Genomic DNA, 95,451 nt, shown 5'->3' with positions numbered 1-95,451 from the left:
CTCGGAGATTTCCAGCTCGGAGATGCCAGACTCTTCAACCAGTTCGATCAGTTTCTTAATTTTACGAATATCCATGAGTGTGGTTCCGTACTCTGTTTAATTGGAATGTGACAGGCGTTTTACTGCCGTTTGTAAAGCCCACGAGTATCCATCAGCGCCAAGTCCACAAATGACGCCGGCAGATACATCGGAAAGATAGGAGTGATGCCGGAACGGTTCGCGTGCATGCACGTTCGAGAGATGCACCTCAATAAAAGGAATGCTTACCGCCAACAGCGCATCACGCAGTGCAACGCTGGTGTGCGTGAACGCCGCCGGGTTGATGATGATGTAATCCACATTGCCACGGGCCTCGTGAATACGATCGATCAACTGAAACTCAGCGTTCGATTGCAAATGACTCAATTTCACATGGTGCTGGTCAGCCTGTTGTGTCAGATCGCCGACGATTTGTGCCAGCGTGGTGTGACCATACTTGTCAGGCTCGCGCGTTCCCAGCAAATTCAAATTGGGACCGTTCAAAAGCAGTATGTGAAATTTGTGCGCCATCTTGCTGCTATCTCCTGCAATCAGTGAGGCATCGCGTAAAATACCGCGACATCTGCCGTTTGTCACTCCTGAGAGTGAAAAAGACGACTTCGCTTGCAATAAAGCCGGGCATTATATCCGTTTCGTCGCAATTCGCAGCAAAATACTGGTCTTATCTGCGAAGTTGATCGGATGCGGCCCTGAGGCCACACCTTTTAACAGATCTCGTGACAGGAAAACAACCTTGCGGGGATTATCGGCGAAGAAGATTACGCAACTTATTGTAACGCCAGCCTAACAATACCAAAGCCAGCAGTGCGTAAATCCAAGGCTGAGGTGAGAAGACCTTTACTGACCAAAGATAGTGGATAGGTGCGAGGATCGCGACAAGATAGATGCCATTGTGCAAGGTTTGCCAGCGGCGACCGAGTTTGCGCTGCGCACGTTGAAACGAAGTAATCGCCAGGGCAAACAGCACCAACCAACAGATCATACCCAGTAACAGATAGGGGCGAGAAACGATCTCTTTGCCCAGCAATTGCAGATGGTTGTACCCCAGTTCCAGTAGGTAATAGCTGGTTAAATGCAAACAGGCCCAAACAAAGCACCATACGCCCAACAGGCGTCGGGTGCGAATAAGCAGCGGTTGTTTCAGGTAGCGCGTCAAAGGGCTGACAAGTAGCGTGGCGAGCAGTAACTTCAGCGCCATTCTGCCGGTAAAATGCTGAATATCTTTTGCCGGATCGGCACTCAGCCAACCCTGGCTGGCGGCCATAAACAGATAAACAAACGGCAGAAAGGCCGCCAGGTGCAGCACCACTTTCAGTAGGGTGATTTGCCGTAACGTCAGTCGCACTCAGTAGTTCTCCCGTAAATCGAGCCCACGATAGAGCGATGCCACTTCTTTAGCGTAGCCGTTAAACAAAAGTGTAGGCTGGCGTTCCACGTTAAGAATACCGCCGGAACCAATAAAGCGTTCAGTGGCCTGCGACCAGCGTGGATGATCGACGTGCGGGTTCACATTGGCATAAAAGCCGTATTCATTGGCGGCGATTTGACTCCAGGTCGTGGGTGGCTGATCGCGCGTAAGGGTAATCTTGACGATAGATTTAATGCCTTTGAAACCGTATTTCCATGGCACCGTCAGACGAATCGGCGCGCCATTCTGCGGTGGCAGCGCTTTGCCATAAACTCCAGTGCTGAGCAGCGTGAGGGGATGCATCGCTTCATCCAGGCGCAACCCCTCTACATAAGGGTAATCCAGCCCGCCACCGATAAAGCGGTCTTTTTGGCCAGGCATTTGATCCGGTGCATAGAGCGTCTGGAAAGCGACAAAACGCGCATTGCTGGTAGGTTCCGCCAGTTTGAGCAGTTTATTCAGCTCAAAACCGACCCACGGGATGACCATCGACCAGGCTTCCACGCATCGCATACGATAAATGCGCTGCTCCATAGCAAACCGTTTAAAGATGTCGTCCATATCCAGCGTCACCGGCTTTGCGACTTCACCTTCAATGCGCAACTGCCACGGCTCGGTTTTCAACGTTCCTGCGTTGGCTGCGGGATCGGCTTTATCCAGGCCAAATTCATAAAAATTATTGTAACCAGAGACCTTATCAAACGGCGTCAGCGGCAAATCCGCCTGCCATTCAGCTGGCTTGGTGAATTGCAGATCGCGGCCCGCAGGCGCAGGCGGGCGATCGTTCCCCTTGAACCAACTCAGCACATCAGCCTGTGCCACGCCGGGTAAACTGGCTGCTGCAGCGCCCAGTCCCAGTGCTTTCAAAACCTGACGGCGACGCATATTAAAGATGCTTTCTGGTGTGATGTCGGCTTCGGTCAGTAATTGCTTCAGCTTCATGGCTTTCTCCAGCGAAAAAGTAACTTGCACTTAGCATGCGTAAAGGCCAGCTATCACGCCAATTTACCCAGAAAAATATGAAATTTCCTGGCGGGGGATTCTGTTGAGAATAGGACGAAAAAGGCCGCAGAAAACGCAGGCCATCACACTTTGGCGCTATACTCGCGCCGCAGGGTAAATTAGCATAGCGCACCGCATGATTTTGATTCGCAGATGCCGCTGATTCAGACAATGATTTGTGATATTTTGCTCAGGTTTGCGCCAATGAGCAGGCTGGCGCTAACGGATAGCGACCGTTCATAACCGCAGTGATACAGGCACAGGGATGCGATTAACAACAAAGTTTTCTGCGTTTATTACATTATTAAGCTTACTGGCGATGTTACTGATGCTGGTGGGCTGCGCTTTTAGTTTTATCTGGCTATCACAGCAACGCGTGGAAACGCGGGTGAATACGTTGGCAACCGAAGTCGACAAAGCACTCGCGGCGCAATCACCGCAAGAACTCACACAGTGGCTAACGCGCTTGATGCCGGTTATTAATGCCGAACAAATCGAGATGCATAACGGTAACACCGTGGTCTTTCAGCTCAATCGACATGAAAATCCGATGCTGGAAGATGAGCCCAATCGCTTCATCCAGTTTGATATTCCTTTATTGCACTCTCCTGGCCTTGAGCTACGCGTGGTAGTACTCGATCCTGCAAAAACCTGGTTCCGATCCTTTACGGGAGCCTACACGCTGATTGCATTGTTTTCTGTGGTCGCCATTATGTCAGCGCTGCTGATCATGACGCATCGCTGGATCAACCGTCGCTGGCAGAACATGGAACGCCTGGAAGATCGTTCTGATCGTATTTTGGCCGGTGAGCGGGCTCCTCATGTTGAGCATTACAGCGAGTGGCCGCCCAAAGCCAGCCGTGCCATCGACACCTTGCTTAACGATCTGCAGGAAGCCGGCGAGCAGCGTCTGCGTATTGATACTTTGATTCGCACCTTTGCCGCGCAGGATTCACGTACTGGCCTCAACAACCGACTGTTCTTTGATAACCAACTGGCTACCCTTTTGGAAGATCAGGAAGACGTTGGCACCCACGGTGTGGTGATGATGGTACGCCTGCCGGATCTCGACGTATTGCACGAAACACTGGGCCCCACGCTGGTGGATGAGTATCTGTTTGATCTAATCAACATGCTGTCGACATTTGTCTTGCGCTATCCAGGCGCATTGCTGGCGCGCTATTTCCGCAGTGATTTCGCCGTATTGTTGCCGCATCGCACTCTGAAAGAGGCCAACAGCATCGCCGATCAGTTAATCAACGCGGTCGATTCGCTGCCGCCGATGCGCATGGTGGACCGTGATGATCTCATTCACATCGGTATCAGCGCCTGGCGTAGCGGCCAGAGCGTGCCTCAGGTGATGGAAAATGTGGAGATGGCCACGCGCCGTGCAGCACTGCAGGGAGGAAACAGCTGGTCAGTGGGTGAGGGCAATACCTTAGACATGGGGCGTGGCAGCGTGCGCTGGCGGACCCTACTGGAAAATACACTCAACCGTGGCGGGCCACGCCTTTACCAGAAACCGGCGGTGTTATTAGACGGCAAAGTTCATCACCGTGAGATGCTGGCCCGCGTATTTGATGGCGATAAAGAGGTGGTTTCCGCCGAATTTATGCCGTTGGTGTTACAACTCGGTCTCACCGATAGCTGGGATCGCCAACTCGTGACGCGTATTGCCGCACTTTCTGAAGTCTGGCCGGATGAAACGCTGGCGTTACCCGTGAATATTGATTCATTATTGCAGCGCCCGTTCCAGCGTTGGCTGCAAAATTTACTGTTGCAGTGTACGAAATCGCAAAGAAATCGTTTTTTATTTGAACTTGCTGAGGCGGATGTTTGTCAACACATCAATCGTTTAGTGCCAGTTTTCCGTATGTTGACGGCATTTGGCTGTCGCGTTGCGGTGGATCAGGCGGGCTTAACGGTGGTGAGCAGTGCTTACATCAAGCAATTCCCCATTGAAGTGATCAAGCTTGATCCTGGTTTAGTACGTAATATCGAACGCCGTACTGAGAATCAGCTGTTTGTGCAAAGCTTACTCGAAGTCTGTAAGTCGACGCAGACGCAAGTGTTCGCTGCCGGGGTACGTACCCGTGCCGAGTGGCAAACGCTGGCAGGATTAGGGGTTTCAGGTGGGCAGGGTGACTTCTTTGCACCTTCCTTACCGGTAAACAGTAATGTGAAAAAACACTCACAACGTTATCGAATTTAGTGCTTCGGCGCGTGATGACGCACTAACAGCGTTTTTTCTGCCTTATTCATTTCAGTCCACTGAATTCTGCTGGCTGGAAATGTTAGATTTTATGTCGAAATTTGCCCGCAACAGGTGGGTAAATTGGCGTTTGATAGGGCGACTTAGCGCTATTTAACGGTGGCCAGGGATAAGCGAATCGGCCCAAAAAATTATTCAGCGTGTTTTTTCACCGGAGCAGAACGTTTTTGCGCCTTGTGGCGGCTTCGCGTGGTTGGTAAAGTAGGCGGATTTTATTTTCCGCCCCCAGCTTGCAGGATTATCCCTTAGTATGTTTAAAAAATTTCGTGGCATGTTTTCCAATGACTTGTCCATTGACCTGGGTACCGCGAATACCCTGATTTACGTAAAAGGACAGGGCATCGTGCTGAACGAGCCTTCCGTAGTTGCTATCCGTCAGGACCGTGCTGGCTCTCCAAAGAGCGTAGCGGCAGTAGGCCATGACGCGAAGCAGATGCTTGGCCGTACGCCTGGCAACATCGCGGCTATCCGTCCAATGAAAGACGGTGTGATTGCCGACTTCTTCGTGACCGAGAAAATGCTGCAGCACTTTATCAAACAAGTGCACAGCAACAGCTTCATGCGTCCAAGCCCACGCGTGCTGGTCTGTGTGCCAGTAGGCGCCACTCAAGTTGAGCGCCGTGCGATTCGTGAATCTGCACAGGGTGCAGGCGCACGTGAAGTCTTCCTGATTGAAGAGCCAATGGCTGCTGCAATTGGTGCTGGTTTGCCGGTATCAGAAGCAACGGGTTCAATGGTGGTGGATATCGGTGGTGGTACCACTGAAGTCGCCGTGATCTCATTGAACGGCGTGGTCTACTCTTCATCTGTACGTATTGGTGGTGACCGCTTCGATGAAGCTATCATTAATTACGTACGCCGCAATTACGGTTCACTGATTGGTGAAGCCACTGCGGAACGCATTAAACACGGGATTGGTTCTGCTTATCCGGGTGATGAAGTACACGAAATTGAAGTGCGTGGCCGTAACCTGGCAGAAGGTGTACCACGTGGCTTTACACTGAACTCCAATGAGATCCTTGAAGCGCTGCAAGAACCGTTGACCGGTATTGTCAGTGCAGTGATGGTGGCGCTGGAGCAGTGCCCACCGGAACTGGCTTCCGACATCTCCGAGCGCGGTATGGTGCTGACCGGTGGTGGCGCGTTGCTGCGTAATCTCGATCGCCTGCTGATGGAAGAGACCGGTATTCCGGTTGTCGTAGCAGAAGATCCGCTGACCTGTGTCGCGCGTGGCGGTGGTAAAGCGTTGGAAATGATCGACATGCATGGCGGCGATTTGTTCAGCGAGGAGTAATTCCTCATCGGCTGAGACCGTGGTCAAATTGCGCAGGGAGTCGCGCCAATCGACGCTGCGCACGACGGCGTGATGCGTCCAGCCCTGGAGGCGTTGGTCATGCGACTAACGCTTCTTCCCTGATGTCGAGGAACACGCAGATTTTATGAAGCCGATTTTTAGCAGGGGGCCATCCCTGCAGTTGCGCCTCTTTCTGGCAGTCATTGTGGCTATCGCGATTATTATCGCCGACAGCCGCGTGAGCTCCTTTTCCCAGATCCGCAACTACCTGGACACGTCGGTGAGTCCATTTTATTTTCTGGCCAATGGCCCGCGACAGCTTCTGGACGGCGTATCGGAAACGCTGGCCTCACGCCAGCAGCTCGAACTGGAAAATAAAGCGTTGCGCCGCGAGCTCTTCCTGAAAAACAGTGACCTGCTGATGCTGGGGCAATACAAGCAGGAAAACGCACGTCTGCGTGAACTGCTCGGCTCGCCGCTGCGTCAGGATGAGCATAAAATGGTGACCCAGGTCATCTCCACGGGCACCGATCCTTATACCGATCAGGTGGTTATCGATAAAGGCAGCGTAAACGGTGTTTACGAAGGTCAGCCGGTGATCAGCGATAAAGGTGTGGTCGGTCAGGTGGTGGCTGTTGGCCAGGTAACCAGCCGCGTTCTGCTGATTTGCGATGCCTCGCACGCATTGCCGATTCAGGTATTGCGTAACGATATTCGCGTCATTGCGGCCGGTAACGGTTGTAGCGAAGATCTGCAGCTGGAGCATCTGCCGGGTAATACCGATATTCGTGTGGGCGATGTGCTGGTGACATCCGGTCTCGGTGGTCGTTTCCCTGAAGGTTATCCGGTTGGCGTGGTCTCGTCCGTGAAAGTGGATACCCAACGCGCTTACACCGTGATTCAGGCACACCCAACAGCTGGTCTGCAACGTCTGCGTTACCTGCTGCTGTTATGGGGCTCGGATAAGAACGGTGACATGCCAATGGCACCGGATGAAGTGCATCGTGTGGCTAATGAACGTCTGATGCAGATGATGCCACAGGTTCTGCCGCCAGCCGGTGAAATGGGCCCTCCGGCACCGGACATGATGCAACCGACGCAACAAATGGGGCCGCCGGCACCCGCTAATGGCAGTCGTTCGCAAGGGATTCCTGCGAACACACGCGGAGGCCAGCCTTGAGTCGATATCGCAGCCAGGGCCGATGGGTTATCTGGCTGTCCTTCCTGATTGCCCTCATTCTGCAAATCATGCCTTGGCCGGAACAAATTTACATGTTCCGGCCTTCATGGCTTTTGTTGATCCTGATTTACTGGGTTCTGGCCTTACCGCACCGGGTGAATGTTGGAACCGGCTTCTTTTTAGGTGCCGTGATGGATCTGGTGGCCGGTTCTACGCTGGGCGTGCGTGCGCTGGCTTTTAGCATCATCGCGTATTTGGTGGCCTTCAAATTTCAGCTATTCCGAAATCTTGCGTTGTGGCAGCAAGCATTAATGGTTATGGTGCTGTCGCTTGCGGTGGATGTGATTGTTTTTTGGGCTGAATTTTTGGTGATCAACGTCTCATTCCGCCCGGAAATCTTCTGGAGCAGTGTGGTCGACGGCATTCTATGGCCTTGGCTATTCTTATTAATGAGAAAGATTCGCCGTCAGTTCGCTGTTCAGTAAGGAAGACTATGATAACCCTGTACCTCGCCTCCGGTTCACCGCGTCGCCGTGAACTGCTCACGCAACTTGGCCTGCAGTTTGAGCGCCTTATCACGCAGGTTGAGGAGCAGCGCCAGCCCGATGAAGCCGCGGAAGCCTACGTGCGACGCCTGGCTTCGGACAAAGCGCGAGCAGGAGTGGCGGTGGCACCGCAGGATTTACCGGTGTTAGGCGCAGATACTATCGTGGTGCTCAACAGCGAAGTGCTGGAAAAACCGCGCGATGCTGAGCACGCGGCTGAAATGCTGAGTAAACTCTCTGGGCAAACGCATCAGGTGATGACCGCCGTGGTATTAGCGGATGCGCAGCGTGAACTGGATTGCCTTGTGACCACTGACGTGACATTTCGCAATATCACCGCAGCGGAAATTTCGCACTATATCGCCAGCGGCGAGCCGATGGATAAAGCCGGCGCGTACGGAATACAGGGTCTGGGCGGCAATTTTGTCCGCAGGATTAATGGAAGCTATCACGCCGTAGTGGGATTACCGCTGGTTGAGACCAATGAGCTGCTGAGCCACTTTCAGTCGCTGCGTGCGTTAAGGGGACAAGATGACGGCTGAACTGCTGGTAAACGTTACACCTTCTGAAACCCGTGTCGCTTATATTGATGGCGGCATTTTGCAAGAGATCCACATCGAGCGCGAAGCGCGGCGCGGTATTGTGGGTAACATCTATAAAGGACGCATCAGCCGCGTCTTACCGGGCATGCAGGCTGCCTTTGTCGATATCGGCATGGATAAAGCCGCCTTCCTGCATGCTTCCGATATCATGCCGCATACCGAGTGCGTAGCGGGTGATGAAAAGAAAAACTTCGTGGTGCGTGACATCAGCGAACTGGTGCGCCCCGGCCAGGATTTAGTGGTGCAAGTGGTGAAAGATCCGCTGGGTACCAAAGGTGCACGCCTCACTACCGATATTACGCTGCCTTCACGCTATCTGGTGTTTATGCCGGGAGCCTCACACGTCGGCGTTTCGCAACGTATTGAAAGTGAAGCCGAGCGCGATCGCCTGAAAGCGGTGGTGTCGGCTTACTGCGATGATTTGGGCGGTTTTATTATTCGCACTGCAGCGGAAGGCATTTGCGAGGAAGATCTGGCACAGGATGCCGCATTCCTCAAACGTCTGTGGACCAAAGTCAGCGAGCGCAAGAAGCGCAACCAGACGCGCTGCTTGCTGTACGGTGAGTTAGCCTTAGCGCAGCGAGTGCTGCGTGACTTTGCTGGCGCGGCTCTTGATCGCATTCGTGTTGATTCCCGTCTGACCTGCGATCTGTTGGTGGAGTTTACCGGCGAATATATCCCGGAAATGGCCAGCAAGCTGGAGCTGTACAGCGGCAAACAACCGATCTTTGATCTGTATGATGTCGAGAATGAAATTCAGCGCTCGTTAGAGCGTAAGGTGGAGTTGAAGTCTGGTGGCTATTTGATCATCGATCAAACCGAAGCCATGACCACGGTGGATATCAACACCGGTGCTTTTGTGGGGCACCGTAATCTTGACGAAACCATCTTCAACACCAACATTGAAGCCACACAGGCGATTGCCCGCCAGCTGCGACTGCGCAATCTGGGCGGCATCATCATCATTGATTTCATTGATATGAGTAATGATGATCATCGCCGCCGCGTGCTGCATTCGCTGGAAAGTGCATTGAGCAAAGATCGGGTGAAAACCGGTATTAACGGCTTTTCAGCGCTGGGTTTGGTGGAAATGACGCGTAAGCGCACGCGTGAAAGTATTGAGCATGTACTCTGTGCGGACTGCCCGGTGTGCAAAGGGCGTGGCACGCTGAAAACGGTTGAGACCGTGTGTTATGAGATCATGCGTGAAATTGTCCGCGTGCATCACGCCTACGACTCTGACCGCTTCCTGGTGTACGTTTCCCCTGCGGTGGGCGAAGCGCTGAAAAGTGAAGAGTCCCATGCGCTGGCTGAAGTAGAAATCTTTGTCGGCAAGCAGGTTAAAGTCCATGTTGAGCCGCTCTATACACAGGAGCAGTTTGACGTCGTCATGATGTAAGTCGTGAGGTTGAACGCCGTTATTCAACGGAAAGCAAGGAGAGGTGTGTGAGGCGGTTGCCGAGGATATTGTTACTGCTGCTCGCCGCAATCATCGTTATTGTGGCGCTGCTGGTCAGCGGGTTGCGCCTCGTGATGCCGCATCTCAATAGCTATCGCAGCGACATACTGCAGACGATTTCACGCGTCAGCGGCGTGACGGTGGACGCCAGCGAGCTGCAGGGTAAATGGGAGAACTTTGGGCCCACTTTGCAGGTGCGCGATCTCAACGTAATGATGCCGGATGATGGCAAACTCACCATTGGCCGCGTGAACCTGGCGTTAAACATCTGGCAATCTCTGCTGCACTGGCGCTGGCAGTTCCGTGACCTTACCTTCTGGCAGTTACGGGCGGATCTCAACCGTCCATTGTTCACCAATGATCAACAACGCAACAGTTTCAAACCGACGCAAATCAATGAACTCTTTCTGCGCCAGTTTGACCACTTTGATCTGCGCGACAGCAGCATCCGTTTTCTCACGCCCTCAGGTCAACATGCTGAACTGGCTATCCCGCGCCTGACCTGGCTCAACGAAAGTACGCGCCACCGTGCGGAAGGTGAAGTGAGTCTCTCCAGCTTTACCGGCCAACATGGCGTAGTGCAGGTGCGGCTCGATCTGAATGACACCGATGGCTTGCTTAACGATGGCCGTATCTGGATGCAAGCGGATGACGTGGATGTCCGTCCGTGGATTGGCCCCTGGCTACGTGACAACACCAGCCTGGAGAGTGCGCGTTTCAGCCTGGCAGCCTGGGTGAATCTGCGTGACGGCGACGTGTATGCCGGCGATTTGCTGCTGAGCAAAGGTGGCGCACGCTGGCGCGGTGAGCAGGGCGATCATCAACTGCAGGTGGATGGTCTAACTGCCCATCTGTCGCGTTTCCAAAATGGCTGGAGCCTGTCGGTCCCGCAAACCCGTCTCAGCACCGACGGCATTGCCTGGGCGCCGGGCCACTTCGCGATTCTGTGGAAGCCAGAAGATCAACAGATGCTTGGGGCCAACAGTTCCCCTGAGGTGCGCGTGCGTGCCACCCAGCTTGATCTGGAACGTTTAGCCCCGCTGGTGCCACTGTTCAAACCCTTATCACCGGCGTTGCTCGACAACTGGCGGGCGTTGCAGCCGCGCGGCTACCTTGATGCGCTGGCGCTGGATATTCCGCTCAATCAACCCGAAAACACTCGCCTACAGGCCAAATGGCGCGATTTGGCGTGGCAGCATTGGGAACTCTTGCCTGGCATCAGTAACCTAAGCGGCACGGCCAGCGGCAGCCTGAACAACGGGCAACTGGATGTGGCGATGGGGCAGGCAGAAGTGCCGTACGGCGATATGTTCCAGGCACCGCTGCAGATAAAGCAAATCACCGGCAAGCTGAACTGGTTGCGTGATGCCAATGGCCTAACGCTGGATGGGCAGAACCTCGACGTGCAAGCGCGTTCGCTGTGGGCGCGCGGTGATTTCCGCTATCAGCAGAACCTCGGTAAATCTCCACGCCTCGATATTCTGGCTGGGATTCGCGTCACCGATGCAGGCGATGCCTGGCGCTACTTCCCGGAACCGCTGATGGGGCATGATTTAACCCATTACCTCAGCGAGTCGATCAAAGGCGGGCAGGTGGATAATGCCACCTTGCTGTTTGCGGGCGATCCGCACTTGTTCCCGTTCAAACACAACGACGGCATGTTTGAGGTCTGGGTTCCATTAAAGAATTCCACCTTCCAGTTCCAGCCCGGCTGGCCAGCGCTGCAGAACCTCGATATCAATCTCGACTTCCTCAACAATGGGCTGTGGATGAAGGCGGAGAAAACCAGGTTGGGCGAGGTTGATGCGCGCAACGTCAGCGCGGTGATCCCTGATTACCTCAAAGAGAAGCTGATCATTGATGGTGACCTGAGCGGTGGTGGCCAGCAGATCGCCGATTACTTTGAACAGACACCGCTGAAACCGACGTTAGGTGCAGCACTGCAGCAGCTACAAATTGGCGGCAACGTACGCGGTTCGCTCAACCTCGACATTCCACTGGATGGCGAGCTGGTGCATGCCAGTGGCAACGTGGTGCTGAATAACAATAGCCTGCATATCAAACCGTTAAATACCACGCTAAACAATCTCAGCGGACGGTTCCGTTACAACAACGGCAACCTGGAAAGTGAAGAGATGCAGGCCAACTGGTTCGGCCAACCCACCGGAGTCAGCTTTACCACCACGGAAAACCCGAATGACTTCGGCGTGAACGTCAAACTGCTGGGAGACTGGCAGCCCGCCAAACTAAAAGTGCTGCCGCAAAATGTCAGCAGTCAGCTGAGTGGCAGTTTGCCCTGGCAGGGGAATGTGGATATCACCTTGCCACACAAAGGTGGCGCCACTTACAAGGTCGATTTGAAAGGTGATGGCAAAACAGTAAGTAGTCACTTACCTGCACCACTGGACAAGCAGGCTGGTGAAGCGATGCCGATTGCAATTAACGCGACAGGCGATCTCCACGGTTTCACCTTAAGCGGCAGTGTGCGTGAGCATCATCGCTTTAACAGCCGCTGGATTCTGGAACCGCAGTTGCGCGTCGATCGCGGCATCTGGCTCAACGATGCGAAAAGCACGCCTAAACTGCCTGAAAACCGCGGTATGGAGCTGAATCTGCCGGCAATGGATGGTGAAGCCTGGATGGGCTTACTGGCAGGTTCGGGTAACTCCCGCAATGCGCAGGGTGAAACCGAAGTTGGCGGCGCACTGCTGCCGGGAGACGTCATTCTGCGTACACCGGCGTTAACACTGGGTGGGCAGCAGTGGCACGACGTTAACGCCACCGTGACGCAAGGCCCTGGCGGCAACACGCAGTTGCAGCTGGAAAGCCGTGAGGCGCGCGGCAGCGTGACGACGGCACAGCACGCGCCGTGGCAAATTGACCTCAGCTATCTTTACTACAATCCTGAATGGGCGAGCGAAAAAAGCAGCACCGCTTCCCCGTTTGGCAACAGCAACAGTGTTAACTTCAGCAATTGGCCCGCCATGCAACTGAACTGCGACGAATGCTGGCTGCGAGGCCAGAAGTTTGGCCATATGCAGGCCAGATTACAGCCGCAGGGAGATACGTTAGCACTTACTAACGGCAGCGTGGATACCGGCAGTTCGAAGTTGTTGATCAACGGTGAATGGGTTAACAAACCGGGCGACCAGCGTACCTCACTGAAAGGCACACTGAGTGGCAAGAGCATCAATGACGCGACCAACTGGTTTGGTATGAACACCCCGCTACGGGATGCCCCTTTCAAACTGGATTATGACCTGCACTGGCGCTCAGCACCGTGGCAGCCGTCGGAAGAGACGTTAAGTGGCACGCTGAAAACGCACTTTGGTAAAGGTCAGATTGCCGACGTGAACACCGGGCGTGCCGGTCAGCTGCTGCGCCTGTTCAGTTTTGATGCCTTGCTGCGCAAGCTGCGTTTTGATTTCAGTGACACCTTCAGCGAAGGTTTCTATTTCGACTCGATTAACGGCACGGCGTGGATTGAAAACGGCGTCATGCGTACAGATAACCTGCTGGTGGATGGCCTGGAAGCGGATATCGCGATGCAGGGCAAAATCGATTTGGTGAAACGTCAGATTGATATGGAAGCGGTGGTCGCACCGGAAATCTCAGCTTCTGTCGGCGTGGCGACCGCGTTTGTGGTCAACCCGGTGATAGGTGCGGCGGTGTTTGCTGCCAGCAAGGTATTGGGGCCGTTGTGGAATAAGATTTCGCTGCTGCGATATCACATCAGCGGGCCGCTGGATAAACCGGAAATCAATGAAGTGCTGCGTAAACCGCGCGAAGATGACAAGAAGTGAATTTGACGCCATCGGGGAATTGCCGCAGGCTATGACTATCTGAGCACATAATGAGTGAGAAACGATGACTCTGAATCTGGTAAGTGAGCAGTTACTAGCTGCTAACGGCATTAATCAGCAGGACCTTTATTCCCTGTTAGGGCAGCTTTCAGAACGTCGTCTGGATTATGCCGATCTCTATTTCCAGTCCAGCTTCCATGAGTCCTGGGTGCTGGAAGATAAAATCATCAAAGATGGCTCTTATCATATCGATCAGGGTGTAGGCGTACGTGCGGTGAGCGGTGAAAAAACCGGTTTCGCCTACGCTGACCAAATCACACTGAACGCGTTACGTCAGTCGTCAGAAGCCGCGCGCAGCATCGTGCGGGAACAGGGCAACGGCAAAGCGCACACGCTCTCTGTTGTGGTTAATCGTTCTTTGTATGCACCGATCAATCCGCTGGACAGCTTAACGCGCGAAGACAAGATTGCCTTGCTGCACCGTGTCGATAAAGTGGCCCGTGCCACCGATCCGCGTGTGCAGGAAGTGAATGCCAGCCTGAGCGGTGTCTATGAGCAAGTGCTGGTGGCCGCGACAGATGGCACGCTGGCGGCGGATATTCGTCCGCTGGTGCGTTTGTCGATCAGCGTGCAAGTGGAAGACCAGGGCAAACGCGAACGCGGTTCAAGTGGCGGCGGTGCGCGTATCGGTTATGAATTCTTCCTCGCCGATGAAAGTGGCGATGTGCGCGCTGATGCCTGGGCACGTGAAGCGGTGCGCTTAGCGTTGGTTAACCTGTCTGCAGTTGCCGCGCCGGCGGGCACCCTGCCAGTGGTGTTGGGTGCAGGCTGGCCAGGTGTTCTGTTGCACGAAGCGGTGGGACATGGGCTGGAAGGCGATTTCAACCGCCGTGAAACCTCTGTGTTCAGCGGCAAGATGGGGCAACTGGTCGCGTCTGAGCTGTGCACCGTGGTGGATGATGGCACCATCGAAGGGCTGCGCGGCTCCCTGGCTGTGGATGATGAAGGTGTGCCGGGTCAGTACAACGTGCTGATCGAGAATGGCATTCTGAAAGGCTACATGCAGGATAAACTGAATGCGCGCCTGATGGGTGTGCCGCCAACCGGAAACGGTCGCCGCGAATCCTATGCTCATCTGCCGATGCCGCGTATGACCAACACCTACATGCTGGCAGGCAAATCCACGCCGCAGGATATTATCGAGAGCGTGGAGTACGGCTTATACGCCCCGAACTTTGGCGGTGGTCAGGTGGATATTACCTCGGGCAAATTTGTGTTCTCCACGTCAGAAGCCTATCTGATTGAGAACGGCAAAGTGACCAAACCGGTGAAAGGTGCCACGCTGATCGGTTCCGGTATTGAAGCGATGCAGCAGATTTCAATGGTGGGTAACGATCTGGCGCTGGATAAAGGCGTGGGCGTGTGCGGTAAAGAAGGGCAAAGCGTGCCCGTGGGCGTGGGCCAGCCAACGCTGAAGCTGGATAAAATCACCGTGGGTGGTACGGCGTAATAAGCCGGGTGCGCATTAATCCTGTTCCAGGTGCGCATTAATGCGCACCCTACGAAATATGGCACGGTACTTTGTAAGGTCGCCATTCATGGCGACCAGAACCGTCAGCGCTTACGATGCTGCTGATACTGCCTTGCCACCTGCTTAAAATACTCGGTCAGATAATCAATACACACCTGCACTTTTAGCGGCATTTTATCCTTTTCGGTATACAGCGCATACACCGGACGGGGTTCGGAATGGTATTGCGGGAACAGAATATCGATCTCGCCTGCGTTAATTTCATCAATCACCCACATCAGTGGCACGTAAGCGATGCCGCAGCCGGCTTTCAGCCAGCGAATCAGCGTTTGCGAATCATTGGTCACAAAGCGACCTTGCGGGGTGAGTTTGGTTACCAGCCCTTCCGGTGCCACCAACTCAAAGGTGTTATCCGGACGCACGCTGTACTCCAGCCATGAAAAGTTATCGATCTCACCCGGTTTGTCCGGCGTGCCGTTTTGTGCCAGATAACTTTTCGCCGCGCATACCACCATCGGCATGGCACCCAGGCGGCGTGAAAACAAGTTCGAGTCTTGCAGCGCGCCCACGCGCACCACAATATCCAGCCCGTTGGCGATTAAGTCAGGTGCTGGAATACCCGTCACTAAATTCACACTCAGACCCGGATATTCGTGTAACATCTCGCTGGTCATAGCGGACAGGACATTTTGCGCCATGGTGGATGAACAACCGATGCGCAGGATACCAATCGGCGTATTATTGAAGGCATACAGCTGTTCATGTACCTGAGACGCCTCAGCCAGCATGCGGCGGCAGCCCTGATAGTAGATCTTGCCCGCTTCGGTCAGGCCAATGCTGCGGGTGCTGCGATTGAGTAATTTGACCTGCAGTTCATCTTCCAGTTTGGCGACAATCTGGCTGATTGACGAAACGCTGAGATGGAGCTGACGTGCCGCGGCGGTAAATGAACCTAATTCAACCACTTTGGCGAAGATGGACATGCCTTTAAGTCGTTCCATTGTTTACTCTGGCTAAAAAGTGATTTAGCTCACAATATGTAGAAAACGTATAGTCAAGCGCGTTACTATACGCACGCTGGGTCTGTTCACCGCACCTTAACACGGCTGTGTTTACTCGATGATACGCTATCATTAGCTCAACGCGGCCTGAATGTTGCCATCAGTCTCCCAATCATCCCCTGATAATCAACCCAACGTGCTCCGTGGCATGAGGGCAGGTATCGGTGCGATCCGGCAAGGTCGAACTAAGGATCCGAAATGAGTGTGCTTCCGGTATTTGTCGTATTCGGGCTGTCTTTTCCGCCCATCTTCATCGAACTACTGGTTTCGCTGGCGCTGTTCTGGCTGGTGAAACGCGTGCTGACGCCCAGCGGAATTTACGATCTGGTGTGGCATCCGGCACTTTTTAACACAGCGCTGTATTGCTGTGTGTTTTACCTTGTATCCCGTTTATTCGTCTGAGGTTTTTTAAGTGAAAGCGCTAATAAGAAAAATCGCGCGTTACGCGATTACGATCCTGCTGGTCATCATCGCTATCGTGATCATCTTCCGCGCCTGGGTGTTCTACACCGAGTCGCCCTGGACGCGCGACGCCAAATTCTCCGCCGATGTAGTGGCGATCTCCCCGGATGTAACGGGTCTGATCACTGATGTGCCGGTCCATGACAACCAACTGGTGAAAAAAGGCGATACCCTGTTTGTGGTCGATCGTCCACGCTACCAAAAAGCGCTGGATGAGGCCCAGGCCGATGTCGAATATTACCAGGCACTGGTCAACGAAAAACGTCGTGAAGCGGCGCGTCGAAACCAGCTTGGCACCAGCGCGATGTCGCGTGAAGCTATCGATCAGGCGAACAACGATCTACAAACCAGCGAACATCAGTTGGCTAAGTCTATTGCCACGCGCGATTTAGCGGTGATTGACCTCGATCGCACCACGATCAAAGCACCGTCCGACGGCTGGGTCACTAACCTTAACGTCTATCAGGGTGAGTTCATCACACGTGGTTCTGTGGCCGTGGCGTTGGTACAACAGCATTCATTCTACGTGCTGGCCTATATGGAAGAGACCAAGCTGGATGGTGTACGTCCGGGCTTCCGTGCAGAAATTACCCCGCTGGGCAGCAATACCGTACTACGTGGCACTGTCGACAGTATCGCCGCCGGTGTGACCAACAGTAGCAGCAGCGTTGACAGCAAAGGCATGGCCACCATCGACTCCAACCTTGAGTGGGTACGTCTGGCGCAGCGTGTGCCAGTGCGTATTCGTCTGGATGATCAACCAGGTAACCGCTTCCCAGCAGGGACTACGGCGACCGTAGTGATCACCGGGGATAAAGATCGTCAAACCAAAGTCTCACCGATGGCGCAGTTCTTTAACCGCCTGCGCGAGTTTGGTTAAACGAGGCTGTTATGATTGAGTTTTTGCGTTTCCCGGTGAAGCTGACGTTCGCGCTGGTTGCCGCGCTGATGATTGGCTTTCACTTTAATCTGGAAACGCCGCGTTGGGCGGTCATGACCGCCGGCATTGTGGCCGGTGGTACCGCCTTTGCTGCAGGGGGCGATCCCTATTCTGGCGCACTGCGCTATCGCGGCATCTTGCGCATCATTGGTACGTTTATCGGCAGCATCGCCGCACTCACCATCATGATTGCCACCATCCGGGCACCGGTGGTGATGCTGCTGCTGTGCTGTTTATGGGCGGGCATGTGTGTCTGGCTTTCATCTTTAATCAAAGTCGAAAACTCCTACGCGCTGGGCCTGGCCGGATACACCGCGCTGATCATCGTCATCACCGCCGATGCCAGTGGCGCTTTAACGCTGGCACCGCAGTTTGCCGTCGAGCGCTGTAGCGAAATCGTCCTCGGCATTTTGTGTGCGATTCTTGCCGATATGCTGTTCTCGCCGCGTTCAATCAAGAAAGTGATTGATGCGGAAGTGGATGCGCTGCTGGTGGCCCACTACAAACTGTTGCAACTGTGCGTCGCGCACGGTGATAAAGAGGAAGTCGATAAAGCCTGGAGCGCGCTGGTGCGTCGCACCACGGCACTTAACGGCATGCGCAGCCAGCTGCTGATGGAATCCTCGCGCTGGAAGAACACCAGCCGCCGTTTGCAGATGCTGAATACGCTGTCATTGACGTTGATTACCCAGGCAGCAGAAACCTTCCTGATTCAGAATTCACGCCCGGAATACGTACCGCCTCAGTATCGTCTGCTGATTGAGAAAGAGGTCAACAACGTTAACGATGTGCACAAACGTATGAAGGTCATGCGCCGCTTGATTGGCCTCACCAGCAAAACGGTGCCGATGACGGTCGCAAGCTGGGTCGGTGCTGCCACCGAATATCTGCTGCTGATCAACGGTATTCGCAGCAATGGTCGTATCACCACGCTGGAAGAGAGTATCTTGCAGCGTGAGGTGGTGATTCAGGCACGCTCTGCTGAAACGCACCACGCAATGATTAATGGCGTGCGTACTTTTGTCGCCACTGCGCTCGGCTCACTGTTCTGGCTGTATACCGGCTGGACGTCCGGCAGCGGTTGCATGGTGATGCTGGCGGTGATCACGGCGCTAGCGATGCGTATGCCGAACCCATTGATGCTGGCGAAAGATTTTCTCTACGGCATGACCTTCGCGATCCCACTTGGTCTGCTGTACTTCGTCTACATTTTGCCGGCGACGCAGCAAAGTGCCTTACTGCTGTGTATTGCCATAGGTACTTTGGGGTTTGTCGGCGGCATTTTTGTCCAGCGTCGTCAGATTGGTACGCTAGGGGCGCTGATCGGCACCATCAACGTGCTGGTGTTGGATAACCCGATGAAATTCGAGTTCAACGTCTTCCTCGACAATGCGCTGGGGCAGTGGATTGGCTGCTTTGTCGCGATGATGGTGATTCTGTTGATCCGCGATAAGTCTAAAGCGCGTACCGGCCGTAAGCTGCTCAACCGCTTTATGTACGCAGCCGTAGCGGCGTTGACCACCAATCAGGCGCGTCGCCGGGAAAACCATCTCCCTGCGTTGTATCAACAGCTGTTTCTGCTGCTGAACCTGTTTCCGGGTGATATCGATAAATACCGCATTGCCTTAACGCTGATTATTGGCCATCAACGTCTGCGTAATGCCGAAGTGCCGATCAATCCGGAGCTATCGGCCTACCATCGTCAACTACGTTACACCGCCGATCGGGTGATCTCGGCGACCAGCGATGATAAACGCCGTCACTACTTTGAGCGGTTATTGAAGGAGCTGGAGATCTATCAGGAAAAACTTCAGCACTATGCGGCACCAGAGAGTGTGACCGAACCGGTGAAGCGCTTGTCGCTGATGCTGGAGAAGTATCAGAACACCCTCATCCAAATCTGAAACTGGCCGCTGCCACCCGCAGCGGCCTTTTTGATCCCACGTCGACACAAAACCCGATGATTTTGGCATCTATACTTTTCTGACAGGATACATACTGACAGGAGCATAACGATGTCCACTTCTCTGCAATCACATCCGCTCTTCAAAACCGGCTACTTTGTGGCAGGTCAATGGCACAGCGGCAGTACCACCTTTGACGTCACCAACCCGGCCACGGGTGAGGTGCTGGCAAAAGTGGTTAAGGCCGGTAAGCGTGAAACCGAACAGGCGATTGCCGCCGCCGAACAGGCTTTCCCGGCCTGGCGTGACAAAACCGCGAAACAACGCGCAGAAATTCTGAATCGCTGGTATCAGCTGATGATTGAGAACAAAAGCTGGCTCGGGCAGTTGATGACCGCCGAACAAGGCAAACCCTTAAAAGAAGCAGAAGGCGAAGTCGAGTACGCCACCAGTTTCATTCAATGGTTTGCTGAGCAGGCCAAGCGCGCCAACGGTGAAATCATCCCTCCGGCAAAACCAGGCTCACGTATCCTGGCCACCCGTGAGCCAATCGGCGTGGTTGCGGCTATCACGCCGTGGAACTTCCCCATGGCGATGCTGACACGCAAACTCGGCCCGGCGCTGGCCGCCGGATGCACCGGCATTATTAAACCCGCCAATAACACACCGCTGTGTGCGTTTGCCTTACTGGCGCTGGCACAACAAGCGGGAGTGCCCGATGGGGTGTTGAACGCGGTAGCGGGTGATACCCACGCCATCAGCGACGCGATAATGGCGAGCAAAACGGTGCGCAAAATCTCCTTCACCGGGTCAACGGCGGTCGGCAAAACCTTGATGCGCAATGCAGCTGAAACCATGAAAAAAGTCTCCATGGAACTGGGCGGCAATGCGCCTTATATCGTGTTTGAAGATGCGGATATTGATGCCGCAGTGCAGGGCGCGATAGCCAATAAATTCCGCAACGCGGGCCAAGTGTGCGTGAGCGTGAATCGCTTCTATGTGCACAATGCCATCTACGATCGTTTCGTCAATCAACTGGCTGCTGCGGTAGGCCAACTTAAAGTTGGCAACGGCACAGAAGAGGGCGTCATTGTCGGGCCGCTGATTGAACCGTCGGCGCTGGAAAAAGTGGAAGAGCATGTCAAAGATGCACTGAGCAAAGGGGGCACCTTGCTTACCGGAGGCGAGCGCCATCCTCTGGGCGGTAATTTCTGGCAGCCAACAGTGATAGGCGATGCTCACGAAGGCATGAAACTGGCACAGGAAGAGACGTTTGGCCCGGTGGCGGCCTGTTTCCGTTTCGACGATGAAGCCGATGTGATTCAACGCGCCAATCATACCGATTATGGTCTGGCAGCCTATTTCTATACGCAAAGCCTGCAGCGGGTATTCCGCGTGTCGGCGGCGTTGGAAGCCGGGATGATTGGGATTAACGAGTGTGCCGTTTCCACCGAACTGGCCCCCTTTGGCGGCGTGAAAGAATCTGGATTAGGCCGTGAAGGGTCCGTACTGGGGATGGAGGAGTATCTTGAGGTGAAAGCGCTGCACCTTGGCGGGCTTGCCTAGAAGAGGGCAACACAATGAGAACCGAGCGTTTCGATTTCGACGAAATCGTCGATCAAGCCCATTTCTATCGCCAGTTCAGCGATCGCTTCGCGCTGGCCGATCGTGCCGTCAGCGATCTTGACGATCTTTGGGATGCGATCATGGGTGAGTACATGCCATTGCCACTGGAGATTGAGTTTGTGAATCTGGGAAAAGGGCAGAAACGCCGATATGGCGCATTGATTCTGTTGTTTGATGAAGCAGAAGAGGAGCTGGAGGGCCAGCTCCGCTTTAATGTGACGTGATCAACTAAAAAGGGCCCCGGCGAGCGGGGCCAAAGGGTTCGTCAGAATTGACGAGGAATTATTTGTACAGCTCAGCGGTCAGGTGATAGCTGTCACCGGTTTTCGCTTCAATCACTTTGTAAGCGCTGGCACCCTGCTCATCGGCTTTCTGTGAAAGCTGGGCACGGTAATCCATGGGTGATCCACCTGTACCACTGATGGTCACGGTGCTGCCGGTAGGTTGCAGATTTTGCGCCTGCTCATCGGTCACCAGCTGTGCTGCAGAAGCACCAAAGGCAAACAGGGAAAGAAGGCTAGCGGCTGCGATGGTTGTTTTGATTTTCATAATTTTTCTCCTCGTGGCAATCAACAACCTGCGGCAAAAGTGGGTGTGGCGGGTCGTCGATCAATTGTCTGGCGCCGCACAGGCGCCTGACGTTCGATTAATACTTATTTATACAGTTCAGCAGTGACGTGGTAGGTGTCACCACGGTTACTCTCAATGATGCGATAGTGGCTGGCACCCTGAGCATCAGCTTTCTGTGACAGTTCCTGGCGGACATTCGCTTGGTCACCGTCAACACCGCTAACACTGATGGTTTGGTTTAACGATTGAAGCTGTTCAGCTTGTTCGTTAGAGACCAGACTGGCGGCACTGGCACCGAAAGACAGAACAGAAGCCAGACCCAGAACTGCGATAGCTAATTTGGTTTTCATGATTCACTCTCCTGAAATTTGGTTTGGCAACCTGAGAGGCAAATGCGTCTCAAACGGGTCGCCGTTCACACTGCGTCTTGATTCAGCAAACTTATTTGTAAAGCTCAGCGGTGGCGTGATAGCTGTCGCCAGTATTCGCTTCGATCACGCGGTAGGCTTTTGCGCCTTCTTGATCGGCTTTAGCGTTCAGTTGCTCATGGATGTCCATTGGAGAACCACCCACGCCGCTTACGCTAATGGTGCCAGCGGGTTGCAGGTTGGCTGCTTGTTGAGCATTGATAGAATCCGCTGCAAAAGCACCAAATGACAGGGCAGATAGAATGCTCAGGGTTGCGATAGTAGTTTTAACGTTCATGATATTTTTCCTCGTCGTCTATTTTTATCTTTTTCTTTCGTGTGATTTGCATCACGAAAAGAAGTATAGATCTAATCACTCATGAAATTAATATCTGGCTAATAATGTTTGGTTGTTATTCTTTATCCTTATGACGCTTTTTTAGAACTCATGGTTATAAAAAACGCCTGGATCTTAACCATTGACGGTTATTTATCCGTAAAAACAATGATCTGCATCAAATTATCTTTTTGTGCGAAAGATCGTGGTTGATCCAGCTGGCTGGTACGCATTAAGAAGCTATAACGGCTGAGCACGATATGTAAAGCAGTGTAAAATAGCGCATATGGTTAAGCAGGGGAAAAGGTCGTACCAATATTGCTCTGGCTACAGAACACGAGGATCTAAGGTTAACTTATTATTTACAAAAGGATTTGTAACAAACGGGGCGGGAAAGGGATAAAACAAAAGGGGATGACCAGCAGTGGAACTGCCGGTCTACAGTAGGGTTTTATAACTCTTGTTCGAATAAAACCAGCACAGCGTCGTGCAACTGTTTTACGGAGAAAGCGCGTGCGGGGGTAATAAAGATGGTGTCATCACCGGCGATAGTCCCGAGGATCCCCTCCGCTTTGCCGAGTGAATCCAGCAGACGCGCTATCAGCTGCGCAGCACCCGGGCTGGTGTGAATCACCACCAGCGCATCGTTGTAATCGATATCCAGCACCAAATTCTTCAGTGGGCTGGTGGTGGTCGGCACGCCCAGTTCAGCGGGCAGGCAGTACACCATTTCCATTTTGGCATTGCGGGTGCGCACCGCGCCAAACTTAGTCAGCATACGAGAAACTTTTGACTGATTGATATTTTCGAAGCCGTCTTCCTGCAGCGCCTGTACGATCTCGCCTTGAGAACTAAATTTCTCTTCCTTCAATAAGGCCTTGAAGGCTTTGATCAGGTCGTCTTGTTTTGATGGATTTCGCATAAGCTACCAATAAAAGAGGGGTGCGGCAGGCAACAGGCCTACAGCAGATAAATTATTATGCATTTAGATGAATTTTTATGCAATAAGCGTGATGAGAGAATCGCCGCATAATCCTGCGGGGGGCGGCATCATACCAGAGATTTGTGTTGCGCCAAAATCGCGGGGTGACGCGCAAAGCGAAGGTTGCAATGTTGTTATAGTATTGAAGTGGTAACAACAATATCGATGATCATTGCCGTCCATAGTTTTCTGGCTGCGAATGTATCATTCAGGCGACTTCTGAAGTGGAGATGTCTCGGGAGCCGATTGCGGCGTAGGTTAATGCGCGACAGGTGTGTCGCTATCGCCTGAGAAGTTGATTAAACTCGTAACCTGATGGATTTTCGGCATATCTCTGCCCCACCTTAATAAGGAGTTCAGGATGAAAGTTGCCGTTCTCGGTGCAGCTGGTGGTATCGGCCAGGCGCTAGCACTGCTGCTCAAAACTCAATTACCCGCAGGTTCCTCTCTCTCACTTTACGACATCGCTCCGGTGACGCCGGGTGTCGCGGTGGATCTCAGCCATATTCCGACTGCGGTAAAAGTAGAAGGGTTCAGTGGCGAAGATGCGACCCCCGCGCTGCACGGTGCCGATGTGGTGTTGATTTCTGCTGGCGTGGCACGTAAACCCGGTATGGATCGCGCTGATTTGTTTAACGTCAACGCCGGGATCGTCCGCAATCTGATCGAGCAGGTGGCCAGTACCGCACCGAAAGCGCTGATTGGCGTGATCACCAACCCGGTGAACACCACCGTGGCGATTGCCGCTGAAGTGCTGAAAAAAGCCGGCGTCTATGACAAAAACCGTTTGTTTGGCGTGTCGACGCTCGACATCATCCGCGCCAATACTTTTGTTGCTGCATTGAAAGGCAAACAGCCAACCGAGATCGAAGTGCCGGTAGTGGGGGGGCATTCTGGCGTCACTATTCTGCCACTGCTGTCGCAAGTTAAAGGCATCAGCTTCAGCGATCAGGAAGTGGCTGACCTGACCAAACGCATTCAGAATGCCGGCACTGAAGTTGTCGAAGCCAAGGCGGGTGGCGGATCGGCAACCTTGTCGATGGGGCAAGCGGCAGCGCGCTTTGGTCTTTCGCTGATTCGTGCCCTGCAGGGCGAAGCTAACGTGGTGGAGTGTGCCTATGTTGAAGGCGATGGTGAGTACGCGCGCTTCTTCTCACAGCCGCTGCTGTTGGGCAAAAACGGTATTGTAGAGCGCCGTCCGCTGGGGCCATTAAGTGCGTTTGAGCAACAGGCGCTCAATGGCATGCTGGAGACGTTGAAGAAAGATATCGCGCAAGGCGTAGAATTTGTGAAGTGATGTTCAGTCGATAAAACAACGCCCGGCACTTGCCGGGCGTTTTCATTTATAAGCCACCTGATTTGAACGTCTGGCTCGAGGGCGAGCCATTACTGGCCGGCGTTTTGCGCCCCAGCGTCTCCATGCGTACCTGGAACGGCGGGAACGGCATCTCGATACCATGCTCCTCAAAACCGCGCAGAATCAGCTGGTGCAACTCATGGCGCAGCGGCATACGGTGCCCCATTTCGGCCGCGTGCACACGCAGTTCGAACAGCTGAATACCCTGCTGCAGGTCAACCAGGAACACATCTGGCGCGGGCATATCCAGTACGTAGGTACAGCGTTCGGCGGCCTGCTTGAGGATATTGGTGACTTCATCACTGTTGACGTGAGCCGGTGCAGGGATGGTCAGCACCACACGCGTCACGGAGTCTGACAGCGACCAGTTGACGAACTGCTCCGTGATGAAGGCCTTATTCGGCACGATAATCTCTTTACGATCCCAGTCGGTAATGGTGGTGGCGCGCGTATTGATGCGGGTAATGCTGCCGGTCAAATCGCGAATCGTCACGGTATCACCAATACGGATCGGTTTTTCAAACAGGATGATCAAGCCGGAGATAAAGTTGGCGAAGATTTCCTGCATACCAAAACCTAGCCCCAGACCTAAGGCCGCCACCAACCACTGCAGCTTCGCCCATTCCACGCCAATGATGGAGAAACCAATTAAGCCGCCAATCAGCATCAGCGCATATTTGGTGAGGGTGGTAATCGCATACCCTGTGCCAGGCGTCAGGCTGAGATGCTGTAACAGCGCCAGCTCCAGCAGCGCCGGCATATTGCGTACCAGCTGCGTCGTAATGATGAACACCAAAATGGCAATCAACACGGAGCCCAGCGTGATCGGCTGAACGCTCTCCACGCCTTGGATGGTGGTGCTCACATCCCACAGCGGAATGTTGTCGAGGAAGCTAAAGGCGGAGTGGATTTCCGACCACAGCACAATCACGGACACCAGCGCAATCAAGGTGAGAATGGAGCGTACCAGGCGCAGTGACTGGGCGCTGATCTCATCCAAATCCAGACTGGGTTCATCTATCTCTATGGTGTCAGCGTTAGCCGGTGTCTGCTGCTCTTTCTCTTCTTCGCTGCGTGCGCGATTGGCCAGCATGTCAGCACGGCGTTGACGCGCACGATCAAAGGCGATGCGGCGACGCTGAATCAGCATCCAGCGGCGAATGATGTGATAAATCACCAGCAGGAAGAACCAGATACCCACCGAGGTTTCAAGACGCGCCAGCAGCGCCTGCGCGGTCGCCAGATAGCCTATGCAGGAAGCCAGTGCCGCCACCAGAGGAATGGCGATCATCAGGTTCCATAAAATACGGTTGATGAAGTTGTCGCCGTTGCCCTCTTTATCCAGATAAAGCGGAATGCCTGAGCGTTTCAGGCTGACCGTGACAATACTCAAGGCACCGCAAATCAGGATAAAGCACAGGCGGCCGAGCGTCGCGGAGAACTGCGGATCATCGAGATTGGCGAAGGCAATCAGCAGCATGATAAGCGGCACGATCAAACCAACGGTGAGTGAGTAGTAGCGCATTGCTCGTGCGACACGCGCTTGTGGCCAGCGAAAATGCACCACAAACAGCCCATCGTGGCGGGCGAAAGCCTTACTGATCATAAAGGCCCACAGCAGGGGCAGGGTGGCGGTAATGCCATCACCAATCGCCACCGCAAATGGATAAGGCCATGCATGCTGTAAACCAAAGCCCAGCGCGGCCCACAGCACCGGTACCGGCACGGCAACCAGGATTGACCAGAACACGGTGCGTAACGTCAGGCTAAAGCGGTCCTGCGTCACCTTGCCCACGCGGATGGCAGAACGCGCCATAAAGTCATTGTAATGACGGCGAGAGCTGATACTAAAGCCGACCAGTAACACGGCGCAGATGATAGGCATCACCGTTTCTTTACTGGTAAACATCATGGCCGTCGCTTTGCCAAGTTGTCCTAAGGTATCCAGCGACAGCAGACGTGTTAAATCGCGCGCCACCTCAATCGGGTATTTTAAGTCAATGGCGCTGACATCGGCGGTCCAGAAAAGATAGCGATGCGTGGCTTCTCTCACTTCCCCCAGCGCATCCTGAAGCTGCGTATTGGAGACTTTGAGTTTGGTGATTTCCAGAATCAGCGTATCGCAGCCGGAGATCAGCGAGTTGAGCAGTTCACGTTGCGTTTTCAGCTGCGCATCAAGGATGCGGCGTTGCTCGCTGGTAAAGGGTGTGCCGTCATCCTGTTTCTCTTTACGCAGATCTTTCTGCCGCTCAAGCAAATCTTCATAGTGCAGGCGCTGAACGCGCAACTGGCCCATTTCGCTGTCAATTTGCTGCGATTTTGGCATATCCGGCAGCCGTGCAACCTGGGCGCGCAAGGCTTCACCGAGCAGATTTGAGGCGCCCAGCCACTGTGATTGCTCACGCAGCGTGCTGAGTGCCTGGCGTACTTGCAAGGTTTGATTGGTGGCCAGGCGCTGCTGCGAGGCGACCAGATCCATGCGTTGGGCTTGTGCATTCAGGTCAGCAGATAATTCGCGGTTAACGCGGAACTGGTCGCTGATGGATGCGGGTAAATCCCCGCTGTTTTCTGCCAGCTGCTCGGTGCGCTCCAGCGCCAGTTCCGCTTCGCGTTGGCGTTGGTTGTTAAGCTGATTACGCAGATCCTGCAGATAGTTATCAAGCTGCGTGGCTTTGCGCTGATGCACTTCAGCCCGCATGCGCGCCAGTTCCTGGCGGTTATTGGCTGACAGCTGCGCCAGCTCTAACTCGTCAACCCGCGCTTTGTTGGCGGCATTCTCCGCCTGACGTGCATAGATCTGCGCCTGTGCCAGCGGTGTGGCGGCGGCTGAAAAACCTTGCACACGGCGATCGCTTTCGGTCATCGCGCGTCGTGCATCGGTTTGCTGTTGCGGCAGCTGCGAAAGCGAATCACTGATCTCGCGAGCGCGATCCTGCTCCTGCTGTGCCTGACGACCTTCCTCCAGTAACTGGCTGCTGATTTGCAAGATCTCTTGATCCAGCTCGGCGCTGCTCATGTTGCTACGCACCGTTTTACTGCCGTCCGTTAGCGTGGCGATCTGCTGGCGTAATTCACGCGCCAGGCGCGGAAAATCATCAATCACCTGTTGATATTGTTTGGCACGCTCCTGTGATTCATCGCGCTCAGACAGGAAATTAATCGCCGCTTCCAGCGCCTGCACCTGCTCGGCTTGAGTCGGTGTGGCTTTAGCGGATTTGGCCGCATCCAGCTCTTGTTTCAGCTGATTGGCGGGCGGAACGGTAGCGGCAAATACAGAACTGCTGAGCACCAGGCTCAGCAGTAGGGAGAGGAAAACGCGCACGGGAGAGGTTCCGGTTAGTCGGCGAGCGGGGCGCTATCGCCGGGCTGCGGCAAGGCGATGGCCAGCGGCTGACCAAGGCGGGTTTTGCTTTCAGCTTCCAGGCTCTCTGCCAGTTTCACGCGACCTGGCGCGAACAGGTTAATGACCGTTGAGCCCAGTTTGAAGCGGCCCATTTCCTGGCCTTTCAATAACACGACTGCGCCGTCATGATCGGCAGCCGGATAGCGCCAGCGCTTAATGACTCCTTCACGTGGTGGCGTAATGGTGCCGGCCCAAACGGTTTCGATGCTACCAACGATGGTGGCACCGACCAGAATCTGCACCATGGGGCCGTGATCGGTATCAAATACACAGATCACGCGCTCATTACGGGCGAACAGATTGGGGATGTTACGTGCCGTCAGCGGATTCACAGAGTAGAGATCGCCAGGCACGTAGATCATCTCACGCAGAATGCCATTACACGGCATATGCACACGGTGATAATCGCGCGGTGCAAGGTAAGTCGTGACGAACTCACCATCGATAAACTTTTCTGCCAGGTCATCATTACCCGCCAGCAGGGCTTGCAGCGTGTAGTAGTGACCTTTTGCCTGGAAAATTTGATCGCCTTCAATGCGGCCTAACTGACTGACGGCGCCATCGGCGGGCAATGCCAGTAATGACGCATCGGGATCGGTCGGACGTGCGCCTTCTTTTAACGGGCGTACAAAGAAGTCGTTAAAGGTACGATAGCTACCGGTGTGCGGTTTGCTGGCTTCCGCCATATCCACTTTGTAGTACCAGACGAAAATGTCGATGACCGCTTTGGTCAGCCAGCCACCACGACGACTGGCGCCCCAGCCAGCAAGTTCGGTAAGCCCTTTTTTGGGCAGAATATGATTCAGGCCGAGTTTAAAACGATCAAACACCGTTGCCTCCTGGCTTAATTACGCTTGGTTTTACAAAAGGGGGCGGATTGTAGCAGCGCCCCGGTCTGTTGGCGAATGTGCCCTTCATACTTCGAGCTGTAGGTGCGTTGGCTACGTGCATTCACCTCAGTCACTGACTTTAGTAAGCTCCTGAGGATTCATGCACTTGCCGCCTTCCTGAAGCTCGAATTATATTGGGTATAAACGTTAAATATCGTTATCGGGAAAGTTTTTACGCGTTTTTACCTGCGCCATACTCTCCAGAATTCGGTGGTAGTTAACGAAGCGCGACCTGGCAATGACGCCATTGTTCACCGCTTCGCGCAGGGCGCAGCCGGGATCGGTGTCGTGCTTACAGTCGCGGAAACGGCAAGTACCGAGAAACTCACGAAATTCGACAAATCCACGCGTGATTTGTTCCGGTTCCAGATGCCACAAACCAAATTCGCGTACCCCTGGTGAATCAATCACGTCGCCGCCGTGCGGGAAATGGTATAAACGGGAGGCGGTGGTGGTGTGCTGGCCCAGCCCCGAGACATCGGAAACATCGTTAGTCAGAATTTCATCGCCCGCCACATCCAGCCCTAAGAGGTTGTTCAGCAGACTGGACTTACCGACACCCGACTGGCCAGCAAAAATGCTCACGCGTCCGGTCAATGCCGTTTCCAATTCTGCCAGACCATTTTTAGCGTGGCTGGAGACCATCAACACGCGATATCCAATATGGCGATAGATATCCATCTGCTTATCGACCTGTTCACGGGCCTTTTCATCCAGCAGGTCGATTTTATTCAGCACCAGTAAAGGCTCTACGCCGAGTGTTTCACTGGCCACCAGATAGCGATCGATAATATTGAGAGACAGCTCGGGGAGGATCGCCGATACGATGTTGATCTGATCGATGTTCGCGGCGATCGGTTTGACGCCATCGTAGAAATCCGGACGAGTGAGCACGGTTTTACGTTCGTGCACCGCTTCTACGATCCCTTTACCGCCGCCAATCGCTGCGCGCCACACGACACGATCGCCGGTGACCAGCGACCGAATGGTGCGACGGATATTGCAGCGATGGACTTCGCCCGCGCTATCTTCCACGTCTGCGTGCATGCCGAATCGGCTGATCACGACGCCTTCGGACGCTTCTCCAAACAGGCTATCATCCGGTTCGGGCTTCTCGCTCCGTTGCTGCAGACGACGCTGATGGTTGGCGCTTACGCGACGTTGTTGGCCTTTCGACAGTTTGTTTTTACTCACGCATCCTCTCACGGCTTTCGCCAGGCTTCGCCCCGCTGGGCAAAACGTCTATGATACACCTGAATTGAGTGTAATGACGACATTGGCAACGGGCGGGATACGCATGACAGCTGGAAATGAACACAACCTGATTTGGATCGACCTCGAAATGACCGGGCTCGATCCTGAGCAAGATCGCATTATTGAGATCGCCACGATCGTCACAGATGCCAACCTGAACATCCTGGCGGAAGGGCCGGTGTTAGCCGTGCATCAATCAGACGCACAGCTGGCGCTGATGGATGACTGGAATGTGCGGACGCACACCAATAGCGGGCTGGTGGAACGTGTTAAGGCTAGCCAGTATGGCGATCGTGAAGCTGAGCTGGCGACCATTGAGTTCTTGAAGCAGTGGGTGCCAGCGAATACCTCACCGATTTGCGGTAATAGCATTGGCCAGGATCGTCGCTTCTTGTTCAAGTACATGCCTGAGCTGGAAGCCTACTTCCACTATCGTTATCTGGACGTCAGCACCTTGAAAGAGTTAGCGCGTCGCTGGAAGCCGGAGATTCTGCCGGGCTTTAAAAAATCCGGTAGTCACCAGGCATTGGACGATATCCGCGAGTCCGTTGCCGAGCTGGCTTACTACCGCGAACACTTCTTGCAGCTTTAATCTACAAAGGGTGCGCAGGAAACAATCAGGTTGTCGATTAAAGCAGCAAACGCGCAGAAAGCGCAAAATATTGCTTTTAGACTCTTGCGACTGAAAGGATTTCTCGTATAATGCGCACCCCGTACCGGTGAAGAATTTGAATCGGTGCGAGGCAGTAATACGAAGCACAGAATCACGATTTCAGTTTGCAGCCAAAGCAGCAAATCGAATGACAAGATTCAGAATCAAGTAGTTGAGTTGATAACAAGACGGCAATTGAACGAATGCCTGGAAGCTTACTTCAGTAAGTGACCTGGTTGAGCGAAAGCAGCCAAAGCAGTTAGCGACTCAAATACGAAGATTATGCGGGAATAGCTCAGTTGGTAGAGCACGACCTTGCCAAGGTCGGGGTCGCGAGTTCGAGTCTCGTTTCCCGCTCCAGAGTTTGCAGTAAACCATCCAAATCACGGATTTAGTCGCTATCGCGATTGTTGTGACAAGAATACCAGGATTCAGAATCAAGTATTTGAGTTTGCAGCAAGGCGGCAACTGAACGAATCCCTGGGAGCTTACATCAGTAAGTGACCTGGGTGAGTAAAGGCAGCCAACGCAGGTGCGAACTAAAATACGAAGATTATGCGGGAATAGCTCAGTTGGTAGAGCACGACCTTGCCAAGGTCGGGGTCGCGAGTTCGAGTCTCGTTTCCCGCTCCAAATTTTCATATTCATTAATGTTATTTGCTCTCGGGCGTCATCAGACATAAAACTGCTGCAGTCTTCATCGATCTTATGCGGCGTGGTTTTGTTTCTGGAAATTTTGCGCACCGCTTTAGCACCAACGATGCCTGTAGTCTGTTGCAGTTATCTTACAGGTTATCCACAAAGCGCCTGCAACGTACTGACGGCGTTTTACCCTATCTGCAAAACTGTTTTGAACAGAGTTATCCACAAGCTCTGGACAAGCCCCTGCGCGCTACTCTCTACGTAAATGTTTACAGTAATTAGTTAACCTGTTGTTTTTAAATGGATTATAGGTATTTCAGTCTGTGAATAGTCTTACCAGATGATATAACCATCCCCCTCACTAATCGGCTTTATAATTTTATTCACAGCATGTGGAAAAGGATTTTATCCTGCGTGATTGGTTAATCACGCATCACGGGGTAAGCCTTTCTCGACCGCGCGCACCAACCGCTGTTTCTTCGCAGGCTGCACATCCACGGCCTCTGCGGCCCGTTTGTGCAGCTGCTGCGCGATAGCCCAGTCAATATGCTCATCAAGCAGCGGGTGTTCGCCTTTGCGCATTTGCAACACGGCCAGATTTTCTTCTGCCCATGGCGCATTGCCCAGCGCTACCGCGATATTACGCAGCCAGCGTAAATGGCCGATACGACGAATGGCGGAGCCTTCAGTGATGCGCAGGAATTTCGCCTCATCCCAGGCAAAGAGTTCCACCAACGGCGGCGCGTGTAATACTGCACGCGGTGAAAAATCATCCTCATCTGTCAACTGACCATAACGATTCCACGGGCAGATCAACTGGCAATCGTCACAACCGTAGATACGGTTGCCAATCAGCGGGCGGAACTCTTCAGGGATCGCGCCTTCCAATTCAATGGTGAGATAAGAGATACAGCGCCGGGCATCCACCACATAGGGTTCAACGATAGCGGCTGTCGGGCAGATGGTGATGCAGGCCACGCAGCGGCCGCACTGCTCTTCCTGGGGCTGATCGACCGGCAACGGTAGGTCAATCAACAGTTCGCCAAGAAAGAACCAGGAGCCCGCCTCACGGTTGAGAATCAATGAGTGTTTGCCGGTCCAACCTAAACCTGCTTTTGCGGCGATCGGGCGTTCGAGGATGGGTGCTGAATCAACAAACGGCCGAAAATTAAGTTCACCACAGTGCGCCTGGATCATTTCTCCAAGCTTTTTCAGGCGATTGCGCAATACTTTGTGATAATCGCGGCCCAGCGCATAGCGGCTGACGTAGCCCAAATGTGGATTTTTCAGTGTTGTTGCGAAAGCGGCTTTGGCTGGCAGGTAATTCATGCGGACGCTGATCACTCGTAGTGTGCCGGGCAGCAGTTCATGCGGACGCGCGCGCATCATGCCATGACGCGCCATCCAGTCCATCTCTCCGTGATACTGCTTCTCCAGCCATTCCTGTAGTTTGGGCTCTTCCGCGCTGAGATCGGTATCGCAAATACCAACCTGCTGAAAGCCGAGTTCGCGCCCCCACAGTTTTATCTGTTGGGCAAGCTGATGAAGATCGAGAGGGTATGACATGAGAAACCAGGCAATTGAAGCAAACCCGCGCAGTTTAACACACTCTGTCTGGCCTGCGCAGGCGATGAGGCAATTGGAACGTGATGCCGCGGATAGCCTGGGCTTAACGCTATATGAATTGATGCACCGTGCCGGACAAGCGAGTTATGAACTGGCCCGTGCGCAGTGGCCGCAAACGCAGCACTGGTTGATCCTTTGCGGCCACGGCAATAACGGCGGCGATGGATATGTAGTGGCTCGACTGGCGCAGGCAGCGGGGATCAACATTACGCTGCTGGCCTGCGAGGGTAACCATCCCTTACCGGAAGAAGCGCAGTCCGCTCAGCAAGCCTGGCTAGAGGCGGGTGGTGTCATTCATGCCGCAACCGCTGCGTGGCCGGAAACGGTTGATTTGATCGTGGATGCGTTACTGGGTACCGGAATCAATCGCCCGCCGGCCGCGCCCTATGCTGGCCTGATCGATTTGACCAATGCTCATGGCGCACCGGTGCTGGCGCTGGATGTTCCATCGGGTCTGGATGCTGCTACCGGCGCAACGCCCGGAAGTGCCATCGTTGCCGACCATACTCTCAGCATGATTGCCCTTAAACCCGGTCAGTTGACTGGTAAAGCGCGCGATGTGGTGGGGCGACTGCACTGTGACAATCTGGGCTTAGGCGCCTTTCTGGCTGGCGAGGAGGCACCTGTTCTTCGCTACGATGCTCAGGATTTGGTGCGTTGGCTCAAACCGCGCCGCGCCACTTCGCACAAAGGCGACCATGGTCGGCTGTTGGTGATTGGCGGTGACAAAGGCACGGCCGGCGCTATCCGCATGACGGGCGAAGCCGCGCTGCGCAGTGGGGCAGGGCTTGTGCGCGTACTGACCCATGAAGATAATATCGGCCCGATTCTTACCGCTCGACCCGAGTTGATGGTCGATTCCCTTTGTGATGAAGCGCTGGAGCAGGCCCTGGAGTGGGCGGACGCCATCGCGATCGGCCCAGGCCTTGGACAGCGTGACTGGGCCCAGAATGCGCTGATGAAGGTTGCGGCCAGTGAAAAGCCGATGCTTTGGGATGCAGATGCGCTTAACCTGCTGGCAATCAATCAGGATTACCGTCAGAATCGCATCATCACTCCGCATCCCGGCGAAGCGGCGCGTTTACTGGGGGTGAAAACCAGCGAAATTGAGCGCGACCGCCTGCACGCCGCGCAGACCCTGGCGAAACGCTATGGTGGCGTGGTGGTGCTAAAAGGCGCGGGAACGGTTATTGCCAGCACGGATGGTGACATGGCTATCGCGGATGTGGGCAATGCGGGAATGGCGTCAGGCGGTATGGGCGATGTGCTGAGCGGCATCATTGCGGCCCTGCTGGGCCAGAAACTGACTTTACTAGAGGCAGCCTGCGCGGGCTGTGTCGTGCACGGTGCAACGGCAGATGCGGTTGCCCTGCAGCGCGGAACGCGAGGCATGTTAGCCACTGATTTGTTCGAACTGCTGTGGCAGTTTGTTAATCCAGAGATGATTCAATAATAAAGCATGAAGACCTGTGTTATTCCTTTGCCCGATGAGGCGGCAACCCTAAATCTGGGTGCGCAACTGGCTCGCGTTTGCAGCAGCGCGGTGGTCATCTATCTCTATGGCGATCTGGGTGCGGGAAAGACCACCTTTAGCCGTGGCTTTTTGCAGGCGCTGGGCCATCAGGGCAACGTTAAAAGTCCGACTTACACACTAGTCGAACCTTATGAACTGGGTGACCGTACGCTCTATCATTTCGACCTTTATCGTCTTGCCGATCCTGAAGAACTGGAATTTATGGGCATCCGCGACTATTTCGGCGGCGATGCGCTATGTCTGGTGGAGTGGCCACAACAGGGAACCGGTGTGTTGCCGGAACCTGATTTGGCGCTGACGCTACGCTATGTGGATACAGCGCGTGAAGCGGAACTGAGTGCCGTTTCTGCGCTGGGTGAGACGCTGTTACAGCAGTTTCAGCACGGCAGGGAGCAGGCATGATTTCACGGATGAAAGGCATCTTACTGGCCGCGATCTGTCTTTTTTCTGCTTCAGCGCTGTCGGCCACGCTGTCTGATATCAAAGTTGAGAACGGTGACAGCCAGGCGACGGTGACACTGAGCTTTAACGGCCAGCCGGTGTATGGTTTTTTCCCTCTGCACAATCCAAATCGCGTGGTGTTGGATATTCGCCAGAGCGGTTCGATTAAAGGATTGCCGCTCAATTTCAGCGGTGAAAACATCGTCCAGCGCATTCGCAACAGCCAGCCAAAAGACAAACAGAGTATTCGTCTGGTGTTTGAACTAACCCAGGCGGCAAAAACACGTGCGACAACTCAGCGCGACGGCAATCAATATCGCGTGGTTTTCACCATCAATGGCACACAGCCTGCACGTCGCAGCGCGGCGGCTGCGCCAGTGACAACCGCCCGTCAGAGTGAAAACAGTAGCAGACAGGGCAATCCGTTTAATGCCAATCCGGTGACGACGGTCTCGAACAGCAATACCACGGTACGCCCTGGTGGTGCGGTGACGCGCAACGATCAGGTCATCGTAGCGATTGATGCCGGTCACGGCGGACAGGATCCGGGTGCGTCGGGCCAACACGGCTTGCATGAGAAAAACGTCACCATTGCCATTGCGCGCAAACTGAAAGCGCTGATGGATCAGGACCCGATGTTTAAGCCGGTTCTGACGCGTAACGGCGACTATTTTATTTCCGTGATGGGTCGTTCCGAGGTGGCGCGTAAAGAGAATGCCAACCTGTTGGTTTCTATTCACGCTGATGCTGCGCCAAACCATTCCGCCACGGGCGCATCCGTTTGGGTGCTGTCCAACCGTCGTGCCAACAACGAAATGGCCAACTGGCTGGAACAGAAAGAGAAGCAGTCTGAATTGCTGGGTGGTGCCGGTGATTTACTGGCGAATAGCCAGGCCGATCCTTACCTGAGCCAGGCGGTGCTGGATCTGCAATTTGGTCATTCTCAGCGCGTAGGATATGACGTCGCAGTGAAAGTGTTACAGCAGCTGCGCGGTGTGACACCATTGCATAAACGTTTACCGGAACATGCCAGCCTTGGTGTGTTGCGTTCCCCTGACATCCCTTCTTTACTGGTTGAGACTGGCTTTATCAGTAACGCAGCGGAGGAGCGGCTGCTCGGCAGTAGCGCGTATCAGGAAAAGATTGCTCAGTCGATTTATAAAGGACTGCGCAACTATTTCCTCGCGCATCCGCTGCAATCGGTCCCAAAGGAGGAAAACCGGCCGCTGGACAGCGCACCAGCGGTTAGCGTCGCCAGCAACCCGGCGACCGGCACGGTGCAATATACGGGCGCAACACAGCGTCATACGGTGACGCGTGGCGAAACGCTTTCTGGCATTGCTGCCAGGTATGGTGTCAGCATGGCGACACTGCGCGATCTCAACAATCTTAAACGCGATGTGGTCTGGGTGGGTCAGCGTCTTAAGGTTCCGGCCAAATCGGGCGTCAGCGTTACCGCCGCCAGCCGCCCAACGCGACACAAAGTGGTTCGCGGTGATTCGCTCACGGGGATCGCCGCCCATTATGGCGTTAGCCCGAAAGCTATCATGCAGGCCAATAATATGAAGTCGAGCAATGTGATGTTGGGGCAAAACTTAAAGATTCCGCAATCCTGATTGCTGGCTCTGAGGAGCCAGCCCGCTACAAGGATCACCACCATGCCAATACAGATTTTACCACCGCAACTCGCGAACCAGATTGCCGCAGGCGAAGTGGTTGAGCGTCCTGCATCGGTTGTAAAAGAGCTGGTGGAAAACAGCCTTGATGCCGGTGCGACGCGCATCGACGTGGATATCGAAAAAGGCGGTGCGAAGCTGATTCGTATCCGTGACAACGGCTGCGGTATTGCGAAAGCCGAGTTGGCGATGGCGCTGGCGCGTCACGCCACCAGTAAAATATCCTCACTCGATGACCTTGAGGCCATTGTCAGCCTCGGTTTTCGCGGAGAAGCCCTCGCCAGTATCAGCTCAGTTTCACGACTCACGCTCACCTCGCGTACCGCCGAGCAAAACGAAGCCTGGCAAGCCTATGCTGAAGGGCGCGATATGGATGTCACGGTCAAACCGGCGGCGCATCCGGTGGGCACCTCGCTTGAAGTCCTCGATTTGTTCTACAACACGCCGGCCCGGCGCAAGTTTATGCGTACGGAAAAAACCGAGTTTACGCATATTGATGAAGTGATACGTCGCATTGCGCTGGCTCGCTTTGACGTGGCGATTTCCCTGACGCACAACGGCAAGCTGGTGCGCCAGTATCGCGCGGTGGATCAGGATGCGCAGCGAGAGCGCCGGTTGGGTGCTATCTGTGGCACCACCTTTATTCAGCATGCACTGCGTATTGAGTGGCAGCATGACGATTTAGCATTACGAGGATGGGTTGCCGATCCGGCGGGGTCGCGCCAGGTCACCGATTTACAGTATTGCTACGTCAATGGCCGCATGATGCGGGACAAACTGATTAATCACGCGATTCGCCAGGCCTATCAAACGCAACTCGGTGACGATCAGCAGCCCGCTTACGTACTGTACCTGGAGATCGATCCCCACCAGGTGGATGTGAATGTCCATCCTGCCAAACATGAAGTGCGCTTTCACCAGTCGCGCCTGGTCCATGATTTTATCTGGCAAGGAGTGATGAGCGCACTGCAGGCGAGCCGCACGGCGGAGCTACCCATTGCTCAGGCTGAAGAACCCGCACCACAGTGGCAGCCAGAGAATCGGCAGTCGGCTGGTGCGAATCATTTTGCACAGCCTGCCCGCGCGCCACGTCAGAGTGGTAGCGCAGCAGGCGCTAACTGGCAGAATAAAGAGCCGGTTTATCGTGCGCGTGAAGGTGCCGCCTATCAGCAGTTGATGAAAACCCCGGTGGTGGAAATGCCTGGTGCTGCTGCACCGCAACCGGCACCGGTACGCCAGCCTGAAGTGCAGGAAGCGCCACTGGCTGCTCATGCGCAAAGTTTTGGCCGCGTATTAAGCGTGATGCAGGAGCGCTATGCGCTGCTGGAGCGGGGTAACCAGTTACAGTTACTGTCATTGAGCGTTGCCTCACGCTGGCTAAAACAGGCCCAGTTACAACCTGGAGAGCAAGGGCTGAAACCTCAGCCTCTATTGATCCCAGTGAGGCTGAAAATTGCCAAAGAAGAGTTACCCGTCATTGATGCCCAAGCGGCGTTATTAACCCTGATGGGCATTGATTTACAACGGGAAGGTCAGCATGTGACCCTGCGCGCCGTCCCTTTACCGTTACGCACACAAAATTTACAAATCTTGATTCCAGACCTGTTAGGCTATCTCGCCCGGCAGCAAGAGGTTTCTGCATCCTCGCTGGCCCAATGGCTGGCAAGACGTGACGATGCCGAAACGGCTCACTGGAATCACTCGCAGGCGATTGCACTGCTGGCTGAGCTTGAACGGCTTTGCCCGCAACTGCTTAAGTCGCCGCCTTCAGGTCTGTTACAGGCCATTGAGATTGAGAGCGCGATTAACGCGTTGAAGCATGAGTGAACTAAACCAGGCTGGCCGGCCAAAGGCTATTTTTTTGATGGGGCCCACCGCTTCCGGAAAGACGGCGTTAGCGATTTCGCTGCGTCAGCAACTTCCAGTGGAACTTATCAGCGTTGACTCTGCCTTAATCTATCGTGGGATGGATATTGGCACGGCGAAACCGTCGGCAGAGGAGTTAGCACTGGCGCCCCATCGTTTGCTGGACATTCGCGACCCGGCAGAAGCTTATTCTGCTGCTGAGTTTCGTCGTGATGCGCTGGCAGAAATGGCGGAGATTACCCAAAAAGGTAAGATTCCGCTGCTTGTTGGTGGAACCATGCTCTACTTCAAGGCGTTGCTTGAAGGATTGTCGCCGTTGCCCTCGGCCGATCCGGACGTGCGTCAGCGGATAGAGCAAATGGCGGCGGAGAAAGGGTGGGATGCCCTGCACCGCCAGCTGTGTGAAATCGATCCGGTCGCCGGTAGTCGTATTCATCCGAATGATCCGCAGAGACTTTCGCGAGCACTGGAAGTTTTTTTTATTTCGGGTAAAACTTTAACGGAACTGACAAAAACGTCCGGCGAAGCGTTACCCTACGACGTGTACCAGTTTGCTATCGCTCCAGCGAGTCGCGAACTGCTACATCAACGCATTGCGTTGCGTTACGACCAGATGCTAGCGTCAGGATTTGAAGCGGAGGCTCGTGAACTGTTTGCACGAGGTGATTTGCATACGGACATGCCTTCCATTCGTTGTGTGGGTTATCGCCAGATGTGGTCTTATCTTTCTGGTGAAATCGATTACGACGAAATGGTTTATCGGGGAATTTGCGCGACCCGGCAGCTCGCCAAACGCCAGATGACTTGGTTACGTGGCTGGCCTGAAGTCCACTGGTTAGACAGTGACGAGCCAGAATTAGCGCGTAATGCGGTGCTTCAGGTTGTTAGTGCGAAGCAGGGATGATTGTGTACAATTGGTCCGTTATCGTGCGCAAATTTTTACGCAGTTTTTCTGAACCACGGTTCTTAAAGTAACAAACAACAAGCATATAAGGAAAAGATAGAATGGCTAAGGGGCAATCATTACAAGACCCGTTTTTGAACGCTTTGCGTCGTGAACGTGTACCGGTTTCGATCTATTTGGTGAATGGTATTAAGCTGCAAGGGCAAATTGAATCCTTTGATCAGTTCGTCATTCTGTTGAAAAACACGGTTAGCCAGATGGTGTATAAGCATGCCATCTCTACAGTGGTTCCTTCTCGTCCGGTGTCGCACCATAGCAACACCCCGGGCGGTGGCGGTGGTAGCAGCAATTACCACCATAGCGGAAGCAACCAGGGCGCTCAGTCGCAGCCACAACAAGACGGCGATAACGCAGAATAATTTTGCGCTGCCGTAAAGCCAGGGCTGGGGAGCGATAACGTTTTCCCGTCCTGGTTATTTTATTTTAGCGAGGTTATAGCTTGTTTGACCGTTATGATGCCGGTGAGCAGGCCGTACTGGTACACATCTGGTTCTCCCAAGACAAAGAGCTGGAAGATTTGCAGGAGTTTGAAACTCTTGTCTCTTCTGCGGGCGTCGAAGCGCTGCAAGTGATTACTGGCAGCCGCAAAGCGCCACATCCCAAATATTTTGTCGGTGAAGGAAAGGCAGTTGAAATTGCCGATGCGGTGAAAGCGAGTGGAGCATCGGTCGTTTTATTCGATCATGCCTTATCGCCTGCCCAAGAACGTAATCTCGAGCGTGTGTGCGAATGTCGTGTTGTTGATCGCACCGGCTTAATTCTTGATATTTTTGCTCAGCGCGCCCGTACCCACGAGGGTAAGTTACAGGTCGAGCTGGCACAGCTACGCCATATGGCAACCCGCTTGGTGCGTGGATGGACGCACCTTGAGCGCCAGAAAGGCGGTATTGGTCTGCGTGGTCCAGGTGAAACTCAGCTGGAAACGGACCGCCGTTTGTTACGTAACCGCATCAGCCTCATCCTTTCCCGCCTTGAGCGTGTAGAGAAGCAGCGCGAGCAGGGCCGACAAGCGCGTGCCAAAGCGGATGTGCCGACTGTCTCGCTGGTGGGGTATACCAACGCCGGCAAATCTACTCTGTTTAACGCAGTCACCTCTGCCAATGTCTACGCGGCGGACCAGCTGTTTGCCACACTCGATCCGACATTACGTCGTCTGAACGTGGCGGACGTGGGTGAAGTGGTATTAGCGGATACTGTCGGATTTATTCGTCACCTGCCGCATGATTTAGTGGCGGCCTTTAAAGCCACGCTGCAAGAGACGCGTCAGGCGACGCTATTACTGCATGTGATCGACGCGGCTGATTTACGCGTTAACGATAATATTGAAGCCGTAAATGAAGTGCTGGCAGAAATTGAATCCGATGAAATCCCCACACTGCTGGTGATGAATAAGATCGATATGCTAGAGGGATTTGTCCCGCGTATTGATCGCGACGAAGAGAATAAACCAACGCGTGTTTGGCTCTCTGCGCAGAGCGGAGAAGGGCTACCCTTACTCTGGCAGGCGCTTTCTGAGCGTTTAGCCGGTGAAATCGCGCAGTATGATTTACGTCTGCCGCCGGAAGCAGGCCGTTTGCGCAGCCGCTTCTATCAGTTGCAGGCGATTGAGAAAGAATGGAATGAAGATGATGGTTGTGTAGGGTTGCATGTGCGAATGCCAATTGTTGACTGGCGTCGTTTATGCAAACAAGAGCCATCGCTCGCCAGCTATATTGTTTGATATTGCCCAATCGAATTTACCTGAATCACGTGTGTTTTCTTTGGGTACACGCAGTAGGGTAAAACGTTATTATCATAAATGGAGTAGAGACATGGCGTGGAATCAGCCCGGAAATAACGGACAGGACCGCGACCCGTGGGGAAGCAGCAATAATCAAGGCGGCAACTCTGGGGGAAATAAGGGAGGGCGCGATCAGGGGCCCCCTGATCTGGATGATATCTTCCGTAAGCTGAGTAAAAAACTCGGCGGACTGGGCGGTGGCAAACAGAGTGACAACAATGGCCAACGTGGCGGCGGTAGCGGTGGCAAACTGGTTGGCATTGTAGCCGTCGCAGCTGTGGTCATCTGGGCTGCCAGCGGTTTCTACACCATTAAAGAAGCGGAACGTGGCGTCGTCACGCGCTTCGGCAAATTCAGCCATCTGGTTGAGCCGGGCCTCAACTGGAAGCCCACCTTTATCGATCAGGTCCGTGCCGTGAACGTTGAAGCGGTGCGTGAACTGGCAGCCTCTGGCGTGATGTTGACCTCAGACGAAAACGTGGTGCGCGTTGAAATGAACGTACAGTACCGCGTCACCGATCCTGAACGTTATCTGTATGCCGTGACCAGCGCCGACGACAGTCTGCGTCAGGCCACCGACAGCGCATTGCGCGGCGTCATTGGCCGTTCAACCATGGACCGCATCTTAACCGAAGGCCGTACCGTGGTGCGTAGCGAGACCCAGCGTGAACTGGACGAAACCATTCGTCCTTACAACATGGGTATTACGTTACTCGACGTCAACTTCCAGGCGGCTCGTCCACCGGAAGAAGTCAAAGCGTCGTTTGACGATGCCATCGCCGCACGTGAAAACCGTGAGCAGTACGTGCGTGAAGCCGAAGCCTATTCGAATGAAGTGCAGCCACGTGCGAACGGTCAGGCACAGCGTATTCTTGAAGAAGCCCGCGCTTACAAAGAGCGTACTGTGTTAGAAGCACAGGGTGAAGTGGCGCGCTTTGCGTTGTTGCTGCCTGAATACAAGGCTGCTCCGCAAATCACTAAAGAGCGCCTGTACATCGAAAGCATGGAGCGCGTGCTGAGCCATACTCGCAAAGTGTTGGTTAACGATCGTGGTAACAGCCTGATGGTTCTGCCGCTGGATCAACTGATGCGTGGTGGCCAGACGTCTGGCAACCAGGGCGCTCAGAAGACCACCAATTTGATGAAGTTCCCGTCGTCTGACAGTTCAGCCAGCAACGAAGAGACTTCTTCATACAGTCCGAGCAGCATCATGGACCAGCGTCGCGCCAATGCGTTACGCAACGATACCCAGCGCGCAGGGAGGGAGTAATCGATGCGTAAGCCAATTATTGCTGTAATTATTGTCGTACTGGTGGCGCTGTATGCCTCACTGTTTGTGGTGCAGGAAGGCGAGCGCGGTATCGTGCTGCGCTTCGGTAAAGTTCTGCGTGATAGCGAGAACAAACCGCAGGTGTATGCACCGGGTCTGCACTTCAAGATTCCTTTCATCGAAACCGTGAAATCTCTTGATGCGCGTATCCAGACCATGGATAACCAAGCCGATCGCTTTGTCACCAAAGAGAAGAAAGACCTGATCGTTGATTCGTATATCAAATGGCGCATCAGTGACTTCAGTCGTTACTACCTGGCAACCGGTGGTGGTGATGTTTCTCAGGCGGAAGTCCTGCTGAAACGTAAGTTCAGTGACCGTCTGCGTTCTGAAATGGGTCGTCTGGATGTGAAGGATATCGTTACCGATTCACGTGGCCGACTGACCACCGATGTGCGTGATGCGCTGAATACCGGTACTGCAGGCAATGACGATGAAGTTCAGACGCCAGCAGCGGATGATGCCATCGCCAATGCAGCAGCCCGTGTAGAGCGTGAAACCAACAGCAGCGAGCCAGCGCCAAATCCAAACAGTATGGCGGCACTGGGTATTCAGGTGGTGGATGTGCGCATCAAGCAGATCAACCTGCCGGCAGAAGTGTCGGATGCGATCTACAACCGTATGCGTGCTGAACGTGAAGCAGTGGCGCGTAGCCAGCGTTCACAGGGTCAGGAAGAAGCGGAGAAACTGCGTGCCCAGGCCGATTACCAGGTGACTCGTACTCTGGCTGAAGCGCAGCGTCAGGCCTTGATCTCTCGCGGTGAAGGTGATGCGCAGGCGGCGAAGCTGTTTGCGGATGCATTTGGTCAGGATCCTGATTTCTACGCCTTTATTCGTAGCTTACGTGCTTACGAGAACAGCTTCTCTGATAATCAGGATGTAATGGTGTTAAGCCCAGATAGCGATTTCTTCCGTTATATGAAGGCGCCCACTAACGCCACGCGTTAAGAACTGATATAACCTTGAGGCCGACAATGTTGTCGGCCTTTTTTTTTTGGAAAAATAGAATGAACACAACCATCTGGATGGCGCTGGCGTTAGTTTTGGTGCTGGAAGGGCTGGGGCCGATGTTTTTGCCGCGAATCTGGCGCCGTATGATTCTGTCCATGGCACAACTGCCCGATCGTATCCTGCATCGTTTTGGCGGCGGCCTGGTGGTTGCGGGGGTGGTGATCTACTACATGCTGAGCGCCCACGCGAGTGCCTGATAAGTAAATTTGTGCGCTATTTCACAGCTAAATGGTGTCAGTCCCGCGTTGTTTACCCAACATCTTGTGAGTTGATCAAAACGCAGGCAAAAAACAGCGCAATCGTATGCTAAAAGTGCTGAAAGAGACAAAAACCGATGGTAGAATCCATTTTTAAGCAATCGGTGGTTTTGAAAAAATGGGTAAGAACGTCGTCGTACTGGGCACCCAATGGGGTGACGAAGGTAAAGGTAAGATCGTAGACCTTCTGACTGAACGCGCGAATTACGTTGTGCGTTACCAGGGTGGCCACAATGCAGGCCATACACTTGTCATCAACGGTGAAAAAACCGTCCTCCACTTAATTCCCTCTGGCATCCTACGTGATAACGTGACCAGCATCATTGGTAATGGTGTTGTGCTGTCACCTGAAGCGCTGATGAAAGAGATGAAAGGTCTGGAAGAGCGCGGTGTGCCGGTACGTGAACGTCTGCTGATCTCTGAAGCATGTCCACTGATTCTGCAATACCATGTCGCTATGGACGTTGCGCGCGAAAAAGCGCGTGGTGCTAAAGCTATCGGTACCACCGGTCGTGGTATCGGCCCAGCTTATGAAGACAAAGTGGCTCGCCGCGGTCTGCGTGTCAGCGATCTCTTCAACAAAGAAACCTTCGCCGTTAAGCTGAAAGAAATCGTCGATTTCTACAACTTCCAGCTGGTTAACTACTACAAAACTGACGCGGTAGACTACGAGAAAGTGCTGAGCGATACGTTGGCCGTGGCCGACGTTCTGACCAGCATGGTGGTTGACGTCTCTGAACTGCTGGACGGTGCGCGCAAGCGTGGCGACCTGATCATGTTCGAAGGTGCGCAGGGTACGCTGCTCGATATCGACCACGGTACCTATCCGTACGTGACTTCGTCTAACACCACCGCAGGTGGCGTGGCGACGGGTTCGGGTATTGGTCCGCGTTACGTTGATTACGTGCTGGGTATTGTTAAAGCTTACTCAACGCGCGTCGGTGCGGGTCCATTCCCAACCGAGCTGTTTGATGAAACTGGTGAATTCCTGTGTGCACAGGGCCACGAGTTTGGCGCCACCACGGGTCGTCGTCGTCGCACTGGTTGGTTGGATGCGGTTGCCGTGCGTCGCGCAGTGCAGATCAACTCCCTTTCAGGTTTCTGCATGACCAAACTGGACGTGCTGGATGGCTTGAAAGAAGTGAAAATCTGCGTGGCGTATCGTATGCCAGATGGCCGCGAAATGACCACCACACCACTGGCTGCTGAAGGGTGGGAAGGTATTGAACCAATCTACGAAACCATGCCAGGCTGGAGCGAAACCACCTTTGGTGTGAAAACGCTGGAAGGCTTGCCACAGGCAGCACGTGACTACATCAAGCGTGTAGAAGAAGTGACCGGTGTACCGATTGATATTATTTCAACTGGCCCGGACCGCAGTGAGACCATGATTCTGCGCGACCCGTTCGACGCATAATTCTTCAGGTTCTCCTCAGGCCGGACATTGTCCGGCCTTACTTCATCCGTTCTTTGACTCCGCTCACTCTCTTTTTCTTGCAAATATCGACACTTGCCTGAAAAAAACGCACCGGCCTCCACGCTCTGGTTTATCATCATACTTAAACACCACGCCGACCGGCGCATAACCATAACAATCGATGATTCACTGAGGTGTATGTGCAGCTAACGAGTTTCACTGATTATGGTCTGCGTGCGCTGATTTACATGGCGACGCTACCCGAAGGTAAGCAGACCAACATTACTGAAGTCACCGATACCTACGGGGTGTCGCGTAACCATATGGTTAAAATCATCAACCAACTGAGCCGGGCCGGCTACGTTGCTGCGACACGCGGCAAAAACGGCGGAATTCGTTTAGGCATGGACCCGGAAAAGATCGTGATTGGTCAGGTGGTGAGAAAAATGGAGCCTTTGCAGCTGGTAAACTGTGAAGAGTGTGCCATCACGCCAGCCTGTCGCCTTCGTAAGGCGTTGTATGACGCGGTCCAGTTATTCCTCAAGGAACTGGATAACTATACCCTGGCCGATCTTGTCAGAGACAACGACGGCCTGTACCAAATTTTATTGTCCGAACCGCCGGTGGCAATCCAAATTAAATGACATCGGAGGAACCGTAATGTCAAAAGATCCTTTTCAGGATAGAGAAGCAGAAAAGTACGACAACCCCATTCCCAGCCGCGAATTCATTCTGGCGCTGTTAGAAAAGCGCGAAAAGCCGGCTAACCGCGATGAAATCGCTCAGGAATTGAAGATCACCAGCGAAGAGCAGCTCGAAGCGCTGCGTCGTCGTCTGCGCGCCATGGAGCGCGATGGTCAGCTGGTGTTTACCCGTCGTCAGTGTTACGCCCTGCCAGAACGCCTTGATTTACTGCGTGGAAAAGTCATTGGTCATCGTGATGGCTATGGTTTCTTGCGTGTTGAAGGCCAAAAAGATGATTTCTACCTGTCGGCTGAGCAGATGAAGTTCTGCCTGCACGGTGATGTGATCCTGGCGCAGCCAGGAAGTGCCGATCGAAAAGGCCGTCGTGAAGCACGCGTCGTGCGGGTGCTGGAACCGCGCAACAGCCAGATTGTTGGCCGCTTTTTCACCGATGCCGGTACAGGCTTTGTGGTGCCGGATGACAGCCGCCTGAGCTTTGACATCCTTATTCCACAAGAAGACACCCTCAATGCGCGCATGGGTTCGGTGGTGGTGGTCGAGATCGTCCAGCGCTCAACCCGCCGCAGCAAGGCTATCGGTAAGGTTACCGAAATTCTCGGCGATAACATGGGAACCGGGCTGGCCGTGGATATGGCGCTGCGCACCCATGAAATTCCGCACACCTGGCCTGAAGAAGTGGAGAAAGAGATTTCGAAGCTGAAGGAAGAGGTACCGGAAGCCGCCAAAAAAGGCCGCGTAGATCTGCGTGAACTGCCGCTGGTTACTATCGATGGTGAAGACGCACGTGACTTTGATGATGCAGTCTACTGCGAGAAAAAACGCGGTGGCGGCTGGCGTCTCTGGGTTGCGATTGCCGATGTGAGTTATTACGTGCGTCCGGGCACGGCACTGGATACCGAAGCGCATCAGCGTGGTACCTCCGTGTACTTCCCGTCGCAGGTGGTACCGATGCTGCCTGAGATCCTCTCAAACGGCCTATGCTCATTGAACCCACAGGTGGATCGTTTGTGCATGGTGTGTGAGATGACCATCTCCTCCAGCGGCAGGCTGACCGGTTACAAGCACTACGAAGCGGTGATGAATTCCCACGCGCGTCTGACCTACAACAAAGTGTGGAGCATTCTGCAGGGTAATCAGGAGCTGCGTGAGCAGTATGCTTCTCAGGTTAAGCACCTGGAAGAACTGCATGATATGTATGAGGTGTTGGAAACGGCACGTGAGCAACGTGGTGGTATCTCCTTCGAAACCGAAGAGGCCAAGTTTATTTTTAATGCGGAACGTCGTATTGAGCGCGTTGAACGCACCGTGCGCAATGATGCCCATAAGCTGATCGAAGAGTGCATGATCCTCGCGAATATCGCCTCTGCACGCTTCGTTGAAAAGAACCAGGAACCTTCGCTGTTCCGCGATCACGATCGTCCAACCGAAGACAGCATCAAAAGCTTCCGTACCGTGTTGAATGAGCTGGGCTTGAGCCTGCCTGGTGGTGCAAAACCGCAGCCTATCGATTATGCCGATTTGCTGAAGCAGGTGGCCGATCGTCCTGATGCGGAAATGCTGCAAACCATGCTGCTGCGTTCGATGAAGCAAGCGGTGTACGATCCGGAAAACCGTGGCCACTTTGGTTTAGCACTGCAGTCGTATGCGCACTTTACCTCGCCGATTCGTCGTTATCCGGACTTGTTGCTGCATCGCGCCATTAAGTACCTGCTGGCGAAAGAGCAGGGCACGCTGACCGGGAACACCACGCCGACCGGTGGTTATCACTACGATATGCAGCAGATGCTGCAGCTCGGCCAGCACTGTTCAATGACCGAGCGTCGTGCCGATGAAGCCACGCGCGATGTCGCTGACTGGCTGAAGTGTGACTTCATGCAGGATCAGGTGGGCAACGTCTTTAACGGTGTGATCTCCAGTGTCACCGGTTTTGGCTTCTTCGTCCGCCTCAACGATCTGTTTATCGATGGTCTGGTGCATGTGTCTACGCTGGATAACGATTACTACCGCTTCGATCCTATCGGCCAGCGCCTGATTGGCGAATCGGGTGGCCGCACTTATCGCCTTGGCGATGCGGTGGAAGTTCGCGTGGATGCGGTGCATATGGATGAGCGTAAAATTGATTTCGCGCTGATCTCCAGCAAGCGCGTGCCGCGCGGTGAAGGTAAAACCGAACGTGAGCGTGAGAAGCGTGGCGGTAAGCCGCCGGCTAAGCGCCGTCGTGATGCGGGCAAGAAGGGCACTTTTGAGCCTGATGCTGCATTCCGTGGCGAGAAGAAAAAGTCTGTGACAGCTGAAAAACCGGCTAAAACCGAGAAAAAAGGCAAAAAAGTCTCAGAGAAAACCCGTAAAATCGCCGCCGCCACTAAGGCAAAGCGTGCGACGAAAAAATCCAGCGAAGCCTGATGAGGTCGCCATGAATGGCGACCCTACAAAATGCATTGATCATCTGTAGGGTGTGCATTTATGCGCATCATCAATGGCGGTCGATACAAAATGCATTGATCATCTGTAGGGTGCGCATTTATGCGCACCATTAAAAACGGCCCAATTATTCAACGATATACATCCAACCTTGAGCAAAGTAATGAGCGAAATAATTTTTGGTATTCATTCCGTGCAGGCACTGCTGGAACGTGATCCTCAGCGTTTCCAGGAAGTCTTTATTCTCAAAGGCCGTGACGATCGTCGCCTGCAGCCGCTGATTGCCGCACTGGAAGCTCAGGGGATCGTGATTCAGGTCGCTAACCGCCAATGGCTGGACAGCCAGGTTGAAGGCGGTGTGCACCAGGGGATTGTGGCGCGCGTGAAGCAGGGTAAAAACTATCAGGAAGGCGATCTGCCGGATCTGCTGCAAAGTCTTGATAAACCGTTTTTACTGGTACTGGATGGCGTTACCGATCCACACAACCTTGGCGCGTGTCTGCGTAGCGCAGACGCGGCTGGCGTACACGCCGTCATCGTACCGAAAGACCGTGCTGCACCGCTGAATGCGACGGCGAAAAAAGTGGCCAGCGGCGCGGCAGAAAACGTGCCGTTGATTCGCGTCACTAATCTGGCACGTACCCTGCGCCTGCTGCAGGAATACAACATCTGGGTGGTCGGCACTGCGGGTGAAGCCGATCACACGGTGTATCAAAGCAAAATGACCGGCCCAATGGCGCTGGTGATGGGCGCGGAAGGGGAAGGGATGCGCCGTCTGACGCGTGAACACTGCGATGAACTGATCAGCATTCCGATGGCAGGCAGCGTCTCGTCATTAAACGTTTCTGTTGCCACTGGCGTATGCTTGTTCGAAGCGGTGCGTCAGCGCCTGGCGTGATCCTCGCCGCAAAAGTGTTTTTGTACCAGGCATAACTGTGCATCACCCTCATACTTGAACCATGCGTTCAATGAGGGGGATGCAATATTATGCCTTGGACCACCCACAACGTTTTCAATCAACCACCGCCACTCAGTAACAGTAACCTGTTTACCCACGATATTGCGCTTTGCGAGGCCGTGACCCGCGAAGGCGCAGGCTGGGATCGCGAATGGCTCGCCTCCGTTGGGCTGCAACTTGGCAGCGCTGAATCTCTCGAATTAGGCCGACTGGCTAATGCGTACCCGCCCGAACTGCTCCGTTACGATGCCCGTGGTGAGCGGCTTGATGAAGTGCGTTTTCATCCCGCCTGGCATTTGCTGATGCAAGGACTTTGCGCCAGCCGCCTGCACAATCTCAGCTGGCAACCTGACGTACAGCCCAATGCTATGGTGGCGCGCGCGGCTCGCTTCATTTTGCATGCTCAGGTTGAAGCTGGGTCGCTTTGTCCGGTCACCATGACGCATGCAGCCATCCCGCTACTGCAAAATTATTTGCCGCAGCCCTATGCCGACTGGCACGACGCCCTGCTCAGCGATCGCTATGACGCCCATCACGTGGCGGGCAATAAAAAGCGCGGTCTGTTGATTGGTATGGGGATGACAGAAAAACAGGGTGGTACCGATGTGTTGAGCAACACGACACGCGCTGAACCGCTTGGTGTGCGTGGGCCTGGCGAGCCTTATCGCGTCACCGGGCATAAATGGTTCTTCTCGGTGCCACAAAGTGATGCACACCTGATCCTGGCGCAGACAGCGCAAGGGCTGAGCTGTTTCTTTTTGCCACGACTGCTGCCGGATGGCATGCGAAATGCGATCCGCATCGAGCGATTAAAAGAGAAGCTGGGAAACCGTTCCAATGCCAGCGCCGAAGTCGAGTTTCAGGATGCCATTGGCTGGTTGATGGGCGAAGAGGGTGAGGGTGTGCGGCTGATTCTGAAAATGGGCGGTATGACGAGATTTGACTGTGCGCTGGGCAGCCATGGTCAGATGCGTCGCGCCTTATCCATTGCCTTGCACCACGCACATCAGCGCCAGGTAATGGGCAAAAACCTCAGTGACCAGCCGTTGATGCGCAGCGTGCTGGCGCAGCAGGCGCTGCAACTGGAAGGGCAAACTGCACTGTTGCTGCGTCTGGCACGCGCCTGGTCAACCCCCGCCAGTGAGCATGAACGTTTATATGCACGGCTGTTTACCCCCGCCGCCAAATTTGGCATCTGCAAGGCGGGCATCCCCTTTGTGGCGGAAGCCATGGAGGTGTTGGGAGGCATCGGCTATTGCGAAGAGAGCGAACTGCCGCGTCTCTACCGTGAAATGCCGGTGAACAGTATTTGGGAGGGTTCAGGCAATGTGATGTGCCTGGATGTGATGCGCGTGCTGGGACGGCATGCGGATGTGTTAACCATGCTGGATGATGAGTTCGATGCGGTGAAAGGGATCAACCGTCATTTTGATCGCCGCTGGCGTCAACTTCGGTTGCAGTTGCCCCATGCCCGGGAGGGGGTTGCGCGCGAAGTGACCCAAACGTTATTGCAGCTCGCAAGCGCAGCTATTTTGCTCAAAGTGGCAGAACCCCCACTTGCCGATAGTTGGTGTGGCCAGCATCTGGATATGCGTGGCCGACGAGGACTGAGTGACGATCTCTGCAGCCGCTTACTGCTGCGAGCCAGTGCCCGTTGAAGGGGCGCCAAAGAGGATCGCGGTACCGTACCAAAAACCCGGCAGGGTCGTTTCATCAAGCATCAGGATTTGGTAGTACACCGCTCCCGCCTGATTGGCGCGCGCGGCCAGTGCACGTTGGGCATCATCTGGCGAGCCACGTGTTGTGACGGTGATATTGCCGAGCTTACGCAAGCCATAACTTTGTGCGCGGGTGATTTCCTGCGCGTGGCTGGTGGGCGGCGGTGGGGCTTCGGGGGTGGTTTTAAACGCGGAACAGCCACTCAGCACCAGACACACTGCCAGTAAAAGGCGACGCATAACACACTCCAGAAAGGGGAAGATGGCTCAAGTTTATGTCATCTTCCCTTTTCATATCAGTCCTTCAAATGAAAAAGACTCACCAACTGTGTCAGATGGCGACCTTGCTGGTTCAGCGTGTGTGCGGTGGTCTCGGATTGGGTGATCATATCGCTGCTTTGATGCGTGGCCTGACCAATGTGGTTCATCGCCAGATTGACCTGACCAATGCCCGCCGCCTGCTCTTGTGCGGCAATATTTATCTCGCCCATCAACGCTTTTACCTGCTCAATATGGCTGACGATGTGCTGCATGGCGTCACGTGTTTGCTCCGACAGCGTGTGTCCCGCCGCGACTTTGCTGATGGAGGTCGCAATCAAGGTATCGATCTCTTTTGCGGCTGTGGCGCTGCGTTGGGCCAGTGCCCGCACTTCAGCGGCAACCACCGCAAAGCCTTTGCCATGCTCTCCGGCGCGTGCGGCTTCAACCGCGGCGTTAAGCGCCAGGATATTGGTCTGGAAAGCAATTGATTCAATAACGTGCGTGATATCCGCGATGCTTTGTGATGCGACACGAATCTCAGACATGGTCTCCACGGAACGCGCCACGGTGGCTTCACCCTGATCAACGGTGCTGGCCGCTTCACCCACCAGTGCCAGGGCCTGACGCACGTTCGCCGCGGTTTGCGCCACGGTCGCGCCAAACTGCTCCATGCTGGCTGAGGTTTCCTCTACGCTACTGGCCTGGCGACCAATCTGTTCGCTGATGCTGGAGCTGCTGGCGGCGATGGTATCGGTGCCGTGGCTGATATCACGGGCGGCGCTACGCACCTGGCTGACCACTTTTTCCAGCCCGTCGCCAATGCCATTAATCGCCGCTACCAGTTGGCCCACTTCATCACGGCGCGAGGAGTCGAGATGCGCCTGTAAGTTACCCGCAGCGTATTGCTCTGCCAGATGAATCACCTGCTGTAGCGGACGCGTGATGGCACGGCGGCTGTACCACATAAAGCCGACGGCGAAGGCGATGACCAATACCAGACCAATGACAATGAACAGGTTGCGGCTTTGCGTAATAGGCGCGAGCAAACTGGCACGACTCACCTCTCCCGCGATAATCCAGTTCCAGCCTGGCAGCTGTTGCCACGCCAGCAGTTTGGTTTCACCTTCCAGTTCAATACTCAGTAGCCCTTTGGGCTGGGTTAACAACTGCTGCTGCACTGATGTATCCCAGCGCGGTAATTTGCCCTCTGCCTGACGGTCAAACAGATATTGCCCTTGCGCACTGCCCGGTGCACCGTTCAGCACAAAGAAGCTGCCGCTGTCGCCCAGATGGCGTGCCAGCACTTTGTCGCGCATCAGCGCATATTGCGCATCGATTTGCACCCCAACGAACAGGATGGCGATCACTGCACCGCTCTCATCCTGCACCGGCTGATACTGTGTGATGTAGCGATGACCAAACAATGTCGCCAGTCCACGATATACCTGTCCTTGGTTAATACTGCGCCACGCGGCACTGCTGCGATCCAGCTTGGTGCCTACTGCGCGATTGCCATCCTCCTTTTTCAAAGAGGTGGCGATACGGATGTAATCTTCGCCATCGCGCACAAAAATGGTCGTCACCGCGCCTGTGCGTTCCAGAAAATCATCCACCGCAATTTGATCGAGATTGAGGGTTTTCAACCCAGCACGCAGGGTGGGGGTGCTGAACTCGCCCACTTGAATGCGCTCGTTTTCATCACGGCTAAAGCGTTTAGGCAGGAAGCTCTGAAACAGCTTGGTGTAGTTCGCCACTTCCTCTGACAGTGTGGCGTTAAACATGGTGGCCATTTCATTGATGCCCAGCACCTGATTTTGCATGTCATCGGTGGCCAGCTGCTCCAGTTGACGCGCGGCGTTATGGCTCAGGGTGAGGGTCAAGGTAAACAGCACAATCGCCACGCTTAAAGACGTCAATACAGACAGCTTAATTCCGAGACCCATGGCGCTGAGAGAGAGACGCTTCATAAAGTACCTATTAAAGAGTGTTGGAGAGGTACAAGATCAACGGCAAATCTGGCAAAAGGTTTAGTACAGAAATTATTCTGATTAAATGTGAAGTTGCTCGCGTTTTGCTGCTCAGCACTTACACTGTGACGGGTGATAATCATTCTCAACGGAGGCGGTATGATTGAGTTGGCGACGGAGAACCTGGCAGGTATTGAGTGTATTCACGCGTCACCGGCCGGACAACGGCATGCGCGTTTACCTACCATCCTGTTTTATCACGGCTTTACCTCATCCAAAGAAGTGTACAGCTACTTCGCGGTGGCGCTGGCGCAAGCCGGTTTTCGCGTCATCATGCCGGATGCGGATATGCACGGATCGCGCTATAACGGGGATACCGAAATGCGCATGACGCATTTTTGGGAGATCCTCAAACAGAACATTGATGAAGTGCCGACACTGGAAGCGGCATTGCGTGGGAACGATTGGGTCGCCGATGAGCGCTTTGCCGTTGCAGGTGCATCCATGGGAGGGATGACGGCATTGGGCGCGATGGCACGTTATCCGCAGATCCACAGTGTCGCCTGCATGATGGGATCGGGTTACTTTATGCAGCTGAGCCATACGTTATTCCCTCCGCTGGTGGCCCGTACGCCGGAGCAGAAAGAGACCTTTGCCGCGCGTCTTGCGCCGCTGGCACCTTACGATCCCAGTCAGCAACTGGAGAAACTGGCGCACCGCCCGCTATTGCTGTGGCATGGTGAAGCCGATGAAGTGGTGCCATTCGCCGAGACGGTCAGGCTAGAGAAAGCGCTGCGCGACGCCCAGTTGGATGGAAAAATGACTTATCTTTCCGAAAAGCAGATCGGCCACAAAATTACGCCATCAGCCCTGACTGCGCTGGTGAGTTTTTTCAAACATCATCTTTAGAAAAAACTCGGGCTGGCACAAGAGGCCAGCCCGTTACGTCGTCCGATTTTAAAGCTGTGAAGACAGGCGTTCTGCTGCACTGGTATTCGCACTGACCGGGTTGCTGCCAGGCGTATCCAGCCGGTTGACGTAGACATAGCCTGAAGCCGCATTGCTGCTGTTACTTCTCATCTGCTGCGCATAGTCAGCGGAGCTGGCAAAAGCGGGTGGAGACAGGAAGAGACCCAGTAAAGTGGCGAAAATGATGGTTTTCATATTCGACTCCTCACTCCAGGGATTGCACTCTCAGACGCCGCGAATAAGCCAAACCGTTGCGCCTGTAAATAGTTTAGTTGTTTGTCACATTGATGCCAGATCGTCCCATTGAACGCCACCATCAGCAATTTTGAACAATCCCTCGCTAACCTGCTGAATCACAATCCAAAGCACAAAAGGTGCCCTCGACTGGCACACACTCTGCGATTTGATGAATTGTGCGCTTGAGTTATCCCTATAAGGCCAGTATGATTACGCGTCAATTTTTCAGCTGCATTCAGAGGTGTGTTTCATTTTAAATGATTCACAACCTATAACGTTCCTTGCTTCCGTGGGCCGCAGCTGACCCTGACAGGAGGCTGAATAATCCGTAAGGAGCTATCGATGCGTCATTACGAAATCGTATTTATGGTCCATCCTGACCAGAGCGAACAGGTTCCAGGTATGATCGAGCGTTACACTGGTGCTATCACCGGTGCACAGGGCACGATTCACCGTCTGGAAGACTGGGGCCGCCGTCAGCTGGCTTACCCAATCAACAAACTGCACAAAGCACACTATGTTCTGCTGAACGTAGAAGCTCCGCAGGAAGTGATTGACGAGCTGGAAACTAACTTCCGCTTCAACGACGCCGTTATCCGCAGCATGGTTATGCGCGTTAAGCACGCGGTAACTGAAGCATCTCCGATGGTTAAAGCGAAAGATGAGCGTCGTGATCGTCGCGAAGACTTCGCTAACGAATCATCAGATGACTCAGATGCTGGGGATTCTGAAGAGTAATCCGACATGACGGCAAATCGACTGCGCCTGTCAGGCACTGTGTGCAAGACGCCAGTTCGAAAAATCAGTCCGTCAGGGATTCCTCACTGCCAGTTCGTGCTTGAGCACCGTTCTGTGCAGGAGGAAGCCGGTTTTCACCGGCAAGCCTGGTGTCAGATGCCGGTGATTATCAGCGGCAGCACCCATCAGGTGATTACTCAACATATAACGGTCGGTACGCAACTCGTTCTCGAAGGTTTCATTAGCTGCCATCAGGCACGCAATGGTCAAAGTAGAGTCGTGTTACATGCCGAGCAGATTGAATTGATAGATTCTGGAGACTAGCCAAATGGCACGTTATTTCCGTCGTCGCAAATTCTGCCGTTTCACCGCGGAAGGCGTTGTAGAGATTGATTACAAAGATATCGCTACACTGAAAAACTACATTACCGAAAGCGGTAAAATTGTTCCGAGCCGTATCACCGGTACTCGTGCAAAATACCAGCGTCAGCTCGCTCGTTGCATCAAGCGCGCTCGCTACCTGTCCCTGCTGCCATACACTGATCGTCATCAGTAATTGGTAGTTGTCCATTAACGACTTTAAGAGGATAAGGTAATGCAAGTTATTCTGCTTGATAAAGTAGCAAACCTGGGCAGCCTGGGTGATCAGGTTAACGTTAAAGCGGGCTACGCTCGTAACTTCCTGGTTCCACAGGGTAAAGCTGTTCCTGCTACCAAGAAAAACGTTGAGTTCTTCGAAGCGCGTCGCGCTGAACTGGAAGCCAAACTGGCTGACGTTCTGGCTGCTGCTAACGCACGTGCAGAGAAAATCAATGCACTGGGCACCGTTACCATCGCGTCTAAATCAGGCGACGAAGGTAAACTGTTCGGTTCTATCGGTACCCGCGACATCGCTGACGCTGTAACTGCAGCTGGCGTTGAAGTGTCTAAGAGCGAAGTGCGTCTGCCAAACGGCGTTCTGCGTTCTACCGGTGAGCACGAGATTGACTTCCAGGTTCATAGCGAAGTGTTCGCTAAACTGGTTGTGAATGTAGTGGCTGAGTAATTATTACTTGGTAACTGGTTATGCGAAAACGCCGGCTTCTGCCGGCGTTTTTGTTTCTGCGGTTTACTGAGCGCGAATAAAACTGCCGTCTGGCTGGCGCGTAAATAACACCGGACCGTTGCTGCTATCCACCGTCAATCCCGTCACCACACCCTGTGCATTCTGACGAATTTTCACCTGCTGGCCATTTTTCAGCGCGCTGAGCGGCTGATCGTTACCCTCTACGCGAGCCATCGCGAACACATCATTCACCGGTAAATTGTTGTCCCGGAATAGTTGGGCCAGCGTCTGACCTGATGCCACGGTGTAACTGTGCCATTCGCCTTGGGAGTCGGCTTTTGGCGTGGCGTTCTGCGGCTGTTTGTTGTCATAAATCTCGGCCTGCAGCGGCACCTCTTTGCTGCTGTTATCAGCGGGGCGTTCAATCGGATATTGTGGCGTGCTGCTCGGCCAGAGAAACGCCAGTAACAGTACCAGCAGAGCGATAACAATGCCGCGACGATGGAAGGCCGGGAGCGGGTCCATCCATCGCACATTATCCAGCAGATGCCAGACGCGCAGCAGCACGGCGGGAACGCGGGAAGGGGTATCAGAAGCCATTCGTGAATCCTCCTCGCTGGCGGCCTTGCGCTTAATTTGCGGCAGCCAACGTTGCAACCTCGGTAAAGTAAAAGCACGCGGTGCGCGCGTCCTGCGACGTCGTGGGGCGATCTGGCCCATGTATTCTCTCTTTCTTAGCGCTGTACAGCAAAAACCTTGTCACAGCTATAGTATGGGCAATGCGGGCGCGAAGTGCCTGCCAGCATTGAAAAATTTGACCTGTGTATTGTTTCTCTTTCGCTGAGAAATGTCATCTCTGCCGCAGCAGATTTTACGCCAGCCGCCCGCGCTGTTATGCTGCCGTTTCTAATTTATTCGGGATTAAGGAATCAAAATGACCACCCCTTCATTTGACAGCGTCGAATCACAGGCAAGTTACGGTATCGGTTTACAGGTAGGCCAGCAGTTGCAGGAATCTGGACTGCAAGGTTTGCAGCCGGAAGCACTGCTCGCGGGCCTGCGCGACGCGCTGGAAGGGAACTCACCGGCTGTGCCTGTTGACGTGGTACATCGTGCGCTGCGTGAAGTCCATGAGCGTGCTGAAGGCGTGCGTCGTGAGCGTGTTGAAGCCATGGCAGCAGAAGGCCAGAAATTCCTTGAGCAGCATGCGCAGCGCGAAGGCGTAAGCAGCACCGAAACCGGTTTGCAGTTCAGCGTGATCACCCAAGGTGATGGCCCAATCCCTTCGCGTCAGGATCGTGTACGCGTTCACTACACCGGTAAACTGATCGATGGTTCTGTTTTCGACAGCTCAGTTGCACGTGGCGAGCCGGCTGAATTCCCGGTAAGCGGCGTTATCGCTGGCTGGATTGAAGCGCTGACCCTGATGCCAGTTGGCTCTAAGTGGGAGCTGGTGATTCCACAAAACCTCGCCTACGGCGAGCGCGGTGCTGGCGCCTCAATCCCGCCATTCAGCACCCTGATTTTTGAAGTTGAGCTGCTGGAAATTCTGTAATTTTCAGTGAACAAGAAACCGGCATTGATTGCCGGTTTTTTTGTATGTAAGTTCGGCTGATTTTTAATCGATTTCGCAATATAATGGTCAAATCGAACGATTTAAGCGGAAGGTGCGATATGTATTTACTCTCTGCCAACGAAGCCAAAACACAATTTGGCGATATGCTTCTCAAAGCTCAACGTGAACCGGTGCAAATCAGTCGGAACGGTAAACCTGTTGCTGTTGTCATATCTGCAGAAGAGTTTGAGGCGATTGAAGCAATGAAGCAGCAATTTGTGCAGGATAAGATTGCCCGAGCGAGGGAAGACATTGCCAACGGCCGACTGACCGATGGTGACACCTTTTTTAATCAACTACTGGACTAGATGGCTAATTTCAAGCTCACGGATGAAGCGCGGCAGGATCTTGTCGATATTCGTCAGTTCACGCTGATGAACTGGGGAAGCACTCAATCCAGTCATTACTTAAGACGTTTACAGCACACGCTGCGAAACTTGTCTGAGTTGCCGTCGATGGGGAAAAGTCGAACGGTGGATATTGCTGAAGGCGTTTTCAGTTTCCCCTTCGTTAGCCATATGATTTATTATCAACTTTGCCCTGCTGGTATTATTGTGCTGGCCGTGTTGCATCAAAGCCGAGTACCAGAAATTCACCTTGATGCCCGACTTTAAGCGCCCTTGGGCGGCCTGATGGCCGCCCCTACCGAACTAATCACTCTTCTGCAAATTCACCTGCCAGATCGCAAAGCCAATCTCATCACTGCCCACCGCCTTCATCGGGTAATCAGCGTACTTCTCGATAAACTGCGTGGCTTTTTTGCCTGGTGCGGTTTCAAAGCGGATATCCAGCGGCGTGTCACTGTGAATAGGCGCTAAACGCCAGTTATGATCGGCCTGCGGTTTCACTTCACCATGCGCTTTTGTTTCGCTACTGATATAAGCCGCAACCACGGATCGGTTCTCATCAGGTGAAGCGAATGCGACGTACTTATCACCGGTTCCGGCAAACTTACCGCCATAAGCCCGATAGTTGTTGGTGGCTACGAGGAAAGTGGCATTCGGATCGATTGGCTTGCCCTGCCATGTCAGATCCTTGATGCGTGAAGCCTGTTTATTGATCAACGTGCATTCCCCGTCATAGCGCGCCGGTTGCGTCACATCGATTTGATAATCCACGCCATCAATCACATCAAAGTTGTAGGTGCGAAAATCCCAGTTAATCAGCGACTGCGGCTTGCTGCTGTGCGGGTCAATCTGATTAAACTGCGCGGCTGAACACTCCAGCCACTCTCTCACCTGCGCACCGCTGACTTTCATCACCACCAGGGTGTTGGGGTAGAGATAAAGGTCGGCGGCATTACGGAAGGTGAGTTCACCTTTCTCCACCTCGGTATAGCTGGCCGGATCGTTCTTGCGCCCGCCGGCTTTAAACGGAGCAGCAGCAGACAGCACCGGTAGGCGGCCTAAATCGGGATCGCCCTGAATAAAGTGCTCAACATAGGCACGCTGCGCATTGTTCACGATCTGCACCGTGGGGTCGTCTTGCACCAGCGACAGATAGCTGTACATCACGTCGGCGGATTTCCCGATGGGCTTAGCCACAAATTCACGCGTGGCACGGTGATCTTGTTCCAGTACCTTCACGAGGTCGGCATCTTCCGCCGCCAGTGACCTCTTCGCGACCTGATCGTAAATCGGACGCGCTTCCGCTTTACCCTGCGTGACCTGCCACTTGCCACCCTCGTTATTCAGCACCAAATCGACCACTCCGAGATGATCGCCCCACATGCCGGGCATCACTGAAGGAATACCGTTGAGGGTGCCCTGTGCAATATCAGCGCCTTTAATGGCGGCGAACTCTTTGCTGGGGAACACCGCATGCGCATGACCAAACATAATGGCGTTGATACCCGGCACCTGGCTGAGGTAGTAGACCGAATTTTCGGCCATGGCGTGATAGGGTTCACTGCTTAAACCTGAATGCGGAATGGCGATGATTATTTCAGCACCTTTTGCGCGCATTTCCGGCACATGGCGCTTCGCTGTTTCCGTGATGTCATCAACACGGACTTTTCCCTGCAGATTGTTACGATCCCACACCATAATCTGCGGCGGAACGAAGCCGATATAGCCAATTTTTAATCGATGTACCTGACCGCTGCGGTCTGTGACCTGCGTTTCCTTGATTAAATAGGGTGTAAACAGCGGTTTTCCGCTCTTTTCATCGATAATGTTGGCGTTAACGTAAGGAAAACGTGCACCGGCAATCGCTTTTTGTAGATAGGGCAATCCATAGTTAAATTCGTGATTACCCAGATTGCCCACCGCGTAGTCCAGCTTGTTCATTGCTTTATAAACGGGGTGGACATCGCCTTTTTTCAGCCCCCTGGCGGCCATGTAATCACCCAGCGGGCTGCCTTGAATGATGTCACCGTTATCGACCAGCACGCTGTTTTTCGCTTCTGCCCGAGCCTGTTGGATCAAAGTCGCGGTGCGCACCAGGCCGAACTTCTCGGTCGGGGTGTCTTTGTAGTAGTCGAAATCCATCATATTACTGTGCAAATCGGTGGTTTCCAGAATGCGCAGATCCACTGTAGCGGCGTGCACCGTGGCCGCTGTAACACACAGCGCCAGTAACGACATGCTCGCTTTGAACATGGCTTGCTCCTTGTTTTATGAATAGGCCTCTCAAAATAATGTAAAACAATGACGAATTATCATTTCAATTTGTGATGTAACCCGGACTTTTGCACAGTTTCCGCCGTGCGGCTCAGCCATAAACCTATTCAGCATCGCGCCATAGCCGCGGTCAGTGAACTATGGTATTGATAATCATATAGATTGCCGTAGCCGGCAGTGCAGCCGCCGAGGGTTGAAGCACAACTGCTAAACTGTGTAGAGGTGGGCTGTAAATGTCTGACAGGCAGAATCAGCGGATAAGAGGTGGAAAATGTTAGATAAAATTTGCCAGCTGGCGCGTGAAGCGGGCGATGCGATTATGCAGGTTTACGATGGTGCACAGCCGATGGATGTCACACGCAAATCGGATGATTCCCCGGTTACCGCCGCCGATCTCGCGGCACATAAAGTGATTATTGATGGGCTTGCCCGGCTGTCACCCGAGATCCCGGTGCTGTCAGAAGAAGATCCGCCAGTCTGGGCGGAACGTCAGCACTGGCAAAAATATTGGTTGGTCGATCCGCTGGATGGAACCAAAGAGTTCATAAAGCGTAATGGTGAATTTACCGTCAACATTGCCCTGATCGACAACGGCAAGCCGGTGCTGGGCGTGGTCTACGCGCCGGCTCTGGGCGTCATGTACTTCGCTGCGGAAGGTAAAGCCTGGAAAGAAGAGGGCGGTCATAAAACGCAGATTCAGGTGCGTGAAGCGCGTCCATTACTGGTGGTGGTGAGCCGTTCGCACTTTGATAAAGATGAAGAACTGAAAGAGTATCTGACGCAGTTGGGCGAGCATCAAACCACGGCGATCGGTTCATCGCTGAAGTTTTGCCTGGTGGCTGAAGGTAAAGCCCAGCTTTATCCACGCTTTGGGCCGACTAACATCTGGGATACCGGCGCGGGCCACGCGGTGGCGATTGCTGCTGGCGCACACGTGCATGACTGGCAGGGTAAAACGCTGGACTATGCACCGCGTGAATCTTTCCTGAACCCGGGTTTCCGCGTTTCGCTGTTTTAATGGTTCGTAGCGGCGCAATTTATTGCGCGATAAATCGCGCCGCTTGTATCTTGAAAGTGTTGCTGGTTAGCTACCAGTAACACGAAACGGAGGAAGCTTTTCGCGCCGCTTAAGACTTGGATCTTGCTTCGTAGCTTTAAGCCCTCCGTTTCTCCTTTCACGCCAGCAACTACTCTGAACGGTAACCAGAAGCTCTGACTTCGCATGTACAAGGCTAGATGGCGTGATGGTTCAAGTGAAAGGGAGACAGCGAATGATTTATCTTGGTATTGATGTCAGTAAACAAAAGCTCGACCTCTGCCTGCTATCAGGTAATGGTAAAAAGAAATCAAAGTCCCTTAAAAATCAGCCTGATGTAGAACTGGAAATCAACGACTGGCTGCTCAAACAGAAGTGCCCACCAGAACAGGTAATGGCCGTGATGGAGGCCACCAGCATCTACCATGAGAATGTTGCTTACGGGCTGACTGAAAATACTCCCGTCACGGTCTGTATTGCGAATCCGCAGCGTGTGCGCGAGTTTGCCCGCGGACTGGGCATCCTGACCAAGAATGACAGCATTGATGCTTATGTTCTGGCCCGATATGGGGAGCTGAAGCAGCCTGATGTCTGGGTACCTCCATCGCCAGAGGTCCGCAAGCTTAAGGAGTTAGTGCGCCTGCGAGACTCCCTTCAGGTTGATGTTCAGCGTGCTAAAAACAGGCTGGAAAAAGGACAGTCAACCCGAACCTCACCGGAGGTTATCGCATCGCTGTACCGGACACAGTGTGCACTGGAAATCGAGCTGGAGCGGGTTGAGAAGCTCATCTCTGATCATACAGACAAGAACGATGGGCTGAAGAAAGATCTGGAGCTGCTGGAGTCGATAAAAGGAATAGGAAACGTGGTGGGGACCACCATGCTTGCCGTGCTGCGCGGTAACACGTTCAAGAGTGCGGCTCAGTTAGCGGCCTGGCTGGGAGTGGTGCCGATAGAAAAAATATCCGGCAGCTCAGTGAGAGGGCTTGCGCGAATGTCCAAAACGGGCCCGGCCGACGTAAGAGCAAAACTGTATATGGCGGCAGTAGTCGCCGCGAGATGGAATGGACCAGTGAAGTCACTGTATGAACGACTGATAGCGAAAGGTGAACCGGCAAAAGTTGCGCTGGGAGCGGTAATGCGCAAACTGGTGCATCTGTGCTTCGGCGTACTTAAAACTGGCGAGCCGTGGGATGAAAATTACGTAGCTACCGCTTGACGTGCAAGACGGTAGCTACAAAATCGTGCTGGATTCTATTGTTGCAATAACTCACGGATCAGCATCATCGCCTGTTGCACTTCATCCTGCGTCAACGCGCCCTCTTTGGCGTAACGCACATGGCCGGTTTTATCCAAAATCACAATGGCAGAGCCGCCTTTCTCCAACTGCCACACTTTACGCACGTTGCCATTGCTGTCGACGATAAACTGCGACCACGGATATTGCTGCTTATTGCTCTCGATGCTACTGCGCACAAACATACCGGTGCCGGGAATGGCATCGTCGGTATTGACGATGGTGGTGGTCTGATAGCGATCGTGCGGAAATTTCGCGGCTTTGATCCCTTCAATCAACGCGGCGTTTTGCTCTTTAGCCGACGAGCGCCCGGCAATATGTAAGATGACTCGCACTTTTCCACTCATCTGCGCGCTATTCCACGGCTGATAGCTAAACTTATCTTGTTGATAAAGCAGCTCACCTCTGTCACTCACGCCAACCGGCGGGACGCGGTCGCCCAGCTTCAACGCGTGGGCTGAGACGAGCCCCGGTAACAACAGTGCCAGTGCTATTAAAGAATGTGCCAAACGCATGTTGATGCTCCTTAGTGATCCGACCAGTTATTCATGTTTTTGCAATATTAGGCGTGGATGATGCGCCTGTCGCGATGAGTTAACAGCTTTGCAACCCATGCCACAATTCCTTAATGAGTGAAGGTTTATACTGTGTTTTGTGAACGGCATAACAGAGTGTTCTGTAATGATGTGTCAATTCAGTAAAAAATTCACTTTTTCGGAACATACGTAACGCAGGGTGTTCTATAGTTATGCCTCATTTGCGCTTCATGGGCTCGTACCGAATTTGGCAACGGCGAAGCGTATTCCATCTGTTCAGGAGTTAGACAGCATGAAAATCTTCCAGCGCTATAATCCGCTGCAAATTGCGAAATATGTAAAAACGCTATTTAAAGGAAGGTTGTACATCAAGGATGTTGGCGCGTTTGAGTTTGATAAAGGCAAAGTGATGTTGCCACGCGTCAAAGATAAGCAGCATCTCAGCGTGATGTCAGAAATCAATCGCCAGGTGTTGCGACTGCAAGCTGAGTACAACTAAGCAACAAAAAGAAAGGGCGCCATGAAGTCAGGCGCCCTGTAGCGGCGCGATTTATCGCGCCTTGTTTTTTTCAGCTCATCACCCTACGGTGACTCAAGCTCATCCGTCGCACTCTTAGTGACATTAAGCACTGGCGGTCGGTCGTCAATACGCGTAACCAGCAACTGGTCGATGCGGTAACTGTCGATATCCACCACTTCAAACTTATAGCCTGAGAACTTCACGAAATCGGTGCGTTTCGGGATTTTACGCAGCATATACATCATAAAGCCGCCGATGGTTTCATAGTTACCGGACTGCGGGAAATCATCAATATCCAGCACGCGCATCACGTCATCAATTGGTGTGCCGCCTTCGACCAGCCATGAATTTTCATCACGCGCGACAATCTGCTCTTCCTGACCCTGGCCCACCAAATCGCCCATTAAGGTGGTCATCACATCGTTCAGGGTGATGATACCCACCACCAACGCGTATTCGTTCATGATCACCGCGAAGTCTTCACCGGCGGTTTTAAAACTTTCCAGCGCTTCAGAGAGAGTTAGCGTATCCGGCACAATCAACGCGGAGCGGATCTGCACGCCGCTGCTGAGCGTCATACTCTGGTTACCCAGCACACGCAGCAGCAGCTCTTTGGAATCCACATAACCGACGATGTGATCGATGTCGCCGTCACACACCAGGAATTTAGAGTGCGGATGTTCAGCGATTTTGGTTTTCAGGCTGTTTTCATCTTCGTGCAGATCAAACCAGACGATATTCTCGCGGGATGTCATAGATGAGGGCACGGTGCGCGATTCCAGCTCAAACACGTTCTCGATCAGCTCGTGCTCCTGCTTACGTAACACGCCTGCCAGCGCGCCCGCTTCCACCACCGCATAGATATCATCCGAGGTGATGTCGTCTTTGCGCACCATTGGCAATTTGAAGATGCGGAAGAACACGTTCGCCAGACCGTTAAACAGCCACACCAGCGGACGCATGATCAGCAAGCAGAAGCGCATAGGATTGATGATGCGTAATGCCACCGCTTCCGGCGCAATCATCCCCACGCGTTTAGGTGTTAAATCTGCGAACAGGATGAACAGGCTGGTGACAACGGTGAACGAGCAGATGAAGCTCAACTGATCGGCCAGTTCGGGTGACATGAAACGGCTAAACAGGCTGCTGAAGGCGGGTGAGAACGCGGCATCACCGACAATACCGCCGAGGATCGCCACCGCGTTCAGGCCAATCTGCACCACGGTGAAGAACATGCCAGGTTGTTCCTGCATTTTCAGCACGCGCTGGGCATTAATGTTGCCTTCATCGGCCAGTAGTTTAAGTTTGATTTTACGGGCAGCCGCCAGCGAAATCTCTGAAAGAGAAAAGAATGAGCTGATCACAATCAGTAAAAGAATGACAAGTAAGCTATCGAGCATAAAAGATCCGTTGGGTTAATCACTTGTCATTTTTGGCCTGGGCAGCGCGGGCGTACATCCAGTACTCACCCGTGATACAGGGCTATCCGTGCCAAAAATGTCTGCGCCATTTCGACAAGGAACGTTAGCGTCGGGGCAGAAAGGAAAGCAGGTCATGCCTGCTGGGTGCTGATTATAGCAGCAGCGCTTATCATGCCGCCAGAGGCGCGCATCGAAGGCCAGGATTAATCCGAGTGCGCCGCTGTCAGGCACAGAACTGCGGCTTCGTTGTTGTATCGGCCCCGCCATTTACCGACAATAGGAAATGATTTGGCTTAGTGACCATTTTTCCTCAGCTATGCGCCGAAAAGAGCGGCTATGCTGATGGGTAAGCGAGTGGTGGTGATAGCCTCCTATGAGCATTAACGCCCCTGCGGAATTAGGGGCAGGCATTATTAACAGGAGTAAACGTGCCACGATTGCATATTTATTGTCTGGCCAGCCTGTTGCTTGCTGCGCCTGCCGTTGAGGCAGCGAAAGTGCGCTTGCAGCTTGAAGGCTTAACCGGGGATTTACAGAAGAACGTCAGGGCGCGCTTGTCCACCATTGGTACGGACGAGGTGTCGAGCGACGGGCGTTTCCAGGCGCGTGTTTCGCAGGCGATCAAAGAAGGTTTGCGTGCGCTGGGTTACTACGAACCCGAGATCGATTTTGAGTCCCGTCCTGCTCCGCCGCAGGGTGGCCGACCGGTATTGATTGCCCATGTGAAACCGGGTGAACCGGTGAAGATCGGCGGCAGCCACATCGTGGTCGAAGGCGCAGCTAAAAATGATGATGATTACAAAGCCTGGGTGAAACAGGGCACGCCGAAAGTCGGCACCCAACTGAATCACGGTGAATACGATAAATTTAAAAACGGCTTCTCCAGCCTGGCACTGCGTAATGGTTACTTCGACGGTGACTTTAAGCAAAGCCAGCTTGGCGTTTCGGTCGAAAGACGCGAAGCTTTCTGGGACATCGATTACGACAGCGGTCCACGCTACCGTTTTGGCGATGTCAGCTTCCAGGGCTCGCAAATCAACGAAGCCTATCTGCGTAATCTGGTGCCGTTTAAAAAAGGCGATCCCTATAGCTCGCGTGATTTAGCAGAGCTGAACCGTCGTTTATCCGCCACGGGCTGGTTTAACTCGGTGGTGGTGGCCCCGGAATTTGATAAAGGCCGCCAGACCAAAGTGCTGCCGCTCAATGCGGCCGTCTCGCCGCGCGTGGAAAACACCATTGAAGCCGGTGTGGGCTATTCCACCGACGTCGGGCCACGTTTGAAAGGCACCTGGAAAAAGCCGTGGATCAACAGCAGTGGCCACAGCCTGACCGCCAGCTCCTATATTTCTGCTCCCGAACAGCAGTTGGACCTCAGCTATAAAGTGCCGCTGTTAAAAAGCCCGCTGGAACAGTATTACACCTTCTCTGGCGGCCTGAAGCGCACCGATCTCAACGATACCAAAGCCGATACCACCACGCTGGGCGTCTCCCGCAACTGGGACAGCAGCTCCGGCTGGCAGCGCGCGGTTAACCTGAAATGGAGTCTTGACCACTTTACCCAAGGTAGCGTCACCAACACCACGATGCTGCTCTATCCGGGCGTGAGTTTGAGCCGCACGCGTTCGCGCGGTGGCTTGATGCCCACCTGGGGCGACTCGCAGCGTTACTCGGTAGATGTCTCTGATACCACCTGGGGTTCGGATGTCGACTTCCTGATCCTGCAGGCGCAAAACGTCTGGATCCGCATGCTGGGCGAGAAAAACCGCTTTGTGGTACGTGGCAATCTCGGCTGGATCGAAACCAACGACTTCGACAAAGTCCCGCCGGATCTGCGCTTCTTCGCTGGTGGCGATCGCAGTATTCGCGGCTACAAATACAAAGACGTCTCGCCGCGTGACAGCGACGGCAAATTGACCGGGGCCTCCAAAATGGCCACCGGCTCGCTGGAGTATCAATACAACGTGACCGGCAAATGGTGGGGCGCGGTGTTCGTCGATTCCGGTGAAGCGGTGAACGACATCAAACAGAGTGATTTCAAGACTGGCGCAGGTGTGGGTGTACGCTGGGCTTCTCCTGTGGGGCCGATCAAATTTGATATCGCACGTCCAATTGGCGATGACAAGGAACACGGTTTGCAATTCTATGTAGGACTGGGGCCTGAACTATGAAGCTGTGGAAAAAGGTCCTGATTGGATTCGGTATTTTTCTGGTGGTGCTGTTTGGCAGCGTGGCGTTTCTGATTGGCACTACGCCGGGATTGCATCTGTTGCTCAAAGGCGCCGATCGCTGGGTGCCGGGTTTATCGATCAACAAAGTCGAAGGCGGCTGGCGTGATCTCACGCTGAGCGGCGTAAAATATGAAATGCCCGGCGTGAGTGTCGACGCGGGGCGCTTCCACCTGGCGCTGAATCTCAATTGCCTGCTGCACTCCTCAGTCTGTGTCAACGACATCGGCTTGCAGGACGTCAGCGTGGTGGTCGATAGCAAGAAAATGCCCCCGGCCGCTGCTCCGCCTCCGCAAGAAGAGAGCGGCAGCACCAACCTGAGTACGCCGTATCCGATCACCCTGAGCAAAGTTGGCCTGCATAACATCAACGTCAAAGTGGATGATACGGCGATCTCGCTGCTGGATTTCACCACCGGTCTTAACTGGCAGGGACGTGCGCTGACGTTAACGCCGACGCATATTCAAAGCCTGCTGATTGCGCTGCCGAAAGCGGCGAAAGTGGTCGATGAGCAAGTGGTGCAGCCAAAAGTGCAGCAGCCGCAGCCAGATGAAAAGCCGTTGGGTGAAACTCTGCAGGAGATGTTCGCCAAACCGCTGTTGCCAGAGTTACCGGATTTCCAACTGCCGTTGGATATCACCGTGCAAGAGTTGCTCGGCGAGCAGTTACGCCTGACCGGTGACACTGATGTCACCATCACGCGTCTGTTGCTGAAAGCCAAAACCGCCGATCGCCATCTGCAACTGGAAACCTTTGACGTCGATTCACCGCAAGGGCAGGTCAACGCCAGCGGTGACGCGCAGCTGGCCGATAACTGGCCGGTGAACTTCACCCTCAATGGTTCACTGAATCTCGACCCTATCAAGGGTGAAAAGATCAAAATGAACCTCAGCGGTGCGATGCGTGAAGAACTCAAGCTGGGGCTGAATCTTTCCGGCCCGGTGCAGGCACAGCTGGATGCCGCTGCACAACCGGCGGTCGCCGGATTACCGCTGTCACTCAAACTCACCAGTCCGCAACTGCGCTGGCCGTTGACCGGCCCGGTGCAGTATCAGGCCGATAACCTCGATTATCAGTTCAAAGGCAAAGCCACTGACTATGTGATGTCGCTGCGCACTGCCGTGAAAGGGGAAGGCGTGCCGCCTGCCACTCTGGCGCTGGACGGTAAAGGCAATGTGCAGCAGTTCAATCTTGATAAGCTGCGTATTGCGGCGCTGCAGGGCAACGTGGATTTGACGGCGCTGGTGGACTGGAGCAAAGCCATTAGCTGGCGCAGTGAACTGACGCTGTCGGGTATCAACACTGCCAAACAGTATCCAGACTGGCCCGCCAAGCTCGACGGCAAAATTGCTACGCGTGGCAGCCTGTATGGCGGCAGTTGGCAGCTCAGCGTGCCGCAGCTGGAGCTGAAGGGCAACGTGAAGCAGAACCTTGTCAGCGCGAAAGGTTCGCTCACTGGCAACAGCTACAACCAGTGGAAAATCCCTGGCATCAACATTGCGCTGGGCCGCAACCATCTGGATGTGAAGGGGGAGCTGGGCGATGCACTCAATCTGGATGCCAACATTGATGCGCCGCAGCTGGACAACGCGCTGCCAGGTCTCGGCGGGGTGGCGAAAGGCACAGTGAAAGCACGCGGAACGCTGAAGGCGCCGCAATTACTGGCGGACCTGACGGCAACCGGCTTACGCTGGCAGCAGTTGCATATTCAACGCGTGGCGCTGCAAGGCGACGTGAAATCCAGCGAGCAGATTGCCGGTAAGCTGCAACTGCGCGTCGAGCAACTGCAACAGGATGCGCTGAAGATCAACCTGCTGACGCTGAATGCTGACGGCAATGAGAAACAGCATCAGCTGAAGCTAAACGTACAAGGTGAACCGGTCTCCGGCCAGCTGGCACTGAACGGCAGCTTTGATCGTCAAACTCAACGCTGGCAGGGCAATCTCAACAACACCCACTTTGACACGCCGGTGGGTGAATGGCGTCTGACGCGCGCCATGGCGATCGATTATCTCAACAGCAAGCAGACTGCGACTATCGGGCCTCACTGCTGGCAGAACCCGAATGCACAAGTCTGCGTACCAGAACCGATTGAAGCAGGGCCAAGCGGTCACGCCCATGTGGTACTCAATCGCTTCGATTTGGCGATGATCAAACCCTTCCTCACCGATGCCACCAAGCTCAACGGCGTATTCAGCGGTGATGCGCGGGTGAACTGGACCGCTGATGGCGCACTGCCTACTGGCACCGTATCGCTCAAAGGCAACGGGGTGAAAGTGGAGCAGGATGTGCAGGGCAACACGCTGCCGATTGCTTTCGATACGCTCAACCTCAATGCGGCGATGCGTAATGGACGCGCACAACTCGACTGGCTGATCCACATCGTCAACAACGGTCAGTTGAGCGGTAACGTGCAAATTGCCGATCCGCAAAGCCGTCGACTGCTGTCAGGTAACGTGGGCATCAGCAATCTGTCACTGGCGATGTTCAACCCGGCGTTGATGCAGGGTGAGAAGATCAAAGGCAATCTCAACAGCAATCTGCGTCTGGGCGGTTCGTTACAACAGCCGCAAGTGTTTGGCCAGTTGGGGTTGAGCGATGTGAATGTGCAGGCCAGCTTTATGCCGGTTTCGCTCACCTCCGCCAACCTGAATATGGTGTTCAACGGCATGAGCTCCACGCTCAACGGCCTGTTGCAAACCACGCAGGGCAACCTGAACCTGGGCGGTAATGCCGACTGGAGCCAACTGGATAACTGGCGTGCCCGTGTGACAGCCCAGGGCAGCCGTATCCGCGTGACGGTGCCGCCGATGGTACGTATGGATGTATCACCGGATCTGGTATTCGAGGCCACGCCAGCCGCGTTTAATCTTGATGGCAAGGTTGATATTCCTTGGGCGCGTATCACGGTGCAGGAGGTGCCAGAGAGCGCCACCGGTGTCTCATCCGATGAGGTGATGCTGGATAAAGATCTGAAACCGATTCAGCCGAAGACGGCGGCGATTCCGATCAACAGCAACCTGGTGGTCCACGTTGGCAACGATGTGCGCCTCTCTGCTTTTGGTCTGAAAGCCAAACTGAACGGCGATCTTAAACTGGTACAGGATAAAAACGGCCTGGGCCTGAACGGGCAAATCAATATTCCGGATGGCCGTTTCCACGCCTATGGTCAGGATTTGATTGTGCGCAAAGGGGAGCTGCAGTTTGCCGGACCACCGGATCAGCCGTATGTGAATCTGGAGGCGATACGTAATCCAGAGGCAACCGAAGATGATGTCACGGCCGGTATCCGTGTCACTGGCTTAGCGGATGAACCGAAAGTGGAGGTGTTCTCTGACCCGGCAATGTCGCAACAGGAAGCGCTTTCTTACCTGTTACGCGGCCAGGGACTGAGCAGCGACGGTGACAGCAATGCATTAACTTCAGCACTTGTAGGGTTAGGGGTTGCACAAAGTGGTCAGGTTATGGGTAAAATCGGCGAGACATTCGGCGTGAGTAACCTTGCCCTCGATACCACCGGCGTGGGCGACAGCCAGCAGGTGCAGGTGAGTGGTTATGTACTGCCGGGTCTACAAGTAAAATACGGTGTCGGCATATTTGATTCACTGGCGACTTTAACCTTGCGTTATCGCCTGATGCCCAAACTCTATTTAGAAGCCGTGTCGGGTCTCGATCAGGCACTGGATTTGCTCTATCAGTTTGAGTTTTAGCAATGCGAATAATTGTCTACGGCAGTTTACGGCGCAAACAGGGAAACAGTCATTGGATGACGAATGCGCAATGGCTCGGAGACCATCAGATTGAAGGGTTCGATCTCTACAATCTGGGTCATTATCCGGGCGTGGTTGAGGGTGCAGGCAAGGTCTGTTGCGAGGTTTATCGCATCGATGCCAGCACGCTCGGCGAACTTGATGCCTTGCGCACCAAGAATGGCGAATACAAACGCCAACTTATCCAGACGCCTTACGGCACTGCCTGGCTGTATGTGTATCAGCGTTCGATAGCTGGTCGCACCCGCATCGCGAGTGGTGACTGGCTAAAACGCGACGAGGATACCGAGGCATAAATAAAAACACCGTCCAATGGACGGTGTTTTTTTAACATCCGGTCGTGGCATGTGCACCCTACGTTGTAGGGTGCGCATTCATGCGCACCAGGACTCGATTATTTCTTCTGAGCGCGCTCGAAAGAAGAGATGATTTCAGCTTTGGCCGCTTCTGCGTTGTCCCAGCCGTCAACCTTCACCCATTTGCCTTTTTCCAGGTCTTTGTAGTGCTCGAAGAAGTGGGTGATCTGCGCTTTCAGCAGCTCTGGCAGGTCGTTCACATCTTTGATGTGATCGTATTCTTTGCTCAGTTTGGTGTGCGGAACCGCAACCAGTTTGGCATCTTCACCAGACTCGTCGGTCATTTTCAGCACGCCAACTGGACGGCAGCGAATCACAGAACCCGGCACCAGCGGGTACGGGGTTGGCACCAGCACGTCAACCGGATCACCATCCAGAGACAGGGTGTGGTTGATGTAACCGTAGTTGCACGGATAGAACATGGCGGTAGACATGAAACGGTCTACAAACAGGGCGCCAGACTCTTTGTCCACTTCATATTTGATCGGATCGGCATTCGCTGGGATCTCGATAACGACATAGATATCTTCTGGCAGTTCTTTACCTGCAGGCACCTGGTTCAAACTCATCTGGCTTTCCTTCATTGGTCGTATGTTGAGTGACGGCTATTATAGCCAACTGACTCTGAAAGTATGCCCCCTTTTTGGCGTTTCGGAATGCTCCAACGGCCTACTTAGCGGTGACAAACAGCGAGACAATCCCCGCAGCAATCAGTGGTCCGACCGGGACACCACGGAAAAACGCCACGCCAATTACCGTGCCGATCAACAATCCACCAATCACCGATGGCTGCACACTCATAAAACTGACGCCACGACCACCCAGCCAGGCAACAAACACCCCGACAATAATCGCCACAATCGATTGCCAGTTAGCAAAGGACTTTAGCAGTGACGAAGCCGGCAAGGTGCCGCTGGCCAGCGGTGCCATTACCGCCACGGTCAGAATAATGATACCGATCTGAATCCCCTGTTTTTCCACATACGGAAAGAACTGCGACAGCGGCGTGAGTTTGATGGCGAGTAAGATCAGAATCGAGATAGTGACAGCGCTGTTGTGCACGAAATAGCTGAGAACGGCGAGGCAAACCAGAATGATGGTAGAGGCATAAGCAGCCATGATTTCTCCCTGTAGATGGATAGGTGCGCGGATCAGTGCCCGCGCTGACGTTTTTTAACGCCCCCATTTATCAACAATCATCGGGATTGGCGCAACTGCCTTTGTTGATTGATTGCAACATTAATGCCTGATTACGCACCAGGTTGACCCCTTGCGCACCTACGGAGAGGGCCGCCATGCTGCCCTGGCTGCTCAGGAAATAGCTGCGGCTGGCATCCATCCAGCTGTCGCGGTATGTCAGCCACGCACGCTGGGCAGTGCGTAATTTGTCTTTAGCGTCACCGGTTAATTTTTTCATTGCCTGGTTGTACTGAACATTCATCTCTTTGTCCCAGGACTGATTGGCCGCGCTGTAGCACTGCGACATGCCGGCGGTAGACGATTCCTTGTTCAGACATTGTTGTAGCTGCTGATCCAGCGGATGGGTTTGCGCCAGCGCCATTCCCGAGGTGCAAAAGCAGGCGAGCAAAAGCCATTTTTTCATCAATTTATCCCTTCATTTTTGGCGGTCACACTTAATTCATTGTGAAGAGTAGGGGATTGCCAGCCGAATGACTATCAACTCTGGATAAAGTTTCTGTGATCAACTGCCGATAATCTCTCCGTTTTAGGGCCAGTGGAGTTCTGCCTTTTTCCATACACACGGGAATGATCATGATCAGACAACTATCAATACGTACCGCTTTGCTTGTGTTGTTGGCCATCATGACGGTGATGCTGTTAGCCGTCAGCGCCATGGGTATTTATGCCATCAATGCTGGGAATCAATCTCTGGACGCGTTAAACCGCATCCAGGGGATTGAGCTGAATAAGTTGTATCAAAGCCGCTCTGAACTGATGCGTGCACGCGCCAATGCGGCGTTGGCGGTACGCAAAATCGAGATTGGTTTGTTGGATGACGGAACGAAAGTCACGAATCAAGCGCAGGCCGCTGTGGATAGCTCGCACGCCTTACTGAAAGCCTTTGTCGATGCGGGCACGGTCACCGCTCAGGGGAAAACCTTGGCGGATGCCGTCGTCGCCACTTATGCCATCTACGACAAAGAGGGCATCACGCCGATGATGGATGCCCTGAAAAAGCAGTACACCGATGAGTATTATCAGGTGCTGGAAGGGAAGCAGTCGCAGCTCGCGGCCAACTACTCGAAAGCGGTGAATGATTTCAGCCAGTATGCCGATCAAGTCTCCGCTGCGCGTTTGCAGCAAGCGGCAGATAACGAAGTGCAGATGAAAGTAATGATTGGCGTGGTGATGGCGCTGACGCTGCTGCTAATCGTGCTGGCCTGGCAGCTGTTACGTCGCTCGTTACTGCGCCCTCTCGACAGCGCCATTGCGCATCTGGAGCAGATTGCGGCAGGCGATCTTTCACAGCCGTTACCCGCAGCGGGCAGTAATGAAATTGGTCGTCTTAATCAGGCACTGTCCGATATGCAGCTGGCGTTGCGTGATTCCGTCAGTCAGGTGCGTGAGGCCAGTCTGCAGATTGACGTGGGCAGCCGTGAACTGGCGGCAGGCACCGTGCATTTGTCACAGCGCACTGAAGAGTCGGCGGCGTCGCTGGAGCAGACGGCGGCCAGTATGGAGCAGCTCACCGCGACAGTGCGTCTTAATGCCAGCAATGCGCAGCAGGCGAACCAGTTAGCCAGCAATGTCTCGACCAGCGCGGATCGCGGTGCTGAAGTGGTGGGCTACGTGATGGAGAAGATGCAGGAGATCACTCAAAGCTCAAACCGCATCGGCGATATTCTTAGCGTTATCGACGGCATTGCTTTCCAGACCAATATCCTCGCGCTCAACGCATCGGTTGAAGCGGCGCGTGCCGGGGAGCAGGGGCGTGGTTTTGCCGTGGTCGCGAATGAAGTACGCACCCTGGCCGGACGCAGCGCCACCGCCGCGAAAGAGATCCGCGAGCTGATCAGTGAATCCCAGACGCGCGTCAAAGAGGGCAGCGACATGGCCACGCGTGCGGGTGAAACCATGGACGAGATCTCCACTGAAGTGATGCGCGTCACGTCACTGATGAAAGAGATTTCGATTGCCTCAGAAGAGCAGAGTCGTGGCATTGAACAGGTGAATCAAGCGGTGACGCAGATGGATGAAGCCGCGCAGCAGAACGCCGCGCTGGTGGAAGAAGCCAGCGCCGCCACCCAGTCACTGGAAGCGCAGTCGCAGCAGTTGCAGGAGTCGATGGCGCAGTTCCGTGTGGTCACCGCGTAAAAAAAAAGCCCGCTCATTAAGAGCGGGCTTTTTCATCTCAGATCAATTTACGCGTGGCTGTCCGGGAATTCACGGATGAAGCGCTCAACGTCATCGACCATCGCATCGTTGCCGCAGAAGAACGGGCAACGCTGGTGCAGCGTTTCAGGCTGAATGTCGAGGATACGATGCTCACCGTCACTGGCTTTACCGCCAGCCTGCTCCGCCAGGAACGCCATTGGGTTGCACTCATACAGCAGACGCAGCTTGCCTTTCGGATGGCTGGCGGTGCTTGGATAGAGATAGATGCCGCCTTTCAGCAGGTTACGGTGGAAGTCTGCCACCAGTGAACCGATGTAGCGCGATGTGTACGGGCGCTTGGTCGCCACATCTTCTTCCTGACAGAATTTCAGGTATTTCTTCACGCCCTGTGGGAAGCGAATGTAGTTACCTTCGTTAATTGAGTAGGTATAGCCTTTCTCTGGGAAGGTCATGCGCTCGTGGCTCAGGCAGAACACGCCGAGCGACGGATCGTAGGTAAACGCATGCACGCCCACACCGGTGGTGTAGACCATCATGGTGGAAGAACCGTACACCACATAACCGGCAGCGACTTGCTTGTTGCCCGGCTGCATGAAGTCCGCTTCGGTGATCGGGGTGCCCGGCTCACTGATGCGGTGATAGATAGAGAAAATGGTACCAACGGAAACATTAACGTCAATGTTGGAAGAACCATCCAGTGGGTCCATCAACACCACGTATTTACCGTCCTCTGAACCTTCAAAGATGACAAACTCATCTTCTTCTTCAGAAGCGATACCGGCAACCACGCCACGCGCTTTCAGGGCAGCTTTCAGTTTTTCATTCGCGAACAGGTCCAGCTTCATCTGCTGTTCACCCTGCACGTTTTCCACGCCGCTGGCACCAAGAATATCCACCAGACCCGCTTTGTTGATGTCGCGGTGGATAATCTTAGCCCCGAGCTTAATGGAGGAAATCAGCGCCGTCAGTTCACCTGTGGCGTGAGGAAAGTCGTGTTGCTTCTCGACGATGAATTCGCCTAACGTTTTCATAACACATTCCCTGAATCTACGGTGGAGTGGTAGCAGCTGTAACACGCTACCAACGTATGAGCGCAGTTTAGCCGATTGAACTTTAAAAACCATAGTCCTAATCCGTTTCTTCCCACTCTGCTCGGGGTTACACTGTGCGCCGAACTTTTGAGTAATGGGTCTCTTTATGCGTATTCACATCCTTGGGATTTGCGGCACTTTCATGGGCGGACTGGCGATGCTCGCCCGTTCACTGGGACACGAAGTGACCGGTTCAGACGCCAATGTCTACCCGCCGATGAGCACCTTGCTGGAGCAGCAAGGCATTGAATTAACAGAAGGTTATGATGCCAGTCAACTCGATCCGCAACCGGATTTGGTGATCATTGGCAACGCCATGACGCGCGGTAATCCGTGTGTGGAAGCGGTACTGGAACGCAACATTCCTTACCTGTCTGGCCCACAGTGGCTGCACGATTTCGTGCTGCGCGATCGCTGGGTGCTGGCCGTGGCGGGCACCCACGGAAAAACCACCACCGCAGGCATGGCAGCGTGGATTCTGGAGGCCTGTGGCCTTGAGCCGGGCTTTATCATCGGTGGTGTGCCTGGAAACTTCGACGTTTCGGCAAAATTAGGAAAAAGTCCATTCTTCGTCATTGAGGCGGATGAGTACGACAGCGCGTTCTTCGACAAACGTTCTAAGTTTGTCCATTACTGCCCGCGCACCCTGATCCTCAACAACCTCGAATTCGATCACGCCGATATTTTTGACGATCTGCGTGCGATCCAGAAACAGTTCCACCACCTGATTCGTATCGTGCCGGGACAGGGTAAGATCCTGCTGCCAGAGCACGATCATAATCTCAAGCAGGTGATGGCGATGGGCTGCTGGAGCGAGCAGGAAACCGTGGGCGACAACGGCCACTGGCAGGCGAAGAAATTGACGCCGGACTCATCACACTGGGAAATCTGGCTTGATGGCGAGAAAGTCGGCGAAGTGAACTGGGCGCTGGTGGGCGAACACAACATGCACAACGGCCTGATGGCGGTTGCCGCCGCTCGTCACGTGGGCGTGAAACCCGTGGATGCAGGTGAAGCGCTCAGCAGCTTTATTAATGCACGTCGTCGCCTGGAACTGCGTGGTGAAGCGAATGGCATCAAGGTGTATGACGACTTTGCACATCACCCTACAGCAATCCACGCCACGCTGGCGGCGCTGCGCAGTAAAGTCGGTGGCACGGCGCGCATTCTGGCAGTGCTGGAACCACGCTCTAACACCATGAAGATGGGCGTCAGTAAAAACGATTTGGCACCGTCACTGGGCCGTGCTGATAACGTGTTCCTGTTCCAGCCACATCATATTCCGTGGCAGGTGTCGGATGTGGCGGAAGCCTGTGTCCAGCCAGCCAAGTGGAGCGCGGATATTGATACGCTGGTAGAGATGGTGGCGAAAGAGGCCCAGCCAGGAGATTCCATCCTGGTGATGAGTAACGGCGGTTTTGGTGGTATTCATCAGAAACTGCTGGAGAGATTGGCGAAATAATTGGGCGGGAGTGTTCGCTGACCCTCATCCCAACCTTCTCCCGCAAGCGGGAGAAGGAGCCGAATGGCGCACTGCATTTGCATTGAATCCCCACCTAAACATTCCCTCGCCCGCAAGCGGGAGAAGGAGCCGAATGGCGCACTGTATTTGCACCACCTAAACATTCCCTCGCCCGCTTGCGGGAGAGGGTTAGGGTGAGGGCTGCAGACGCAGAGGACCTATGCTTCTGCCAACTCGCGCAGATACTGGAAAATCTGACGGGCTGATTTAACCGGCTTGTTCGCGGCTTTCTCTTTCTGCGCATTACGGATCATGCTGCGCAACTGCTGACGGTCCGCGTCTGGATAGAGGGCAATCACCTCTGCCACGGCATCATCGCCTTTCTCAATCAAACGATCGCGCAATTGCTCGAGTTTATGGAACAGCGCAACCTGCTGGTTGTGGCGGTTCTTCAGCTTATCCAGCGCCTGACGGATCGGATCTTCATCGCGCGCGCGCAACATCTTACCGATCAGCTGCAACTGGCGGCGACGGCCTTCCTTCTTAATGCGCTGCGCCAGTTCAATGGCGGCACGCAGATCTTCGTCGAGGGGGATCTTATCGAGGGAGTTTTTCCCTAAATCCACTAACTCGGCACCGAGGCGTTTTAGCTCTTCGGCGTCGCGTTTAATTTCGCTTTTACTGACCCAGATAATCTCATCGTCTTCATCTTCTTCGTTTTGATTATCCGGCACATCGTCGAGCCAGTCATCGGGCTGCTTGGTCATCTCTTGGCTCCCTAAAAAAAAGAGGCTAATCCTACCAGTTTATCGGGCGACTGCGAAATTGTTCTCTGAGTCTGATAGACTCAATAAATTCATACTTAAGATTAGACGGCAGGTCGATGAACGTATCTACTCAGGTTGCAGAACAACGTAAAGTGTTAGAACAGGCTGTCGCGCAGGCGCTGGAACTGGCGAAAGTCAGCACCGATGGTGCAGAAGTGGCGGTCACTAAAACCACCGGCATCGGCGTCAGCACCCGCTACGGCGAAGTCGAAAACGTCGAATTCAACAGCGATGGTGCGCTCGGCATCACCGTCTATCATCAAAACCGCAAAGGCAGTGCTTCCTCAACCGACCTTAGCCCGGATGCGATTAAACGCACCGTGCAGGCGGCGATCGATATTGCCCGTTACACCTCGGTTGATCCTTTTGGTGCACCCGCCGATCCCGATCTGCTGGCTTTTGAAGCGCCGGATCTTGATCTCTACCACCCGTGGGAGATCGATGCCGATCGCGCTATCGAACTGGCCGCTCAGGCGGAGCAAGCGTCACTGCAGGCGGATAAGCGCATCACCAATACCGAAGGCGGCAGCTTTAACAGCCATGTCGGCATCAAAGTGTTTGGTAACAGCCACGGCATGCTGCAAAGCTACTGCTCAAGCCGTCATTCACTCTCCAGCTGCGTGATTGCAGAGCAAGATGGCGACATGGAGCGTGACTACGCCTACACCATTGGTCGCTCAATGGACGACCTGAAAAGCGCGGAATGGGTGGGGCAGGAGTGCGCGCGTCGCGTGTTGTCACGTTTAGCGCCGCGTAAGCTGTCAACCATGAAAGCACCGGTGATCTTCGCGCCAGAAGTGGCGACCGGTTTGTTCGGTCATCTGGTGGGCATGATCAGCGGCGGCAGCGTCTATCGTAAATCGACCTTCCTGCTGGATTCACTGGGCAAACAGATTCTGCCGGAATGGCTGACCATCGAAGAAAAACCGCATCTGCTGAAAGGGCTGGCTTCCACGCCGTTCGACAGCGAAGGTGTGCGTACTCAGGCGCGTGACATCATTAAAGATGGCGTACTGCAAAACTGGCTGCTGACCAGCTATTCGGCGCGCAAGCTTGGCTTGCAGAGCACCGGTCACGCGGGCGGCATCCATAACTGGCGCATTGCCGGTCAGGGCCACAGCTTTGAGGATCTGTTGAAGCAGATGGGCCGTGGTTTAGTGGTCACCGAAATGATGGGTTCCAGCGTCAGTGCCATGACTGGCGATTACTCGCGCGGCGCGTCAGGCTTCTGGGTTGAAAACGGTGAAATCCAATATCCTGTGAGTGAGATCACAATTGCGGGCAACCTGAAAGACATGTGGCTCAATATGGTAACCCTCGGTAACGACATTGAAACGCGCAGCAATATACAATGCGGGTCGGTGCTGCTGCCGGAGATGAAAATCGCCGGACAATAAAACATCGCTTCCTGAAAGCAGCCCGCGAGGCTGCTTTTTTTTGCCCAAAAATAAAAAGAAGGAACGAGTATGCGTAAGCATGTGATTGCAATGTTGTCTCTCTCGCTGTTGTTCTCCTCGGCTAGCGTTTTTGCCGCTGACCTGGAGAAAGATATGGATACGCTGAAAGATGGTCTGAGCGTGGTGAAAAAAACCTCCGATGCTCAGGAAATGCAAACTGCACTCGGCAAGATGCGCCAGGCGGCGGAGGATGCGAAAAAATCCACCCCGGAGAAACTGGAAGGTCAGGCAGCCGACAGTGCCCAGATTAAGGATTATCACGCCGGTCTTGATTCGTTGATTGCGCAGATTGATGTCGTTGACCAGTTAGCCAAAGCCAACAAACTGGACGAGGCCAAAACGGAAGCGAAGAAACTGGAAGATATTCGCAACGCCAACCATAAGAAATTCCGCTGATAAACTTGGCCAGCCCTCTGCTGGCCTTATTTCCTTCGCTCACCTCACCGTTTTTTTTCGCTTTAATCCATCACATCACCGCATTTTGTGACCTGTTTCGCACAGTTCGTGCGTACTGCGATCTGGCGCACACTCAGCCGTGGGATTTCCACTTCAAGGTGGAAAAGATGCGTCTCCACAGCGGCTAGCGGAAAGCGTAATTTCTTTTCAACGCGAATTATCTCTAATTGTCCGCAGTAAACAGGAGTAACAAGGTGAGGAGTGAAGCTGTCCCACTGAAGCAAAGTACGCCGGAAGCCATTCAGGCGTTGGCGGATAACGTGATGAAGCAAATTGCGGCGATCTACACCGCTCACCAGATTGAAGCCAATGCGGTTCAGCAGCAGATGCTGGCTTCACATGTGCGGGCCATGGCCGGGCGCTCCCTGACGGGTGAGGCGCTGCCAGAAGTAGAAGCCGAGCTGTTTGAAGATATCTCGCCAGACACCATGGCGCTGGCGCAGCAGGTGGTGGATCTGTTTGGCAATCTGCCTAAAGAAGAAGCCTGGCTACTTTCGGTGCATATCGAAGTGGCGAAATCGAACGAATCTTGAATTGAGAGGAATTGAACATGGTAACTGTCGTTATTGGTGATCGTCTGGGTAAAGGCCAGAAAGTCGCAGCCGGTATTGAGAAAGCAGGCGGACGTGCCGTCGTGGTACCGGGCGTCGCGGCAGACATGAAGCTGGGCGATGTAATGAAAGCGGAAAACGCAGACTTCGGCATCTCTTTCTGCGGCAGCGGCGGTGCGGGTGCCATCACTGCACAGAATAAATACGGCTACAAAGCGAAACACGGTATGCGTTCCATCGATGAGGGCGTCACGGCCATCAACGAAGGCGCCACCGTGCTGGGCTTCGGCTTTATGGATAAAGAAGAGCTGGGTGAACGTCTGGTGCAGGCGTGGAACAAGAAGCACGGCAGCTAAGCATGAAACAGCAATATGACACTCAGGTCACGGTGCAGGGCAAAGGCGACAGCAAAGCAAAAGCCTTTGCCGATGCACTGAGCAAGGTGCAGCAGCAAGTGCTGCGCACCAGTCAAAAGATTCTGTTGCGCATTGAACCCATAGATGTGCGGGTGCTGCGCGCGCAGGAGAGCGTACGCACAGAGAAGTTCTTGTTCTTCTTTCTGGCGCGCGAACGACGGAACTTCAGCGTCGAGCTGGAAATTACCGTCAGCGTCACCGTGATCGATACCGACAAGGTGGAATTCATCGCGACGAAATAAAAACGACAACAAAGGGTACAACAACATGTTTCTGATCATTTTGTTTAAGTCGTTGATCATAGGTGGATTGGTTGGCGTTGGGGTAGGAGCGGGCGCAGCGCGCATGTTCCACGCACCGACCACGCAGGGTATGGGCGCATTTCGTACCTTGGGTGAACTCAATTCCTGCGAAGGCGATCCTGCATCGCACTTCTCCTTTGGTCTTGGCTTCTTCTTTAACGCCTGGGCATCGTCAGTGGCTGCGGGTTCCTTCACACAGGACGTTGACCACCGCATTATTCCCAACTGGGGCGCGGCAGCGTTGATGGTGAAAAATCGTAACCTCGCCGAAACCCTGCACAATCCGAAACGCATGGCGATTGCCTGCGGCATCATCGGCATGATCGTAGTGGCATTCCTCAACAGTACCGCTTCTGCGGTGCCCGCGGCATTGCAGGTCACGGCGGTCAAAGTCTTAGTCCCCGCCGCGAACCTGCTGGTGAACACCGTGATGCCAGTGATCTTCTGGCTGGCGGCGATTGATGCCGGTAAGAAATCGGGTTTCTGGGCGACCATTTTTGGCGGTCTGGCGCAGTTGATCATGGGTAACGCGGTACCGGGTCTGGTACTGGGCATCCTGATCGGTAAAGGCGTGGAAGAGAGCGGCTGGAACAAGGTCACCAAAGTGATGATGTTCGCTATCGTGCTGCTGTTTGCCCTGAGCGGCTTCTTCCGCGGCTTTGACATGAAGCTGCTGCAATCCTTCCAGCTGGGCATCCCAGGCTGGCTGGACATGATCCATAACAGCCTGAGCGGCAAATAAGGAGCCTTAAGCATGAACGAGACCGAAAACAAAGGGTTCTGGTATGCCGACTGGTCGTTCCCGATCTTTGTTGGCCTGCTGTCTGCGGGTGTGTTTGCCGGTACGCACATGTACTACCTGTACGGTATTGGCGCGTTTAACGAAGTGGCGTTTGTGTCGATGCTGCGTTCCGGCATGGAAACCGGCGTGTATGGCGCGGTGGCGGCATTTGGTGCCAGTTTCCTGTTTGCCCGCATCATCGAAGGTTCGCTGGTGGGCATCCTCGATATTGGTGGCGCAATCCAGACCGGCGTTGGCCTGGGCGTTCCGGCGCTGCTGCTCGGGGCAGGGATTGTGTTCCCAGTGGCCAACTTCGCCGCTTCACTGGCAACGGGTCTGGTCGTCGGTTTAGCCATTGGTTATCTGATTATCCTGGCGCGTAAGTTCACCATTAATCAGAGCGACTCCACCTACGGTGCGGACGTGATGATGGGCGCAGGTAATGCCTCCGGTCGCTTCCTTGGGCCGTTGATCATTCTCTCTGCGATGGCCGCATCGATTCCAATCGGTCTGGGTTCGCTGGTGGGCGCGCTGCTGTTCTATCTCTGGAACAAACCGATCACCGGTGGTGCGATCCTCGGTGCCATGGTGTTAGGCGCGATGTTCCCGATTTCGTTGTGATAGGCAGGTCTGCATAAATTCGTAGCGGCGCGATTTATCGCGCTTTTTGGCAGCGTCTTCATTGTTAAATGCGCAATGAATTGTGCCGCTACGACATGTGCATGATGTATGTAAGGAGTAAACATGTTTGATCTGATTCTGCGCCGCGCGCGTCTGTGCGACGAACAGCTGGTGGATATTGCCATCCAGCACGGCAAAATTGCTGCTGTAGGCGAGGTCAGCGGCCCAGCTCAGCAGGAGCGCGATCTGGCAGGGCGTTACTACGTCAGTGCAGGCTGGATCGACAGCCACGTACACTGCTACCCCAAATCCCCGATTTACCACGATGAAGCCGACGCGATTGGTGTGGCGCAGGGCGTCACCACGGTTGTCGATGCGGGCAGCACCGGCGCGGATCATATCGACGATTTCTATCAGCTTACCCGTTCCGCCACCACCGAAGTACGTGCGCTGATCAACATCTCGCGCACCGGCATCATCACCCAGAACGAACTGGCGGATATGACGCAGATCGATGGCGAAGCGGTGGTGCAGGCGGTGAAACGCCGTCCAGACTTTATCGTGGGCCTGAAAGCGCGCATGAGCAGCAGCGTGGTGGGTGAAAACGGCATCCAGCCGCTGATTCGTGCCAAAGCCATTCAGCAGGCGGCCGGTAATCTGCCATTGATGGTGCATATCGGGAATAACCCACCGGTGCTGGAAGAGATCGCCGATCTGCTGACTTCCGGTGACATCATCACCCACTGCTTCAATGGCAAACCTAACCGCATTCTGTCGCCGCAAGGTGAACTGAAAGCGGCGGTGAAAAATGCCATCGCGCGCGGTGTGAAGCTGGACATCGGTCACGGCAGTGCCAGCTTCAGTTTTGAAGTGGCGCGGCAGGCCATCGCGCAGGGCATTCTCCCTGACACTATTAGCTCGGACATCTATTGTCGCAACCGCATCAACGGGCCGGTACACAGCCTGGCGCACGTGATGTCGAAATTTTTCAGCATCGGTATGACCCTGCCGCAGATTATTGACTGCGTCACGGTGAACGCCGCGGCTGGCCTGCGTTTAGCAGGCAAAGGGCGCTTAACCGCAGGTTATGACGCCGACCTGACCATTTTTACCGTCAAAGAGGAAGCCCGCCCGTTCGTCGATGCTGAAGGCGAACGGGTTCTGGGTGAGCAACATTTGCTGCCGCTGGCCGTGGTTGTCGCGGGTGAGTGGCATCTGACTGATGAAGGGAAAACCAATCATGTCTTCGATTTATGAAAAATATGACCTGAAACAGGTCATCAATGCCTCCGGTCGTATGACCATTCTTGGGGTTTCTACCCCGTCTGCTGATGTGGTGGACACGGTCAGCTACGGTTTGAATCACTATTTCGAGATCAAAGATCTGGTCAACAAGACCGGCGCGTACATCGCGAAATTGCTGGAGGTCGAGAATGCAGTAGTGGTGTCGTGCGCCTCTGCCGGTATCGCGCAAAGCGTGGCAGCGGTGATCGTCAAAGATAACGACTGGCTGCTGGATAACCTGCACGCTGCGCCGCTGACCGTGCCGCACAATATCGTGGTGCCAAAAGGCCACAACGTGAATTTTGGTGCTCCGGTGGGTGCGATGGTAGCACTGGGCGGTGGACGCCTGATCGAAGCGGGTTACAGCAATGAGTGCTCGCCAGAACAACTGGCGGCAGCCATCACGCCGACCACGGCAGCGCTGCTGTACATCAAGTCACACCACTGTGTGCAGAAAAGCCACCTCAGCGTTGAGCAGGCGGCGGTCGTTGCGCGTAAGCACGGTATTCCATTGATCGTGGATGCGGCGGCGGAAGAGGATCTGCAGTGCTACTACCAGATGGGTGCCGATCTGGTGATTTACAGCGGTGCGAAAGCGATTGAAGGGCCCACTAGTGGATTGGTGATTGGCCGTACCCAGTACGTTGAATGGGTAAAACGCCAGAGCAACGGCATTGGTCGTGCGATGAAAGTCGGCAAAGAGGGTATTCTTGGTCTGACGCAAGCGATTGAAAACTATCTGGTACAGCCGAAAACCACCGGTGCCGAAATGGTCGCCAAGATGACGCCGTTTATCGACCATCTCAATGGGATAAATGGCGTGACCGCTCGCGTGGTGTGGGATGCGGCAGGACGTGATATCGCCCGTGCGGAAATTAAGTTTGATGAAGCAGTCACGGGTTGGCCCACTGGCGAACTGGTGCAGGCGCTGAAAACCGGCGACATCGCCATCTATTTCCGTGGCTATAAAGCCAATGAAGGCATCATTGAAGCCGATGTGCGCAGCGTGAGTGCCGATCAGCTACACATCATCTTTAGCCGTATCCAGGCGTTAATCAGCGGAGGAAAACGCGCATGAGTCTGAACCCTAATTTCTATCAGGACCGTCTGTGCCTCAACGTGCTGGCGGGTTCAAAGCAGAATGCTAAAGAGATTTGGCAGGCAGCGGAAGGCCATGTGTTGGTGGGGGTGCTGTCAAAAAACTACGCCAGTAACGAAGAAGCGATTGCCGATATGCGCGAGTATGCGGCGCTGATCGATAACGCACTGTCCGTGGGCTTGGGCGCGGGCGATCCGAATCAGTCGGCGATGGTGAGTGAAATCTCTGCGGTGCTTCAACCACAGCACGTCAACCAGGTGTTTACCGGTGTGGCGACCAGCCGTGCGCTGCTGGGCCAGAACCAAACCGTCGTGAATGGATTGATCTCCCCGACCGGCACGCCAGGTTTGGTGAAGATCTCCACCGGGCCACGCAGTTCGCAGGTTGAAGATGCGATTGTGCCAATCGACAGCGCGATTGCCATGCTGCAAGACATGGGTGGCAGCTCAGTGAAATACTTCCCCATGGGCGGTTTGAAAGCGGTGAATGAGTATCGCGCGGTGGCGGAAGCCTGTGCGCGTCACGACTTCTGGCTGGAGCCGACTGGCGGCATCGATCTCAATAATTTCGAAGCCATTGTGCAGATTGCGCTCGATGCAGGCGTAAGCAAAGTTATCCCGCACGTCTATAGTTCGATTATCGATAGCGCCACCGGTGACACGCGCATTGACGATGTGCGTCAGCTTCTGGCAACGTGCAAAAAATTGCTGTAACACATCAGTACAGGTGAGGCTCCGTGAGATTTCCCAATCAGCGACTGGCACAACTTTTCGCTGCGCTACAAAACGAAACGCTGCCGCAGGATGAGTTGGCGCGCCGCTTTTCTGTTTCCACGCGCACGGTGCGCACCGATATCACCGCGCTGAATGCGCTGCTGGAGCAACACGGCGCGCAGTTCGTGCTGGCGCGCGGCGCGGGCTATCAACTAAAGATTGACGACGTGGTGCGTTTCGACCGCTTGCAGGAAGAGAGCGCCGCGCCGTTGCGCGTGCCGCGCACGTCGCAGGACCGCGTGCGCTATCTGCTGACGCGTTTCCTCACCGCCGCCTATTCCCTCAAGCTGGAAGATTTGTCGGAAGAGTGGTTTGTCAGCCGCGCAACGTTGCAAAGTGATATGGCGGAAGTGCGTGAATGGCTCGGCCGCTATCATCTCAATATCGAAACCAAACCGCGTTACGGCATGAAGCTGTTTGGCAGTGAGGCGGCGATCCGCACCTGCCTGACGGATTTGCTCTGGCAGATCGATCAGGTGACGCCAGACAGCCCGCTGCTGACGGTGGAAGCCTTGCACAGCGGCATGCTGGATCAGTTAAAGCCGCTGCTGGAACACTGCTTCGCTCAGCACGCGATTCGCCTCAGTGATGAGGGGGAACGCTATCTGCAAATCTACTGCGCCGTGGCGATACGCCGCATCAGCGAGGGTTTTCCACTTAACGATCCCGGCGCAGAAGATGTCGGTGATGAAGTGCGTGAAGCGGCGCAGGATTTGGTGAACCTGATGCGGCCGCTGGTGGGCAAACCGATCTCGCAGGCCGAAGAAAACTGGCTGCGCGTCAATATTGCCGCGCGCCAGATCCAGGCATTAGCGCCCAGCACCATCAATGCGGATGACGCCGATGCGCTGGTCGATTACCTGCTGAACTACATCAACACCCATTACAACTACCGGCTCCAGCAGGATGAACAACTGCGCGCCGATCTGCTCACCCATATTAAGACCATGATCACTCGGGTGCGCTACCAAATCCATATTCCGAATCCCTTGCTGAGCAACATCAAACAGCACTATCCAATGGCGTATGACGTGACGCTGGCGGCGGTGACCAGTTGGGGCAAGTACACGCCTTACAGCATCAGCGAAAACGAGATCGGGTTCCTGGTGCTGCACATCGGCGTCGGGCTGGAACGCCACTACGATGTCGGCTATCAGCGCCACCCGCAGGTGCTGCTGGTGTGCGACAGCGGCAACTCCACGCTACGCATGATTGAGGCGCTGCTGCTGCGCAAATATCCGCAATTAGTGGTCACGGCGCGTTTATCGCAGCGTGATTATGAGATGCGCGCGCACATCGACGAAGACTTCGTGATTTCGACCGCGCGTCTCAGCGAGAAGAACAAGCCGATTGTGGTGATGTCGCCGTTCCCGACTGAGTTCCAGCTTGAGCAGTTGGGTAAGCTGGTGCTGGTGGATCGCACCCGTCCGTACATGCTGGAGAAGTACTTCGATGCGCAGCACTTTATGGTGCTGGATAAGCCGATGTCACAGTCGGCGCTGTTCGGTGTGTTGTGCGAGCAGCTGGAGCGGGAAGGGTATGTGGATGCCGATTTTTATCCGTCGGTTGAAGAGCGTGAAGCGATAGTCAGCACGCTGCTTGGCGAAGGTATCGCGCTGCCGCACTCGCTGGGATTACTGGCGAAGAAAACCGTGGTCTACACCGTGCTGGCACCGCATGGCGTGAGCTGGGGTGATGAAACGGCATCGGTGATTTTCCTGCTGGCGATCAGCAAAAGCGAGTACGAAGAGGCGATGGCGATTTACGATCTGTTCGTGACCTTTCTGCGCGAAAGGGCGGCCGCACGGCTGCGGGATTGTGGCGATTTCGTCAGTTTTAAAGCGGTAGCGATAGATTGTTTGAGCAGGATGTGAAGGGCGGTGGTCTTTCACCCTCACCCTAACCCTCTCCCGCAAGCGGGCGAGGGAATGTTTAGGGGGCGCACCGTTATCACTGCGATGCTGGGTCGGCCCCCTCTACTGCAAGTGGGCGAGGGAATGTTTAGGTGGCGTTCCGTTTTCACTCAGATGCTGGATCTGCCCCCTCTACCGCTTGCGGGAGAGGGCTGGGGTGAGGGAGTCAGCACGCACCACCCTAACCGCGCTTCGCCAGCAACCGCGGGATCTCACGTAAACACCACGCCTTGGCCTCACCCATACTGTCGCGGCGCCACGCCATAATAATATCCACTTCACGCGTGTATTCGGCACTCACCACACGCAGACGCCCTTCGGCGATATCCTGCTCCACCATCGGGTAGGGCATGGTGGCGACACCCAATCCTGCCAGCAGCGCACGGCGTTTGTCGTCCATACTGCTGACCGTCAATCGCTGCTGTTTATCCAGCAACTGCACGGTTAAAACTGGACGCTCGCGCGCGGTATCCGCTACGGCAATACCGCGATACTTCACGCGGGTCACTTCGGACAGCGGCTCGGCTTCCTGATGAATCGGATGATCCGGGCTGGCCACGTACACGCTCATGATGCTGTAAAGCTTGCGGGTGTTGATTTCGGTCGAGGCGCGAAAATGCATATCGGGCGCAATCACGATATCGGCGCGGCCCTGTTCCAGCCGCTCCCACGCACCCGCCAGCACTTCAGTGACCAGCGAAATCTGCGTATTGGCTTTTTCCGCCAGCTTCTCGACGATGGGGAACAGCAGATTGGTGGGGATCAGCGCTTCCGCCACGATGGTCAGATGGGTTTCCCAACCGCGCGCAAGGGCTTCGGCATCGGTGGTGAGTTTATCGGCCGCTTCCAACAGCACGCGACCACGCTCCAGCAGCATGCGTCCTACATTGGTGAATTTAGTGCGGTGGCCAGAGCGGTCAAACAGCACCACGTCCAGTTCCTCTTCCAGCTTCTGCATGGTGTAGCTTAATGCAGAGGGAACACGACCCAGTTCATCGGCCGCTGCGGCAAAGCTGCCACGACGATCAATAGCATCCATCACACGTAAAGCTTCGAGGGTTAACGCGCGGTCTTTTGCCATGCCGGTTCTCTGTCAGTAAATTTGAACATGCCCGGCAGATTAACTGGCTTACAATCTGGCGTCCAGCCTTTTACCATTGACGTATAAAGCCTGCGATCGATTATCACCGCAGAGCGTCGGAGGTAATTCATGATGACAACCCGCTGCGCGTCCGCATGTGGCCAAGCCGATTTCGGTTGGTTGCAGGCGCGATACAGCTTCTCTTTTGGCCACTATTTTGATCCTAAAATGATGGGCTACGCGTCCTTACGCGTGCTCAACCAGGAAGTGCTGGCGCCGGGTGCCGCGTTTCAGCCGCGCAGCTATCCGCAAGTCGATGTGCTGAACCTGGTGCTGCAAGGCGAAGCGGAATACCGCGACAGTGAAGGGAATCATCTGATCGCCAACGCCGGGGAAGCAATGCTGTTATCCACGCGTCAGGGCGTGAATTACAGCGAAATCAATATCAGCAAAGATCGCCCCCTTACGCGTATGCAACTGTGGCTGGCCGCTTGCCCCGACCGTGAAAATCCGCTGCTGCAGAAAATGGCGTTGCCGGAACAAACCTGCTTGCTGCTGGCTTCGCCGGATGGTGCCGAAGGTAGCCTGCAACTGCGCCAACAGGTTTGGGTGCATCAGGTGACGCTGGCTCCCGGTGAGCATTACACGGTGAAACTCCATGGCGCGCGCGCGTATCTGCAATCGATTCATGGCTCACTGGATCTGCAAGCCAACAGTGCTAATCAGGAACGACTCGGCTGCGGTGATGGGGCGTTTTTGAGTGAAGAGAACCAGATCACGTTACAGGCGAAAACGCCGCTGCGTGCGCTGGTCATTGACCTTCCGGGATGAAAAAGGCAGCCGATAGAGGCTGCCTTGGTTTGATAAACAGGCGCACCGTTGTGCGCCTTTTATTTTGCCGTTATTTCAGAATGGTAAAGGCTGTGGTCACGTGCTTCACACCGCTGACACGGCTGGCCACATCCGCGGCAGCTGCCGCTTCTTGTTGTGTCACCAGACCCAGCAAGAACACCTCACCATTTTCCGTGGTCACTTTCACGTTGGATGATTTCACCTGATCACTGCCCAACAGCTGCGAACGAATTTTGGTGGTGATCCAGGTATCAGAAGAGGAGGTCCCGAGGCTGACTTTCTGGCCGGTACGGATTTCGTTATAGACTTCGGTGGCACCATCGACGCCCATGGCGATCTGTTTCGCGCGGCTCGCCAGGTCGGCAGACGGTGACTGGCCGGTCAGCAGCACTTTGCCTTGATACGCGGTGACGACCACACGAGCCTGGTTTTTGATTTGTTCATCTTTCGCCAGCGCGTTGGTGACACGTAACTCCAGCGTACCATCATCCACCTGGGTACCTACGGTACGGGGATCGGTGGCCGTTTTGGTGGCGACAGCGGCACCGCCCGCGACAACGGCGACACAGCCCTGCAACAGCATGGCGGTTAACAGAATGGCGACAGCGTTCAATGCTTTCATTTGAGCTCCTTCAGTCATTCCTGGTGTGGGAACAAAGTGTTATCAATCAAATCGCACAGGCAATTCAGCGTCAGCATATGCATTTCCTGAATGCGTGCGCTGCGATGTGACGGAATGCGAATTTCCACATCGTGCGGACCCAGCAGGCCCGCCAGCTCACCGCCGTCATGGCCGGTCAGCGCGACGATAGTCATATCGCGAGTAACCGCAGCTTCAACCGCTTTCACAATATCGCGGGTGTTACCACGGGTTGAAATGGCCAGCAGCACATCACCGGCCTGACCAAGCGCGCGAACCTGCTTGGCATAAATCTCATCATGCAGACGATCGTTACCAATCGCCGTCAGCATCACGTTGTCGGCGCTCAGTGCCAGCGCGGGCAGGCTGGGACGCTCGGTCTCAAAACGATTGATCATGCTGGCGGCGAAATGCTGCGCGTTGGCCGATGACGCACCGTTGCCGCAGCTCAGGATTTTGTTACCGTTCAGCAGCGACTGCACCAGCGTCATGGCCGCGCGGGAAATGGCATCCGGCAGCGCTTCCGCAGCGGCGATTTGAGTCTGAATACTTTCGGTAAAACACGCTTTAATTCTGTCCTGCACAAGACCACCTGGTTCTATCCATCGGCATTAAAGGCATCGGGCAGCCACTCCAGCTCGCGCCCGGTAATGGCAATGATGTCAAAACGGCAATTCACCGTATCGAAACTACCGCCGCGTGCCAGTAACCACAGTGCGGCGGTACGCAGCAGCTTTTGTTGTTTCTGGCGAGTGACGCTGGCAGCCGCACCGCCATATCGCGCATCACGCCGATAGCGCACTTCAACAAACACCCAGCAGTCGGCATCGCGCATGATCAGGTCAATTTCCCCGCTGCGACACCGCACATTGCTGGCGACCCACTGCAGCCCGGCGCGTTCCAGATAGCGACGCGCCTGCTGCTCCTGCTCAGCGCCAATGCGCTGGCGGTTTACTGCACCGGAACGATTTGTCCCTGACGATACTGGTTCCATGCCAACTTCCTGTTGATCACGCAATCCGTGTCAGCGTTCAGTTTGCCCGTGTTGCCATCAATGGCAAAACCCGGCACCTGACGCATCTGGTTAAAGTGATTCGCCAGCGTCCAGGCATCAATGCCCATCGCATAGAGACGAACCAGCGAATAATCGTTGTTAAACGACTTCGCCGCCTGCTGCATCAGACCAGGATTGCTCCCGGAGAGCAGCGGAATATCGCTGAATTGCAGACCATCCATTTCCAGACGGAAATCAGGGCCTGCACCGGCCTGCGCACTGCGTGAGCTGGCATAAAGCGCGATGTTATTGCGGCTGCTGGTGCGCATCGCAATCATCGGCTTGATCAGCTGCAGCTCATCCTGGCTGGCAACGATATACACCGCATCGATGCTGCCGCTGCTGGCATCTGCCGTTGGAGCTGGCGTCGCGGTTTGCGGAGCCGGAATGGTCAGGCCCGCCACGGCTACGCCTGCAGCTTGTGGCTGCTCCACGGTCAGTGGCGTGCCACTCAGCGCGATACCTGCACCGCTATTGATACCCTGTTTCAGCTCAGAAACGCCACCGAAACGTTGTTGCAGTACGGTGGAGCCGCCAAGTTTCTGCCACTCCTGGGCGAAAGCTTTGCTCACACGGTCGCCATAGCTGCTGCGTGGCACCAACAGTAATGGCTGGCGCTTGCCTTGCTCGTAGATATGGTGCGCGGCATCACGCGCTTCGTCTTCAGGAGAAAGCGCAAAATAACAAATATTCGGATGGTTCTGGATCTGTTCTGGCTCATTCAACGCCAGAACGTTGAGTGGCGTCTGGCTGTTCACCACGGACTCCACTTCATTTTTCAGCAGCGGACCGACCACGATGGTGGCGCCATCCTGCTGTGCCTGCTGCATCACCTGGGCAATGGGCTGGCTGCTGGTGTCATACACTTTGACCTGCGCGTTGCTGTCTGGCTGAGCAGCCGCGGGCTGAGCAGCGGGCTGTGGTTGCTCAGCTTGTGCCGGGGTGTTTGCCGCCATCGCGGGGCTAACCACGGTATTGGCTGCGGCGTTGGCATCAACGGGTTGCTGTGCGGCTGGCTGCGCACTGGCATCGGTAGCGGCCGGTGCAGCAGGCGCTGGCTGAGGTGCGGGAGCATTCAGCACGCCATTTTTGGCATCGTTAAAGCCTTTCTGGATGGCATTAGCGAAGACCTGCGCCTGGCCATTCAGCGGTAACAGCAATGCGATGGTGCTGGTGGAGGCTTTACTGAAATTCTGCACCTGGCTCAGTGCAGTCGGCAGCGTCTTCGCCGCAGGGTTCTGCGGATAGCGCGTCTGCCAGTCTTTGATGGCCGCTTTCAGCATCTGCGGATCCTGGCTGTTGGTGTGCCAGGTGTTCAGCAGATCCAGCCAGCCTTGCAGGATATTTTCATCGGCATTGATCACCAGGCTGTTCAGCTGATCTTGCGTCATCTGCGTCAGGGCTTGCCAGGTGGCGTCAATATTGCTCTGGTGGTCGGCACCTTGCAGCAGCGGTTCCTGAGCGATATAGGCGCGTAGCAACGCGAGTGAAGGGCGATTCTGAGCCGCCGCGATTTGCAGCGCGTAGAAGCGCACCTGCTGATCCTGAGACAGACCGTCGGTTTTCACCTGACCGAGTTGCTGCTGGGCACCCCCAAAATCTTGCTGACCAATCTGCATCTGAGCACGCAGTAATAGCAGCTCTTGCTGCTGTACAGCGGAGAGCTGTTGCGGCAGTTGAGATATCTGATCGTTAGCCTGAGGATACTTTCCTTCCTTCAATAGGGCACGGATGGCAAGTAATTGCCAGTCGGTCTTGCTATCATCGCTGCTTTGTTGCACCTGCTGCAGATAATAGTCAGACCGGCCAGTTGCCGGGCCCTGAATATTGACGTTGGAGGTTTGCTGCGGTCCCTGACCGCTACACGCGGCTAAAATCAGCCCAGCGAGAAGAACAGGTACAAAGCGTCCTGCTTTATGACGTACGACTTTTGAAGGAAGCATACTGTATCCAGTGATGTTTTTTTCAAGATGCTCAATATTAAATCGGCAATTCGGATGAAACAATGAAACAACTCGATCGGGCAGAGATTTCTGCCAGCACGCTCTATATCGTTCCTACCCCGATCGGTAACCTGGGTGATATCACGCAGCGTGCGCTGACGGTGCTTGCGAGCGTCGATCTGGTCGCAGCGGAAGATACACGTCATACCGGGCTGTTGCTACAACATTTCGCCATCAATGCGCGACTGTTCGCACTTCACGACCACAACGAACAACAGAAAGCAGAAGTGTTGTTAGCCAAGCTGCAGGAAGGCCAGAGCATTGCACTGGTCTCGGATGCGGGCACGCCGTTAATCAACGATCCGGGCTATCATCTGGTGCGTCGCTGCCGTGAAGCAGGTGTGCGCGTGGTTCCGTTGCCGGGTGCCTGCGCGGCGATTACAGCATTAAGCGCGGCGGGGTTACCGTCAGATCGTTTCTGTTACGAAGGGTTTCTGCCCGCCAAAAGCAAGGGACGTTGTGATGTGCTGCGGTCGCTTGAGAATGAAGCCCGCACCCTGATTTTTTATGAATCCACCCACCGTTTGCTCGATAGCCTGCAGGATATGGTGAGCGTATGGGGCGCGGATCGCTATGTGGTGCTGGCGCGCGAAATCACCAAAACCTGGGAAACCATTCAGGGCGCGCCGGTGGGTGAGCTGCTGGCCTGGGTGCTGGAAGATGAAAACCGCCGCAAAGGCGAGATGGTGCTGATTGTAGAAGGCCATAAGGCGGATGAAGAAGCCTTGCCTGCTGAAGCGCTGCGCACGCTGGCTCTGCTCCAGAGCGAGCTGCCGCTGAAAAAAGCCGCAGCGCTGACAGCGGAAATTCATGGTGTTAAGAAAAACGCACTCTACAAGTACGCCCTGGAGCAGCAAGAGGCGTGACAAACGCTGACGGATCGCCTATTATCCCGCGCCGAAGCTGACCAGACAGTCGCCGCTTTGTCGTCGTCCTCTTTCGGGGGGAGACGGGCAGAGGGGAGGAAAGTCCGGGCTCCATAGGGCAGGGTGCCAGGTAACGCCTGGGGGGCGCAAGCCTACGACCAGTGCAACAGAGAGCAAACCGCCGATGGCCCAGTAATGGGATCAGGTAAGGGTGAAAGGGTGCGGTAAGAGCGCACCGCGCGACTGGCAACAGTTCGTGGCACGGTAAACTCCACCCGGAGCAAGGCCAAATAGGGGTTCACAAGGTACGGCCCGTACTGAACCCGGGTAGGCTGCTTGAGCCAGTGAGCGATTGCTGGCCTAGATGAATGACTGTCCAAGACAGAACCCGGCTTATCGGTCAGTTTCGACTTCTTTATGGAAAAACCCCGCCTCGGCGGGGTTTTTGCTTTCTGGGACAAGATGAATGACTGTCCACTCCGCTTTCTATGAAAAGAACGCGGCTTACCGGTCAGTTTCGACCTCTTTATGGAAAAAACCGCCTCGGTGCTGAGGAATCCCCAGTAATGGGCGGGTAAAATAAGACAGGCATAGAGATATGTGATCTACTGATTGTTCCACCAAT

At 54.4% G+C, this 95,451-nt stretch carries 89 protein-coding genes, 2 tRNA genes and 1 other RNA gene; 62 read left to right on the top strand and 30 right to left on the bottom strand.

All coding sequences use genetic code 11. The features are described 5' to 3' along the window. From QMZ30_RS23465 to msrP, 4 genes are all read right to left on the bottom strand, one after another. On the bottom strand, positions 1-75 hold a 75-nt coding region (locus QMZ30_RS23465), incomplete at its 3' end, for a DUF8684 domain-containing protein (protein WP_502921463.1). A gap of 21 nt (positions 76-96) precedes the next feature. Beyond that, positions 97-549 carry a type II 3-dehydroquinate dehydratase gene (gene aroQ / locus QMZ30_RS23460; protein WP_007891972.1) on the bottom strand — a complete coding sequence of 151 codons (453 nt, stop codon included), beginning with the start codon at positions 547-549 and terminating at the stop codon, positions 97-99. Positions 550-781: 232 nt separating this feature from the next. Then, a complete protein-coding gene (gene msrQ, locus QMZ30_RS23455; protein ID WP_283229076.1) occupies positions 782-1,384 on the bottom strand; it encodes a protein-methionine-sulfoxide reductase heme-binding subunit MsrQ in 603 nt (200 codons plus the stop codon). Then, positions 1,385-2,389: a protein-methionine-sulfoxide reductase catalytic subunit MsrP gene (gene msrP, locus QMZ30_RS23450; protein ID WP_283229075.1), complete on the bottom strand. Its 1,005-nt coding sequence runs from the start codon at positions 2,387-2,389 to the stop codon at positions 1,385-1,387. It abuts the gene before it with no gap. A 325-nt stretch (positions 2,390-2,714) separates the two neighbouring features. Between msrP and csrD the strand changes: the two genes are divergently transcribed. From csrD to tldD, 8 genes are all read left to right on the top strand, one after another. Further along, positions 2,715-4,661, top strand: a complete 1,947-nt coding sequence (csrD, locus tag QMZ30_RS23445) for an RNase E specificity factor CsrD (protein ID WP_039331584.1) — start codon at positions 2,715-2,717, stop codon at positions 4,659-4,661. Positions 4,662-4,971: 310 nt separating this feature from the next. Continuing rightward, positions 4,972-6,015, top strand: a complete 1,044-nt coding sequence (mreB, locus tag QMZ30_RS23440) for a rod shape-determining protein MreB (RefSeq protein WP_007891976.1) — start codon at positions 4,972-4,974, stop codon at positions 6,013-6,015. A gap of 145 nt (positions 6,016-6,160) precedes the next feature. Next, the gene (mreC, locus tag QMZ30_RS23435; RefSeq protein ID WP_039331579.1) at positions 6,161-7,195 is read left to right on the top strand and encodes a rod shape-determining protein MreC; all 1,035 of its coding nucleotides are present in this window, start codon (positions 6,161-6,163) and stop codon (positions 7,193-7,195) included. Next, a complete protein-coding gene (mreD, locus tag QMZ30_RS23430) occupies positions 7,192-7,680 on the top strand; it encodes a rod shape-determining protein MreD (protein WP_039331577.1) in 489 nt (162 codons plus the stop codon). The genes mreC and mreD overlap by 4 nt, the downstream gene beginning before the upstream one ends. 8 nt (positions 7,681-7,688) lie before the next feature. Further along, positions 7,689-8,282 carry a Maf family protein gene (locus QMZ30_RS23425; RefSeq protein WP_283229074.1) on the top strand — a complete coding sequence of 198 codons (594 nt, stop codon included), beginning with the start codon at positions 7,689-7,691 and terminating at the stop codon, positions 8,280-8,282. Next, positions 8,272-9,741, top strand: coding sequence for a ribonuclease G (gene rng, locus QMZ30_RS23420; RefSeq protein WP_058973141.1), 1,470 nt, complete (start codon positions 8,272-8,274; stop codon positions 9,739-9,741). Before QMZ30_RS23425 ends, rng begins: the two co-directional genes overlap by 11 nt. Before the next feature lie 47 nt (positions 9,742-9,788). Beyond that, positions 9,789-13,604 (top strand): AsmA2 domain-containing protein YhdP, encoded by a 3,816-nt coding sequence (yhdP, locus tag QMZ30_RS23415; protein ID WP_283229073.1) that lies wholly within the window; start codon positions 9,789-9,791, stop codon positions 13,602-13,604. A 64-nt stretch (positions 13,605-13,668) separates the two neighbouring features. Continuing rightward, the gene (gene tldD, locus QMZ30_RS23410) at positions 13,669-15,114 is read left to right on the top strand and encodes a metalloprotease TldD (protein WP_283229072.1); all 1,446 of its coding nucleotides are present in this window, start codon (positions 13,669-13,671) and stop codon (positions 15,112-15,114) included. Between the two features lie 104 nt (positions 15,115-15,218). Here the strand turns inward: tldD and aaeR are convergent, their stop codons facing one another. Further along, positions 15,219-16,136 carry an HTH-type transcriptional activator AaeR gene (gene aaeR / locus QMZ30_RS23405; protein ID WP_283229071.1) on the bottom strand — a complete coding sequence of 306 codons (918 nt, stop codon included), beginning with the start codon at positions 16,134-16,136 and terminating at the stop codon, positions 15,219-15,221. 258 nt (positions 16,137-16,394) lie between these two features. Between aaeR and aaeX the strand changes: the two genes are divergently transcribed. From aaeX to QMZ30_RS23380, 5 genes are all read left to right on the top strand, one after another. After that, the gene (gene aaeX / locus QMZ30_RS23400; RefSeq protein ID WP_021508145.1) at positions 16,395-16,598 is read left to right on the top strand and encodes a p-hydroxybenzoic acid efflux pump operon protein AaeX; all 204 of its coding nucleotides are present in this window, start codon (positions 16,395-16,397) and stop codon (positions 16,596-16,598) included. A 10-nt stretch (positions 16,599-16,608) separates the two neighbouring features. Further along, positions 16,609-17,538 (top strand): p-hydroxybenzoic acid efflux pump subunit AaeA, encoded by a 930-nt coding sequence (gene aaeA, locus QMZ30_RS23395; protein ID WP_039331568.1) that lies wholly within the window; start codon positions 16,609-16,611, stop codon positions 17,536-17,538. Positions 17,539-17,549: 11 nt separating this feature from the next. Further along, a complete protein-coding gene (gene aaeB, locus QMZ30_RS23390; protein WP_283229070.1) occupies positions 17,550-19,502 on the top strand; it encodes a p-hydroxybenzoic acid efflux pump subunit AaeB in 1,953 nt (650 codons plus the stop codon). A 111-nt stretch (positions 19,503-19,613) separates the two neighbouring features. Beyond that, a complete protein-coding gene (locus tag QMZ30_RS23385; protein WP_283229069.1) occupies positions 19,614-21,068 on the top strand; it encodes an NAD-dependent succinate-semialdehyde dehydrogenase in 1,455 nt (484 codons plus the stop codon). A gap of 14 nt (positions 21,069-21,082) precedes the next feature. Continuing rightward, complete coding sequence (locus QMZ30_RS23380; protein WP_283229068.1) at positions 21,083-21,352, top strand: barstar family protein; 270 nt, start codon at positions 21,083-21,085, stop codon at positions 21,350-21,352. A 58-nt stretch (positions 21,353-21,410) separates the two neighbouring features. Here the strand turns inward: QMZ30_RS23380 and yhcN (QMZ30_RS23375) are convergent, their stop codons facing one another. The 4 genes from yhcN (QMZ30_RS23375) to argR form a co-directional block, all read right to left on the bottom strand. Next, positions 21,411-21,677: a peroxide/acid stress response protein YhcN gene (gene yhcN / locus QMZ30_RS23375; protein ID WP_039331560.1), complete on the bottom strand. Its 267-nt coding sequence runs from the start codon at positions 21,675-21,677 to the stop codon at positions 21,411-21,413. 104 nt (positions 21,678-21,781) lie between these two features. Then, positions 21,782-22,048: a YdgH/BhsA/McbA-like domain containing protein gene (locus QMZ30_RS23370; RefSeq protein ID WP_039331559.1), complete on the bottom strand. Its 267-nt coding sequence runs from the start codon at positions 22,046-22,048 to the stop codon at positions 21,782-21,784. Between the two features lie 91 nt (positions 22,049-22,139). Next, a complete protein-coding gene (gene yhcN, locus QMZ30_RS23365; RefSeq protein WP_039331558.1) occupies positions 22,140-22,403 on the bottom strand; it encodes a peroxide/acid stress response protein YhcN in 264 nt (87 codons plus the stop codon). A 490-nt stretch (positions 22,404-22,893) separates the two neighbouring features. Next, entirely contained in the window at positions 22,894-23,364 is a 471-nt protein-coding gene (gene argR / locus QMZ30_RS23360; RefSeq protein ID WP_039331557.1) for a transcriptional regulator ArgR, read from the bottom strand. A 421-nt stretch (positions 23,365-23,785) separates the two neighbouring features. Between argR and mdh the strand changes: the two genes are divergently transcribed. After that, the gene (mdh, locus tag QMZ30_RS23355; protein WP_039331555.1) at positions 23,786-24,721 is read left to right on the top strand and encodes a malate dehydrogenase; all 936 of its coding nucleotides are present in this window, start codon (positions 23,786-23,788) and stop codon (positions 24,719-24,721) included. A 46-nt stretch (positions 24,722-24,767) separates the two neighbouring features. On the opposite strand, the gene mscM is transcribed toward mdh, so the two are convergent. The 3 genes from mscM to rsgA all read right to left on the bottom strand — a co-directional run bounded on the left by mscM (position 24,768) and on the right by rsgA (position 30,268). Beyond that, positions 24,768-28,103, bottom strand: a complete 3,336-nt coding sequence (gene mscM, locus QMZ30_RS23350; protein WP_283229067.1) for a miniconductance mechanosensitive channel MscM — start codon at positions 28,101-28,103, stop codon at positions 24,768-24,770. Between the two features lie 14 nt (positions 28,104-28,117). Continuing rightward, positions 28,118-29,014, bottom strand: coding sequence for an archaetidylserine decarboxylase (gene asd / locus QMZ30_RS23345; RefSeq protein ID WP_283229066.1), 897 nt, complete (start codon positions 29,012-29,014; stop codon positions 28,118-28,120). Between the two features lie 207 nt (positions 29,015-29,221). Next, positions 29,222-30,268 (bottom strand): small ribosomal subunit biogenesis GTPase RsgA, encoded by a 1,047-nt coding sequence (gene rsgA, locus QMZ30_RS23340; protein ID WP_058973133.1) that lies wholly within the window; start codon positions 30,266-30,268, stop codon positions 29,222-29,224. A gap of 103 nt (positions 30,269-30,371) precedes the next feature. Here rsgA and orn point away from each other — a divergent pair, with 103 nt between their 5' ends. The 3 genes from orn (at position 30,372) to QMZ30_RS23325 (ending at position 31,613) form a co-directional block, all read left to right on the top strand. After that, a complete protein-coding gene (orn, locus tag QMZ30_RS23335; RefSeq protein WP_039331550.1) occupies positions 30,372-30,920 on the top strand; it encodes an oligoribonuclease in 549 nt (182 codons plus the stop codon). A 344-nt stretch (positions 30,921-31,264) separates the two neighbouring features. Further along, positions 31,265-31,340, top strand: a tRNA-Gly gene (locus QMZ30_RS23330). Positions 31,341-31,537: 197 nt separating this feature from the next. Continuing rightward, positions 31,538-31,613 (top strand) — tRNA-Gly (locus QMZ30_RS23325). 435 nt (positions 31,614-32,048) lie between these two features. Here the strand turns inward: QMZ30_RS23325 and queG are convergent. Further along, positions 32,049-33,188, bottom strand: coding sequence for a tRNA epoxyqueuosine(34) reductase QueG (gene queG, locus QMZ30_RS23320; protein ID WP_283229065.1), 1,140 nt, complete (start codon positions 33,186-33,188; stop codon positions 32,049-32,051). Between queG and nnr the strand changes: the two genes are divergently transcribed. The 15 genes from nnr to QMZ30_RS23245 all read left to right on the top strand — a co-directional run bounded on the left by nnr (position 33,187) and on the right by QMZ30_RS23245 (position 51,266). Then, positions 33,187-34,701 (top strand): bifunctional ADP-dependent NAD(P)H-hydrate dehydratase/NAD(P)H-hydrate epimerase, encoded by a 1,515-nt coding sequence (gene nnr / locus QMZ30_RS23315; protein WP_283229064.1) that lies wholly within the window; start codon positions 33,187-33,189, stop codon positions 34,699-34,701. The two genes, queG and nnr, sit on opposite strands and share 2 nt — an antisense overlap. A 6-nt stretch (positions 34,702-34,707) precedes the next feature. Continuing rightward, positions 34,708-35,184 (top strand): tRNA (adenosine(37)-N6)-threonylcarbamoyltransferase complex ATPase subunit type 1 TsaE, encoded by a 477-nt coding sequence (gene tsaE / locus QMZ30_RS23310; protein WP_039331547.1) that lies wholly within the window; start codon positions 34,708-34,710, stop codon positions 35,182-35,184. Beyond that, the gene (amiB, locus tag QMZ30_RS23305) at positions 35,181-36,839 is read left to right on the top strand and encodes an N-acetylmuramoyl-L-alanine amidase AmiB (protein ID WP_283229063.1); all 1,659 of its coding nucleotides are present in this window, start codon (positions 35,181-35,183) and stop codon (positions 36,837-36,839) included. The genes tsaE and amiB overlap by 4 nt, the downstream gene beginning before the upstream one ends. 42 nt (positions 36,840-36,881) lie before the next feature. Then, complete coding sequence (gene mutL / locus QMZ30_RS23300) at positions 36,882-38,726, top strand: DNA mismatch repair endonuclease MutL (RefSeq protein WP_283229062.1); 1,845 nt, start codon at positions 36,882-36,884, stop codon at positions 38,724-38,726. Further along, positions 38,719-39,669 carry a tRNA (adenosine(37)-N6)-dimethylallyltransferase MiaA gene (miaA, locus tag QMZ30_RS23295; RefSeq protein WP_039331540.1) on the top strand — a complete coding sequence of 317 codons (951 nt, stop codon included), beginning with the start codon at positions 38,719-38,721 and terminating at the stop codon, positions 39,667-39,669. Before mutL ends, miaA begins: the two co-directional genes overlap by 8 nt. A gap of 101 nt (positions 39,670-39,770) precedes the next feature. Beyond that, positions 39,771-40,088: an RNA chaperone Hfq gene (hfq, locus tag QMZ30_RS23290; RefSeq protein ID WP_039331538.1), complete on the top strand. Its 318-nt coding sequence runs from the start codon at positions 39,771-39,773 to the stop codon at positions 40,086-40,088. Between the two features lie 80 nt (positions 40,089-40,168). Next, on the top strand, positions 40,169-41,449 hold the full coding sequence (hflX, locus tag QMZ30_RS23285) for a ribosome rescue GTPase HflX (protein WP_039331536.1): 1,281 nt from the start codon (positions 40,169-40,171) through the stop codon (positions 41,447-41,449). 91 nt (positions 41,450-41,540) lie between these two features. Beyond that, positions 41,541-42,779, top strand: a complete 1,239-nt coding sequence (gene hflK / locus QMZ30_RS23280) for an FtsH protease activity modulator HflK (protein WP_283229061.1) — start codon at positions 41,541-41,543, stop codon at positions 42,777-42,779. A 3-nt stretch (positions 42,780-42,782) separates the two neighbouring features. Continuing rightward, positions 42,783-43,787 (top strand): protease modulator HflC, encoded by a 1,005-nt coding sequence (gene hflC / locus QMZ30_RS23275; RefSeq protein WP_039331532.1) that lies wholly within the window; start codon positions 42,783-42,785, stop codon positions 43,785-43,787. A gap of 59 nt (positions 43,788-43,846) precedes the next feature. Further along, on the top strand, positions 43,847-44,047 hold the full coding sequence (locus QMZ30_RS23270; protein ID WP_039331529.1) for a DUF2065 domain-containing protein: 201 nt from the start codon (positions 43,847-43,849) through the stop codon (positions 44,045-44,047). Between the two features lie 178 nt (positions 44,048-44,225). After that, positions 44,226-45,524: an adenylosuccinate synthase gene (locus tag QMZ30_RS23265; protein WP_058971253.1), complete on the top strand. Its 1,299-nt coding sequence runs from the start codon at positions 44,226-44,228 to the stop codon at positions 45,522-45,524. Positions 45,525-45,724: 200 nt separating this feature from the next. Next, positions 45,725-46,168 carry a nitric oxide-sensing transcriptional repressor NsrR gene (nsrR, locus tag QMZ30_RS23260; RefSeq protein ID WP_039331591.1) on the top strand — a complete coding sequence of 148 codons (444 nt, stop codon included), beginning with the start codon at positions 45,725-45,727 and terminating at the stop codon, positions 46,166-46,168. Between the two features lie 16 nt (positions 46,169-46,184). Continuing rightward, positions 46,185-48,632 (top strand): ribonuclease R, encoded by a 2,448-nt coding sequence (rnr, locus tag QMZ30_RS23255; protein ID WP_283229060.1) that lies wholly within the window; start codon positions 46,185-46,187, stop codon positions 48,630-48,632. A 181-nt stretch (positions 48,633-48,813) separates the two neighbouring features. Beyond that, positions 48,814-49,548 carry a 23S rRNA (guanosine(2251)-2'-O)-methyltransferase RlmB gene (gene rlmB, locus QMZ30_RS23250; RefSeq protein ID WP_039331523.1) on the top strand — a complete coding sequence of 245 codons (735 nt, stop codon included), beginning with the start codon at positions 48,814-48,816 and terminating at the stop codon, positions 49,546-49,548. An 89-nt stretch (positions 49,549-49,637) separates the two neighbouring features. Further along, positions 49,638-51,266, top strand: a complete 1,629-nt coding sequence (locus tag QMZ30_RS23245) for an isovaleryl-CoA dehydrogenase (RefSeq protein ID WP_283229059.1) — start codon at positions 49,638-49,640, stop codon at positions 51,264-51,266. On the opposite strand, the gene bsmA is transcribed toward QMZ30_RS23245, so the two are convergent. Then, positions 51,240-51,566, bottom strand: a complete 327-nt coding sequence (gene bsmA / locus QMZ30_RS23240) for a biofilm peroxide resistance protein BsmA (protein ID WP_283229058.1) — start codon at positions 51,564-51,566, stop codon at positions 51,240-51,242. The genes QMZ30_RS23245 and bsmA overlap by 27 nt on opposite strands. Positions 51,567-51,622: 56 nt before the next feature. Continuing rightward, on the bottom strand, positions 51,623-53,554 hold the full coding sequence (locus QMZ30_RS23235) for a methyl-accepting chemotaxis protein (RefSeq protein ID WP_283229057.1): 1,932 nt from the start codon (positions 53,552-53,554) through the stop codon (positions 51,623-51,625). 159 nt (positions 53,555-53,713) lie between these two features. On the opposite strand from QMZ30_RS23235, the gene yjfP reads away from it, so the two are divergent. Next, complete coding sequence (gene yjfP / locus QMZ30_RS23230; protein WP_283229056.1) at positions 53,714-54,463, top strand: esterase; 750 nt, start codon at positions 53,714-53,716, stop codon at positions 54,461-54,463. Positions 54,464-54,511: 48 nt separating this feature from the next. On the opposite strand, the gene QMZ30_RS23225 is transcribed toward yjfP, so the two are convergent. After that, the gene (locus tag QMZ30_RS23225; protein WP_039331517.1) at positions 54,512-54,718 is read right to left on the bottom strand and encodes a hypothetical protein; all 207 of its coding nucleotides are present in this window, start codon (positions 54,716-54,718) and stop codon (positions 54,512-54,514) included. A 384-nt stretch (positions 54,719-55,102) separates the two neighbouring features. Here QMZ30_RS23225 and rpsF point away from each other — a divergent pair, with 384 nt between their 5' ends. From rpsF to rplI, 4 genes are read left to right on the top strand one after another with little or no spacing between them, the layout of a single operon-like run. After that, positions 55,103-55,498: a 30S ribosomal protein S6 gene (gene rpsF, locus QMZ30_RS23220; protein ID WP_034829324.1), complete on the top strand. Its 396-nt coding sequence runs from the start codon at positions 55,103-55,105 to the stop codon at positions 55,496-55,498. A gap of 6 nt (positions 55,499-55,504) precedes the next feature. After that, positions 55,505-55,822, top strand: a complete 318-nt coding sequence (gene priB / locus QMZ30_RS23215; protein WP_071885715.1) for a primosomal replication protein N — start codon at positions 55,505-55,507, stop codon at positions 55,820-55,822. A 4-nt stretch (positions 55,823-55,826) separates the two neighbouring features. Further along, entirely contained in the window at positions 55,827-56,054 is a 228-nt protein-coding gene (rpsR, locus tag QMZ30_RS23210; RefSeq protein WP_002210155.1) for a 30S ribosomal protein S18, read from the top strand. 39 nt (positions 56,055-56,093) lie between these two features. Further along, a complete protein-coding gene (gene rplI / locus QMZ30_RS23205; RefSeq protein ID WP_039331442.1) occupies positions 56,094-56,543 on the top strand; it encodes a 50S ribosomal protein L9 in 450 nt (149 codons plus the stop codon). A 63-nt stretch (positions 56,544-56,606) separates the two neighbouring features. Here the strand turns inward: rplI and QMZ30_RS23200 are convergent, their stop codons facing one another. After that, complete coding sequence (locus QMZ30_RS23200; RefSeq protein ID WP_283229055.1) at positions 56,607-57,263, bottom strand: LysM-like peptidoglycan-binding domain-containing protein; 657 nt, start codon at positions 57,261-57,263, stop codon at positions 56,607-56,609. 214 nt (positions 57,264-57,477) lie between these two features. Here QMZ30_RS23200 and bamJ point away from each other — a divergent pair, with 214 nt between their 5' ends. The 3 genes from bamJ to QMZ30_RS23185 all read left to right on the top strand — a co-directional run bounded on the left by bamJ (position 57,478) and on the right by QMZ30_RS23185 (position 58,772). After that, entirely contained in the window at positions 57,478-58,098 is a 621-nt protein-coding gene (gene bamJ, locus QMZ30_RS23195; RefSeq protein WP_283229054.1) for a BamJ family beta-barrel-assembly machinery protein, read from the top strand. A gap of 119 nt (positions 58,099-58,217) precedes the next feature. Then, positions 58,218-58,466 carry a type II toxin-antitoxin system Phd/YefM family antitoxin gene (locus tag QMZ30_RS23190; RefSeq protein ID WP_283229053.1) on the top strand — a complete coding sequence of 83 codons (249 nt, stop codon included), beginning with the start codon at positions 58,218-58,220 and terminating at the stop codon, positions 58,464-58,466. Next, positions 58,467-58,772 carry a type II toxin-antitoxin system RelE/ParE family toxin gene (locus QMZ30_RS23185; protein ID WP_283229052.1) on the top strand — a complete coding sequence of 102 codons (306 nt, stop codon included), beginning with the start codon at positions 58,467-58,469 and terminating at the stop codon, positions 58,770-58,772. Between the two features lie 36 nt (positions 58,773-58,808). On the opposite strand, the gene QMZ30_RS23180 is transcribed toward QMZ30_RS23185, so the two are convergent. Further along, positions 58,809-60,758, bottom strand: coding sequence for a bifunctional 2',3'-cyclic-nucleotide 2'-phosphodiesterase/3'-nucleotidase (locus QMZ30_RS23180; RefSeq protein WP_283229051.1), 1,950 nt, complete (start codon positions 60,756-60,758; stop codon positions 58,809-58,811). A 292-nt stretch (positions 60,759-61,050) separates the two neighbouring features. On the opposite strand from QMZ30_RS23180, the gene cysQ reads away from it, so the two are divergent. Together cysQ and QMZ30_RS23170 are read left to right on the top strand one after the other, a co-directional pair. Beyond that, positions 61,051-61,797, top strand: a complete 747-nt coding sequence (gene cysQ, locus QMZ30_RS23175; RefSeq protein WP_039331431.1) for a 3'(2'),5'-bisphosphate nucleotidase CysQ — start codon at positions 61,051-61,053, stop codon at positions 61,795-61,797. A 253-nt stretch (positions 61,798-62,050) separates the two neighbouring features. Next, a complete protein-coding gene (locus QMZ30_RS23170) occupies positions 62,051-63,034 on the top strand; it encodes an IS110 family RNA-guided transposase (RefSeq protein ID WP_283229050.1) in 984 nt (327 codons plus the stop codon). Positions 63,035-63,069: 35 nt separating this feature from the next. Here QMZ30_RS23170 and QMZ30_RS23165 read toward each other — a convergent pair whose 3' ends face one another. Continuing rightward, positions 63,070-63,627 (bottom strand): YtfJ family protein, encoded by a 558-nt coding sequence (locus QMZ30_RS23165; RefSeq protein WP_283229049.1) that lies wholly within the window; start codon positions 63,625-63,627, stop codon positions 63,070-63,072. A 313-nt stretch (positions 63,628-63,940) separates the two neighbouring features. On the opposite strand from QMZ30_RS23165, the gene QMZ30_RS23160 reads away from it, so the two are divergent. Then, the gene (locus QMZ30_RS23160) at positions 63,941-64,147 is read left to right on the top strand and encodes a DUF1107 domain-containing protein (protein ID WP_031280153.1); all 207 of its coding nucleotides are present in this window, start codon (positions 63,941-63,943) and stop codon (positions 64,145-64,147) included. 83 nt (positions 64,148-64,230) lie between these two features. Here the strand turns inward: QMZ30_RS23160 and paeA are convergent, their stop codons facing one another. Further along, the gene (gene paeA, locus QMZ30_RS23155; RefSeq protein ID WP_039331425.1) at positions 64,231-65,568 is read right to left on the bottom strand and encodes a polyamine export protein PaeA; all 1,338 of its coding nucleotides are present in this window, start codon (positions 65,566-65,568) and stop codon (positions 64,231-64,233) included. 449 nt (positions 65,569-66,017) lie between these two features. Between paeA and tamA the strand changes: the two genes are divergently transcribed. From tamA to QMZ30_RS23140, 3 genes are read left to right on the top strand one after another with little or no spacing between them, the layout of a single operon-like run. Next, the gene (tamA, locus tag QMZ30_RS23150; protein WP_038644462.1) at positions 66,018-67,757 is read left to right on the top strand and encodes an autotransporter assembly complex protein TamA; all 1,740 of its coding nucleotides are present in this window, start codon (positions 66,018-66,020) and stop codon (positions 67,755-67,757) included. Continuing rightward, positions 67,754-71,524, top strand: coding sequence for an autotransporter assembly complex protein TamB (tamB, locus tag QMZ30_RS23145; protein WP_283229048.1), 3,771 nt, complete (start codon positions 67,754-67,756; stop codon positions 71,522-71,524). The genes tamA and tamB overlap by 4 nt, the downstream gene beginning before the upstream one ends. A gap of 2 nt (positions 71,525-71,526) precedes the next feature. Further along, the gene (locus tag QMZ30_RS23140) at positions 71,527-71,880 is read left to right on the top strand and encodes a gamma-glutamylcyclotransferase family protein (protein WP_283229047.1); all 354 of its coding nucleotides are present in this window, start codon (positions 71,527-71,529) and stop codon (positions 71,878-71,880) included. 98 nt (positions 71,881-71,978) lie between these two features. Here the strand turns inward: QMZ30_RS23140 and ppa are convergent, their stop codons facing one another. From ppa to QMZ30_RS23125, 3 genes are all read right to left on the bottom strand, one after another. Further along, positions 71,979-72,509, bottom strand: a complete 531-nt coding sequence (ppa, locus tag QMZ30_RS23135; protein WP_039331418.1) for an inorganic diphosphatase — start codon at positions 72,507-72,509, stop codon at positions 71,979-71,981. A gap of 100 nt (positions 72,510-72,609) precedes the next feature. After that, positions 72,610-73,059, bottom strand: a complete 450-nt coding sequence (locus QMZ30_RS23130) for a DUF441 domain-containing protein (RefSeq protein ID WP_038644476.1) — start codon at positions 73,057-73,059, stop codon at positions 72,610-72,612. Positions 73,060-73,129: 70 nt separating this feature from the next. Beyond that, positions 73,130-73,543 carry a lysozyme inhibitor LprI family protein gene (locus QMZ30_RS23125; protein ID WP_283229046.1) on the bottom strand — a complete coding sequence of 138 codons (414 nt, stop codon included), beginning with the start codon at positions 73,541-73,543 and terminating at the stop codon, positions 73,130-73,132. Between the two features lie 173 nt (positions 73,544-73,716). Between QMZ30_RS23125 and QMZ30_RS23120 the strand changes: the two genes are divergently transcribed. Continuing rightward, positions 73,717-75,276: a methyl-accepting chemotaxis protein gene (locus QMZ30_RS23120; protein ID WP_283229077.1), complete on the top strand. Its 1,560-nt coding sequence runs from the start codon at positions 73,717-73,719 to the stop codon at positions 75,274-75,276. Positions 75,277-75,323: 47 nt separating this feature from the next. Here the strand turns inward: QMZ30_RS23120 and fbp are convergent, their stop codons facing one another. Continuing rightward, positions 75,324-76,328: a class 1 fructose-bisphosphatase gene (gene fbp, locus QMZ30_RS23115; protein ID WP_039331410.1), complete on the bottom strand. Its 1,005-nt coding sequence runs from the start codon at positions 76,326-76,328 to the stop codon at positions 75,324-75,326. 166 nt (positions 76,329-76,494) lie between these two features. Here fbp and mpl point away from each other — a divergent pair, with 166 nt between their 5' ends. Further along, a complete protein-coding gene (gene mpl / locus QMZ30_RS23110; protein ID WP_283229045.1) occupies positions 76,495-77,850 on the top strand; it encodes a UDP-N-acetylmuramate:L-alanyl-gamma-D-glutamyl-meso-diaminopimelate ligase in 1,356 nt (451 codons plus the stop codon). Between the two features lie 218 nt (positions 77,851-78,068). Here the strand turns inward: mpl and yjgA are convergent, their stop codons facing one another. Next, entirely contained in the window at positions 78,069-78,617 is a 549-nt protein-coding gene (gene yjgA / locus QMZ30_RS23105; RefSeq protein ID WP_058971291.1) for a ribosome biogenesis factor YjgA, read from the bottom strand. A 116-nt stretch (positions 78,618-78,733) separates the two neighbouring features. Here yjgA and pmbA point away from each other — a divergent pair, with 116 nt between their 5' ends. The 11 genes from pmbA (at position 78,734) to QMZ30_RS23050 (ending at position 88,291) form a co-directional block, all read left to right on the top strand. Beyond that, positions 78,734-80,074, top strand: a complete 1,341-nt coding sequence (gene pmbA / locus QMZ30_RS23100) for a metalloprotease PmbA (protein WP_283229044.1) — start codon at positions 78,734-78,736, stop codon at positions 80,072-80,074. Positions 80,075-80,143: 69 nt separating this feature from the next. After that, positions 80,144-80,530 (top strand): cytochrome b562, encoded by a 387-nt coding sequence (cybC, locus tag QMZ30_RS23095; RefSeq protein WP_283229043.1) that lies wholly within the window; start codon positions 80,144-80,146, stop codon positions 80,528-80,530. A gap of 254 nt (positions 80,531-80,784) precedes the next feature. Beyond that, positions 80,785-81,123, top strand: coding sequence for a glycine dehydrogenase (locus tag QMZ30_RS23090; protein WP_039331400.1), 339 nt, complete (start codon positions 80,785-80,787; stop codon positions 81,121-81,123). Between the two features lie 17 nt (positions 81,124-81,140). Continuing rightward, entirely contained in the window at positions 81,141-81,497 is a 357-nt protein-coding gene (locus QMZ30_RS23085) for an SFCGS family glycine-rich protein (RefSeq protein WP_009087404.1), read from the top strand. Between the two features lie 2 nt (positions 81,498-81,499). Beyond that, the gene (locus QMZ30_RS23080) at positions 81,500-81,799 is read left to right on the top strand and encodes a DUF4312 family protein (RefSeq protein ID WP_283229042.1); all 300 of its coding nucleotides are present in this window, start codon (positions 81,500-81,502) and stop codon (positions 81,797-81,799) included. A gap of 25 nt (positions 81,800-81,824) precedes the next feature. Beyond that, positions 81,825-82,601, top strand: coding sequence for a DUF4311 domain-containing protein (locus QMZ30_RS23075; protein WP_039331392.1), 777 nt, complete (start codon positions 81,825-81,827; stop codon positions 82,599-82,601). Between the two features lie 12 nt (positions 82,602-82,613). Further along, the gene (locus tag QMZ30_RS23070) at positions 82,614-83,261 is read left to right on the top strand and encodes a DUF4310 family protein (protein ID WP_039331390.1); all 648 of its coding nucleotides are present in this window, start codon (positions 82,614-82,616) and stop codon (positions 83,259-83,261) included. 123 nt (positions 83,262-83,384) lie between these two features. Next, complete coding sequence (locus QMZ30_RS23065) at positions 83,385-84,518, top strand: amidohydrolase/deacetylase family metallohydrolase (RefSeq protein WP_058971297.1); 1,134 nt, start codon at positions 83,385-83,387, stop codon at positions 84,516-84,518. Next, positions 84,502-85,623: a DgaE family pyridoxal phosphate-dependent ammonia lyase gene (locus QMZ30_RS23060; protein ID WP_283229041.1), complete on the top strand. Its 1,122-nt coding sequence runs from the start codon at positions 84,502-84,504 to the stop codon at positions 85,621-85,623. The genes QMZ30_RS23065 and QMZ30_RS23060 overlap by 17 nt, the downstream gene beginning before the upstream one ends. Next, positions 85,620-86,357, top strand: a complete 738-nt coding sequence (dagF, locus tag QMZ30_RS23055; RefSeq protein ID WP_039331384.1) for a 2-dehydro-3-deoxy-phosphogluconate aldolase — start codon at positions 85,620-85,622, stop codon at positions 86,355-86,357. Before QMZ30_RS23060 ends, dagF begins: the two co-directional genes overlap by 4 nt. A gap of 23 nt (positions 86,358-86,380) precedes the next feature. After that, positions 86,381-88,291 carry a BglG family transcription antiterminator gene (locus QMZ30_RS23050; RefSeq protein ID WP_283229040.1) on the top strand — a complete coding sequence of 637 codons (1,911 nt, stop codon included), beginning with the start codon at positions 86,381-86,383 and terminating at the stop codon, positions 88,289-88,291. Between the two features lie 220 nt (positions 88,292-88,511). Here the strand turns inward: QMZ30_RS23050 and QMZ30_RS23045 are convergent, their stop codons facing one another. Continuing rightward, positions 88,512-89,411 carry a LysR family transcriptional regulator gene (locus tag QMZ30_RS23045; protein WP_039331379.1) on the bottom strand — a complete coding sequence of 300 codons (900 nt, stop codon included), beginning with the start codon at positions 89,409-89,411 and terminating at the stop codon, positions 88,512-88,514. 129 nt (positions 89,412-89,540) lie between these two features. On the opposite strand from QMZ30_RS23045, the gene QMZ30_RS23040 reads away from it, so the two are divergent. Further along, complete coding sequence (locus tag QMZ30_RS23040) at positions 89,541-90,242, top strand: pirin family protein (protein WP_283229039.1); 702 nt, start codon at positions 89,541-89,543, stop codon at positions 90,240-90,242. A gap of 70 nt (positions 90,243-90,312) precedes the next feature. On the opposite strand, the gene dolP is transcribed toward QMZ30_RS23040, so the two are convergent. From dolP to QMZ30_RS23020, 4 genes are read right to left on the bottom strand one after another with little or no spacing between them, the layout of a single operon-like run. Then, positions 90,313-90,885, bottom strand: a complete 573-nt coding sequence (gene dolP / locus QMZ30_RS23035; protein ID WP_039331375.1) for a division/outer membrane stress-associated lipid-binding lipoprotein — start codon at positions 90,883-90,885, stop codon at positions 90,313-90,315. Between the two features lie 14 nt (positions 90,886-90,899). Further along, positions 90,900-91,487 (bottom strand): DnaA initiator-associating protein DiaA, encoded by a 588-nt coding sequence (diaA, locus tag QMZ30_RS23030; RefSeq protein ID WP_007890352.1) that lies wholly within the window; start codon positions 91,485-91,487, stop codon positions 90,900-90,902. Positions 91,488-91,501: 14 nt separating this feature from the next. Further along, positions 91,502-91,897: a YraN family protein gene (locus QMZ30_RS23025; RefSeq protein WP_039331368.1), complete on the bottom strand. Its 396-nt coding sequence runs from the start codon at positions 91,895-91,897 to the stop codon at positions 91,502-91,504. After that, entirely contained in the window at positions 91,855-93,900 is a 2,046-nt protein-coding gene (locus QMZ30_RS23020) for a penicillin-binding protein activator (protein WP_283229038.1), read from the bottom strand. The genes QMZ30_RS23025 and QMZ30_RS23020 overlap by 43 nt, the downstream gene beginning before the upstream one ends. 62 nt (positions 93,901-93,962) lie before the next feature. Here QMZ30_RS23020 and rsmI point away from each other — a divergent pair, with 62 nt between their 5' ends. Continuing rightward, positions 93,963-94,826: a 16S rRNA (cytidine(1402)-2'-O)-methyltransferase gene (rsmI, locus tag QMZ30_RS23015; protein WP_283229037.1), complete on the top strand. Its 864-nt coding sequence runs from the start codon at positions 93,963-93,965 to the stop codon at positions 94,824-94,826. 33 nt (positions 94,827-94,859) lie between these two features. Next, positions 94,860-95,238: RNase P RNA component class A (gene rnpB, locus QMZ30_RS23010), an RNA gene on the top strand. The last annotated feature ends 213 nt before the right edge of the window (positions 95,239-95,451 follow it).

The sequence above is a fragment of the Pantoea sp. EA-12 genome, assembly GCF_030053355.1.
GTDB classification, from domain to species: domain Bacteria; phylum Pseudomonadota; class Gammaproteobacteria; order Enterobacterales; family Enterobacteriaceae; genus Pantoea; species Pantoea vagans_C.
The sequence above is the reverse complement of the archived record's forward strand: the minus strand, read 5'-3'. Positions and strand labels throughout refer to the sequence as shown.

Coding starts and splice junctions, on each gene's coding strand:
- aroQ (WP_007891972.1), bottom strand. CDS start 549: ATGGCGCACAAATTTCACATACTGCTTTTGAACGGTCCCAATTTGAAT.
- msrP (WP_283229075.1), bottom strand. CDS start 2,389: ATGAAGCTGAAGCAATTACTGACCGAAGCCGACATCACACCAGAAAGC.
- csrD (WP_039331584.1), top strand. CDS start 2,715: ATGCGATTAACAACAAAGTTTTCTGCGTTTATTACATTATTAAGCTTA.
- mreB (WP_007891976.1), top strand. CDS start 4,972: ATGTTTAAAAAATTTCGTGGCATGTTTTCCAATGACTTGTCCATTGAC.
- mreC (WP_039331579.1), top strand. CDS start 6,161: ATGAAGCCGATTTTTAGCAGGGGGCCATCCCTGCAGTTGCGCCTCTTT.
- QMZ30_RS23425 (WP_283229074.1), top strand. CDS start 7,689: ATGATAACCCTGTACCTCGCCTCCGGTTCACCGCGTCGCCGTGAACTG.
- rng (WP_058973141.1), top strand. CDS start 8,272: ATGACGGCTGAACTGCTGGTAAACGTTACACCTTCTGAAACCCGTGTC.
- tldD (WP_283229072.1), top strand. CDS start 13,669: ATGACTCTGAATCTGGTAAGTGAGCAGTTACTAGCTGCTAACGGCATT.
- aaeR (WP_283229071.1), bottom strand. CDS start 16,136: ATGGAACGACTTAAAGGCATGTCCATCTTCGCCAAAGTGGTTGAATTA.
- aaeX (WP_021508145.1), top strand. CDS start 16,395: ATGAGTGTGCTTCCGGTATTTGTCGTATTCGGGCTGTCTTTTCCGCCC.
- aaeB (WP_283229070.1), top strand. CDS start 17,550: ATGATTGAGTTTTTGCGTTTCCCGGTGAAGCTGACGTTCGCGCTGGTT.
- QMZ30_RS23385 (WP_283229069.1), top strand. CDS start 19,614: ATGTCCACTTCTCTGCAATCACATCCGCTCTTCAAAACCGGCTACTTT.
- QMZ30_RS23380 (WP_283229068.1), top strand. CDS start 21,083: ATGAGAACCGAGCGTTTCGATTTCGACGAAATCGTCGATCAAGCCCAT.
- yhcN (WP_039331560.1), bottom strand. CDS start 21,677: ATGAAAATCAAAACAACCATCGCAGCCGCTAGCCTTCTTTCCCTGTTT.
- QMZ30_RS23370 (WP_039331559.1), bottom strand. CDS start 22,048: ATGAAAACCAAATTAGCTATCGCAGTTCTGGGTCTGGCTTCTGTTCTG.
- yhcN (WP_039331558.1), bottom strand. CDS start 22,403: ATGAACGTTAAAACTACTATCGCAACCCTGAGCATTCTATCTGCCCTG.
- argR (WP_039331557.1), bottom strand. CDS start 23,364: ATGCGAAATCCATCAAAACAAGACGACCTGATCAAAGCCTTCAAGGCC.
- mdh (WP_039331555.1), top strand. CDS start 23,786: ATGAAAGTTGCCGTTCTCGGTGCAGCTGGTGGTATCGGCCAGGCGCTA.
- orn (WP_039331550.1), top strand. CDS start 30,372: ATGACAGCTGGAAATGAACACAACCTGATTTGGATCGACCTCGAAATG.
- nnr (WP_283229064.1), top strand. CDS start 33,187: ATGAGAAACCAGGCAATTGAAGCAAACCCGCGCAGTTTAACACACTCT.
- queG (WP_283229065.1), bottom strand. CDS start 33,188: ATGTCATACCCTCTCGATCTTCATCAGCTTGCCCAACAGATAAAACTG.
- tsaE (WP_039331547.1), top strand. CDS start 34,708: ATGAAGACCTGTGTTATTCCTTTGCCCGATGAGGCGGCAACCCTAAAT.
- amiB (WP_283229063.1), top strand. CDS start 35,181: ATGATTTCACGGATGAAAGGCATCTTACTGGCCGCGATCTGTCTTTTT.
- mutL (WP_283229062.1), top strand. CDS start 36,882: ATGCCAATACAGATTTTACCACCGCAACTCGCGAACCAGATTGCCGCA.
- miaA (WP_039331540.1), top strand. CDS start 38,719: ATGAGTGAACTAAACCAGGCTGGCCGGCCAAAGGCTATTTTTTTGATG.
- hfq (WP_039331538.1), top strand. CDS start 39,771: ATGGCTAAGGGGCAATCATTACAAGACCCGTTTTTGAACGCTTTGCGT.
- hflK (WP_283229061.1), top strand. CDS start 41,541: ATGGCGTGGAATCAGCCCGGAAATAACGGACAGGACCGCGACCCGTGG.
- hflC (WP_039331532.1), top strand. CDS start 42,783: ATGCGTAAGCCAATTATTGCTGTAATTATTGTCGTACTGGTGGCGCTG.
- QMZ30_RS23270 (WP_039331529.1), top strand. CDS start 43,847: ATGAACACAACCATCTGGATGGCGCTGGCGTTAGTTTTGGTGCTGGAA.
- QMZ30_RS23265 (WP_058971253.1), top strand. CDS start 44,226: ATGGGTAAGAACGTCGTCGTACTGGGCACCCAATGGGGTGACGAAGGT.
- rnr (WP_283229060.1), top strand. CDS start 46,185: ATGTCAAAAGATCCTTTTCAGGATAGAGAAGCAGAAAAGTACGACAAC.
- rlmB (WP_039331523.1), top strand. CDS start 48,814: ATGAGCGAAATAATTTTTGGTATTCATTCCGTGCAGGCACTGCTGGAA.
- QMZ30_RS23245 (WP_283229059.1), top strand. CDS start 49,638: ATGCCTTGGACCACCCACAACGTTTTCAATCAACCACCGCCACTCAGT.
- bsmA (WP_283229058.1), bottom strand. CDS start 51,566: ATGCGTCGCCTTTTACTGGCAGTGTGTCTGGTGCTGAGTGGCTGTTCC.
- QMZ30_RS23235 (WP_283229057.1), bottom strand. CDS start 53,554: ATGAAGCGTCTCTCTCTCAGCGCCATGGGTCTCGGAATTAAGCTGTCT.
- yjfP (WP_283229056.1), top strand. CDS start 53,714: ATGATTGAGTTGGCGACGGAGAACCTGGCAGGTATTGAGTGTATTCAC.
- QMZ30_RS23225 (WP_039331517.1), bottom strand. CDS start 54,718: ATGAAAACCATCATTTTCGCCACTTTACTGGGTCTCTTCCTGTCTCCA.
- rpsF (WP_034829324.1), top strand. CDS start 55,103: ATGCGTCATTACGAAATCGTATTTATGGTCCATCCTGACCAGAGCGAA.
- priB (WP_071885715.1), top strand. CDS start 55,505: ATGACGGCAAATCGACTGCGCCTGTCAGGCACTGTGTGCAAGACGCCA.
- rpsR (WP_002210155.1), top strand. CDS start 55,827: ATGGCACGTTATTTCCGTCGTCGCAAATTCTGCCGTTTCACCGCGGAA.
- rplI (WP_039331442.1), top strand. CDS start 56,094: ATGCAAGTTATTCTGCTTGATAAAGTAGCAAACCTGGGCAGCCTGGGT.
- QMZ30_RS23200 (WP_283229055.1), bottom strand. CDS start 57,263: ATGGGCCAGATCGCCCCACGACGTCGCAGGACGCGCGCACCGCGTGCT.
- bamJ (WP_283229054.1), top strand. CDS start 57,478: ATGACCACCCCTTCATTTGACAGCGTCGAATCACAGGCAAGTTACGGT.
- QMZ30_RS23190 (WP_283229053.1), top strand. CDS start 58,218: ATGTATTTACTCTCTGCCAACGAAGCCAAAACACAATTTGGCGATATG.
- QMZ30_RS23185 (WP_283229052.1), top strand. CDS start 58,467: ATGGCTAATTTCAAGCTCACGGATGAAGCGCGGCAGGATCTTGTCGAT.
- QMZ30_RS23180 (WP_283229051.1), bottom strand. CDS start 60,758: ATGTTCAAAGCGAGCATGTCGTTACTGGCGCTGTGTGTTACAGCGGCC.
- cysQ (WP_039331431.1), top strand. CDS start 61,051: ATGTTAGATAAAATTTGCCAGCTGGCGCGTGAAGCGGGCGATGCGATT.
- QMZ30_RS23170 (WP_283229050.1), top strand. CDS start 62,051: ATGATTTATCTTGGTATTGATGTCAGTAAACAAAAGCTCGACCTCTGC.
- QMZ30_RS23165 (WP_283229049.1), bottom strand. CDS start 63,627: ATGCGTTTGGCACATTCTTTAATAGCACTGGCACTGTTGTTACCGGGG.
- QMZ30_RS23160 (WP_031280153.1), top strand. CDS start 63,941: ATGAAAATCTTCCAGCGCTATAATCCGCTGCAAATTGCGAAATATGTA.
- paeA (WP_039331425.1), bottom strand. CDS start 65,568: ATGCTCGATAGCTTACTTGTCATTCTTTTACTGATTGTGATCAGCTCA.
- tamB (WP_283229048.1), top strand. CDS start 67,754: ATGAAGCTGTGGAAAAAGGTCCTGATTGGATTCGGTATTTTTCTGGTG.
- QMZ30_RS23140 (WP_283229047.1), top strand. CDS start 71,527: ATGCGAATAATTGTCTACGGCAGTTTACGGCGCAAACAGGGAAACAGT.
- ppa (WP_039331418.1), bottom strand. CDS start 72,509: ATGAGTTTGAACCAGGTGCCTGCAGGTAAAGAACTGCCAGAAGATATC.
- QMZ30_RS23130 (WP_038644476.1), bottom strand. CDS start 73,059: ATGGCTGCTTATGCCTCTACCATCATTCTGGTTTGCCTCGCCGTTCTC.
- QMZ30_RS23125 (WP_283229046.1), bottom strand. CDS start 73,543: ATGAAAAAATGGCTTTTGCTCGCCTGCTTTTGCACCTCGGGAATGGCG.
- fbp (WP_039331410.1), bottom strand. CDS start 76,328: ATGAAAACGTTAGGCGAATTCATCGTCGAGAAGCAACACGACTTTCCT.
- mpl (WP_283229045.1), top strand. CDS start 76,495: ATGCGTATTCACATCCTTGGGATTTGCGGCACTTTCATGGGCGGACTG.
- yjgA (WP_058971291.1), bottom strand. CDS start 78,617: ATGACCAAGCAGCCCGATGACTGGCTCGACGATGTGCCGGATAATCAA.
- pmbA (WP_283229044.1), top strand. CDS start 78,734: ATGAACGTATCTACTCAGGTTGCAGAACAACGTAAAGTGTTAGAACAG.
- cybC (WP_283229043.1), top strand. CDS start 80,144: ATGCGTAAGCATGTGATTGCAATGTTGTCTCTCTCGCTGTTGTTCTCC.
- QMZ30_RS23085 (WP_009087404.1), top strand. CDS start 81,141: ATGGTAACTGTCGTTATTGGTGATCGTCTGGGTAAAGGCCAGAAAGTC.
- QMZ30_RS23080 (WP_283229042.1), top strand. CDS start 81,500: ATGAAACAGCAATATGACACTCAGGTCACGGTGCAGGGCAAAGGCGAC.
- QMZ30_RS23075 (WP_039331392.1), top strand. CDS start 81,825: ATGTTTCTGATCATTTTGTTTAAGTCGTTGATCATAGGTGGATTGGTT.
- QMZ30_RS23070 (WP_039331390.1), top strand. CDS start 82,614: ATGAACGAGACCGAAAACAAAGGGTTCTGGTATGCCGACTGGTCGTTC.
- QMZ30_RS23065 (WP_058971297.1), top strand. CDS start 83,385: ATGTTTGATCTGATTCTGCGCCGCGCGCGTCTGTGCGACGAACAGCTG.
- QMZ30_RS23060 (WP_283229041.1), top strand. CDS start 84,502: ATGTCTTCGATTTATGAAAAATATGACCTGAAACAGGTCATCAATGCC.
- dagF (WP_039331384.1), top strand. CDS start 85,620: ATGAGTCTGAACCCTAATTTCTATCAGGACCGTCTGTGCCTCAACGTG.
- QMZ30_RS23045 (WP_039331379.1), bottom strand. CDS start 89,411: ATGGCAAAAGACCGCGCGTTAACCCTCGAAGCTTTACGTGTGATGGAT.
- QMZ30_RS23040 (WP_283229039.1), top strand. CDS start 89,541: ATGATGACAACCCGCTGCGCGTCCGCATGTGGCCAAGCCGATTTCGGT.
- dolP (WP_039331375.1), bottom strand. CDS start 90,885: ATGAAAGCATTGAACGCTGTCGCCATTCTGTTAACCGCCATGCTGTTG.
- QMZ30_RS23025 (WP_039331368.1), bottom strand. CDS start 91,897: ATGGAACCAGTATCGTCAGGGACAAATCGTTCCGGTGCAGTAAACCGC.
- QMZ30_RS23020 (WP_283229038.1), bottom strand. CDS start 93,900: ATGCTTCCTTCAAAAGTCGTACGTCATAAAGCAGGACGCTTTGTACCT.
- rsmI (WP_283229037.1), top strand. CDS start 93,963: ATGAAACAACTCGATCGGGCAGAGATTTCTGCCAGCACGCTCTATATC.